This is a genomic window from Streptosporangium longisporum, from assembly GCF_039534895.1.
GTDB classification, from domain to species: domain Bacteria; phylum Actinomycetota; class Actinomycetes; order Streptosporangiales; family Streptosporangiaceae; genus Streptosporangium; species Streptosporangium longisporum.
This window is the reverse complement of sequence record NZ_BAAAWD010000019.1, coordinates 115343-229103: the sequence shown is the minus strand read 5'-3', so window position 1 is coordinate 229103 and position 113761 is coordinate 115343. Positions and strand designations below refer to the sequence as shown.

The window sequence follows — 113761 nt, the reverse complement described above, 5'->3', positions numbered from 1 at the left end:
GGCCGACAGCAGGATGTAGGCGGCCCAGCAGGCCGCCGCGACCAGGGCGAAGGCGATCCCGGACCAGCTGATCCTGGACGTCGCCGTCCCCCACGGGGCCAGCAGCACCACGCCCGATCCGGCGAGCGCCACCCAGAGCAGGTCGAGGCGGCGGCGCGAGGCCGCGACCGCGACGCCGAGCGGGCCGAGGAACTCGATGGCCACCGCGATCCCCATGGGAAGGCGGGCCAGCGCCTCGTAGAACGACAGGTTCATCACGCCCAGCGTCACGCCGAACGCCACGCCCGCCGCCGCGTCCCCCCGGGTCAGTCCCCTCAGCCGGGGCCTGGCGACCGCCCCCAGGATCAGCGCTCCGGTGGCGATCCGCAGGAACACCACCGCGCTCGGCGAGAGCTGGCCGAACAGGTCCTTGGCGAACCCCGCGCCGACCTGGACCGACAGGATGGCCAGCAGGACCAGCCCGGACGGCGGAACGGCGTCGGAGGCGGCCTTCAGCAGCGCGCCGGGTCTGACCGGGCCGGGCTTGTAGGGTTCTGCGGGCCCGTGCAGGGCTTCGGCGGTCACGGCACTCCTCAGGTGCGAAAAGGTCGGTCACACCTTACCGGGTGGGGTGTTCCCGCTCAGGGACTTCCGCCATGTGAGACGGAGTCCACCCTGGCCCGCCGCGCTCCCACAGGCCCGAAGCGATCCCATGGAGCCCCCTCCGGACCCGCTCCCGGACCCGCCGTGCCCCCGAAGCCCCCACGATCCCGCTCCGGGCCCGTGCGGGGTACGCGCTCAGCGGGTGTAGAGGGCCACCGTCATGCCCGGCACCCGGCCCGTCCGCCACGCCTTGGTACGGACGAACCCCTCCCCGGTCAGGACGGCGACCCGGTCGACGCGCGAGGCCGCCTCGGACCCGCCCCGCCAGACGACCCAGACCCGCTCGCGCCCGGCGACGGCGGCGGCCAGGTCGGAGCGCTCCGGGTAGCCGAACGAGGCCGGCAGCGGGTCGCGGCCCGTGAGCATCACGTCGTCGGGCAGGCCCGCGCCGCCGTAGTAGAGCAGGCCCTGGCGCAGCGAGGAGCGCCCGTAGACGAGGGCGTCGCCGGGCCGCGCCTCGCTCGCCAGGATGCGCGCGGCCCGGGGGAAGTTCTCGTGGTGCCCGTCCTCCCCGCGCACGTCCAGCTGGCCGGGGAACCCGGCCGCCAGCACGCCCGCCACCGCCAGGACGGCGGGCGGCCGGGGCAGCGCGGCGAGCGCGAGCCCGGCCAGCAGCGCGTACCCGGGCACCGTCGCGAACAGGTAGCGGTCCACGTACACCGGGGTGATCAGGTGGGAGACGGCGAACAGCGCCAGGGGCGGCAGGAGGGCCCAGCCGGCCAGCAGCGCCACCCAGAGCCGGTCGGCGCCGTGGCGCCGCAGGAAGGGGGCCGCCGCCGCCAGCAGGAACAGCGCGCCCCCGGCCAGGGCGGTGCCACCGATCATCTTGGGCAGCGTCAGGAACACGTCGGGTCCCGGCAGGGTGATCCAGCTGATCGCGTGCCGTTCGGCGAACCCGACCACCGCCCAGACGGCCCCCGGCACGAGACCGGCCGCCAGGCAGGCCACCACCCTGGGCAGCACCCCCCGCCCGTACAGCGCGATCGCCGCCAGGTGCGCCGCCGCGACGAGCAGGGCGAACACCTGGGTGCAGCCGAGCAGCGCCACGGCGGCCGCGTACCCCCACCAGCCGCGGCGCCGTCCCGGCTCCTCGATCGCCCGGTGCAGCGCCCAGGTGGCCAGGACCGCGGCGGCCGCGGCGAACGCGTACGAGCGGGCGTTCTGCCCGTGGTAGGAGACCGACGGCAGCGCGATGTAGACGACGGCCGCGGCCAGCCCGGCGGGCCACGAGCTCATCCGGCGCCCGAGGTCGGCGACCAGCGCGGTCGCCACGCCGGTGGCGAGCGCGGAGGGCAGGCGCATCCACCACTCGGCCTGCCCGAACTCCAGCCACAGGTGCATGAACGCGTAGTACGGCAGGAAGTGCCCGTCGATGTGCTGGGCCAGCTCCCACAGCCCCGCGGCGCTCCGGCGGGCCGCGCTGAGGGTGGCGAGCTCGTCCGAGGAGTGGGAGACCGTGGAGGCCCCCGCGACGCAGACGAGCGTGGCGACGATCCCCGCGGCCGGGCCCGCCCACGTCCGCCCCTGCCGTTCCCCCGCGGGCCGGGACGGGCGTCGCGCTCCGGTAATGATCACCCGGAGGATGTTAGGTGGAAACGATCACCCTTGATCGTCTTTCTCTGACAAAAGATCGTATTTCTACGGAAAAAAGCCCGATCATTCCCAGCGGAAGGTCCGCGCGGTCAGCAGGAGCGACCCCGCCGCCCACGCCGCGAGGACCACCACCGCGGCCACCGGCGGCCCCGCCCCGTCGGCGAGCACCGCGCGGAGCCCGCCGGTGAGCGCGGAGATCGGCAGCAGCTCCAGCACCGGCCGCACCGCCTCGGGGAACCGCTCCAGCGGGAAGGCGACCCCGCCGCAGGCCAGCAGGACCAGGTAGACCAGGTTCGCCGCGGCGAGCGTGGCCTCGGCGCGCAGCGTCCCGGCCATCAGCAGGCCCAGGCCGCTGAACGCGGCCGTGCCCAGCACGATCAGCAGCAGCGCCGCGAACGGCGAGCCCGCCGGGCGCCATCCCAGGGCGGCCGCCACCGCGCAGAGCACCGCGACCTGGACGACCTCCACGGCGATCACCGCGAGCGTCTTGGCCAGCATCAGCCCGGTCCGCGACAGCGGGGTCGCCCCCAGCCGCTTCAGCACCCCGTAGCGGCGCTCGAAGCCGGTCGCGATGGCCTGCCCGGTGAAGGCGGTGGACATCACGGCCAGCGCGAGCACCCCCGGGGTCATGAAGTCGATCCGGGAGCCGCCGCCCACGTCCAGGATGGGGGCGACCGAGAGGCCGACGAGCAGCAGCACCGGAATGATCATCGTCAGCAGCAGCTGCTCGCCGTTGCGGAGCATCGCCCGGATCTCCGCGCCGGTCTGGGCCGCCACCATCCGTCCCAGCGGCGCGGCCCCCGGGGCCGGGGTGAGGTCCAGGGTCGTCATGTGCGTCGTCTCCTTCGAGGCGGGGTCTCCTTCGGGGCGGGCCGCGTCAACGGAGCTCACGCCCGGTCAGTTCGAGGAAGACGTCCTCCAGGGTGCGCCGCTCGATGCTGAGGTCGTCCGCGGTCACGCCCTCGGCCGCGCACCAGGTCGTCACGGTCGCCAGCAGCTCCGGCACGACCTGTCCCTCGATGATGTAGTGCCCGGCCGGCGACTCCTTGGCCGCGCTGCCGACGGGCAGGGCGGCGAGCAGCTCGTCCAGGGAGAGTCCCGGCCGGGCGCGGAAGCGCAGCTGCCGCTCGGCGCCGGTGAGGGAGGAGGGCGTGCCCTCGGCGACCACCCGGCCGCGGTCGATGATCACGATCTGGTCCGACAGGCGCTCCGCCTCGTCCATGTGGTGGGTGGTGAGCACCACCGAGACCCCGCTCGCGCGCAGCTCGCGGACCAGCTCCCAGCAGGCGTGCCTGGCCTGCGGGTCCAGGCCCGCGGTCGGCTCGTCGAGGAAGACCAGCTCGGGACGGCCGACGACCGCCCCGGCCAGCGACAGTCGCTGCTGCTGGCCGCCGGAGAGCCTGCGGTACGGGGTGCGGGCGTGCTCGGTCAGCCCGAGCCGCTCCAGCAGTGCCCCGGGGTCGAGCGGACGGGCGTGGAAGCGGGCCATCAGCCGCAGCCACTGCCCGCAGCGGGCCGCGGGCGGGACGCCGCCGGCCTGGAGCATCACCCCGACCCTGGCCCGCAGCTCCCGCGCGGACGGGTCGAGCCCCAGCACCTTCACGCTGCCCGAGTCGGCCCTGCGGAACCCCTCGCAGATCTCCACGGTGGAGGTCTTGCCGGCCCCGTTGGGGCCCAGCACCGCGGTGACCGCGCCGCGGGCCGCGGTGAGGGTCAGGCCGTCGACCGCGGTCGTCCCGCCGTATCTCTTGACCAGGTCGACGATCGCGACGGCTGGGGAGTCCATGGCCACGAGTTTAGAGACCGCCTCCGGCGCTCCCGCTTCCGGACCACATGTCCGGCGCGCCCGCGGCTCGCGGGCGGCGCGTGAGGGGGTCCGGTCGCGTGGCGGACCCGCTGTTCCCTGTCCTTTTTCAGGAAATTTCCGAAACGAAGGAATTCGGATGGCCAATTGATGGTTGGGACGCTTCGGCTCACGCGGCCCCTCCGGGCTCGTGGGCCGTCTCATGCCGGTGACCGGAGAGGGAGTACGAGTATGACCGCGGCCGTCGTCGAGCCGGGGGTGACGCCGGGCACGCGGCGCAGGGGACTGCTGCTGATGATCCTGGGCGCGCTGTCGGCGATCGGCCCCCTGTCGATCGACATGTACCTGCCCGCCTTCCCCGCCATCGCCGAGGGGCTGGGCGCCGGGCAGGCGCAGGTGCAGCTGACCCTCACCGCCTGCCTCGTCGGGGTCTCCGCCGGGCAGGTCGTCGCCGGGCCGCTGAGCGACGTCCGCGGGCGCCGCGGCCCGCTGCTGATCGGCATCGCCGCCTACGCCGCGGCCTCCCTGCTGTGCGCCTTCTCGCCCTCGGTGTACGGGCTGATCGCCTTCCGCCTGCTCCAGGGCTTCGCGGGCGGCGCCGCGCTGGTGATCGTCCGCGCGATCGTCCGCGACCTGTACGAGGGAGCGGCCATCGCCCGCATCTTCGCCACCCTGATGCTGGTGACCGGCCTGGCCCCGATCCTGGCCCCGATCGCCGGTGCCCAGCTGCTCGCCCACACCTCCTGGAGAGGCGTCTTCGTCGCCCTCAGCGTCGCCGGGCTGCTGCTGCTGGTCTCGGCGCTGGCCGGGGTGCGCGAGACCCTCCCGGCCGACAGCCGCGAGGGCGGCGGGCTCCGGCACACCCTGGTGACCTTCTGGTACCTGCTGCGCGACCGGCCCTTCATGGCCGCCGCGCTGTCCGGCGGGATGGGGTTCGCCGCGATGTTCGCCTACATCTCCGGGTCGCCGTTCGTGCTCCAGGAGGTCTACGGCACCTCTCCGGAGGTGTTCTCCCTGGTGTTCGGGCTGAACGCGCTCGGCCTGACCATCACCGCGCAGATCGGCGGGCGCCTGGCCGGGCGCCGGGTGGACCCGGCCCGGCTGATCCTCCTCGGGCTGCTGCTGAGCGTGGCCGGGGCCGCGGCGATCCTGGCCACGGTCGTGTTCGGGCTGGGCCTGCCGGTACTGGTCGCCGGGCTGTTCGTGATGATGTGCGGCGGCGGTTTCGTGCTGCCGGGCAGCGGCGCGCTCGCCCTGGCCGGCCAGCCCCCGCAGATCGCCGGGAGCGCGGCCGCGCTGACCGGCGTGCTGCAGTTCGGGCTCGGCGCGCTCGCCGCGCCGCTGGTGGGCCTGGGCGGCGAGGGCAGCGCCCTGCCGATGGCCGTCGTGCTGACCGGCTTCACCGTGGCGGCGCTCGCGATCTTCGCCGGTCTGGGCCGGGGTCCGGGACGCGTTTCCGCTGGTTAGGTAAGCCTTTCCTACGTGATGCATCGCATTCCCGGCACGCCCGCACCGGTTTGTCAGCGGGGAAGTAATTACGGCACACTGATGTTGTGAAATACGTGACCGGGATGCGAGACACCGAGAAGGCCGCCGCCGCGCGGCTCTCCGGCGTGTCCGCCGAGCGCAGCACGCGAGCGCGTGTCGCCCGGCTCATCCTGGAGCACGGACCGATCACCGCCGCCGCTCTCGGCGAGCGGCTCGGCCTGACCCCGGCGGCCGTGCGCAGGCATCTGGACGCGCTGCTGGCCGAGGGGATGACCGAGGTCCGCACCGCCCGGCCGCGCGGCCAGCGCGGGCGCGGGCGGCCGGCCAAGCTGTTCGCGATGACCGACCAGGGCCGCAGCGCCTTCGAGCACGCCTACGACGACCTGGCGGGCAGCGCGCTGCGCTTCCTGGCCGAGCGCGTGGGCGAGGAGGCCGTGGCCGAGTTCGCCCGTTCGCAGGTGGCCGGCCTCGTCGACCGGCTGCGGCCGCAGATGCGCGAGGTGCCCGCCGACCAGCGGGTGCGCGTCCTGGCCGAGGCCCTCTCCGACGACGGCTACGCCGCCTCGGCGAGCAAGGCCGGTGTCGGCGGCGAGCAGCTCTGCCAGCACCACTGCCCGGTGGCGCACGTCGCCGCCGAGTTCCCGCAGCTGTGCGAGGCCGAGACCGAGGCGTTCGCGCGCATTCTCGGCACGCCCGTGCAGCGGCTCGCGACCATCGCCCACGGCGACGGTGTGTGCACCACCCACGTGAGCCCCCATCGGGCTCCGGGAGCGGGCGCGCGGGAGGGCGCGACGTTCTCCCCACCCTCCCCACGCCTTGAACCGGCACCACCGCCGGCCGTCCACGAAACGATCGACATATCGAGCAAGGAGACCGGAAGGTGACTGTCACCGACCGCCCGGAGCTGGAAGGCCTCGGGAATTACAAGTTCGGCTGGGCCGACTCGGACGCCGCGGGAGCGACGGCCAAGCGTGGCCTGTCCGAAGAGGTCGTCCGCAACATCTCCGCGCTGAAGAACGAGCCGGAGTGGATGCTGGACCTGCGCCTGAAGGGGCTCCGCCTCTTCGGCAAGAAGCCCATGCCGAACTGGGGCTCCGACCTCAGCGGGATCGACTTCGACAACATCAAGTACTTCGTGCGCTCCACCGAGAAGCAGGCCGCCTCCTGGGAGGACCTGCCCGACGACATCAAGAACACCTACGACAGGCTGGGCATCCCCGAGGCCGAGAAGCAGCGCCTCGTCGCCGGTGTCGCCGCCCAGTACGAGTCCGAGGTGGTCTACCACAAGATCCGTGAGGACCTTGAGGAGAAGGGTGTCATCTTCGTCGACACCGACACCGCCCTCAAAGAGCACGAGGAGATCTTCAGGGAGTACTTCGGGACCGTGATCCCGGTCGGCGACAACAAGTTCGCCGCGCTGAACACGGCCACCTGGAGCGGCGGCAGCTTCATCTACGTGCCGCCGAACGTCAACGTGGAGATCCCGCTCCAGGCCTACTTCCGGATCAACACCGAGAACATGGGCCAGTTCGAGCGGACCCTGATCGTCGTGGACGAGAACTCCTACGTGCACTACGTCGAGGGCTGCACCGCGCCGATCTACACCTCCGACTCGCTGCACAGCGCGGTCGTGGAGATCATCGTGAAGAAGGGCGCCCGCTGCCGGTACACGACCATCCAGAACTGGTCGAACAACGTCTACAACCTGGTCACCAAGCGCGCCGTGGCGTACGAAGGCGCGACCATGGAGTGGGTCGACGGCAACATCGGCTCCAAGGTCACCATGAAGTACCCGGCCGTCTACCTCATGGGCGAGCACGCCAAGGGCGAGACCCTCAGCGTCGCCTTCGCCGGTGAGGGCCAGCACCAGGACGCCGGGGCCAAGATGGTCCACCTCGCGCCCAACACCAGCTCCTCGGTGATCTCCAAGTCCGTCGCCCGCGGCGGCGGCCGGACCTCCTACCGCGGCCTGGTGCAGATCGCCGAGGGTGCGCACGGCAGCGCCAGTACGGTCAAGTGCGACGCGCTGCTGGTCGACCAGATCAGCCGCTCCGACACCTACCCGTACGTGGACGTGCGCGAGGACGATGTCTCCATGGGGCACGAGGCCACCGTCTCCAAGGTCTCCGACGACCAGCTCTTCTACCTGATGAGCCGTGGTCTGGGCGAGGACGAGGCGATGGCGATGATCGTCCGTGGCTTCGTCGAGCCGATCGCCCGCGAGCTCCCGATGGAGTACGCCCTGGAGCTGAACCGGCTGATCGAGCTGCAGATGGAAGGAGCCGTCGGCTGATGGGCCTCGACACCGCTGTGAAGCCCCTCTCGACGCTGCACGAGAGGGCCTCCTACGACGTGGCCGACTTCGCCGTCCCCACCGGCCGGGAGGAGGAGTGGCGCTTCACCCCGCTCTCCCGGCTGCGGGGCCTGCACGAGGGCGTCGCGGCCTCCGCGAACGTGACCGTGCACGTCGACGCCGCGCCCGAGGTGACGGTGGAGACCGTCGGGCGCGACGACGCCCGGCTCGGGCGGGCCTACGTGCCCGCCGACCGGGTCAGCGCCCAGGCGTACGCCTCCTTCGAGAAGGCCACCGTGATCACGGTGGCCCGCGAGGCCGTCACCTCCGCGCCGACCGTGGTCACCTTCACCGGGTCGGGCACCGGCACCGCCTACGGCCACACGGTCGTGCGCCTGGAGCCGATGGCCGAGGCCGTGGTCGTCCTCGACCACCGGGGCAGCGCTGTCTACGCCGACAACGTCGAGTTCGTCGTGGGCGAGGGCGCCACGCTCAAGGTCGTCAGCCTGCAGGACTGGGCCGACGACGCCGTGCACGTCTCCCACCACCACGCCCAGCTCGCCAAGGACGCGGTCTTCCGCGGCTTCGTGGTCACCCTCGGCGGCGACCTGGTCCGGCTCTCGCCGTCGGTCTCCTACACCGGTCCCGGCGGCGACGCCGAGCTGAACGGCCTGTACTTCGTCGATGCGGGCCAGCATCTGGAGCACCGCCTCCTGGTCGACCACTCCACGCCCGACTGCCGGAGCAACGTCGACTACCGCGGCGCGCTCCAGGGGGCCGACGCCCACGCGGTCTGGATCGGCGACGTCATCATCCGCGTCGAGGCCGAGGGCACCGACACCTACGAGCTGAACCGCAACCTGCTGCTCACCGACGGCGCTCGCGCCGACTCGGTGCCCAACCTGGAGATCCTCACCGGGGAGGTCGCCGGGGCCGGCCACGCCAGCACCTCCGGCCGTCTCGACGACGAGCACATCTTCTACCTCCGGTCCCGGGGCATCTCCTTCGAGGACGCCCGCCGCCTGGTCATCAGGGGCTTCTTCGCCCAGCTGCTGGAGAAGATCGAGATCCCCGAGCTCCGCGAGCGCGTCCTCGCCCGGGTCGAGGCGGAGCTCGAGAAGTGACGTTCGAGAAGGTCTGCAAGCTCGCCGACATCCCCGACGAGGGAGTGATCGGCCTTGAGGTGGGGGACGTCCCCGTCGCCCTGGTCCGCCGGGGCGAGGAGGTGCACGCGCTGCACGACGTGTGCTCCCACGCCGAGGTGAAACTCAGCGAGGGGGAGGTCTACGAAGGCACCCTCGAGTGCTGGCTGCACGGCTCGTGCTTCGACCTGCGCTCGGGCAAGCCCACCGGCCCGCCCGCCATCAAGCCCGTCCCCGTCTACCGAGTAAAGATCGACGGCGATGACGTCCTCGTCTCGCTCTCGAAGGAGTCATAACGTGTCTGACACCAGCCGAGTCACCTCGGGTTCCACCCTGGAGATCCGCGACCTGCACGTCACCGTCGCCGGCAAGGAGATCCTGCGCGGCGTCGACCTGACCGTGCGCGCCGGTGAGACCCACGCCATCATGGGCCCCAACGGCTCGGGCAAGTCCACCCTCGCCTACGCGATCGCGGGCCACCCCAAGTACGCCGTCACCGGCGGCCAGGTCCTGCTCGACGGCACCGACCTGCTCGACCTGTCGGTCGACGAGCGTGCCCGCGCCGGCCTGTTCCTCGCCATGCAGTACCCGGTCGAGGTCCCCGGCGTCAGCGTCGCCAACTTCCTGCGCACCGCGGTCACCTCGACCACCGGTGAGGCCCCCAAGCTCCGCCAGTTCGCCAAAGACCTCAAGTCCGGCATGGACGCCCTGTCCATCGACGCGGCCTTCGCCCAGCGCAACGTCAACGAGGGCTTCTCCGGCGGCGAGAAGAAGCGCCACGAGATCCTCCAGCTGGAGCTGCTCAAGCCGAAGATCGCCGTTCTCGACGAGACCGACTCCGGCCTCGACGTCGACGCGCTGCGCGTGGTCTCCGAGGGCATCAACCGCTTCCGCGCGAGCGGCGAGACCGGCGTGCTGCTCATCACCCACTACACCCGCATCCTGCGCTACGTGAAGCCGGACTTCGTCCACGTCTTCTCCGCCGGGCGGATCGTGGAGCAGGGCGGCCCCGAGCTCGCCGACAAGCTCGAGGAAGAGGGCTACGAGGCCTACACGAAGGCGTCGGCCTGATGAACAACGGCCTTGACGTGGAGAGGATCAGGAAGGACTTCCCGGTCCTGTCCCGCGAGCTTCCCGGCGGCAGGCCGCTGATCTACCTCGACTCCGGAAACTCCGCGCAGAAGCCCACCCAGGTGGTGGAGGTGATGCGCGAGCACATGGCGATGCACTACAGCAACGTCGGCCGCGCCATGCACGTGCTGGGCGCGGAGTCCACCGAGGCGTACGAGGACGCGCGCGACAAGATCGCCGCGTTCATCGGCGCGCCCGGTCGCGACGAGGTGGTCTTCACCAAGAACGCCTCCGAGGCGATCAACCTGGTCGCGTACGCCTTCGGCAACCGGACCTGTGAGGACCCGCGCTTCCGGCTCGGCCCCGGCGACGAGATCGTGATCTCGGAGATGGAGCACCACTCCAACATCGTGCCGTGGCAGATGCTGGCCCAGCGCACCGGCGCGACCCTGCGCTGGTTCTCCGTCACCGACGAAGGCCGCCTGGACCTGTCGAACCTCGCCGAGCTCGTCACCGAGCGCACGAAGATCGTCTCGATCGTGCACCAGTCGAACGTGCTCGGCACGGTCAACCCGGTCGCCCCGGTGCTGGCCAGGGCCCGCGAGGTCGGCGCGCTGATGATGCTGGACGCCTCCCAGTCGGTCCCCCACCAGGGGGTGGACGTGGCCGCCCTGGGCGTCGACTTCCTGGCCTTCACCGGCCACAAGGTCGTCGGCCCGTCCGGCATCGGCGTGCTGTGGGGTCGCGCCGAGCTGCTGGAGGCCATGCCCCCGTTCATGGGCGGCGGCGAGATGATCGAGGCGGTCTGGATGGACCACTCGACCTACGCTCCCGCGCCGCACAAGTTCGAGGCCGGCACCCCGCCGATCGTCGAGGCCATCGGCCTGGGCGCGGCGGTGGACTACCTCACCGAGATCGGCATGGACGCCGTCGCGAGCCACGAGCGCGAGCTCACCGCCCACGCGCTCGGCGCCCTGGGAGAGATCCCGGACCTGCGGGTGATCGGCCCGGCCGACCTGGCCGACCGCGGCGGCACCGTCTCGTTCACGCTGGAGGGGATTCACCCGCACGACGTCGGGCAGATCCTGGACGACAACTTCGGCGTGGCCGTGCGGGTGGGTCACCACTGCGCCCGCCCGCTCCACCTCAGGTTCGGGATCCCCGCCACCACGCGGGCGTCCTTCTACCTGTACAACACACCGGCCGAGATCGACGCGTTGGTCCGCGGCCTCCACCACGTGCGGAAGGTGTTCGCCTAGCCATGCCCGAGCAGTCGAGCCGGCGTACGGGCGGGCGGCGGGGGCCGGGTGCCCTCCGCACGGCGTCCGGCGACGCGCGAGCGCACGGCGCAGCGAACGAGAAGGTGAGCACGACCCTATGATCGCCGAGTCCATGTACCAGGAGCTGATCCTGGAGCACTACAAGCACCCGCAGGGGAGGGGTCTTCGCGACCCCTACGACGCCGAGGTCCACCACGTGAACCCGACCTGCGGCGACGAGATCACCATGCGGGTGAAGCTGGGCGACGGCGGCAAGGTCGAGGACGTCTCCTACGACGGCCAGGGCTGTTCCATCAGCCAGGCCGCCGCCTCGGTGCTGCACGAGCTGGCCACCGGCTCGACCGTCGAGGACACCCTCGGCGTGGTGGACGAGTTCACCCGGCTCATGCAGGGCAGGGGCAAGGTCGAGGCCGACGAGGACGTGCTGGGCGACGCGGTCGCCTTCGCGGGCGTGGCCAAGTTCCCCGCCCGTGTGAAGTGCGCGCTACTGGCCTGGATGGCCTACAAGGACGCGGTCGTGAGGAGCACGAAATGAGCAAGGCTGTTGAGACGCCGACCACGGCGCAGGACGACACCGCCACCCATGACGAGGTCATGGAGGCGCTCAAGGACGTGGTGGACCCCGAACTCGGCATCAACGTCGTGGACCTGGGCCTGATCTACGGGCTGCACCTCGACCCGGCAGGGGAGGGCGCCGAGGGCACGGACGGCGCTGCGGCACTGCCGGTCGCCACCATCGACATGACGCTGACCAGCGCGGCCTGCCCGCTGACCGACGTCATCGAGGACCAGGCGCACTCGGCCCTGGAGGGCATGGTCTCCGACGTGAAGATCAACTGGGTGTGGCTCCCGCCGTGGGGCCCGGACAAGATCACCGACGAGGGACGCGAGCAGCTCCGCATGCTCGGCTTCAACGTCTGACCGGGACGCCGTCCGGGACGTCCGGGGACGAGGGGCCCGCGCCCCGTGTCCCCGGGCGTCCTTCCGGCTCTCCGGGGGAACCGCGGGTGCTCGAAGGGCTCGCGGGACGCTCCGGACACCGGCGGCACGGACCTCTCGGGGGGCGTGCCGGCCCCCCGGAGCAACCCCACCGGGACGGGCCCCGTACGCTCCGGTGCAGGTGAGGGCGTGACGGACTCGTGTCCGGTGAGGGGCGCGACCCCCCGGATTCGAGCTGTGCCGAATTGTATGAGAGTATTTCCGAGGCCGGGAAGAAAAGCCCGGCCGGGAGTGTTGACTCCAATCGACGGACAAGCGGACGGCTGATGCCGGACGCCCCGAACGAACCTGGCACTGCGAACGCCGGGTATGCTTGATCGTGGTTTGACTGCGTGCGGGTAAGCTAGACCCGCCCCGTGCGGTGCGCCTCGACTTGCACCGCACCACCGCCCCGATGTGGGTGTTCATCCAGCGCGGCCTCATGCCGCGCGCTCCAGGCTCGTCCTTTCGCAGAAGTGACGTGCCCCGTTCTTCTATCGAAAGGCACGAGTCTTCGTGACCATGCTTGACGCTGTTCTGCCCGAGTTCACCGAGATCACCGAGATCTCCCAGGCCCCGTCCGGGCCGTCCGAGTTCACCCTTCTCGGCCTGCCGAAGCCCCTGGTGACCGGGCTGTCCCGCGCGGGCATCGACAGCCCCTTCCCCATCCAGCGGGCCACGATCCCCGACATCCTCGCCGGGCACGACGTCCTGGGCCGCGGCCAGACCGGCTCCGGCAAGACGCTCGCCTTCGGCCTGCCCATGATGACCCGCATCGCCGGCGCCAAGGCCCGTCCCGGCCGCCCGCTGGCCGTCGTCCTGGTGCCGACCCGCGAGCTCGCCATGCAGGTGACCGACGCGCTCGAGCCGCTCGGCCGTGGCCTGTCGCTGCGCATGAAGACCGTCGTCGGCGGCATGTCCATGGGACGCCAGATCGAGGCGCTGCGCCGCGGCGTCGAGGTCGTGGTGGCCACCCCGGGCCGCCTGACCGACCTCATGCAGCAGGGTGAGTGCATGCTGGACGAGGTCCAGGTGACGATCCTGGACGAGGCCGACCACATGTGCGACCTCGGCTTCTTCCCGGTGGTCAGCGCGATCCTGCAGCAGACCCCGGCCGACAGCCAGCGCCTGCTGTTCTCCGCCACCCTGGACGGCGACGTCGACAAGCTCGTCCGCCGCTTCCTCACCAACCCGGTGACCCACTCCATGGACCCGGCCACCTCCTCGGTCGACACCATGGAGCACCACGTCCTCGAGGTCCACCGCGACGACAAGTTCCCGGTGACCGCCGAGATCGCCAACCGCGAGGGCCGGACGATCATGTTCGTCCGCACCCAGCACGGCGTGGACCGGCTCTGCAAGCAGCTCGCCCAGGTCGGCATCCGCGCCGGCGGCCTGCACGGCGGCAAGCGCCAGAACCAGCGCACCCGGATCCTGTCCGAGTTCAAGGAAGGCGCGATCAACGTCCTGGTCTGCACGGACGTCGCGGCCCGCGGCATCCACGTCGACAACATCAGCCTCGTGCTGCACGTCGACCCGCCCCAGGACCACAAGAGCTACCTGCACCGCGGTGGCCGTACCGCCCGCGCCGGGGAGAAGGGCACCGTCATGACGCTGGTGCTCCCCAACGAGCGTCGCTCCACCGAGTCGATGACCCGTCGCGCCGGCATCAAGCCGTTCCGCATCAAGGCCACCCCGGGCCACCCCCGCCTGGGGGAGGTCGCCGGTGCGCGTACCCCCAGCGGCGAGGCGATCCCGGTCTGGGAGCCCTCGGCCCCGGCCGCCAAGCAGCGTCAGGGCCGTGGCGGTTACGGCAACGGCGGCGGTAACGGCGGGGCCCGTGGCCCGCGCCGCTTCCGCTCCGACCGTCCCGCCCACGGCGCCGAGGGCGGCCAGCCCCGCGAGCGTTCCTTCGGTGACGACCGTCCCGCCGGTGGCGGTGGCTACCGTTCCGAGCGTCCGGCCGGTGGTGGCGGTTACCGTTCCGAGCGTCCCGCCGGTGGCTACCGCGGTGGCGAGCGGCGCGAGCCGTTCCGCGCCGACCGTCCGGCCCCGGCCGCCGGTGGCGGTTACCGTTCCGAGCGTCCCTCGGGCGAGCGCGAGCCCTTCCGCGGCGAGCGTCAGGGTGGCGGCTTCCGCGGCGGCGAGTTCCGCGCCGACGGCCGCGGCTCGGCCCCGCGCAGCGGTGGCAGCCGCTACGGCCGCTGATCGCTGATCGCTGATCCATCGTCGGGACCTCTCAGGGGGTCCCGGTACGACCCTCCGAAGGGCCGGTACGGCATCCGCCGTGCCGGCCCTTCGGCGTTCCGCCTCCGGTGGGTGTGCCGGCCCTTCGCGTTCCCGGACCGGCAGGTGTGCCGGCCGTTCGCGGTCCCGGACCGGTGGGTGCGCGGGCTCAGTGGCCGGTCGGGGCCGGATCGTCGCGCAGCCTGCTGTAGAGGTGGCCGTCACGCCACCGGCCGGCGCGGAACTCCACGGCGCGCAGGACGCCCTCCAGGGTGAAGCCCGCCTTCTCCAGCGACCTCTGCTCCGCGATGTTCTCCGGGTGGGTGGCCGCCTCGACGCGCTGTGCCGGGGTGTGCGTGAACAGGTAGTCGCAGAGCATCGCCTGCGCGCGCCAGCCGATGCCGCGCCCGCGCCGGTCCGGAAGCAGGGCGATGCCGATCTCCCAGTACCGGGAGACCGCGGACCCGCGTGCCATCCAGCTCATGAAGCCGGCGGTCGTGCCGTCGGCCTCGACGACGAGCCTGCTGTCGTCCGCCCCGAGATAGCCGTCCAGGGCGAAGCGCCGGGCCGGGGCCTGCGCGTCGCGGAACCCGGTCCAGTCCAGGCCGATCAGGCCGGGTTCGGTGCTGAAGCGCCGGAACATACCGAGGTCGTCCTCGGTCACCGGCCGGAGCCGTACCTCAGGGCCGCTCACCGTGACGCCTCCTCGGGGACCGCCCGCGAGGGCGTGATCACGTCGATGACCCGGACCATACCTCCCGCCTCGGGGTGGCGCGGAGCGGGCCTCGGGGAAAGGCGGATCGGATCGTGCCGCCGGGGCCGGTCCGTGGAGACGGTGGCGTACGTCCTCAGGGGGAGGTGGCGACCTGTGGCCGGGCGCCCGGGCCGGGGAGCACGTCGACGTCGGTCGCGTGCATCGGCCGGTGGCAGACCGAGCAGTGCGGCTCGACGTGGCTGATCTCGCCGCAGGCGTGGTGCCGGTAGAGCGCCGGGGGGCCGGCCTCGCCCGCCGTCCAGCGGTCGCCCCAGCGCACCATCGTCATCAGCAGGTCGCACAGCTCCATGCCCTTGGTGGTGAGCGTGTACTCGTGACGCGGGGGCCTGCTGGAGTACTCGATGCGTTCCAGGACGCCTTTCTCGACCAGCCACCTGAGCCGTTCGGCGAGCACCTTTCGCGAGATGCCCAGGCTCTGCTGGAGGCGTTCGAAGCGGGTGATGCCGACGTAGACGTTCCGCAGGATCAGCGGTGACCACGGCTCGCCGATGACGTCCAGGGTGCGGGCGATCGAGCAGGCCATGTCACCGAACGGGGTTCGCTGCATGACGACAGTCTAAGGGAAGGGTTTCCTCAGGGAACCGTCTCCGGTGACGACTCCCGCGCGCTCCTGTCGGAGGCTCGATCGCGGACGGCGTGTGGATCACCTGTTGACGATCTAGATCCAGTCGTCATCATGGGCTTATATCCCCCTATGTCAGCCCGTGTCAGTGCCCCTGTCATCCCCGTCCTGCCCGCCCTTCCCGCTCGTCGCCGCCTCGGGGCCGGATCCCCTCCACCGGGCCGCCCGCACGGTCGGCCGACGTGCCGGAGACGGCCGGGACGTCCGAGATAAGAGGATCAATGCGCCGCTCGTGGTTCCGTCCCCGCACGTCCGCCCGCCCTCGTCCCGTCGTCCCGCAGGCCCTGGTCGCCCTCCTGGTCGCGGCGGCGACCGTGCCCGTGACGTCCTCGGCGTCGGCCGCGTCCGCGGTCTCGGCCACGTCCCCGGCATCCGCGGTGTCCGCGGTGCCCAAGACATCCGCGGCATCCGGGACGTCCCCCGCCGTCCGCTCCGTGGCCGGTACGGCCGCCGCGCAGAGCTACCGCGTCCTGCAGCTCAACCTCTGCCACAGCGGGGTCAACACCTCCTGCTTCAACGGTGAGAACACCGTCCAGGAGGCACTGGGCGTCATCGGCGCCAGGCAGCCGCAGGTGGTCACGCTGAACGAGATCTGCCGCGCGGACCTGGCCCGGCTGGCCTCCGCGATGGGCGACGGGCACCGGGTCTTCGCCCCCGCGCTGCGTCCCGACGGCACACCGGTCCGCTGCGTCGACGGCGACGAGTACGGCAACGGGATCGTCTTCCGCGCCACCGGGGCGACGAACTTCTCCGGCGTCCACGCCACCCAGGACGGCGGGAGCGAGAGGCGCGTCTACGTGTGCGCCGAGTTCGCCGACCTGACCGGCTGCACCACCCACCTGTCGACCACCGGCACCGTCGCGATGGCGCAGTGCAAGGCCACCGTCGCCCTGCTGCGCGACAGGGGCGCGGCCACGAGACCGACCTTCCTGGCGGGGGACATGAACATGAAGTACGCCCCGCTGTTCGGGCAGAACGTCCAGAACTGCAACTCCGCACCCTTCTTCCGCAAGGGGGACGGGGACGTCCAGCACGTCTTCGCGGCGAGCATGGGATTCGAGCGCACCGACGTCATCCCCATGCGGTACACCGACCACCCCGCGCTGCTCGTCACCCTGACCCGGCCCTGATGCGGCCCCGACGCGGCCCGCGGACGGGACGTCCCGGTGCCGCGCCCGAACCGTACTCACCCGTCCGCGGGGACGCGCTCCCGTACCCGCGGGGGAGCGGTGCTGCCGCGCGGGGTGAGGCGGGCGGCCTCCTCCTCGTGCGGACCGGGGTCCTCGCCGGAGACCAGCGAGAGCAGCCGGCGGGCGGCCTGCGCGCCGTAGGCGGCGATGTCGCGGCTCAGGGCGGTGAGCGGAGGGCGGACGACCTGGCAGAGCGGGGAGTCGTCCCAGGCGACGACGGACAGGTCGCCGGGGACGTCCAGGCGCAGCTCCTGGGCGGCGGACAGCCCGGCGACGGCCATGATGTCGTTGTCGTAGACGATGGCGGTGGGCCGGTCCGGGGAGCTGAGCAGTCGCCGGGTGGCGCGGGCCCCCTCCTCGCCGGTGTAGTCGGTGTGCACGGTCACGTACTCGGCGACGCCCTCGCACGCCTCGGTGAAGGCGCGGTCGCGCAGCACGGTGTGGACCAGGCGCGGCAGGCCGGCGACCCTGGCGATCCTGCGGTGGCCCAGGGCCAGCAGGTAGCGCACGGTCTCGCGCACCGGGCCGTCGTCGTCGGACCAGACCGGGAGCAGCGGCCCCGCCCCGGAGGGATGGCCGATCACCACGGCGGGCAGGCCCAGCGACGCGAACGCGGCCGGGCGGGGGTCGTCCACGTGCAGGTCGACCAGGATGGCGCCGTCGATGCGGCCCTCGCCCCACCAGCGGCGGTAGATCGCGATCTCCTGGTCGTGGTCGGCGGCCATCTGCAGCATGAGCGCGTACGAACGGTCCGAGAGCTCGCTCTCGATGCCGCTGATCAGCTCCATGAAGAACGGTTCCACGCCGAGCGTGCGGGCCGGGCGGCACACGGCCAGGCCGACGGCGCGGGCGTGCGCGCCGTTCAGGGCCCGGGCCGCGCTGCTGGGACGCCAGCCGATCTCCTCGGCGATCGCCAGGATCCGGGCCCGGGTGCTCGCGGACACCCCGGGCCGCCCGTTGAGCGCGTACGACACGGCCCCCTTGGACACCCCGGCCTGCCGGGCGACGTCCGCGATCGTCGGTCTTTTCATGATCCCCCCGTCGACGAGTGGAGCGATTGTAACTGAACCGGTCCAGTGTTCTATTGACAGGGCCGACACATGGACTTTACGGTCTCGATACTTATCCGGTTCAGCAAGCGCATGCGGTCGCGTCTGGTCGGTTGGGAGCGCTCCCATGCTGGAGAGGAGAACTGTCCAATGCGGATTCGACGAAGGTTCGCGGTCCTCGGGACGGCGGCCTGCCTGGCCGCCGCCGGATGCAGCGGAGGTTCCACCACACCGTCCGCCCCCTCCGGAGCGCCCCCGGCCTCAGGCGGTGCCGGGGCCCCGTCGGCCCCGGCGGGCCCGGGTGCGGCGGACGCCGCGTTCCCGCGCAACGAGACCCTGTACACCAGCGGCACCCAGTGGGGCCCCCCGGCCAACTGGAACCCGCTGCGCACCTGGGACTCGGCCACCGGCACCAAGGGACTCGTCTACGAGACCCTCTTCCTGTACGACCCCCAGAACGACACCTTCACCCCCTGGCTGGCCGAGAGCGGCGACTGGACCGGGGAGGACACCTACGAGCTCAAGCTCAGGCAGGGCGTGACCTGGGCCGACGGCAAGCCGTTCACCGCCGACGACGTGGTCTTCACCGTCGAGCTCGGCAAGATGAAGACCGTCCCCTACGCCAACCTGTGGGGCTGGCTGGAGAAGGCCGAGGCGGTCGACCCGGCCACGGTCAGGTTCACCTTCTCCAAGGCCAACCACCAGCAGTGGGCCAACTGGGTCTACAACAACGCGATCGTCCCCAAGCACATCTGGCAGGGCCGCTCCGAGGACGACGTGATGAACGGCGTCAACGACAAACCGGTCGGCACCGGGCCGTACACCTACCACAGCCACGACCAGGACCGGATGGCCTGGGTCAAGCGGGACGGCTGGTGGGCCACCAAGGCGCTGGGCAAGGACGTCAAGCCGAAGTACGTCGTCGACATCGTCAACTCCAGCAACGAGGTGGCGATGGGCCTGCTGCTGCAGAAGGGCCTCGACCTCAGCAACAACTTCCTGCCCGGCGTGGCCAACCTGGTCAAGGGCAACTTCGGCATCCAGACGTACTTCCCCGAGCCGCCCTACATGCTCTCGGCCAACACCGCCTTCCTCGTCCCCAACACGAAGAGGAAGCCGCTGGACGACCCGGCCTTCCGCAAGGCCGTCGCAGGCGCCATCGACACCAAGAAGATCGTCGAGGGCGTCTACGGCAACCTCGTCAAGGCCGCGAGCCCCACCGGCCTGCTGCCGCAGTGGGACAAGTACGTCGACCAGGCCGTGGTGAGCGAGAAGGGGTTCTCCTTCGACACCGCCAAGGCCAGGAAGCTGCTGGCCGACGCCGGGTACAAGGACCGCGACGGCGACGGGCTGGTGGAGAACAAGGACGGCTCCAAGGCGTCCCTGAAGCTCATCGTCCCGGCCGGGTGGACCGACTGGATGGAGGCGAGCCGGGTCATCGCCGAGGGCGCCAAGGCCGCCGGGATCGACATCACCCCCGACTTCCCCGACTTCAACGCGCTGGTCGACCAGCGCTCCTCCGGCAAGTTCGACCTGGTGCTCAACAACGAGCGGCAGCTGTCGAACACCCCCTGGATGTACTACGACTACATCTTCCAGCTCCCGGTGAACAAGCAGCAGAACACCGTCAACTTCGGCCGGTACGAGAACAAGAAGGCCTGGGACCTCGTCCAGGAGCTCGACGGCAAGAAGGTCGACGACGCCGAGGGCATGAAGAAGGTCACCTCCGAGATCCAGAAGATCCAGCTCGACGACCTGCCGGTGATCCCCCTCTGGTACAACGGCCTGTGGGCCCAGACCAGCACCGCGGTCTGGACGAACTGGCCCTCCTCGGCCCCCGGCACCCCCAAGAGCCCGCCGACCATGTGGCGCAACTGGCTGGAGCTGGGCGGCGTGCTGACGCTGACCGAGATCAAGCCGGTCGGGGGCTGACCCCGCGATCCTCGCCCCCTCCCGTGCCCGGCGCGCGGGAGGGGGCCCATCTCGCCGATTCTGGAGGATCGCGTGCGACGTTACTTCGGCCGGAAACTGCTGGTCTACGGGCTGACCTTCCTGGTGGCCGTCACCGTCAACTGGATGATCCCGCGCTTCATGCCGGGCGACCCGGTGCAGAGCATGCTGTCGCGGGCCAACGTGTCCCAGCCGGCCGCGGTGGAGGCGATGCGCGCCCACTACACCGCCCTGTTCGGCCTCGACCTGCCGTTGTGGCAGCAGTACGGCAACTTCTGGGCCGCGCTGTTCCGCGGTGACCTGGGGACCAGCATCTGGGTGTTCCCCACCCCGGTGACCGACCTCATCATGCGGGCGGTGCCGTACACGCTGGCGCTGCTCATCCCGTCGATCCTGCTGAGCTGGTGGGCGGGCAACAGGTTCGGCGCCTTCGCGGCCCGGCGCAAGTGGCTCGACAACACCGCGCTGCCCATCGGGTACGTGCTGACCGCCACCCCGTACATGTGGCTGGCCATCCTGCTGGCCTGGGGGCTGGGCGTGGTGGCCGGGATCTTCCCCGTCTCGGGCGGCTACAGCTTCTCGATGCGGCCCAACTGGTCGTGGGAGTTCGTCGGGGACCTGGCACTGCACTGGTTCCTGCCGTTCGCCTCGCTGTTCCTGGTCGCGTTCGGCGGCTGGGCCATCGGCATGCGCAACATGATCATCTACGAGCTGGAGGCGGACTACTCCACCTACCTCGCCTCGCTCGGCGCGCCGCGCAGGCTGATCCGCCGCTACGCGTTCAGGAACGCGGTGCTGCCGCAGATCACCGGCCTGGCCCTGCAGCTGGGCGTGCTGGTGGCCGGGGCACTGGTCACCGAGATCGTCTTCTCCTATCCGGGGCTGGGCCACCTGATCCTCAAGGCGATCCAGAACCAGGACTTCTTCCTGCTCCAGGGAGCCTTCCTGTTCATCGTGGTGGGCGTGCTGGTCGCCAACTTCGTCATCGACATCGTCTACGTCCTGGTCGACCCGCGTACCAGGATCGGCATGGGAGGGGAGGCGACGTGACGGCCGTTCCCGCGCGACGGCGCGAGGGCCTGTACTTCGCGGTCCGCAACGGCAAGCTGCTGGCCGGCCTGGCCGTGCTGGTCCCGCTGCTGCTCCTGGCCGCCGCGGCGCCGCTGCTCGGCGGCCAGGACCCCAACGCCTACGTCGCCGCCCCGGCCTCGCCGCCCTCGGCGCAGAACTGGTTCGGCACCACCATGTTCGGCCAGGACGTCTTCGCCCAGTTCGTCTACGGATTGCGTTCCACCTTCATCGTGGGGGCGCTCGGCGGCGGGCTGGCCGCGATCATCGGCATGACGATCGGCTTCACCGCCGGGTACCGGGGCGGGATCGTCGACGAGGTGCTGAACATGCTCACCAACATCGTCCTGGTGCTGCCGGCCCTGGCGGTGCTGCTGATCGTCAACGCCTACCTCGGCGTGCGCAGCGTGGGCGTGCAGGCGCTGTTCATCGGCCTGACCTCCTGGCCGTGGGCGGCCAGGGCCATCAGGGCCCAGACCTTCTCGCTGCGCTCGCGCGACTTCGTGGACCTGGCCAGGCTCAGCGGGGTGCGCACCTGGAAGATCATCGCTCGCGAGATCGCGCCCAACATGAACTCGTACCTCGTCATGACCTTCATCCTGCTGTTCGGCGGGTCGATCCTGATCGCGGCCTCGCTCGACTTCATCGGGCTCGGGCCCAGCCAGGGCATCTCGCTCGGCCTGATGCTCAACAACGCGGCCCGCTGGAGCGCCCTGCACCTGGGGATGTGGTGGTGGTTCATCCCGCCCGGCGCCGGGATCACCGCGATCGTCGGCGCCCTGTACGTGATGAACGTCGGCCTGGACGAGGTCTTCAACCCCCGGCTGCGGGAGCTGTAGTGGAGGAGAGCACATGACCCTGAGCGTGCGCGACCTGAGGGTCCACTACAGGACCCTGCGCGGCGAGGTGAAGGCCCTCGACGGTGTGAGCTTCGACGTCGCCGACGGCGAGATCCTCGGCCTGGCGGGCGAGTCCGGGTGCGGCAAGACCACCCTGGGCAAGAGCCTGATCAGGATGGACGGCCGGATGCGGCTGGCCGGGGGCACCGCCGAGCTGGACGGCCAGGAGCTGCCGATCGGCGACGACCGCCGGATGAACCGCTTCCGCTTCGCCAGGGTGTCGCTCATCCCGCAGTACTCGATGAGCGCGATGAACCCCACCCGGAAGATCGGGAAGATGGTCGGCGAGCTGCTCGCCTCCCGGGGCGAGAAGCTGGACCGCGCCGAGCTGGAACGCCGCCTGGACCTGGTGGAGCTCCCGCGCGACGTGCTCGGGCGCTACCCGATCGAGCTGTCCGGCGGGATGAAGCAGCGGATGGTGATGGTCATCTCCACCCTGCTCGACCCGTCCCTGCTGATCGCGGACGAGATCACCTCCGCGCTCGACGTGTCCACCCAGAAGGCCGTGGCCAGGACCCTGGTGGAGTTCCGCGACCGCGGCTTCGTCCGCAGCATGATCTTCATCACCCACGACATCTCGCTGACCTACCAGATCGCCGACACGATCATGATCATGTACGCCGGGAAGCTGGCCGAGAAGGCCCCCGCGGGCGTGATCGTCAGCGAGCCGCGCCACCCGTACACCCGGATGCTCATCTCCTCGCTGCCCGAGGTCGGCGTCCGGCACGCCGAGCGCAGGCTGTCGGGCATCCCCGGCAGGCCGCCCTCGCTGCTCGACCCGCCCACGGGCTGCCGGTTCCGGGACCGCTGCCCGCTGGCCTTCGAGCGGTGCGCCGAGGAACCCCCGCCGATCGAGGTCGCCCCCGGTCACCACGTCGCCTGCTGGAAGGCCTGACATGCCCGCGCCGGAGAGACCGGCCACGCCGAGCCCGTACGCGCCCGCAGGAGTGAGACGATGCTGAGCCTCGAAGGGGTCACCAAGACCTACCGGGTCGGTGCCTTCGGCACCTCCACCCTCACCGCCGTCGACGACGTGAGCCTCGACCTCGCGCCGGGGGAGGTGGTCTCCCTCATCGGCGAGAGCGGCAGCGGCAAGACGACCCTGGGCAAGACGGTCCTCGGGCTGCTCTCCCCGACGAAGGGGAGGATCACCCTCGACGGTGAGCGGGCCAGGCCGGGCAAGGCGTACTACCGGCACGTGCAGGGCGTCTTCCAGGACCCGTTCAGCTGCTACAACCCGGTCTTCAAGGCCGACCGGGTGCTCACGATGATCAGGAACGAGTACTTCCCCGGCGTCGCCGACTCCGAGTGGCAGGGCAGGATCGAGACCTCTCTCTCCGACGTCGGCCTCGACCCCGGCCAGATCCTGGGCCGCTACCCGCACCAGCTCAGCGGTGGCCAGCTGCAGCGCCTGCTGATCGCCAGGGCGTTGCTGCTGGACCTGCGGTACCTGGTCGCCGACGAGATCACCAGCATGCTGGACGCGTCCACCAGGATCGACGTGCTCAACCTGCTCGCCGACCTCAAGGCGCGCGGGCTGGGCGTGCTGTTCGTCACCCACGACCTGTCGCTGGGCAACTACATCAGCGAGCGGGCCGTGGTGCTGTACCGGGGGCGGGTCGTCGAGTCGGGTTCGACCGCGGCCGTCTTCGGCAACCCCCTGCACCCGTACACGATCAGGCTGCTGTCGTCGGTGCCGAGGCTGACCAGCCGGTGGGGCGGCGAGGAGGACACCGCGTCCGCCGAGGTGCCCGAGCCGGACGACCGGAAGGGGGCCTCCACGCTGGTGGAGGCCGAGCCCGGCCATCTCGTCCGGCGCACCGGCGGCGACACCGACGCCGGCACCGCATCGCTGAGGAGCGCGCGTTGAGCACCTACCGTCCGCTGCACGACGGGTGGACCCTGCGCCAGGTGGACGGGGACATCCGCGGTGTCCCGGCCGCGGTGCCGGGGTGCGTGCACACCGATCTGCTGGCCGCCGGGCTCATCGAGGACCCCTACCTGGACGACAACGAGAACCGGCTGACCTGGATCGGCCGCTGCGTCTGGGAGTACGAGACGGTCTTCGACTGGCGCGACGACGGGCACGAGCGCGCCGACCTGGTCTGCGAGGGCCTGGACACCGTCGCCACGGTCGAGCTCAACGGGGTGCGGGTCGCGTCCACGGCCAACCAGCACCGCTCCTACCGGCTGCCCGTGCGCGAGCTGCTGCGCGAGGGTCGGAACACGCTGCGGGTCCGCTTCGACTCCCCGGTGGCCTACGCCGAGGCGCGCCGGGCCGAGCTGGGGGAGCGGCCCGGTGCCTACGAGGCGCCGTACCAGTTCATCCGCAAGATGGCCTGCAACTTCGGCTGGGACTGGGGCCCGGCCGTGGTTACCTCCGGCATCTGGCGGCCGATCGGGCTGCATTCGTGGAGCGGGACCCGGCTGGCCGGGGTCCGGCCGCTGGTGCGCACCGACGGGCCGGACGGCCTGGTCGAGGTGCACGTCACCCTTGAGCACTCCGGCGGGCCCTTGTCGTCCGGCCGAACCCCGGTGGTCGTGACGGCCTCGGTCGCGGGCGTCCGGTGCGAGGCGCGGCCGGCCCCGGGCGAGCGCGAGACCGTCCTGACGCTGCGGGTGCCGGACGCGGAGCGCTGGTGGCCGCGCGGGTACGGCGCCCCGCACCGCCACGAGCTCACGGTGGACCTGCAGACCAAGACGCCCGGGACACTCGACGGGCCCGGAGCGCCCGGGGCGCAGCGGGAGGGCTGGACGGGTCTGATCGGTTTCCGCGACGTGCGGCTGGATCGCACCGACGACGCCTTCACCCTGGTCGTCAACGACGTGCCGGTGTTCGTGCGCGGCGTCAACTGGATCCCCGACGACTGCTTCCCCTCCCGCCTCACCCGTGCGCGGCTGGCGGAGCGTTTCGGTCAGGCCGTCGGCGCGAACGTCAACCTGCTGCGGGTCTGGGGCGGTGGCCTGTACGAGAGCGAGGACTTCTACGACCTGGCCGACGAGCTGGGCCTGCTGGTCTGGCAGGACTTCCCGTTCGCCTGCGCGGCCTATCCCGAGGAGGAGCCGTTCGCCTCGGAGGTGGAGGCCGAGGCGCGCGAGAACGTCGCCCGTCTGGCCTGGCGTCCCTCGCTGGCGCTGTGGTGCGGCAACAACGAGGTGCTGGAGGGACACGCCGACTGGGGCTGGCGCGAGAGCCTGGGCGAGCGTACCTGGGGGGCGGGCTTCTTCCACGACCTGCTTCCCGCGGTCGTGGCCGAGCTGGACCCCACCCGTCCCTACTGGCCGGGCAGCCCCTACTCCGGCGACCCCGGCCTGCCGCCCAACGACCCCTCGCGCGGGACCCTGCACATCTGGGACGTGTGGAACCGCGAGGACTACACCCGCTACGGCGACTACCGGCCCCGCTTCGCGGCCGAGTTCGGCTTCCAGGGCCCGCCGGTGCACGCCACGCTGCGCGCCGCCGTCGGCGGCGAGCTGGCCCCGGACGCGCCCCTGGTGCTGCACCACCAGAAGGCGCACGAGGGCAACGCCAAGCTGCTGCGCGGCCTGGGTGAGCACCTGCCCGCACCGGGTGCCTACGACGACTGGCACTACCTGACCCAGCTCAACCAGGCCAGGGCGGTCGTCCACGGCATCGAGCGGTTTCGCGCGCTGGCCCCGTACTGCTCGGGCACGATCCTGTGGCAGCTCAACGACTGCTGGCCGGTCACCTCCTGGTCGGCCGTCGACGGCGCCGGGCGGCGCAAGCCGCTGTGGTACGCGTTGCGCCGCGTCTACGACGATCGCCTGCTGACCGTCGTCGACGGCGCCGTGGTCGTGATCAACGACGGCCCGCGGCCGTGGGCGGGCGAGCTGGAGCTGTTGCGGCTGGGCCTGGACGGTGAGCCGCTGGCCAAGGAGACGTCCGTCGTCGAGGTGGCCCCCCGTTCGGTGACCACGGTTCCGCTGCCCGGCGCGGTCGCGGTCCCGGGCGATCCCGCGTCCGAGCTGCTGGTGGCCCGGCTCGGTGACCGGCGCGCGGTCTCGTTCTTCGCCGAGGACACCCGGGTCGCCTTCCCGGCCGCGGCCCACCGTACCGAGGTGACCCCGGTGCGGGGCGGTCTGGACGTCACCGTCACGGCCGTGACCCTCCTGCGCGAGCTGGCATTGTTCCCCGACCGTCTCGACCCGGCCGCCTCGGTTGACGACATGCTGGTGACGCTGCTGCCCGGGGAGAGCGTCACCTTCCACATCGCCACCGGACGCGACCTCGACCCGGCCGCGCTCGTCACCCGCCCGGTCCTGCGCTGCGTCAACGACTGAACGGCCCGCCCGGCCCGCCCGGGGCGCGGCCCCGTGTCCGGTCACCGGGCGGCCCCGGATCACCGGCGGGGCCGCCCGATCGGCGGACCCGCCGCGTCCCGGAGCGTGGACCCGCACACGCGGAGGCCGGGCGGCCCGTTAGGCTTGACGCGCACATCCGACGACTCCGAGAGAGATCATGAAGACCTTCGAAGAGCTGTACGCCGAGCTGTCCGACAAGGCGCGCACCCGGCCCGAGGGCTCGGGCACCGTGGCCGCGCTGGACGCCGGGGTCCATGCCATCGGCAAGAAGGTCGTGGAGGAGGCCGCCGAGAGCTGGATGGCGGCCGAGCACGAGTCGAACGAGCGGGCGGCCGAGGAGATCTCCCAGCTCCTCTACCACGTGCAGGTCCTCATGATCGCCAAGGGGATCGGGCTGGACGAGGTCTACAAGCATCTGTGAGCCGGTGCGCCCGGCTCCGGTCTCGCAGGCAGATCCCGTCCACACCTAAGGAAGCTCGTCATGCTCCGTCTCGCCGTACCCAACAAGGGCGCCCTCACCGAGGGTGCCCAGACGATCCTCAAGGAAGCCGGATACCGGGCCCGCAAGGACAGCAAGGAACTCGTGGTCGTCGACCCGGAGAACTCCTGCGAGCTGTTCTTCCTGCGTCCCAAGGACATCGCCGTCTACGTCGGCGAGGGCACCCTGGACGCCGGGATCACCGGCCGTGACATGCTGCACGACTCCGGCGCGCAGGTGGAGGAGCTCATCCCGCTCGGCTTCGGCCGCTCCACCTTCCGCTTCGCCGCCAACCCCGGTGACTTCGACTCCGTCGCCGACCTCAAGGGCAGGCGCATCGCCACCGCGTACGCGGGCCTGCTGGAGTCCTACCTCGCCGAGCGGGGCGTCGAGGCCCGGGTGATCAGGCTGGACGGCGCGGTCGAGACCGCCATCCGGCTCGGCGTGGCCGACGCGGTGGCCGACGTCGTGGAGACCGGCACCACGCTGCGCAACATCGGCCTGGAGGTCTTCGGCGAGCCGATCGCGCAGTCCGAGGGCGTGCTGATCAAGCAGGTCGGCGCGGCCGAGACGCCCGGCCTGCGCCAGCTCATCCGCCGCCTGCAGGGCGTGCTGATGGCGCGCGACTACGTGATGATGGACTACGACATCCGCGCCGAGCGGATCGAGGAGGCCATCACGCTCACCCCCGGCATGGAGGGCCCGACGGTCTCCCCGCTGCACCGGGAGGGCTGGGTCGCGGTCCGCGCCATGGTGCCGCGCAAGGGACACCAGCAGATCATGGACGAGCTCTCGGAGATCGGCGCCAAGGCCATCCTGGTGACCGCCATCTTCGCCTGCCGCGTCTGACCCTCCGCGTCCGACCTGTCGCGTCCGGCGCGCCGCGCCGGGCACGACCGGGCCGGGAACGACCGGGCCGGTGACGTCCGGCCCGGCGGCGACCGGGTCAGGAGGGCTCAAAAGGACTCGGGAGGACTCAGGAGGACAGGGCCGCGGCCTCCTCGGCCTCGATCTGCTCGTTCCACTCGCGCTTGGAGGAGCGCCAGGCCTCGTCGTCGCGGCCCAGCCGCCAGTAGCCCGAGATGGACAGCCGCGACAGCGGGACGCCGCGCTCGGTGCGCAGGTGGCGCCTGATGTCGCGGACGGCCCCGGCCTCGCCGTGCACGAAGGCGTGCACGACGCCGTCGGGGAAGTCGAGCTCGCGGACCGCGGTGACCAGCGCCTCGCCGTACGGGGCGTCCCCCCGGTGCAGCCAGACGATCTTCACGTCGCCGGGGGAGTCGAGCCGCTGCTCCTCCTCGGGGCCGGCGACCTCGACGAAGGCCCAGGCCGGGGCCCCGGCGGGCAGGTGCTCCAGGGCGACGGCGATGGCCGGCAGCGCGCTCTCGTCACCGGCGAGCAGGTGCCAGTCGGCCTCGGGGTCCGGGGTGTACGCGCCACCGGGGCCGAAGAAGTGCAGCTCGTCGCCGGGCCGGGCCCGGTCGGCCCACGGCCCGGCGAGGCCGCTGTCGCCGTGGTGGACGAAGTCGATCGTCAGCTCGCCCGCCTCGGCGTCCCAGCGGCGGACGGTGTAGGTGCGGGTGGTGGGCCACTGCTCGCGGGGCAGGTCGCGGCGGACGGCCTCCATGTCGAACGGCTGCGGGTAGCTCACCCCGGCCGGGGCGAACAGCAGCTTCACGTAGTGGTCGGTGTACTCGTCGGCGCGGAAACCGGCCAGGCCCTCGCCGCCGAGCACCACCCGGATCATGTGCGGGGTGAGCCGTTCGGTGCGCAGGACCCGGCCGGTCGTCACCTTCCGCGCGGGGCGTTCAGCCTTGTCGTCTGCCATGTGGTCACTCCCGGGGGTGCGAGTTAGGTAAGCCTAAGTCCCACCTTACGTCACCGGAGGGTGGAGACGGCCTTGACGGCCTGGTCGACCTGCTCGGGGGTGGTGACGATCCCGGGACCGAAGCGCAGGTAGACCTCCTGGTACGGGGTGACGCTGGTGACGATCCGGTGGTCCCTGCGCAGCCTGCCCGCGGCGGCCGGGGCGTCCACGCCGTCGATCTCGCAGCAGACCAGCCCGGCCGACAGCTCGGGGGAGCGGGGGGTGACCAGCCGTACGTTGGGCAGGGCGGCGAGCCCGGCCTTGAGCCGGGTGGCCTGCTCGGTGATCCTGGCGGCCACCCGTTCCCTGCCGATCTCCCGGTGGAAGGCGAACGCCTCGCCCAGTGCCCAGCGGTGCTCGAAGCTGTGGTAGCCGCCCGGGGTGGCGACCAGCCCGCCCGGCCCGTACGGCCGGTACGACCGCCCGGCCTCGTCGCCGGCCTGGAGGTCGAGCCTGCCGGAGAAGGTGGGGATCACCGGGAGCATCGCGTCCCAGGCCTGCCCCCGCCCCCACAGCACGCCGGTGCCCCGGGGGCCGAACAGCCACTTGTGGGTGCCCGCGACCAGGAAGTCGCAGCCCAGTTCCGCGACCTCGTCGGCCACGGCGCCCAGGCCGTGCACCCCGTCCACGCAGAGCAGCGCCCGGTCGGCGGCGTCCCTGTCCCGGTTGGCCTCGGCGATCATGTCGGCGATCGCCCTGACCGGCGTCCGCACCCCGGTGCCCGAGTGCACCCAGGTGATCGCCACGACCCGGGTCCTGGGGCCGATCCCGGCCCTGAGCCGGGAGACGATCTCGTCGGCCGAGGCCGTGGCCGGGTCGTCGTACAGGCGGACCCTGCGCACCGGGGCGCCGGTCCTGGCGGCGAGCAGCCGCAGGCTCTCGTGGGTGGCGTAGAAGTCGTGCTCGGTGGTGAGCACGTCCTGGCCCGGCAGCAGCCGCATGCCGCCGTAGAGCAGGCCCAGGCCCATCGTGGTGCTGTCGGTCAGCGCCACGTCGGGGGCGTCGGCGCCCAGGTAGTCCGCGGCGGCCTCGCGCACGGCGTTCTCCCGGTCCTCGCCGTGCAGGTAGGCGTCGGTGTCGGTGTCCAGGCCGCGCCGGTGCTCCTCGATGGCCCGCCGCACCGGTGCCGGGTGGGCGGCCAGCACGTAGGCGGCGAACTGGGCGTGGGAGGGGTCCAGCGGGAACTGGGCGCGTACCGACTCCCAGTCCTGGGGGTCGAAGGGCGGTGGCTGCTTCCCGGTCGCGGGGTCGCGGGCGGGGGAGGCGGCGTCGGAGGTGCAGCCGGTCAGCGCGGCCCCGGCCAGCGCTCCCGCGCCCAGCAGCCCGGTCCCGAGCAGCCTGCGCCGTCCGACGCGAGGTCCCTGATGGTCCATGCCGTGCCCCTGTCACCCCGCCCGCGGCCCCGATCGCCGTCCTGATCGTGACCCTCTGCCCTGTACGCCCCTTCCTATCGGGATCATGCGTGCCTGCCAAGGGGCGTCGTCGTGAATCTACAACGTAAAGGCGTCGGCGCGTTGAACCGGCCCGCACGGGGGTGGAGCGTTCCGGAGGGTCAGTGGCGCATGGCCGCGACCTGGCGGATCAGGTCGGCGACCCGGACGACGCCCATGCAGCGGCCGACCTCGTCGGTGACGACCAGGTCGTCGTAGACGCGCTCGGTGTCCCGGCCCGCGACCTGCATGGCCGCGATCACCGGGGTGGTCCTGGGGACCGTGCGGGCCGGGTCGGCCAGCCGTCCGGCGGGTTTCCTGCCGTGCAGGGCGTGGCCGAAGCGGCCGGCGATGGAGAGCAGGAAGCGGCTGCGGTCGAGGCTGCCCGTGGGGCGCTGGTACTCGTCGACGAGGATCACGCTGGTGATCGACGGCTCTCCGCCGAAGGCGTTGACCACGGCCTCGGCGCTCGCCTCCTGCGGGAGGGTGACCGCGGGCAGCAGGAACTCCTGGACGCGCGGGCCGAGCACGGCCCCCGGAGCCTTCGGCTCGACCACGGGCAGCGGCACGCGCACGCGGCCGGACGGGCCCGGGGTCAGCAGCGGCCCGTGCGCCAGCCGTACCCCCCAGCCGCGGACCGCGGCGAGCTGCGCCTCGTCGTGCACCCCGGGGGCCAGCACGTGCGCCCCCGTTCCGCGGGCGAGGGCGGCCAGGCCCTCGCCGATCGCGGCGCGGCGCGGGTCGCGGGCCGCCTGGGCGACCAGGTCGCGGGAGAGCACCGCCAGGTACGGCGCCGCGTCGGCGAGCAGGTCAAGGGGGATGTGGCCGCCGCCCAGGTCGCCCACGGCGATGAGGTAGCCGATGGCGCGCAGGCCGTCCAGCCCGGTGAGCAGGGAGCCGCGCTCGAACTGCGCGAAGTCGCCGCGCACGGTGAGGATCACCTCGCGGGGCCTCCGGCCGGACGCGCGCAGGGCCTCGTGCAGCGGCGCCAGCGCGGCCGAGCCGCCGATGACCGCGGACGTCGGCAGGGTCAGCAGCAGCGGGAGCGGGACGTCGCCCCCGGCCAGGGCGCGTACCGTCTCGACGGTGGAGGAGATGTTCCCTCGGTGCCCGCCGTCGGCCTGAAGTGCGATGACGCCCCCGGTGTCGAGGTCGACGACGGGGGTGACGCCCACCGGGGCCGTTCCCGGCATCCCCGCCGGGGCCCCCGGGACGGGTGCCGTCAGGGGCGGCGCGGGGGTGTGCGGGGCGGTGTGCGCTCTGGTCGTCACGTTCAGATCATGGGGCATCCCTTAACGTCACAAAAGTGACGCACAGTTATGTTCACCGATATTTCGCCATCCGTTGTGGTCGTCCGGTGAGATCGCGGGCTCACCGGGGCGCCCGGTAGTGTCTCGTTCCATGACGTCGCGACCGGCCAAGGGGGGAGGCCGCTGGGTCTCGGTGGCACCCGAGCGGCTCAACCGCTGGATCGACGGCTTCGTCGACCGGCACGGCCCGCCGGAGGTGACGGCCTCGCCCGGCGTGGTGCGGCTGGCGGGCACGGACGGCGCGGTGGCCGAGTGCCAGGTGCCCTTCCCGCCCCTGACCGGCTCCGGGGGCGGGCCGCTGGGCCGGCTGGTCACCCATGTGCGCACCGAGCGCAGGATCGGCGTGCTGCTGGTGCGGCTGGGCGGCCACGCGGCCGGGATCTTCCAGGGGGAGGAGCTGGTCTCCTCCAAGGTCGGCTCGCGGCAGGTGCACGGCCGCAGCGCCGCGGGCGGCTGGTCCCAGCGCCGCTTCGCCCGGCGCAGGGAGAAGCAGGTGGACCAGGCGCACGAGGCCGCGGCCGAGGTGGCGCTGCGGATCCTGGTCCCGTACGCGGACGGGCTGGAGGCGGTGGTGCTGGGCGGTGACCGGCGGGCGGTGGACGCGCTGCGGCCCGACCGCAGGCTGGCGCCGGTCTTCGCGCTGGAGGCCGAGCCCTTCCTGACCGTCCCGGACCCGCGGCTGGTGGTGCTCAAGGACACCCCGGCCCAGTTCCGCGCGGTCCGCATCCGGGTGACCGACCCCGCCTAGCCTGGTCCGCACCGAGGTGACGGGCCCCGCACGGCCCGGTCCGCATCCGGACGACCGGTGCCGTACGGCCGGGGCCGCGCGGGGACGGCCGGTTCCGCGTGATCGGGTGCGTGTCCGGCTGAGGGCCGTCGTCGACCGTCCGGGTGAGGGCCTCCGTTAATGGAGGAGAAGAGGGCCGGTGACGCGCCGTACACTGATCGGTATGCGCACTCCCGATTGACCGTCGTCCCGACGAAGGCGAGACGGCCGAGCCGAGAGCCGGGAGACACAGGGCGCGGCGGGTTCGGCCACAGTGAAGCGGACCTGTGTATTTCCTGCTGGGAGTGTTCTCCAACCATGATCGTAGCTTCTGACATCGAACTGAGGGCCGGCGCGCGGCTGCTCATCGAGGGTGCCTCGTTCCGGGTCAACCCGGGCGACAAGATCGGGCTCGTCGGCCGCAACGGGGCCGGTAAGACGACGCTGACCCGGGTGCTCGCGGGGGAGGGGTCTCCCGCGAGCGGCACGGTCTCCATCACCGGCCAGGTCGGCTACCTGCCCCAGGACCCGCGTACCGGTGACCTCCAGGTGCTGGCCCGGGACCGGATCCTGTCGGCCAGGGGGCTCGACCAGGTGCTGAACGAGCTGCGCGAGGCCGAGCTCGGCATGTCCTCGGCCGACGACCGCACCCGGGACCGCGCGGTGCGCGCCTACGGGCGCCTGGAGGACCGGCTCCACGTGCTGGGCGGGTACGCCGCCGAGTCCGAGGCCGCCTCCATCGCCTCCAGCCTGGGCCTGCCCGACCGGGTGCTCGGCCAGCCGCTGGAGACCCTGTCCGGAGGGCAGCGCAGGCGGGTGGAACTGGCCCGGATCCTGTTCAGCGGGGCGGAGACTCTCCTTCTTGACGAGCCGACAAACCACCTAGATGCAGACTCAATCGGGTGGCTTCGTGATTTTTTACGATCTCACCAGGGCGGCTTGATCATTATCAGCCACGACGTGTCACTTCTTGAAGCGACGGTAAACCGCGTTCTGCACCTGGACGCCAACCGCGCGGTGATCGACACCTACAACGTCGGCTGGAAGGCCTATCTGGCCCAGCGGGAGACCGACGAGAAGCGCAGGCGTCGTGAGCGGGCCAACGCCGAGAAGCAGGCCTCGGCCCTGATGTCGCAGGCCGACAAGATGCGTGCCAAGGCCACCAAGGCCAAGGCCGCGCAGGACATGCAGCGCCGCGCCGAGCGCCTGCTGTCGGGCCTGGAGGTGGAGCGGCGCAGCGACAAGGTCGCCAAGCTGCGCTTCCCCCAGCCCGCCCCGTGCGGGCGTACGCCGATCATGGCCGAGGGGCTGTCGAAGTCGTACGGCTCGCTGGAGGTCTTCACCGACGTCGACGCCGCGGTGGACCGGGGGAGCCGGGTCGTGATCCTGGGCCTGAACGGCGCGGGCAAGACCACCCTGCTGCGCATCCTGGGCGGGATCGAGCAGCCCGACACCGGCGCGGTCAAGCCCGGTCACGGTCTCAAGCTGGGCTACTACGCCCAGGAGCACGAGACCATCGACCCCGAGCGCACCGTGCTGGAGAACATGCGCTCGGCCGGGGGAGAGCTCCCCGACGTGGAGCTGCGCAAGGTCCTGGGCTCGTTCCTGTTCACCGGGGACGACGTGGACAAGCCCGCGGGGGTGCTGTCCGGCGGGGAGAAGACGCGGCTGGCGCTGGCCACGCTGGTGCTGTCCGCGGCCAATGTGCTGCTCCTGGACGAGCCCACCAACAACCTCGACCCGGCCAGCAGGGAGCAGGTGCTTTCGGCGCTAACGTCCTATTCTGGGGCGATTGTGCTCGTCACGCATGATGAGGGTGCTGTGGAGGCTCTACGGCCCGATAGGGTGATCTTGCTGCCTGACGGAATCGAAGACGCGTGGAGCGAGGAATTTTCCGATCTTGTGGCACTTGCCTGATCTTAATTTGAGCGGGTACGGATCTTTTCCCATGGAGTAGGTAGCCGATCTCGCTGAAATGACTGATCATGGCGTGTGTAACGCTGCGGAAGTCTGGCACTACAGGAGGTACTCGTGGCCGACACACTGAAGAAGGGCACCCGGGTCACCGGGGCCGATCGTGAAAAACTGGCCTCCGATCTCAAGAAGCGATACAGCGCAGGTGAGAGCATCCGCGCCCTGGCCGCTTCGACCGGCAGGTCATACGGGTTCATCCACCGCATCCTGAGCGAGTCCGGTGTGACTCTGCGCGGGCGCGGCGGAGCCACCCGAGGCAAGTCAAAGCGCTGACCCCGCCTCGGAACGCGCGACCGCAGCCGCTCGATCCCCCACACGCCGACGCCGTCCCCGCCCGGACCTGTAGAACCTCATTCTGGAGAGTCGATAGGCTCGGGCGAGGCGGAGACGGAAGGCGGGAGAAGAGGCGATGGTGGGAGTGTCGTTCGGGGGGAGTGCGGAGGAGATCTCTCTGAAGGAGGTCGGTCTGCGCTACGAGGTGGACGGCGAGATCGCGACGATCACGCTGGACCGGCCGGACAAGCGGAACGCTCAGACGTTCGCGACCTGGTCGGCCCTGGCGGACATCGGTGACGGCCTGCCGCAGCAGGTGAGGGTCGTCGTGATCAGAGGTGAGGGGCCGTCCTTCTCGGCAGGGATCGATCTGAGGATGTTCACCCCGGAGGGGGTGCCGGGGCAAGGGTCGTTCGCGTCCTCGGCGGCACTCGGGGAGGCGACGTTCGCCGACCGGGTGACGCAGGCCCAACGCGGTTTTCTCTGGCTGAGGCGTCCCGACATCGTCTCGGTGGCAGCGGTTCAGGGCCACGCGATCGGTGCGGGGTTTCAGCTGGCGCTCGCCTGCGACCTGCGGGTCCTGGCGGACGACGCCAAACTGTGCATGAAGGAGCCCGCCCTGGGCCTGGTCCCCGATCTGACCGGCACCAAGCCGCTGGTCGACCTGGTGGGACTGTCCAGGGCCATCGAGATCTGCCTGACCGCCCGTGTCGTGGGGGCACAGGAGGCGGCGCGGATCGGGCTGGCCGAGCTGGTCGTGGCACCGGAGGAGCTGGACGAGGCCGTACGGGACCTGAGCGCCGCGCTGCTGGCCACGAACCGTGACGCCGCGACGGCGACCAAGCGCCTGCTTCAGGGCGCCTCCGGCCGCACCCTGACCGAGCAGGCCGCGGCCGAGGGCCGCGAGCAGGCCGCACGGATCAAGGCGCTCTTCGGGGAGGGGGGCGGCAGGGCCCCCGCGTAGGCCCCGGACGGCCGGGAGGTCGCGTTCCCACCGGCTCCGGGTGTTCGCCCGGAGCTGATCGGGGAATGGGCGTGCCCCTCGCGGTGCTCGCATCGACGAAGGAGGCCGGATGACGATGATGGGCGGGGGCTTCGGGCCCCAGATGATGCGCTCGCTGCGGCGCGACAGCTCGGTGACCAAGGAGCGTCTGGCACCGGGCACGGTCCGGCGCATCGCCCGCTACGCCCGTCCCTTCTCCCGGCACATCGCGGCCTTCCTCGCGCTGGTCGTGGTCGGCTCGGTCATCGTGATCGCCAACCCGCTGCTGATGAAGGCGATCATCGACGACGGCATCGGCGCCAAGCGCACCGGGGTCGTGATCGCCCTGGCGCTGGTCATCGCGGGCCTGGCGGTCGCCGACGCGGCGCTCACCCTGGCCCAGCGCTGGTTCTCCTCGCGGATCGGCGAGGGCCTGATCTACAATCTGCGCACCGAGGTCTTCGACCACGTCCAGCGGATGCCCGTGGCCTTCTTCACCCGCACCCAGACCGGTGCCCTGGTCTCCCGGCTCAACACCGACGTCATCGGCGCCCAGCGGGCCCTGACCAGCACCCTGTCCTCGGTCGTGGCCAACGTGGTCATGCTGGTGCTGGTGCTCGGCGCCATGCTGGTGCTCTCCTGGCAGATCACCGTCGTCGCCCTGGTGCTGCTGCCGATCTTCATTCTGCCGGCCAAGTGGGTCGGCAGGAAGATGTCCGGCCTCACCCGCGAGCAGATGGAGCTCGACGCCGAGATGAGCTCCATGATGACCGAGCGGTTCAACGTCGCCGGGGCCATGGTCGCCAAGCTGTACGGCCGCCCGGCCGACGAGGCCGCGGCCTTCTCCGGCAAGGCCGGGCGGGTGCGCGACGTGGGCGTCACCGTCGGCATGTACGGCACGGTCTTCCGCGCCGCCCTCGGCCTGGTCGCCGCGCTGGCCACCGCCCTGGTGTACGGCGTGGGCGGTGTGCTGGCCGTCTCCGACGTCTTCGAGCTGGGCACCCTGGTGGCGCTCGCCGCCCTGCTGATGCGCCTGTACGGGCCGCTGACGAGCCTGTCGAACGTGCACGTGGACGTGATGACCGCGCTGGTCAGCTTCGACCGGGTCTTCGAGGTGCTCGACCTGCGGCCCATGGTCGCCGAGCGGCCCGGCGCCGAGCCGGTCCCGCCGGGCCCGGTCGCGGTCGAGTTCGACGACGTCCGCTTCACCTACCCCTCGGCCTCGGAGGTCTCGCTGGCCTCGCTGGAGGCGGTGGCCCGGCCCGACACCGGGCCGGGCCACGAGGTGCTGCGCGGGGTCACCTTCACCGCACGTCCCGGCGAGATGGTCGCCCTGGTCGGCCCCTCGGGTGCGGGCAAGACGACCATCACCGCCCTGGCCTCCCGGCTGTACGACGTCTCCTGTGGCGCGGTCCGCGTCAACGGCCTGGACGTGCGCGACGCCACCCTGGCCTCGCTGCGCGACACCGTCGGGGTCGTCATGCAGGACGCCCACCTGTTCCACGACACCATCGGGGCCAACCTCCGCTACGCGCGGCCGGAGGCGAGCGACGAGGAGATCTGGGACGCGCTGCGGGCCGCCCAGATCGCCGACCTCGTCCTGGACCTGCCCGACGGGCTGGAGACCGTGGTCGGCGACCGCGGCCACCGGCTGTCCGGTGGTGAGAAGCAGCGGCTGGCGCTGGCCAGGCTGCTGCTCAAGGCCCCCCGTGTGGTCGTGCTGGACGAGGCCACCGCCCACCTGGACTCCGAGTCCGAGGCGGCCGTCCAGCAGGCCCTGAAGGTGGCGCTGGCCGGGCGGACCTCGCTGGTCATCGCCCACCGGCTCTCCACGATCCGCGAGGCCGACCAGATCCTGGTGGTCCAGGACGGCCGGGTGGTCGAGCGGGGCCGCCACGAGGAGCTGCTGGCCATGGGCACGGTCTACGCCGAGCTCTACCGCACCCAGTTCAGCGAGGTCTCCTGACGGGACGCCGCCCACCGTCCGGGCCCGGCCGTCCGGGCCCGTCCCGGGTGGCGGGGAACGGCCCCGAGTGGATCTTCAAGCGCCGATGGTGTAGATCATGGGGTCGTGGAAGACCGCCTGAGACGCGATGACCTGACCGACGACGAGTGGGAGTCCCTGGCGCCGCTGCTGCCCGCTCACGCCCGGCAGGGAAACCGGTGGGCCGACCACCGCACGATCATCGACGGGGTGTTCTTCCGCGCCAGGACCGGCTGTTCCTGGCGGGGGCTGCCGGAGACGTACGGGAAGTGGAAGACCGTCTACAACCGGCACCGCCGCTGGACGCTGGACGGCACCTGGGAGACGATCCTGAAGGTCCTGCACCCCGGCGGGAGCGGCGGGAGTGCCGGGGGTGCGGGGGGCGTCCCCGCGGCCCGGGCGGTGCGCCGGTCCGCCCCGCCGGAGGACATCCGGCCCTGGGCGACGTTCGAGGTGCCGAACCGGTGACCGTCCCGGCGGGCGGATAGGCCCGGTCTCAGGAGGGCTGCACGTAGCCCAGGCGGGCGAGCTCCTCGCGGGCGACCTTGGAGACCAGCTCGGTGTCGGCCTCGCGCAGCCGGGTGCGCCAGACGCCGACCTTGGGCACGTCCCTGCCCAGCAGGGCGACCCTGGGGACCCTGGTCTCCAGGAAGCGGGAGAGGCCGTCCACCGTCTCGGCGGGGGAGGAGACCAGGTCCTCGTAGCGCAGGGTGAGCAGCTGGTCGCGGGGCAGCTCGTGGTGCAGGGTGGCCGAGAGCCGGACCGCGCTGCGCCAGCGCAGCGCGCACTTGCCCGCCGTGGGCATCGCCTTCCAGCGCTCGCTGTGCTCGCCGGAGTTGACGCCCAGGAACGGGTTGGGGAACTCCGTCTCCTCGCTCAGCATGGAGGGCTTGAACCAGGCCAGGGCGGCGGGGTCGGCCAGCATGTCGGCGGCCACGTCGCGGCCGTCCCTGATCAGCTGGACGAAGCGGGCGTCGGGGAAGGCCTGCAGCAGCACCGAGGCGCTGTAGAGCAGGTCGGGGCTGGCGTCGCCGAAGCGGGCCACGGCGTCCGAGGTCGTGCACGGGCCCGCCCCGGTCACCCCGCCGGCCTCCCGGCAGGGGGACGGGCACTCCTCGCAGGCGCCGGGCAGCAGCTGCCAGGACTCGGCCAGGGCGTCGCGGAGCACGCGGGTCGCCCCCATGCCCCGTCCGGCGATCGAGGGACGCCGCGCGAAGGCGTAGACGACGTGCGCCACCGCCGCCCGCCCCATGGTGACGTGGAAGCCTGGGGAGCGTTTCAGGGCGCGGGCCAGCAGGTCCGCGCCGGAGTGCGGGGCGGCGAGCACGAAAACCGGCCGGCGGACCTTGATGCCGTTGACCACCAGGATGTGGGGCGGAGGTCGCATATGAAAGCCCAGTGTGGCACCGTTTGCGGGGTGAACGAACCGGCCGCCGGGTCACCGCTCCCACCCCCGCCGCGCCCGGGGGACACGGTGGCCGTGGTGGCGCCGTGCGGCCCTCCCGACCCCGAGCGGCTGGCGCGCGGCGTCCGCGTCCTGGAGGACCTGGGCCTGAAGGTCCGCGTCGGCCCGCACGTGCTGGAGCGGGACCGCTACCTGGCGGGCCCGGACGCGGCCCGGGCGGCCGACCTGCGGGACGCCTGGTGCGACCCCGGGGTGACGGCGGTGTTCTGTGCCCGCGGCGGCTACGGCGCCACCCGGATCCTCGGCCTGCTGGACTGGGACGCCATGCGGGCCGCCGGGCCCAAGGCGTTCGTCGGCTCCAGCGACGTCACCGCGCTGCACGCCGCCCTCGCCGCGGAGCTGGGCATCGCCTCCTGGTTCGGCCCGATGCCGGCCTGCTCCACGATCAGCGACCCCGAGGGGCCCGAGCCGCGCACCTTCGAGAACTTCACCGCCGCCCTCGCCGGGACGCCGCCGCGGATCACCGGTGACCGGGTGATCACCGCCGGCACCGTCACCGCCCCGGTGACCGGCGGCAACCTCAGCCTGCTGGCCGCGCTCTGCGGCACCCCGTACGCGCTGTCGGCGCGGGGGAGGATCGTGCTGCTGGAGGACGTGGCCGAGGCGCCGTACCGGATCGACCGGATGATCACCCAGCTGTTCCAGGCGGGCGCGCTGGACGGGGCCGCGGGGTTCGTCCTGGGCTCCTGGGTGGGCTGCGCCGACCCCTATCCGGTGCTGGAGGAGCTCCTCGGGCCGCTCGGCGTGCCCGTCATCGCCGGTCTCCCGATAGGTCATGGAAAGCCACAATTTTCCGTATTACTAGGGACACTTGGTGTTATTGATGCAGAATCGTGCTCTCTGGCCTACTCAACCGGGGGCGCGGGCACGGCACTCTAGGTGCGAACCTAGGAGGAAACCGGCAGAGGGGGCGCACGCGTGAGATTGTTTCGGCGGCACCGCGACCGGAAGGCCGAGACGCCCAGGCGTCCGGTCGAAGACGTCGACCTCGACTCCCTGCTCGCCCTGGTCGCGGACAATCTCGGCTACGCCTGCGCCTTCGATCCGGACGGCGCCGCCCTGACGCTCACCGGCCCTCGCCGGCTCACGGTACGCCTGGCCGGGCTGCGCGCCGAGGCCCTGCGCCGCTCCCGCGAGGACTGGCCGGTCCTGGTCTCCGGTCACCTGACCCACGCGCTGGCCACCGCGGACGAGCCGTTCGACGCCTGCGACCTGAAGCAGGTCCGCCCGCTGCTGCGGACCCGCATCCAGCTCGACGACGACCTCGACCCGGTCCACGTGGTCGGCCGTCACCTCACCGCCGACCTGGTCGAGGTGCTCACCATCGGCCCCGGCTCCTCCGGCCCCACCGGTTCCTCCGGCTCGGCCGCCCGCCCGGTCCGCCCGGAGGAGGTCGGCTGCTGGCCGATCACTGCGGGGCAGGCGCTCGACCTGGCCCTGGAGAACGCCCGCAGGGACGAGCGGCTCTCGGTCACCGAGGGCGACCTCGGAGGCGTGGCGGTCCGCAGGCTGACCGGCCCCACCGAGGGCGCCGCGGCCCACCTGCGCAGGCTGGGCGACTACCTGCCCGTCCCCTCCGACGGGGTCCTCGTCGCCCTGCCCGACCCGGCCACGCTGATCGTCCACCCGGTCGAGGGCATCGGCGTGGTCCGCGCGATCGAGCGGCTGCGGCTGTTCGCCCAGCGGGAGTTCGAACGGCGGGCCGGGGCCCTCAGCCCGCAGGTCTACTGGTGGCACGCCGGCCGTCTCTCCCTGATCAGGGCCGACCTGATCGACCAGGACGGGCAGACCCGGCTGGTGGTCGCGCCCCCGCCGGACTTCGCCCGCGTCCTGGCCGCCCTGGCCGTACGGTCCGAGGGCGGCTCGGAGGGCTGACCCGCCGCGCGGCGGACACCGGTGGTCCCGGGCGGGTTCCGTGGTCGTCCCGGCTCCCGCCGTACCGGATCCCGGTCCGCGCCTGCCCGCACGGCCCCGGACGGGGGTGCCGGATACGGGATGATGGGGGCGGGATCAACGAGGGGTGGGACATGGCGCAGTGGTGCCTCGGTGTCGATCTGGGGACGAGCTTCTCCGCCGGGGTGATGGCGACCGAGGGGCGCTTCGACGTCCTGGAGGTCGAGGGGGAGCGGCGGATCCCCTCCGCCGTCATGCTGGACGAGCGGGGGACGCTCGTGGCGGGCCGGATCGCCCAGCGTGGCATCGCGATCAGCCCCGAGCGCGTCGAGCGCAACCCCAAACGCTATGTCGGCCGCGGCCGCATGCTGCTGGGCGGCGTCCCGGTGGACGTGGCCGACGCCCTGGCGGCCCTGCTGGAGCCGTTCGTCATCGAGGGCCGGCGCCGGTTCGACGGCGCCGATCCCGACTGCATCGCGCTGACCCACCCGGTGGCCTGGGGTGCCGACCGCAAGGCCGTCCTGCTGGCGGCGGCCAGAAAGGTCGTCAGCGGGGTGCGGATCGCGCTCGTCGACGAGCCCGTCGCCTCGGCCCGCTACTACGCCTCCTCCGGGTGGGCGGCCGGTGGGTCGCGGCTGGCCGTCTACGACCTGGGCGGAGGCACCTTCGACGCGGCGGTGCTCGCCGAGGACGGCGGTGACTTCGCGGTCGTCGGCGAGCCGGGCGGAAGCGACGAGATCGGCGGGGAGGGGTTCGACGAGCAGGTGTTCGCGTTCCTCGGGAGCCAGATCGAACGGTTCGACGCCGACTGGTGGCTGCAGGTGACCACCAACCCCGAGCGTCGTTACGTGAGCTACGCCGCCGATCTGCTCACCATGGCCAGGGAGGCCAAGGAGACGCTCTCGACGTTCGACACCTCCTCGCACTACGTGGTGGGGATCAACGAGGACGTGCACATCACCCGGGCCGACCTGGAGGACCTCATCGGGGAGGAGATCGCCAGAACGGTCGGCATCCTGGAGCGGACGATCCGCGGTGCCGGGGTGGAGCCGGACGAGCTGGCCGCGGTGTTCATGACCGGCGGTCCCAGCCGGATGCCGCTGGTGCAGAAGGCGGTGCGCGACCGTTTCGGCGACCGGGTCAGGACCTACGACGACCCGAAGGTCGTGGTCGCGTACGGTGCCGCGCAGCTGGCCTGGAAACTGAAGGTGGAGCGCCGTGAGCCGGGCGCGCCGGTGCCGGGCGTCCCGGCCGGTGGGCACCGGGCGTTCGTCGGGCCCGGCGGGGGCGCCACCGGGGGGCACGCGGTCACCGGTCCCGGGCCGGGCTCCGGCACCGGGGCCCGTCCCGTCCCCGGGCTCGTCCCCGTCCCCGGTCCCGTTCCCGTTTCTGGTCCCGGCCCTGGTCCCGGTCCAGGGATGGGTCCCGGGCTCGGCACCGGTGGTCACCGTGGCCCCGGTGGTGGAGGCGCCGCGGGGGCCAGGGGAGCGGCGGACGGGCCCGTCGTCCAGGGGATCGAGAAGGTCATGGACGGTGTGCTGGAGGCGCGCGTCGCGGCGGGCCGCGTCCTCGTCCACCAGGCCTTCGGCAACGGGCACGTCCTGCGCAGGCTCGACGGGATCGGCGGCCGTCACGACCGGGAGCTCGCCTTCGGCAGGCTCGTGGAGTGGGACGCCTCCCCGGAGGGCGTCGTGGCGGTGGAGCAGGTCGGGCCCGCCCAGGTGCTGGTCCGTACCCTCACCCTCGACCTGGCCGTCCGCGCCACCCACCCGATGCAGATGTGGGGCGACCCGACCGTGATCGCCCACGGCCGTACCGCCTGGGTCTTCTTCCACTCGCGGCCGGGGGTCCCGGTCGACGCCTCGGTGGGCCTGCCCTGGGGCGAGACCGGGCAGCTCGCCATGATCGAGCTCGACCTGGGCGAGGGGTTCGCCTTCCAGGCCCCCCGGCAGCACGAGCTGGGCCCGTACGCCCGGTGGTTCCTGAACGAGGACAACAGGCGGCGCCGGTTGCTCGACCAGGAGGCGCCCAGCGGTACCGAGCCGTCGTCCTCGGTGGGCGCGCCGGGCTGCACCGTGGTGCTCGGGCAGTTCAGCAGCAACAAGCCGGTGTTCCAGAACATGCATCACGGCTTCCGGCCGTGGCAGGTGCTCTGCCTGATCGACCCCGGCGGCGTGGTCCGCCCGACGGTGCGGGAGCCGGGACGCGCCTGGCTGCACCAGGTGGTCCTGCACCGGGGCAGGTGGTTCACCTCCGGCTCGGCGGGACTGGAGGCCGACACCGCGGACGGCAGGACCCGGCTGGTCATGCCGCGCCCGCGCGGCGGCGCGCTGCGCTGGTTCCCGGCGGGCAACGAGATCTACGCGGTCGGCGCCGACCAGGTGAGCCCCGCCAGGGGCTGGTCGGTCGGCGTCTTCGACCGGCACTCCCAGAAGCCGGAGTTCCTGATGGGCAAGCAGTCGGCGACCCTGGCGGGCCACCTCACCTCCCGGTACCGCTGGGAGCGTCCCCGGCTGGTCGCCGACGGCGACTCGATGTGGATGACCATGCTGGACGCGGGCCGCAGCAGGCTGCTGCACGTCACCCCCGCGGGAGCGCGCGAGGTGCACCGCACGCCCGGCACGTTCGAGCCGGTCGTCCGGGTGCCCACCGGCCTGCTCTGCCTGCACCGTCCCGCCGACCCGGCCGGTGCCACCCGCGACCACCCGGCGACCCTGGTGCACCTGCCGCTCTGACGGTCCGGTGCCCCGCCTCCGGTCCCCGGTCCCCGGTCCCGGCCTTCGGTCCCCGGTCCCGGCCTTCGGTCCCCGGTCTTCGGGAGGTTCGACCCCCGGGGCACACGCGAACGCGGGCCCCGGGGAGGAGGTCTCCCCGGGGCCCGCGGCCGACGACGCGCGTCCTGTGGCCGGTGCTCAGCCCTGGTCGGCGCGCAGCGAGGACACCGGGTGCGGGCCCTCCGTCTCCAGCCGGTACTCCCGGCCGGACTTGCTGCGGTTCTCGTCGATGACGATCTCGCTCGGCGGCTTCTCGCCACCGTGGATGGCCGCCTGCCAGCCCTCGAACCGCTCGTGCATGTCCCTGACGTAGCCGGTGCCGATCGTGGTGAAGTCGATCGTGTCGGTCAGCAGCTGGCGCAGGTACGCCTTGTTCGGCTCGAAGGTCACCGGCGCCGGCAGGACCGGTGCCAGGACCTGCTCGGGCTCGCGCCCGTCATGACGCTTGAACATCTCCGCCGCGAGGCGCAGGTGCTCCAGCTCCATGTTCAGGTGCAGCTCCCAGATGGCCTTGACCTTCGGGTCGGACTCGGTCTCCATGAACGAGTGGTAGAGGTAGCACTCGTTGTACTCGTGGGTGAGCAGCTGCTCCCACCAGGTCTCGCCCGGGTCGACCAGTGACTCGTAGTGGGTGACGTGCTCCTCCTCGATCAGCCCGATCTCCTGGTACAGCTGCCGGGCGATCGGCTCCATGTAGGTGGGGCCGACGTTCATGTAGAAGTTCATGGTCTGCTGCTCGGCCGCCATGATCGTCAGCGCGTGCAGCCGGGAGAGCGGGTCGACGACGTTCTTGTCGTACGGCTCGCGCACGTTGTCGACCGGGTGGCGGTGGTGCAGGTAGGTCGGCCGGCCGGGGGTGACCTCGGTCAGGTTGTCGACGATCTTCTCGGCCTTGCGGTGCTCGATCATCTCGTACAGGTTGGCGTACCGGTACAGGTGGTCGAAGTCCTCCAGGACGCCGAACTCGTAGGCGCGCTTGAGGTAGGGGTCGGGCTCCATCCGGGCGACCCAGGCGGTCAGGTCCACCGCGACCTGCTCGTAGGCGATCGTGGTCTCCAGCACCGACGCCAGGCCGGGCAGCAGCCAGTTGACCACCTTCTGCTGCTGGGCCTCGATGTAGCGGACCTCGGCCAGCTGCTGCTTGACGGCCGGGTCCGGGCAGTGCCGGGCGAACTGGTGGCTGAACATGATCGACTCGACTTCGATGCCGTTCAGCGCGATGATCCGGCACCGGGTGTAGGGGTCGCCGTGATCGGGATCTATGGGGGTGACGTTGAGTTCACGCCAGTTGCGCAGTTGCCTGTCCAGCGGGATGCCCCGCTCCTGCAGGGGGTTGAAGGTCATCTGGCTCTCGCTCCTTCTAAAACAGTGACGAGTGCGGAGAGCCTCCGGTACCCCTCTTCTCAAGGGCCAATCCGGTTTTCGCAAGGGACGATTCGACGTGGCCCTCACGCTGGGGGTCAGCGGCCGAAGTCAGGACACGCCGGTGACGGGGCCGCGGATCCGGGCCGTTCCGGAGGTGCTCCCGGCGGCCTTTTCGGCGGTCCCCCGACGGTCTCCCGTCGGTGCTCCCGGGCGGTGTTCCCGGTGTCGTGATCGTCCCCGGACAGGGGGCCGTGCCGCCGGGCGGCGGAGCGGGAGGACGCGGGGATCCCTCCACTCCTCCGGTGGTTTGGCAGGTCAGGGACGGGGGAGTCCGTCGCCATGACATACGACGTGGTGGTCGTCGGAGGCGGAGCCGCGGGGCTCAACGCGGCGTCGGTGCTCGCCCAGGCGAGGCGGCGCGTTCTCGTGATCGACGCCGGAACGCCTCGTAACGCCCCGGCCGCGCGGATGCGCGGCTACCTGTCCCGGGAGGGGGCCAACCCCGCCGAACTGCTGAGGACGGGCCGCGAGGAGGTGCGCTCCTACGGGGGCGAGGTCATGGAGGAGACCGTCACCGGGGTAGGGCGGGACGGGGAGGAGTTCCTGGTGGAGTTCGAGGGCCGGGCGGGGGTGCGGGCGCGGCGGCTGCTGGTGGCGACCGGCCTGCGTGACGAGCTCCCCCCGGTGCCGGGCCTCGCCGAGCGCTGGGGCAGGGACGTGCTGCACTGCCCCTACTGTCACGGTCACGAGGTGCGCGACGAGCCGATCGCGGTGCTCGGCACCGACGAGGAGGGGCCGGAGCACGCGCTGATGCTGCGGCAGTGGTCGGACGACGTGACGCTGCTGCAGCAGGTGCCGATCGGTGACGAGGACCGGCGCAGGCTCGACGCCCGCGACGTGTCCGTGGTGGAGGGGCCCGTCACGGAGCTGGTGGTCGAGAACGACCGGCTGACCGGTGTGCGCGTCACCGGCCGGGACGTCGTCCCGGTCGCCGCGATGTTCGTCACCCCCGGTTCCACGGCCAACGACGACCTGCTGATCGCGCTGGGATGCGAGATGGACGAGAACGGCTGGGTGCGGACCGACCCCGACGGCCTGACCAGCGTGCCCGGCGTGTGGGCGGCCGGGAACGTCGCCCATGACACCGCGCACGTCATCACCGCCGCGGGAAACGGCCTGGTCACCGCGATCGCCGTCAACGCCGACCTCGTCGAGGCGGACGTACGGGCCGCGCTCGCCGCCCGGGCCGCCGCTCCGGCGGAGCAGGGCGGAAGAAGGGCGTCCTGAACGCGGCACCGCTCCCGTGCCCGTCCTGAACGCGGCACCGCTCCCGCGACGACCGTCCTGACCGCCGCCCCGCTCCCGCGACGACCGTCCTGACCGCCGCCCCGCTCCCGCGACGACCGTCTTCGGTATATTCAGAAAATGGTGAAATTAGATCGGCGTCTCATGCTGACGACCGCGGACATCGCGTTCGCGGACCGGGGAGCCGGCGAACCCGTCGTGGTGCTCACCCACGGCGCGGGCGTCGACCATTCGATGTTCGACGCGCAGGCCGCCTCGCTCGGCCGGCGAGGTGCCCGCGTGATCCTCTGGGACATGCGCGGGCACGGGCGGTCGACGCTCGCGGACGGCTCACGGTTCACGGCCGTCGACGCACTCGGGGACCTCGGCGCGCTGCTGGCCGAGTGCGGCGTCGACGCGCCGGTACTGGTCGGGCATTCCCTCGGGGGCAACCTCGTGCAGGCCTTCGCCCGCAAGCACCCGGACCGGGTGGGCGGGGTGATCGTGCTCGACTCCGCGTGGAACGCCGGTCCGCTCTCGACGTCCGAGCGTCTCGCGCTCCGGCTCGCCGCGCCGGTGCTCTCCCTGATCCCGCGGAGCGTTCTTCCTCGTCTGATGGCACGAGCCTCGGCCGAGTCCCCCGAAGCGGTCGCGCGCGCCGAAGCGGTGTTCGCGCGTATGCCCAAGCCCGTGTTCCTCGACGTGTGGAAAGGTACGGCGTCGTTCGTCGCACCCGATCCCGGCCACCGTTCCCCCGTGCCGATCGCCCTCGTCCGCGGCGGCCGGGATCGTACGGGGAACATCGCCGGGGCGATGGCGCGGTGGGCCGCGGCCGAGGGCGTCACCGAGCACGTCATCCCGGATGCCGGCCACATGGTGACGTGGGACGCCCCCGACGCGGTGTCACGGGTCCTGGCCGAGATCCTCGAAGGGTGGGGGCTCCTGCCCGCGCGACCGGAGGGGCGATCGCTGTGACCCCGGAGCAGGAGCGGTTCGTGAACGCCATGGGCGACACCCTCGCCGGATGGCGGCTTCCGCGGGCCACCGGACGGATCTACGGGTACCTCCTGCTGCGCGACGGGCCTTCCAGCTCCGAGCGGCTGCGTGCCGACCTGTCGCTCAGCTCGGGGGCCGTGAGCACCGCGATCCGCGAGCTCGTGTCGTGGGGGCTGGCCCGTACGATCCCGCAGCCGGGCAGCCGTCGTCTGCTGGTGGAGGCGGCCGGTGGGTTCGAGCAGCTCCTCGCCGCCAGCCACGAGCGCGCCCGTACCCTCATCCGCACGTTGCGCGCAGCCGAGGAACTCACCGAGAACGCCCGGGCCGCGACGCGCCTTCGCGACGTCACGAGCCTGTTCACCTCCTACGTCGACGCCGGCGAGCACGTCCTGCGGGAACGCGGGCGACGGTGAGCCACGGCGACGCTCCGCCCGGCGCAGAAGGCCGCGACGCCTCGCCGGGCGATGCCGGACCGGGTATCGCGGGGACCGCCCCGACCCGGCGGGCGGACCGGCGCAGGCCCCTCTCCTCGCTCACGGCGGACGAGCACGGTCCCGTCATACGACGTGAGACCGGTCATTTCTTCATCCGCGTATCGCAGCCCCGGGAGCCGCGACGCCACGATCTCGATCTCCGATCCGGAACCGGCCGGATGACCGCCCGCGCGCCTCACCACGATCGCGTGCCGACTCGTTAAGGTGGTGCCGTCCATGTCGCGCGCCCAGCGGCGCCCGGCATGAGTGATCTTCCCCCGTGTGCCGATGTCGACGCCCGGGAGAGAAGTTCATGGTCCGCAGGCCCGTCCTTGCCGCCGGATGCGTTCCGGTGATCGTCGCGCTCGCCCTCGCGGCCGTTCCGGCCCGCGCCGACCGGCCCGGCGGAGTCGTCCCGGCCCCGGCGGCCGCTCCGGCCGCTCCGGCCGCTCCGGCCGCTGTGACCACTGTGACCGCTGCGGCCGTCAAACCGCCGCCGGGCATGCTGGAGGCCATCGAGCAGGACCTGAACATGAGCAGGGAGGAGGCCGAGACCCGTCTGATCAACGAGAACCGGTTGCTCGCGGTCGCGGCCCGGCTGAAGGAGAAACTCGGCGTCCGCTTCGGAGGCGCCTGGCTGCGCACCAAGACCGCGCACACCCTGGTGGTGGCCTCCACCAGCGCCGCCGACATCCCCCAGATCATCGTCGAGGGCGCCCAGGCCGAGGTCGTCCCGCGCTCACTGACACAGCTGATAGCGATCAGGAAGAAGCTGGACGCCACCCTGCCCCCGGATCCGCTGATCTCCGGCGTGCGCTACGTCGACGTCAAGCGCAACAAGGTGACCGTCCTGGCCACGGCCCCCCAGCGGGTCGGCGTCTTCGTGCAGAAGTCCGGCGTGGACCGAACGGCGGTGACCGTGCTGCCCTCCGTCGAGGTCCCCCTGCCCCTGAGCGCCCCCTCGTACGAGCTGGTGGGCGGCGCCGCCTACTACGTCGGCCCGGTCAACCGCTGCTCGGTCGGTTTCTCGGTGACCAAGGGCGCCCAGGCCGGTTTCGTCAGTTCCGGTCACTGCGGCAGGAAGGGGGACGTCACCACGGGCTTCAACCGTGTCGTCCAGGGCGTCTTCCAGGCCTCGGCGTTCCCCGGCAGCGACCACGCCTGGATCACCGTCAACGAATCCTGGAAGACCGTTCCCGCGGTGGAAAGCGGTGCGGGCTCCACCGTGGCCGTCTCCGGCGCCCGGCCGGCGGTCGAGGGCGCCTCGATCTGCCAGTCCGGTTCCACCACCGACTGGCAGTGCGGCCGCGTCCAGCAGCTCAACGCCAGCGTCACCTACCCCCAGGGCGTCGTCAGCGATCTGACCCGTACCAGCATCTGCGCCGAACCCGGTGACTCGGGCGGCCCGATCATCTCCATCGACCAGGCCCAGGGCGTCACCTCCGGAGGCTCGGGCGACTGCGCCTCGGGCGGGACCACCTACTTCCAGCCGATCACCGAGATCCTCACCACCTACGGCCTGACCCTGAAGACCACCGGGGACGACATGCCGTCCGGGGCCTCCCGGGCCTGCACGGGGTACCCGCGGCAGGTGACCGGCACCTTGATCAAGGGACAGGACGACTACCAGCCGGCCGAACCGTACCGCTCGGCCGTCGCCGGCCTGCACGTCGGCTGCGTGGACGGCCCGGAGGACGCCGACTTCGATCTCTACCTGGAGAAGTGGACGGGCCTGAAGTGGCTGGCCGTGGCCCCCGGTGACGGCGTGACCTCCGACGAGATGGTCAGCCACCAGGGCACGCCCGGCTCCTACCGCTACCGGATCACCGCCACGACCGGCTCGGGTCCCTACGTCCTGGGATTCACGACGCCCTGAGCCTCCGGTTCCGCGAGGACCGCCGGTGGCGCCGGTGGCGCCGGTCGCACGGGTGGCACGGTCTCGCGGTGCGCGGTGCGCGGTGCGTCCCGGTGCCGGGCGGGATTCCTCGGACCGTCACGGCCGACCTATACTCACCTCGACGACTCATGACGACATATGCCGACTCCTCACCGGACGCCTTCGCGAAGCTGCCCGACGTGTTCAGGGCACTCGCCAATCCCGTGCGGCTCCAGGTGCTCCAGTGGTTGCGCGACCCCGAGCGTCATTTCCCGGTCGAGGGCGCGGTCGCGGACGAGATCGGCGTGTGCGTGAGCCACATCCAGGCCAAGACCGGGCTCGCGCAGTCGACCGTCTCCGCCTACATGGCCGAGCTGCAGCGTGCCGGGCTGGTCCGCTCCACCCGCGTCGGGAAGTGGACGCACTACCGGCGCGACGAGGAGCGCATCGCCCTGCTCGTCGACGTGCTCGGACGCTCGCTCTAGCGGCGTGTGACACGCGGGGGAGACCCCGCGTCCCGGACATGCCGGATTTGCTTCATATCGACATTATGCGATACTTCGATGCACTTGGAGATCACGAGAGACGGTCCCGTACCGTCGTCCGGGAGGGGACATGGGCGCGATCGAGGGGATGGACCTGGGCCGTTTCGGGGTCTGGACGTTCGACTTCGAGGACCAGCCGGCGAGCATGATGCGGGACTCCGTCCAGGAGTTGGAGGAGCTCGGCTGGCGGGCGTTCTGGATCCCGGAGCGCGACGGGCGCGAGGCGATGACGCACGCCGGGTTCCTGCTGTCCTGCACCGAGCGCATGACCGTCGTCAACGGCATCGCGCAGATCTGGTCCCGGGGGGCGCGGTGGACCCGGGGCGCGGCGACGCTCCTGGCCGACGCCTACCCGGACCGCCACCTGCTCGGCCTCGGCTTCGGGGGCGAGCGCCCCGGGGTCACCAGCCCGCTGCAGGCGATGGGCGAGTACCTGGACGAGATGGACGCGGCGACGAGCGCCAACCCCGCGCCGCGGGCACCGGCGCGGCGGCTGCTGGCGGCGTACGGGCCGAAGATGCTCGAACTCGCCCGCGACCGGGCCGAGGGCGCCCACACCTACCACGTGACGGTCGGGCACACCGCGCAGGCGCGCCAGGCGCTGGGGGAGGGCCCGTTCCTCGGCGTCGAGCACGCGGTGCTCTTCGAGACCGACCCGGTCAGGGCGCGCGAGATCGCCCGCGAGCACCTGCACGTCTACTTCAGCACGACGTACAACATCGCCAAGTTCCTCCGCCTGGGCTACACCGAGGCGGACATCGACGGCGGCCGGGGCAGCGACCGGCTCGTCGACGACCTCGTGTTCTGGGGGGACCTCGACACGATCGTGCGCAGGCTGCACGGCCACCTCGACGCCGGGGCCGACCACGTCGGCGTCCAGGTCATCGGCGTCGAGCCCGGCCGGTCGGCCATGCCGCAGTGGCGGCTGCTCGCCGAGGCGCTGCGGCCCGGACCGGCCGCGGGATAGCGGGGACGGCCCGCCCGGCGTCCGGGCTCACCCGGCCCCGGACGTCCGGGCTCGCGGCCGGCCCCAGGCGGCCGGCCCCAGGCGTCCCGGTCCCAGGCGTCCCGGTCCCAGGTGTCCGGGCTCGCGGCCGGTCCCGGGTCCCGGCGGGTCGGCCGCGCGAGCCTGTGAGGTCACGGCCCGGGATGGAACAATCGCCGTATGCCACGCTTCACATGTCTCACCGTCGAGGAAGCACGGACCCTGAGCCGTAACCAGCTCCTTCCCCGCATCGAGGACGAGCAGAAGTACTGGTACGGGCGGATGAACCGCGGGGAGATGCGCGTCGGCGACGACGAGGCGTTCAAGACCTTCAACCGGATCCTGCACGTCGTCACCGGCCCCGGCCGTTCCGCCGCCGGCACCGGGTCACCGCCCGACGACGACCCCCGCGACCGGGACCCCCGCGACCGGGACCACTGGACGAAGCCGCTCGGCGAGCTCGGCGACCTGTAGACGGAACGGCCGGGTCCCTCAGGCCCCCTGGGGATGACGCCGGTGGAGCAGGCAGAACTCGTTGCCCTCGGGGTCGGCCAGGACGACGAAGCCCTCCTCGCCCGTCTGGCCGACGTCGACGCGGGTGGCGCCCAGCCCGACCAGCCGCTCGACCTCGGCCTGCACGTCGCCTCCGTCGGGGACGTGCAGGTCGGGGTGGTTGCGGTTCTTGTCGCGCTTGGGGGCGTCCGTCTGCTGGAGCCAGACGGTGAGCGAGCCGCGCGGCGCGTCCGCCGGAGGCCACAGGTGCGGGCTCTCACCGTCGTGCTCGATCTCGTACCCCAGCGCCGCCGACCAGAACGCCGCCATCCTCCGGCTGTCGTGCACGTCGAGTGTCCACTGCGCGAACCGGCTCGTCACGTGTCTCCTCCTCGTGGTCCCTCGTGGTCCCTTGTTCTTCCCTGCGGTTCCGGCCTACCCGGAGGCGCCGGGGATATCTGCGCGCCCGGCGCCCAGGGCGGCCACCGCGGTGGCCAGCTCGGCGCGGAGCTCCCGTCCCCTGTTGGTGAGGGTGCCGATCGCGGCGATGCGCTCCTGGCCGGACTGCCGGGCCTTGAGCCGGTCGGCGGCCGAGCGGGCCGAGGCGGACCTCAGCTCGGCGCGCCTGGTCTCCAGCTCCTTGCGCCGCCGGGCCAGGCTCTCGTCCGCGGTCTGCTCGACGCCCACCCGCCAGGTCGCCACCATCCGCTCCAGGTCGAGCGTCATCTCCCGGGCGACCACCGAGAACTGGTCGCGCAGCGCCCCCCTGATCGCGGCCTGGCTGCGCTGCACCTTCTCCATCGAGCGGCGTCCCATGAAGATGGCCGCCCCGATGGCCGGGGCGACCAGGATGAAGCCCACCGGGCCGAGCAGCGCCGTGGCGAAGCCGCCCAGCGAGAGCCCGATCGAGGCCGAGGGCAGCACGTCCCGGATCAGGTCCACGTCGCCCGCGTCGTCGGCCGCCAGGTCGCCCCTGACCTGGACCTGCGACAGGCCCGGCATCGCACGCCCCCCTCCGGCCAGATCGACCGGATCCATGCCGAGGTCGCGGGCGAAGGCGTCCAGGGTGGTCCTGGCCAGCCTCTCCACGTCGTGGACGATCTGCGACCAGGCGGCCTCCAGGGAACGCTGGACGCTCTCCGGCAGCTCCGCCATGTACCGGTCGATCTGGTCCTGCTTCTTCAGCGTGGCGATCGTGTTCTCGTACGGCTGGCGGATCTCGGCCACCCGCGCGGCCACGATGCCCGCGACCTCGCGTCCGAGGAAGGTGTTGGCCACCGCGCCCGCCCTGCGGCGACCGGCGAGCACGGTCAGCTCGGCCAGCCCGGCGTCCACCTCCGCCAGGCGCGCGGCCACGTCGCCCTCGTCGCCGGAGCCCGCGGCGACGTCGTCCCCGGCGCCGGTCGCCAGCGTGCCCAGCACCGACAGGGCGGCGGCGACCACCGTGGCGCCGCGCGCGGAGTCCCTGCCCTCGGCGAAGCCGCGCAGGTGGCGTTCGAGCGCGTCCATCCCGCTGCGCGCCCGCAGCGAGTCCGCCCGTTCGGCGCGTCCCTCGCGCCGCTTGGCCTCGGCGGCCTCGGCCAGCTTCGCGCTCACCGGGAACCAGGGCGCCTCCAGCAGCGGCTCCAGCGTCGCGGCCCTGCCGGGATCGGCCGCGATCGCCTCGGTGACGAACGTCCTCAGCCGCGTCCTGTTCTCCTCCATCAGGCTCCGCCAGTTGGCCGAGTCCTCCACCTTGGTCAGCACGAACGCGATCGCCTGCACCCGCTCGGCCGCCTCGGCGAGGAACTCCAGCTCGTGCCGGAGCACCGGCTGGTCCTGGGCGCTGAGCGTGAACAGCAGCGCGTCGGCCCGCTGCAGCATGGCCACGGTCACCTGCCGGTGCCCCACCGTCAGGCTGTCCACCCCCGGGGTGTCGAGCAGCCGCAGGCCGTCCAGGAGGGGGGAGTCCACGGTGATGTCGACGCTGACGACGTCGCGGCGCCTGCCCGCGTCGCCGCGCATCGAGGCGTGGTCGGGGACCGACTCGACGGTGATCGGCGTCCGGACCGGGCCCGCGCCGGTGCTGCGGTGCACGACCGCGGTCAGGCGGGGGCCGCGCCGCAGCGACAGGAAGCAGTTCGTGGCGACGTCGGCGTCGACGGGCAGCAGGTCGGGGTGGCCGACCAGGGTGTTGAGCAGGCGGCTCTTGCCGCGTTTCTGCGCACCGGCGACCACGATGTCGGTGCACTCGTCCTTCCAGCGGCCCGCGCAGGCGGCCAGCACCTCCGCAAGATCGGGCCTGCCGCACCGCCCGGCCAGCGCGTGGACCTCGTTGGCGTAGCGCAGCAGCCGGGCCACCGGGCCGTTCGGGTCGGGGCTCGTCATCGGACACCTCCAGCGTGAGGGGCGGGACCTCGGTCCCGGGGGGAAAGGGCGGCGGCGAGCCGCGGGGTGGGGTCGCGGGACCGGGGGTCCCGGCGGCCGGGCGGGCGCGTCGCGGGGACGGCGTCAGGAACCGGTCCCGTAGCGCGACCAGATGGTCTCGTACGCCTCGCAGAGGGTCTCCGCCGCGCGTCGTTGCCGCAGCGGGAGCGGCCGGTGGGTGAGAGTACGGAACCGGGCCCCCAGGGCCGCGGCGTGACCGGCGACCTCGGCGGGCGGTGCGCCGGGCGGTGCGCCGAGCTGGGTGGCCAGCTCGGTCCCGGTGACCAGGAGCTCCAGTGCCCGCCGGTCGTCGGCCGGGACCAGGGGGGAGGCGCGCAACGCCTCGATCGCGGCCGGGTCCACCCGGACCGCCGGGAGCGGCCCGCCGTTCCCGGAGCCGTTCCCGGGTCCGTTTCCGGAGAAGCCACCGGGGCCGCCACCGGGGAGGCCGCCGGCATTGTCGGCGCGCTCCCGCGCGTCCAGCGCCGCCGAGACCATGTCCTCCAGCACGGTCAGCACGTCCCGGGCCCGCTGCCCGCCGGTGCGGCCCTCGCTCATCATGGCGAGCGTGCGCCAGCGCACCGCCGCCGCCGTGGCCGCGGCGGCGATCTCGTCCGGGGACGCCTCCGCGGGCAGGCCGAGCCGACCGGCGGGCTCGTCGTGACGGGCCAGGCGGAGCAGCTCGCCGGTCATCTCCTCGTTCAGGACCAGCGTCCCCCGGCCGAGCGCCTCGGCGGCGGTGAAGATCCGCAGGCCGCCCAGGGCGGTCGCGATCGGGCGGTTCTCGTCGAGCTGGGCCGCCAGCGCGTCCAGGGTGACGCGGTCGGACCCCAGCGCGGGCGTCCGGGCGATCGCGCGCAGCCGGGTCAGCGCGTCGAGCGCCTTGAGCTGGTCGGCGCGGCGGGCGAAGTGGGCCAGGCCCGCGGCCACGGAACCGGTCGCGGCCCGTCCGGCCGAGGCGTACCCCGAGCGTTCCAGCAGCAGCGTGGTGAGCGCCCCGGGATCGGCGGTCCCGGCCTCGCGCACCGCCCGCACCGCGACGGTGAGACCGTAGCGGTGCAGCCGCTCGACCAGCCGGTGCCGCACCGTCGCCGGTACGGGCAGCTCGGGCGCCGTGCGGAAGTCCTCCAGGTCCAGCAGGTAGTCCTCCAGGTCGTCCTCGTCCATCGCGGCCAGCGCCTCCAGCGCGGCCGTCTCCTCGGCGTCCAGCGGCCGGGCCCGCGCGGTCTCGGCCAGCAGGCCGATCACCGGGACCACGTCGAAGACCGAGGTGCGCAGGTCCCGGTACCCCTGGGCGGCCAGCCTCCTGGCGGTCGGCCAGGGGTCGTCCTCGTCGCCGCGCCGGTCGACCTGGCCGAGCACGGCCAGGGTGTTGACGCAGCTCATGCCGGAGGCGTCGGTCAGCGCGCGGAACTCCGCCAGGGTGGCGTCGTCGAACCTCTGCACGTAGCGGAGCACGTAGATCATCGCCTGCGCGCGGTCGTCCTCGTCACCGGAGCCGAACAGCATGCTCCTGGCCGCCCGCTCGTTGGCCGCGGTCACCGTGTTCATGCCGGGGGTGTCGACGATGGTGACCGTGCGCAGCGAGGGCAGGTCCAGCGCGACCCGCAGCCGCCGGATCCGGGACACCTCGACGCCGAGGTCGGCGGGGAGGCGGTGGCCGGGCAGCAGCCGGGAGTGGGCCACGCCGCCGTCGGCGAGCTCGATCGTGATGCGGCCGTCGTCCTCGCCGTACTCGTACTGGGTGACCACGAACGTGCACTCGCCGGCGTCCACCGGCGCGACGGGCAGCCCGAGCAGCGCGTTCACCAGCGTGGACTTGCCGCTGCTGACCGCGCCCGCCACCGCGACCCGCAGCGGCGCGTCCAGGCCGGCGCGCACCTGCGCCACCCGCTCGCGCAGGTGCGCGCCGGCCAGCCGGGCCGCGGTGGTGTCGCACAGGCGGCGCAGCAGCTCCGCGGGCCCGGTCCTCATGGCGTCTCCATAATCGGCCTGAATCCGTGATTGTTACGGTCCAATATCATGACGCGGTACTTCGCGCCCTATGTCGTCGGACGTGGTGTCATTAGCTGATTTTTCGCCCGGTGAGAAGGGACGACCCGATGACGACCGTGGCGCCGGGCGCCACCGTGGCCGACGACCTCCCCGCCGGGACCTGGACCGGAGCGGAGACCGAGGCGGAGACCGGCGCGGTGGCCGGGGCCGAGGAGGTCCTGCTGCTCGTCCGCGCGAGGACGGGTGACGAGGGTGCCTTCCGCGCGCTCTGGGACACGGCCCAGCGCCAGGCGTTCGGCCTCTGCCACCAGCTGACCGGCAACCGGGCCGACGCGCTCGACGCGCTCCAGGAGACGCAGTTCGCGGCCTGGCGCGGCCTCGCGGCCTTCGAGGGCAGGTCGTCGTTCCGCTCCTGGGTGATGGTCATCGCCCGCAACGCCGCGTACACGGTGGTGCGGCGCCGCTGTCCCGCCGGGGTGGTCTTCGCCGAGGTGGACGAGACGTCGGCCGTCACCGAGCCCTTCGAGGACTCCGTGGCCCGGCTGGCGGACCTGCGCCGGGCGATGGCCGCGCTGCCGCCCTCCCAGCGCCAGGTGCTGCTGCTCTGGGCGGGCGGCCTCACCTACGAGCAGGTGGCGGTCTCGCTCGGCGTGCCGCTCAACACGGTACGGGTCTGGATCCACCGGGGCAGACGGCGGCTGCGGGCCGGGCTCTCCGAGAACTGACCGCCCTCCCGGCCCGCCCGGGACGGGACGGCTCACCGCTCCGCCCCGGTGCCCGGCGACCGGTAGACGACGACCCGCGGGACGCGGATCACGCGCTCGCCGTCGGCGTACCCGCACCTGACGGTCTCGGCGACGAGGTCGTGCAGGTCCGGCCGGGGAGCGGGTGCGGTGCCGGACGCCTCGTGCAGGCGCGGGTCGAACCGCAGCCCGTCGGCCACGACCTCCCGCACGCCGGCCCGGGCCAGTCCGTCCAGCAGCGTCCCGGCCAGCCGGGGATGCCGCTCGGCGAGCTGGTCGCGGTAGCCGACGCAGGCCGCGACCAGGGCCTCGCGGCCCGGGTCCCCCCCGGCCAGGAGCCTGTCCACCTGCTGAGCCAGCGCCGGGCTGATCCCGCTCCCGGCCACCTCGTGCAGCGCGTCCACCAGCGGGCCCGAGCCCGGTCCTGCGACCCCGCCGAGCCCACCGGCCCCACCGGCCCCACCGGCCCCGTCGGCCGCAGGTACCGGCGCTACCGGCGCCGTCCCGGGGAACGGCGCCGTGCCGGGTCCCCTCCCCGCCGGTACGTCCCCCGCACGCCGGCCGTCCGGCGCCGGGACGAAGGAGGGCGGGGACGCGGGGAGCGGGGCCGGGCGGCCCCGGTGCCATCGGTGCCACAGGTACAGGCCCGCGGCCACGGCGGCCAGCACGACCGCCGCCGCCACGAGCGTCAGCGGCAACGGCAGCGGGAGCGGCAGGGACCCGAAGGGCGTCTCCACCGTCCCCGGTCCCGTCCCGAGTTCCGTCCCGGGCCGGGTTCCGGGCCCGGCCGGTTCGGGGCGCAGGGGCAGGACGCCGCCCCGCGACGGCGCGGGTGAGGCGCCGCCCGCCCCCGCGCCGGATCCCGTCGCCGCGGCGCAGCCGGTCAGCACCGGCCAGGCCAGGAGCGGCAGGGCGAGGAGCGCGCCTCGGTCCCTCATCGGTCGCCTTCCTGATCGGCGGCCCGCGCGACCCCGGTCCGGGTTCCCCCCTCGGCACGGGTCGGGCGGGCTCACGCCGGTTCGCGTGATCGGACGGTCGGGTCAGACGGCCGGGAAGGGACCCGCGGTCTCGGTGTAGTCGGAGACGCCGTCGCCGTTCAGGTCGACCCGCGTCTCGTCGACGTAGCCGTCACCGTCGTTGTCGAGGTAGACGACGTCGGTGACGCCGTCACCGTCGGTGTCGTAGCGCTCCTCGTCGGCGAGACCGTCCCCGTTGACGTCGATCAGCTGGGCGTCGGTGCCCCCGTCGCCGTCATAGTCGATGAAGTCCGTGGTCACGTCGAAATCGCTCATTGGTCTGTCCCTTTCCGGTGGTGTTCCACCGGATGAGAGTCGCGACCGCCCCGGATTGTTGCGGCCGACCACCGACTTTTCCGGATCATTTTTCCGAGGGCCGGTCTCCCCCGGTCCTCCCGGCCGGGGGAGACCGGCCCTTTCGGCCGCATGAGCGCTCCCGGGTCGCCCCGGACGGCTCAGCTGAGCGCGCGGGCGGTGTGGATCAGGGGCACGTGGCTGAAGGCCTGCGGGAAGTTGCCCACCAGCCGCTTGTAGCGGGGGTCGTACTCCTCGGCCAGCAGGCCGACGTCGTTGCGCAGCGCGAGCAGGCGCTCGAACAGCTCGACGGCCTCGTCCTTGCGGCCGATCATCGCCAGCGCCTCGGCCAGCCAGAAGCTGCACGCCAGGAACGCGCCCTCACCGCCGGGCAGGCCGTCCACGTCGTTGTCGGGGGAGACCGGGTAGCGCAGCACGAAGCCGTCGACCATCAGCTCGCGCTGGATCGCCTCCACCGTCCCGACCACGCGCGGGTCCTCCGGGGGCAGGAAGCCGACGATGGGGATCAGCAGCAGCGCCGCGTCCAGCTCCTGCGAGCCGTACGACTGGGTGAAGGTGCCGCGTACCGGGTCGAAGCCCTTGTCGCAGATCTCGGCGTGGATCCGGTCGCGCAGCTCCTTCCAGTGCTTCAGCGGGCCGGGCTTGCCGAACGCCTCCACCTGCTTGACGGCCCGGTCCAGGGCGACCCAGCACATGACCTTGGAGTGCACGAAGTGCCGGCGCGGGCCGCGGACCTCCCACAGTCCCTCGTCCGGGTCCCCCCAGTGCTGCTCGACGTAGGAGATCAGCTCGAACTGCAGGGTCCAGGCCCGGTGGTCGGCCTCCAGCCCGGAGACGCGCGACAGGTGCAGGGAGTTCATCACCTCGCCGTAGACGTCCAGCTGGAGCTGCTCCACGGCGCCGTTGCCGATCCTGACCGGCCGGGAGTTCTCGTACCCGGGCAGCCAGTCGAGCTCCAGCTCCGTCAGCCGCCGCTCCCCGGCGACGCCGTACATGATCTGCAGGTCCTGGGCGCGGCCCGCGATGGCCCGCAGCAGCCACGCGCGCCAGGCGCGGGCCTCGTCGAGGTACCCGGCGCCGATGAGCGCGTCCAGGGTCATGGTGGCGTCGCGCAGCCAGCAGTAGCGGTAGTCCCAGTTGCGGACGCCGCCGATGTCCTCGGGCAGCGAGGTGGTGGGGGCCGCGACGATGCCGCCGGTGGGGGCGTAGGTGAGCGCCTTGAGCGTGATGAGCGAGCGGACCACGGCGTCCCGCCACGGCCCCCGGTAGGTGCACTTCTCCACCCACTCGGCCCACAGCGCCTCGGTCTCGGCGAGCTGGTGGTGCGGGTCGATCTCGTCGGGCCGGGGCTCGTGCGAGGGGTGCCACGTGAAGACGAAGGCCATGCTGTCCCCCTCCGACACCGTGAACGTTGCGTGGTGGGCGTAGTCGCCGCCCTCCAGCGGGACGGGGGAGTGCAGCCAGACCGAGTCGGGCCCGCCGACGGCCTGCAGGATGTCCTCGTCACGGCGCACCCAGGGCACGATCCGGCCGTAGTCGAAGCGGATGCGGATCTCGGTGGCCATCTCCACCGTCCCCGACACGCCCTCCACGATCCGTACCAGATCGGGGTTGGTGTGACGGGTGGGCATGAAGTCGGTCACCCGGACGGTGCCGGTCGGGGTGTCCCACTCGCTCTCCAGGACGAGGGTCTCCCCCCGGTAGCGCCGCCGGGTGGCGCGCGGGCGCTCGGCGTGCGCCGGCCCGATCCACCACTGCCCGTTCTTCTTGTCGCCCAGCAGCGCCCCGAAGCACGAGGGCGAGTCGAACCGCGGCAGGCAGAGCCAGTCGATGGAGCCGTTCCGGCCGACCAGGGCCGCCGACTGCATGTCGCCGATGAGCGCGTAGTCCTCGATCCACATGCCTCGACGCTAGTGCCTCACCCGAGGTGCGCGCTCCCCCCGCAGGGGCGTCAGGGGGACGTGACGGCCCGTTCCGCCGGATGCTCGCGCATCATCGCGTGCAGCCGGCCGGCGAACGCCAGCAGCACCAGCGACGCCACGATGGCGATGCCCGCCAGCGTGAGGAAGTACGCGGGCTCGGACATGTACCGTCTCAGCCGCCAGGTCTGCCCGCCCACCGCGTCGCCCACCGAGAACGAGATGAACCACAGTCCCAGCATCTGGCTCTTGAACGCCTCGGGGGCGAGCTTGGTGGTGACCGAGAGCCCGACCGGGCTCAGCGCCAGCTCCCCGAAGACCTGGACGAGGTAGACCAGCACCAGCCACCACACCGAGATCCTGCCGCCCAGGGCCAGCTGCGCGGCCAGGGCCATGAGCACGAAGCTCAGCCCGTTGACGAACAGGCCCGCGGCGAACTTCTGCGGGGCGGTCACCCGGTTGCCCAGCCTGACCCACAGGGCCGCGAAGACCGGCACGAAGATCATGATGAAGAACGGGTTGAACGCCTGCGTGGTGGCCGGGGTGATCCGCAGGCCGAACAGCGACAGGTCCGTCCTGTTCTGCGCGAAGAACAGCAGCACGGTCGGCGCCAGGTCGTAGATCATCCAGAAGATCGCGGCGGCGATGAAGAGCCAGATGTAGGCCTTCACCCGCGAGCGCTCGTCATCGGTCAGGTTGTGGCTGCCGAGCAGCACGTAGCCGAAGTACAGCACGGGCACGGCCACGATGAACAGCGTCATCACCAGCGCGAAGGCGTCCAGCGTGAACGTGCCGGACGCCACCCAGGCGGCCAGCCCGCTGGCGACCACCACGACGGCGACGGCGACCGCGATCAGGAAGTGCCCGCGCTCGGCCGGGGTCATCCGGTGCCCCGGCCGCTCGCCCACCCCCCGCAGGTGGCGCCCGCCCAGCACGTACTGCGTCAGGCCGAGCGCCATGCCGACCGCCGCCGCGCCGAAACCCAGGTGCCAGCGGTCCCCCGAGGCCAGCCAGCCGACGACCAGGGGGGCGACGAAGGCGCCGATGTTGATGCTGAGGTAGAAGATCGAGAAGCCCGCGTCCCTGCGCCCGTCCTCGTCCGGCCGGTAGAGCCTGCCGACCATCGTGGAGACGTTCGGCTTGAGCAGGCCGGTCCCGACGATGATCAGGAGCAGCCCGAGCACCACGAAGACGCCGCCCCGCACCGGGACGGCCATGCTGATGTGACCGCACATGATCACGAAGCCGCCCCAGAGCACCGCCCTGCGGGCCCCGAGCACCCGGTCGGCGATCCAGCCGCCGGGCAGCGCGACCAGGTAGATGAGGGCGCCGTAGATGCCGATGATCGCCTGCGCGGTCTGCTCGCTCAGGCCCAGGCCACCGGTCGCGGGGGAGGCGGCCATGAAGGTGGCGAGGATGGCCCGCAGCCCGTACCAGCTGAAGCGCTCCCACAGCTCGGTGCCGAACAAGGTGGCGAGGCCGCGCGGATGCCCGAAGAAGGTCCTCTCGCGAGCCGGTCCCTGCGATGACATGCGCCCCCCTTGCCGAGTGTGATCGAAGGGACACTCTACGTACGGGATCCGGCGACACGCGGGCGCGGCCGGGCACGGTGGCGTTTCTTCTCCCTTTCAGGGGCTTGTCCGGAGGGAACGGCGTGTGGTGCGATGCATGCCACTTGCGCAAGCGAACACTTTCTGGAGGAGCGCCATGGCCGGTGTCCTTGATGAGCGCGCGGAGATCGAGCGGGAGATCGCGGGCCGCACGATCTGCGATCAGCTGAAGGAGGCCGCCGACGGCAACCCCGACGCCCCCGCCTACTCCGACCCGGTCGAGGGGGGCTGGTCGACGCTGACCTACGCGCAGGCGCGGCAGCGGGTCCTGGAGATCGCCGCCGGATTCGCCGCCCTCGGGCTGGAGCCCGGCGAGGCCGTCGCGCTCATGATGGTCAACCGCAGCGAGCACGTGCTGGCGGACCTGGGCGCGGTGCACGCCGGCGCGGTGTCCTGCTCGGTCTACTCGACGTTCGCCCCCGAGCAGGTCGCCTTCGTCGCCTCCGACGTGCAGGCCAGGGTCGCGGTGCTCGGCGGCCCGGCCGAGCTGTCCAGGTGGGAGCCGGTCCTCGGCGACCTCCCCGAGCTGCGCACGATCATCATGCTGGACGGCGCCCCGGCCGGTGACCGCTTCCTGAGCTGGGACGACTTCCTGGCCCTGGGCCGCGAGCGGCTCGCCGCCGACCCCGGGGCCGTCGACGCCCGCTGGCGGGCGGTGAACGCCGACGACGTCCTCACCGTGCTGTACACCTCCGGCACCACCGGCAACCCCAAGGGCGTGCCGCTGACCCACGCCAACGTGTTCTTCGAGGTCGTGGCCACCAACCGGATGGCCGACCTGCCGGTCAGGGGCACCCAGATCTCCTACCTGACCTACGCGCACATCGCCGAGCGGGTGCTCAGTCTCTACCTGCCGCTGTTCAAGTTCTCGCACACCCACTTCTGCACCGACCTCGCCCAGCTCGGCGCCACCCTCGGGCAGGTCAAGCCGGTGCTGTTCTTCGGTGTCCCGCGGGTGTGGGAGAAGATGATGGCCCGCCTGCAGGCGCTGCTGGCCACCCAGTCCGAGGAGCAGCAGGAGAACGTGCGCGCGGCCATGGCCGCGGGACTGGCCTACGTCGAGGCCAACCAGTACGGGCGCACCCCCTCGCCCGAGGTGACGGCCGCCTACGAGCAGGCCGACGCCTCCCTGCTGGCGATCATCCGCTCGATGATCGGCTTCGAGAACGCCGGCTGGCTCGCCACCGCGGCCGCCCCCATGCCGCTGGAGGTGCAGCGCTTCTTCGCCGGTCTCGGCCTGCGGATCCTGGACGTGTACGGCATGACCGAGACGACCGGCGCGTTCACCGCCAACGCCCCCGAGCGCTTCAAGCTCGGCACTGTCGGCCAGGCGGGGCCGGGCGTCGAGGTCCGCATCGCCGAGGACGGCGAGATCCTCACCCGCAGCCCGGCCAACACCCGCGGCTACCTGCGGCGTCCCGAGGCCACCGCCGAGCTGATCGACGAGGACGGCTGGCTGCACACCGGTGACGTGGGCTCCGTCGACGAGGACGGCTTCGTCAGCATCGTCGACCGGAAGAAGGAGCTCATCATCACCGCCGGGGGCGAGAACATCTCCCCGGCCAACATCGAGAACTACCTCAAGGAGCACCCGCTCATCGGCCAGGCCCTCGCCTACGGCGACGGCAGGCCGTACCCGGTGGCGATCCTCACCCTCGACGGCGAGGTGGCCCCCGGCTGGGCCCAGGCGAACGGCATCACCTTCACCACCCTGGGGGACCTGGCCGAGCACCCCGACGTGCTCAAGGCCGTCGAGGGCGCGATCGCCGTCGCCAACGAGAAGCTGGCCCGCGTCCAGCAGGTCAAGCGCTGGCGGCTGCTGCCGGTGGAGTGGACGGCCGAGACCGCCGAGCTCACCCCGAGCCTGAAGCTCAAGCGCCGCATCATCCACGCCAAGTACGCCGAGATCATCGACGAGATGTACCGCGACTGACCGGGCGTCGCCGCCACCGGGGACGGGCCCGTCCCCGGTGGCGGCGGGGCGCCGTTTTGCCCAACGGGGCGTGTGTCGTCTACCCCCCTGTTACCGGCGTCCTCCTAGCGTCACGATCATGACGATCAGAGTTCTTCTCGCCTCGCTGGCGGCCGGGGCCGCGGCCCTGCCGGCCGGGGCCGTCCCCCCGGCACCCCCGGCTTCCCAGACTTCCCAGGTTCCCCCGGCGCCGGCCGGCGCCCCGGCCGCCGCCGTCGAGGACCTGACGGTCCGCTCGGTGACCCTGCGCCCCCCGGCCCCGGTGGTCGGTCCCGCCGACTCGGTGCGCATGGTGGTGGAGGTGGTGGCCCGGGGCGTCGGCGGCCCCGAGGGAGTGACGATCAAGGTCGAGCCGGGCCTGCCGCCCGGCTCGGTGGACACCTTCTTCCCCCTGACCGCTCCCCACCGGCAGGCCCGTCCCGGCAGGACCCCCGCGCCCCGCCCGGGAGGCGGCCCCGGCGGCGCACCCGGTCCCGCACCCCGGCCGGGCCACGACCACGGCCACGACCACGACCACGACCACGGTCACGGTCACGACCGGGGCCCGGCCCTCGCGCCCGGCCCGGCACCCGTCCGGCCCGCCCCCGCGCGCCTGGCCCCCGCCCGCCCCGGTACGGGGACCGGCGCGCCCGCACCCGGTGAGGGCTGGGAGACCTGGCGCTTCGTACCGGAGAAGAGCCTGAGCCGCTGGTACCCGGCCGGGCCCTGGACGGTCACGGTGAACGCCAAGGCCGCCGACGGCACCCGGCTCACCGGCTACCGGGGATTCCTGCTGAAGCGCCTGACCAGGTTCGGCGGGGTCCAGGTGGCCAGGCAGGGGCCGGCCGTGCGGGTGACGGGCGTGCTGAACCGGGTCGATCCCCAGGGGCACCTCGACTACGCGCCCTTCCCCGATCAGCCCGTCGAGATCCTGCACCGGCCGGGACGGGAGCACGGCTGGACGACGGTGGCCGAGGTGGTGACCGACGCCCACGGGCGCCTCGCCCGGACCGTGCAGGGCCGCACCGGCGGCGAGTGGCGCCTCCGGTTCGAGGGGACGAGCCGCTACGCCCCCCGGGTGGGCGTCGTCCACCGGGTCGCCGCGGGGTAGGGGTCAGGCCGGCACGTGGACCACCGCGCGCCTTCCCGTCAGGCCGGGGCGTGGACTGCGGCGCCGGACGGCGCGGTCAGGCCAGCGCGTGGACCGCGGCGCCGAACAGCGCGGGCATCCGCCGGGCGGCCGGGACGATCAGCCGTCCCGCCGTCCGGTAACGGCGGGTGCCCACCAGCGCCCCGGTGAGCATCCGGTGCCGCCGGGACAGGCGCCGCCAGGCCGGCTCGTACGCCTCCGGGGTGCCCGCCCGCAGGCAGTCCACCAGCAGCCGCGCGGACGTCAGCGCGAGCGACACCCCCTCGCCGGTGAGCGCGTCGACGTATCCCGCCGCGTCGCCGACCAGCAGCACCCGCCCGGCGACCCGGGAACGCACCCGCTGGCGCAGCGGTCCCGCACCGCGCACCGGGGTCGCCGCCGGGCCGTCCAGCCGTTCCAGCAGCGCGGGGAAGTCCGCCAGATGCTCGGGGTAGCCGCGCCGCCGCGAGCTCAGCACCGCGACGCCCACCAGGTTCTCGCCCACCGGCGTCACGTACGCCTCACCGTCGGCCGCCCAGTGCACCTCGACGAAGTCCGTCCACGGGGCGATCGGGTAGTGCCTGCGCAACCCGTACCTGCGCGGCCCGTGAAAGGGCAGCTCCAAGCCCAGCCGGGCGCGCAGCGGGGAGTGCAGGCCGTCGGCGGCCACCAGCCAGCGGGCCCGCAGCCCCGCGGCCTCGACCCGGTCGCCGTCCTGCCGTACGTCCTCCACCTTGCCGGGCACGACCCGCACGCCCAGCTCCCGCGCCCGCAGGGCCAGCCCGGCGTGCAGCGTGGTCCGCCGCACGCCCAGGCCGAACCCGTCGCGGAACTCCGCCTCGACCGCGTGGCGCCGGTCGAGGTAGCGGATGCCGCGCAGCGGCCTGCCCTCGGCCCGCACGCCCAGCTCCCGCAGGGCCGCGGCGCCGCTGGGCATCAGTCCCTCGCCGCACGCCTTGTCCACCGGTACGGGCCTGGGCTCGACGACCACCGCCTCCATCCCGGCCATGGTCGCGTGGATGGCGGTGGCCAGCCCGGCCGGTCCGCCGCCCGCGATCAGGACGTCGATCACCCCGTTCCCCGCCCGCCGGCCGGTGCCGACGTGCCGGGTGACGCGCCGGCCGGCGGGCCCGCCGACGCGGCCAGGGCCTCCTCCTCGCAGCGGATCCGCACCACCATCAGCGCGGCGTTGAGCACGGTGAAGGCCAGCGCGGTGACCCACGCGCCGTGCACCAGGGGCAGCGCGGCGCCCTCCACGGCGACCGCGACGTAGTTGGGGTGGCGCAGCCAGCGCAGCCGGTAGGGGCCGCGCTCCACCAGCGGCATCCCGGGGACCACGACCACCTGGGTGTTCCACTGCGGCCCCAGCGCGGTGATGCACCACCAGCGCAGTCCCTGCGCGGCCACCACCAGGGCGAACATCGGCCAGCCGAGCGCCGGGACGAAGGGCCGGTCGGCCAGTCCCGCCTCCAGCAGGCACCCGGCCAGCAGGCCGGTGTGCAGGGCGACCATCCACGGATAGTGGCCCCGCCCGTAGGTCACCCCGCCGCGCTCCGCGCTCCAGCGCGAGTTGCGCCGGGCCACGAACAGCTCGGCGACGCGCTCCAGCCCGACGAGCAGCAGGAGCAGCAGGTACCAGGACGACAGATGCCAGGACATCGGGCTCCTACCAGCGCAGCAGTACGAGTTCGGAACAGAAGCCCGGCCCCATCGCCAGCAGGAGCCCCGGGGTGCCGGGCGGCGGCGGCCGCAGGGCCAGGGTATCCCGCAGGACGTGCAGGACCGAGGACGAGGACAGGTTCCCGATCGTGGCGAGCGAGCGCCAGGTGAGGTCCAGCGCCCCCTCCGGGAGCTCCAGCGTCTCCTGCACCGCCTCCAGCACCTTGGGGCCGCCGGGGTGGCAGACCCACGCGGTCACGTCCGCGCCGGTCAGCCCGTGGTCGGCCAGGAAGTCGCGCACGTCGTCGGCCAGGTAGGTGCGCACCACCTCCGGGACGCTGGCGTCCAGCACCACGCGGAAACCGCTGTCGCCGACGTCCCAGCCCATCACGTGCTCGGACCCGGGGTACAGGTGGCTGCGCGAGGCGACCACCCGGGGGCCGGGCGCCGGGGACGCGGCCGAGGCCGCGGAGAGACGGGACGTCCCGGACGCGGGGGAGGTCCCGGCGGGACCGGAGGGGCCGGGGGTCCCGGGGGTCCCGGGTGCCCCGCTCGCCGGGGAGGACCCGGCAGGACCGCAGGGCCGGGTCGTGGCCGCGGTCACCGCGCCGGTCACCGCGCCGGTGCCCGCGGCACCGGACGGCTCGTCCTGGCCGGGGGTGCCCGCGGCGTCCGTCCCGTTCCCCGGGGACGACACCGGCGCCGGGTCACACGACGTCCCGGCGGTGCGGGGGAGAGCCGAGGTCCCGGCGCGGCGCGGACGCCACTCGTCGCCGCAGGCCACCACGGCCGTCGCGCCGTCACCGAACAGGGCACTGGCCACCATGTTGGCGATGGAGGCGTCACCGCGCTGCAGGGTCAGCGAGCACAGCTCGACCGAGAGCAGCACGGCGAGCTGGTCCGGCCAGCCGCGCAGGTAGTCGTGCAGGCGGCCGATCCCGGCCGCGCCCGCGACGCAGCCGAGCCCGAAGATCGGGGTCCGCTTGACGTCCGGGCGCAGCCCGAGCCGGCCGGCGATGCGCGCGTCCACCGACGGTGCCGCCAGGCCGGTCACCGAGGTGAAGATGATCATGTCCACGTCCTCGGGCGCGGCCCCGGCGTCCTGGAGCGCGCCGCTCACCGCCTCGACGCCCAGTTCCATCGCCGTCTCGACGAAGGCGGCGTTGGCCGCACCGAAACCGTCCAGCTTGGCGTACCGTTCCAACGGCAGCGCCAGGTGGCGGGACTCCACCCGCGCGGAGGCGTGCAGCCGGTCGAGCAGCAGGCGGCTGGATCCCTCGGGCAGGCACGCCCGCGCGAACGCGTCGGTGATGTCCGCCTGGGAGTGTCGGTTCGGTGGAAGCGCGCCGCGGACAGCGACGATTCGCGTCATCTGAACAACCACCCCCGGCTTACGAAACGTAGACACCTCCCTTTTGCCCAGCCGCGTCCGTCGCATGCGTGGCAACGACCGCGATGCCCGCTTTCCGGGACGGCCCGGCTTACCATCGGTCCGTGACGACGAGCCGGTCCTCGAATCCGCGCCCGGGGCCGGTGCCCCGGGCCGCGCCGGCGTTGCTGCTGGCCTGCCACCCGCTGCCGACCGCGGCGGTGACCGTCCTGGTGACCGCGCTGGCCGTGGCGAGCGGTCGCGACGCGGCCGGGTGCGTCCTGGTGGCCGCGGCCGTGCTGACCGGGCAGCTCTCGGTCGGCTGGTGCAACGACGCGGTGGACGCTGCGCGCGACGCCGCCGCGGGCCGTACCGACAAACCCGTCGCCGGTGGCGCGGTGAGCGGGCGCGCGGTGTGGGCCGCCGCGTTCACCGCGCTGGCGCTCTGCGTGCCGCTCTCGCTGGCCTCGGGCCCGGTGGCCGGCGCCGTCCATCTCACCGGTGTCGCCGCGGCCTGGGCCTACGACCTCGGGCTCAAGGCGACGGTGCTCTCCTGGCTGCCGTACGCGGTGGGGTTCGGCTCGCTGCCGGCGTTCGTGACGCTGGGCCTGCCGGGACACCCCTGGCCCGCCTGGTGGGTGGTCCCGGCCGCCGCGCTGCTGGGCTGCGGGGCGCACCTGGCCAACGTGCTCCCCGACATCCCGGCGGACCTCGCGGGCGGGATCCGGGGCTGGCCGCAGCGGCTGGGCGCCGCCCGCGTCCGCACCCTGATCCCGGTGCCGCTGCTGGCGGCGACGGTCCTGCTCGTCCTGGGGCCCGGGGAGCCGCCGGGGCCGGGAGGCTGGGCGGCCCTGGCCGTGGCCGGGGCCCTCACCGCGGGCGGGCTGGCACTGGGCCGCGGCTCGCCGCGCGTGCCGTTCGTCGCGGCGATCGCGGTCGCCGCGGTCGACGTCGCGCTGCTCCTCGCCGACGGCACCGCCCTCACCGCCGCCTGACCCGCGCCCCGAACCTCCCGCTCCCGCTCCCCGGCCTGATCCGCGCCCCGGCTCCCCGGGCTCCCCGCTCCCTGGACTCCCGTCCCGCCTCCCGCCTCTCGTCCCCGCTCCCCGGGTTTCCCGGCCCGTTCCCCGGGCTCCCCGGGCTCCCCGGGCTCCGCGGTTTCCGTCTCCCGTTCCCGGCCGGGGGAGTGCTCAGCGCGCCGTCGTGGAGACCGGGGTGTCCCAGGAGACGCGGTAGTCGTACATCCAGGCCATCGCGTTCCCCTTCGCCACCTGTCGCATGATCACCGGCAGCACCAGGTCGCGGACGAAGGCGCCGGCGACCCCCGGGGCCTTGCCGCTCCCGTTCCGCCTGCCCTGCGCCACGACCTTCTCCACCCGGTCGCGGCGCAGCCGCTCGAAGGCGGCGAACGCGTCCCGGGTCCCGGGCACGTCGCGCAGGCACGTGGCCAGCACGACCGCGTCCTCGATCGCCATGGAGGCCCCCTGGCCCGCCGAGGGCGAGGTGGCGTGCGCGGCGTCGCCCACGATCACCATGCGGTCGTTGAACCAGCGCGGCACCGAGGGGAAGTCGTAGGTGTTCCAGGCGGGCGGGATGTCACCGGCCGCGCGGACGATGTCGAGCATCGGCCCGGTGTCGTCCCGGAAGAGCTCCTCCAGCCGGGCGCGCCACTGGTCCGCGGTGATCGCCGCGAGCTCCTCGCGGGTCGGCTCCCGGGGGCTCGGCGGGTTGGCGAACCACCACACCTGGCCGTCGGGGTGGACCAGGTAGCCGAAGAAGCACTTCCTGCCGAAGATGAAGTGGCTCGTCCCCGGCTCGCCCGGCACGGTGACGCCCGTCGCGAAGCCGCCGGTGTTCAGCAGCCCGACGTGCCGGGCGCGGGGAGCGTCGGGGTCGATGAGCGTACGGGTGCGCGAGCGCAGCCCGTCGGCGCCGACCAGCAGGTCGCCCTCGGCCGTGCTGCCGTCGGCGAAGACCGCCCGTACCCCGTCGCCGGTGATCGAGGCGTCGACCAGGCGCCTGCCGTAGGTGATGCGCACGCCGCGTCGTACGGCCTCGTCGCGCAGCGCCTGGTAGAGGTCGGCGCGCTTCACCGTCCGGCCGGGCTGCGGCAGGGAGGCGAGCCGCTTGCCGCGGCTGTTGAAGATCAGCATCCCGGGCGAGTTCATGCCCAGGGAGGTGACCTGCTCGTGCAGGTCGAGGACGCGCAGCGCCTCGAGCCCGTTGACCGCGATGGTGAGGAAGGCCCCCACGTTGTCGGAGCCGTGGTCGTAGGCCTCGAAGACCTCCACGTCGAGGCCGGCCCGCTGCAGGGCCATGGCCGTCACCGGACCGGCGATGCCGCCGCCGATGATCAAAGCTTTCTTAGTCATGAGATGACTATACATAGAATGACTATGGTTCGTCGCCCCGTGCGGGTCGCCCCCTACGATGGGTCCCATGTCCACGAGGCGCTCACCCCTGGCCATGGCCCTGCTCTCCCTGGTCTCCGAGGCGCCGATGCACGCCTACCGGATGCAGCAGCTGATCAAGGAGCGGCGCAAGGACGACGTGGTCAACGTCGCGCAGCGCAACAGCGTCTACCAGACCATCGACCGGCTGCTGCGCGACGGCCTCATCACGGTGCGCGAGACCCTGCGCGAGGAGAACCGTCCCGAGCGGACCGTCTACGAGCCCACCGAGGCGGGGCTGGAGACGCTGCGGGCGTGGATGCGCACGATGCTCTCCACTCCGGCCCGGGAGTTCCCGGAGTTCCCCGCCGCGCTCGCCTTCCTGCCCGTGCTGCCGCCCGACGAGGTCCGGGCCGCGCTCGACGAGCGCCTGGAGTCGCTCGCGGCGCAGCTGGCGAGGCTGGAGAACGACCTGGCGGAGGGGGCGGCCTTCCTGTCCCGGGTGTTCCTGGTGGAGTCGGAGTACCAGCGTGCCGTGCTGCGGGCCGAGCTCGACTACGTCCGCGAGCTCGCCGACGACCTGCGCGCCGGACGGATCACCTGGCACCGTCCCCAATAGGAAAGGGCGTTTTCGGATAGCCGCCGAGTCGTCATCCGGCTGGAAGAAAAGCGGATCGGCGGGGTCGTCGACGTCCGGAAAGCTTTTTCTCAAACCGTATTAAGGGAATGACCGAAACGCCGGGTCAAGGGCGGGAAGCGCCTGTTTCTCTCGCCGGGAATGCCTTTTCTCGCCATTCTCCTATTTCGTTAGTGGTTTTGTAGGTTTTCCTGGCGGACCCGGTGTCCAGGCGTTGACCAGCGGTCGGACGGCCGCGTGTCCGGGCCGCTCCGGGGCGTGACCGCCCTGCGCGCGGGGGACGAGGCGCAGATGGCCGCGGGTGTTCCGGAAGGCCGTTCGTCCGCCCCGGACCAATGATATTTTCCCCCATTGACACCTTCTGGACATTTAGGGAATATGCAGAAGGTTTTCATTCGGCCCCCACATGATCGAAAAACCCGCCGGGCCTTCCGGACGGGTTTCTGAAGCGATTCAGCCCTCTTCTCCGACCGATGCGGACCTTTTCCGGTCCGCCGACCTCCCGTGCCCGCGACGGGCGCCCTCCACGTTCACCGCCGCCACCTTCGACGCCACCGGCACCGCGTGACCACGACCGCGCCGGCGGTGTGATCACCCCTGCCCCGACGCCCCCGACGCCCCCGACGAGAAGACCAGCCAGCCCAGCACCGAGGAGCCCGACGGTGAACACAGACAAGGAGGGGGCGGCGCCCACCCTGCCGTCATCGCAGACCCCGCAGACCGGGAAGGCCCGCCTGGCCCTGCACGGCGGTGACCCCGTCCGGCGCACCCCCTGGCCGACCTACGACAAGGGAGCCGTCTTCGTCCACCCCGAGGACGAGGAGGCGGCGCTGCGCGCCATCCGCAGCCACCTGTACTTCCGCTACGACTACCGGGCCCAGCACGACACCGAGTGCGGCAGGTTCGAGGAGGACCTGTGCCGCTACCTCGGCAGCAGGCACGCGCTGGCCGTGTCCAGCGGCACCACCGCGATCGCGCTCGCGATCATGGCGGCCGGCATCCCGCCCGGCTCCCTGATCGCCTGCCCCGGCTTCACCTTCGTCGCCACCCCCAGCGCCATCGTGCTCGCCGGATGCACCCCGCTGCTGGTGGAGGTGGACGAGAACCTGCAGATGGACCTCGACGACCTGCGCCGCCGCTGGACGCCCGGGATCAAGGGCATCCTGGTCGTCCACATGCGGGGTTTCGCCGCCGACGTGGAGGCGCTGACGCGCTTCGCCGCCGAGATGGGCGTACCGCTGTTCGAGGACGCCGTCCCGGCCTTCGGTGCCGAACTGAGGGGCCGCAAGCTCGGCACCTTCGGCCTCGCGGGCGCCTTCAGCACCCAGTCCGACAAGTCGCTCAACTGCGGCGAGGGCGGGTTCCTGGCCACCGACGACAGCGTGCTCTTCGCCCGCGCCGTGGTGCTCTCCGGAGCGTACGAGGGGCGCTTCCGCAGGCACTTCCCGGACGGTGACCCGCCGATCGCCACCGACCTGGACCTGCCGCTGCTCAGCTTCCGGATGGACGAGATCCGCGCGGCCCTGCTGCGCGCGGAGATGAAACGGCTGCCGCTCCGGCTGGAACGCTTCCGGACCAACTACGCCTACGTGGCTCAGGCGCTCGCCGACCTCCCGCAGATCGCCATCCGCCGTCCCGTGGCGCCCGGGGCCTACCTGGGCGAGGCGTTCATCTTCCGGGTCCCCGGCGCGGACGCCGGGTGGTTCGCCCGCGCGCTGTGCTGCGAGGGCGTCGACGCGCGCAATCTCGGCTCCGACAGGGACACCAACGTGCGGGTCTTCTGGAACTGGCGGTTCCTGTTCGGCGACCAGGACGTCGAGGAGATCAAGGCGCTGCTGCCCGCGACCACCCGGCACCTGCGGGAGGCGGTCGACGTCCCGCTCTCCTCCAGCCTCTCGACCGAGGACTGCGACCACCTGATCAGGGCGGTCCGCAAGGTCGCGGGCGCGCTCGGCACCGATTACCACGCGCCCGATCCGCTACGGCCCGGGACGGTACGTGCCGATCCGGTGCGGCCCGATCCGGTACGGTCCGGGCCCGTCGGCACCGCTCCCGCCGGGCAGTAGCGGTGGACGCCTCCGCCGAGGGGAGCCGGATCCCGCGCCTGGCCCTCTTCGGGGTCTTCGGCGGCCTGTTCTGCGGCTACCTGGGGCTCACCGCGGCGATCCCGGTGCTGCCGGGTTTCGTCCGGGAGCGCTTCGGCGCCGGGGACCTCGCGGTCGGGCTGGTGGTCACGGCGACGGCGCTGACCGCGCTGCTGGTGCGTCCCGTCTCCGGCCACCTGGCCGACAGGTACGGTCACCGGCGCGTCATGAGCACGGGCGCGCTGCTCGTCGCCGCCGGAGGCCTGCTCTACTTCCTGCCGCTCGGCCTGGGCGGTCTCGTCGCCGTCCGCCTGCTGGTCGGCGTGGGCGAGGCGTCGCTCTTCACCGCGGGCGCTGTCTGGGTCGTGTCGCTCGCGCCGCACGAGCGCCGCGGGCAGCTGATCGGCCTCTACGGCGTCAGCATGTGGGGCGGGATCTCGGCGGGGACCTTCCTCGGCGCGACACTGCTGAACCTCGGCTACGGCGCGGTCTGGGGTTTCACCACCGCCGCCGCCCTCCTCGGCCTGCTGCTGATCCTCTCCGTCCCGGCGGCCCCCCGCACCGGCCGGCCCACCGCGCAGACCCCGGCCGCGCAGACCCCGGGCGACGGTGGAGAACGTCCGGGCCGATGGCAGACCCTGCTGCCGCGCCCGGCCCTGCTGCCCGGCCTGGCGCTCGCGCTCGCCTCCGCCGGATACGCCGGTGTCGCCGCCTTCGTCGTCCTGCACCTGCAGGCCAGGGGCACGGGCTCGGGCGTCGTGGCGCTCAGCGTCTTCAGCGCCGTCTACGCCGGTACGCGGCTGGTCATCGGCCACCTGCCGGACCGGCTCGGGGCGCGCCGGGTCGCGACCTGGTCCGGCGTCGGCGAGGCCGCCGGGCTCGCGATCATCGCCCTGGCGCCGAACCTGCCCGTCGCCGTGATCGGAAGCGTGGTGATGGGGGTCGGGTTCTCGCTGCTGCACCCCTCGCTGGCCCTGATGGTGATGGACCGCGCCGACCCCTCCGCGCAGGGGGCCGCGCTCGGCGCCTACACCTCCTTCTGGGACCTGGGCCTGAGCGTCTGGGGACCGCTGATCGGGGTGGTCGCGGCCGTCTTCGGGTACCCCGCCGTCTTCGTCGCCGGCGCCTGCTGCGCGCTGGGGGCCGTGGCGGTGGCGCTGAGCGTACGCCCGCCGGACACGGAGCCGGCGGCGGTGAGTCGAGTCAGGAGCACATCTTGAACACATCGGACCGGTCACCGCTCACGATCCTGTGCATCACCGGCTGGTGCCGCAACGGCAGCACCATCATCGGCAACATCCTCAACGAGGTCCCGGGGGTCTTCCACGTCGGGGAGCTGCACTTCCTGTGGAGGAACTCCGTGGGCAGGGGCGCGAACGGCTCCTGCGGCTGCGGCAGGCCGCTGACCGAGTGCGCGCTCTGGTCGGAGGTCCTGCGGACCGTCCGGCCCGACGGGCTCTCGGCGAAGGCCCACGCCGACGCCGTCATCCGCCGCCAGCGCTCCTGCGTGCGGACCCGCCACACCTGGCGCGTCCTGCGCCGCGGCCTGTACCGCGACGACGTCCGCGAGCACGCCGCCCTGATGACGCGGACCTACCGCACCATCGCCGGGCTGACGGACGCGCGCGTGATCGTCGACACCACCAAGATCCCCGGCGAGGCGGCCCTGCTGCCGTACCTGGACGGGGTGCGGCCCTACTACGTCCACCTGGTACGCGACCCGCGCGCGGTCGCCCAGTCCTGGAGCAGGGAGAAGGACTACTGCTACGTCATGTCGTCCCCGAAGAGCACGGCCTACTGGCACGGCTTCAACGTGGCCTCGCAGGCCATCCTCCGGCACCACCGGGAGCGGTCGGTGTTCCTGCGCTACGAGGACTTCATCGCCGACCCCGAGACGACGATCGGCAGGCTGCTCCGGTTCTGCGGCGCCGACCCGGCGGACAACCCGGTGCGCGGCCGGACGGTCGAGCTGCACACCAACCACACGGTCACCGGCAACCCGGACCGCTTCAACACCGGCACCACCCTCATCAGGGACCGGGACGACTCCTGGACGACCCGGCTGCCCCGGCGGGCCCGGCTGGCCGCGACGACCCTGTCGTGGCCGCTGTTCGGCAGCTACGGCTACACCCGCGGCGGCCCGCTCCACGCGGTCCCGCGCACCGGGACCGCCGGGACCGCCGGGACCGCCGGGACACGGATGAACGAGGAACGCCAGAAGGAGGACGGTTGGACCTGGGACTGAACGGCAGGGTGGCGCTCGTCGCCGGTGGATCGAGCGGGCTCGGTCTCGCCGCGGCCATGGAGCTGGCCCGGGAGGGTGCGCACGTCGCGATCGGCGCGCGCGATCCCGGCCGGCTCGCCGAGGCCGGGCGGAGACTGAAGGAGGTGGCGCGCGGACACGTCCACACCACCGTCGTCGACATCACCGACGAGGCGGCGGCCCGCCGCTGGGTCGGCGACGTCGCCGCGGACCTCGGCGCGCTCCACGTCGTCCTGGTCAACGGCGGCGGCCCGCCGATCGGCACGGCCTCCCGGTTCGAGCCGTCCGAGTACCGGCAGGCCGTCGACAGGGTGCTGCTCCCGGCGGTGACCCTCGCCCTGGCGGCGCTGCCGCACCTGCGGGCCGCGCGCTGGGGACGGCTGCTGTTCGTGACCTCGGAGACGGCGAGCGTCCCCGTCGCCCAGCTCGCGCTGTCGGGGGTGACCCGCGCCGCCGTCGTGCGCTTCGCCCAGTCCCTCGCCACCGAGGTCGGCCGCGACGGGATCACCGTCAACGTGCTCGCACCGGCAGCCACCCGTACCCCGATGGTGGAGCGGGCCGCGGCCAAGCTGGCCGGGGACGGCGGCGACCCCGAGGCGGAACTGCGCGCCATGGGCCGGCACAACGCGCTGGGCCGCATCGCGACCCCGGAGGAGTTCGCCGCCGTCGCCGCCTTCCTCGCGGGGGAGCGGGCCTCGTTCGTCACCGGCGTGATCCACCTGATCGACGGCGGCGCCAGCGTGACGGGGGCCGAACCGGACCACCTCACCTCCGCGACCAAGGACACCTACACCTGACGCCCCGGCACGCCCGGCGGGACCCCGCGAGGGCCCGCCGGGCGCCGGACCGCGCTGCACCGAGAACGAGAAAGGAACCCGTGATGTCAGCCACCGGCCACGTGTACACCGAGAGGGACGTCGAGGACTTCTTCGACGAGACCCTGCACACCTACCTGAGCTTCTGGGACGGCGACGGAGTCCTGCACACCGGGTACTTCGCCGGCGACACCGACGACGACTACCGCGCCGCCGCCGAGCGGACGTCGGAGATCCTGGCCGCGGACGCCGGGATCGACGGCTCGTCCCACGTCCTGGACGTCGGCTGCGGCTGCGGCAACTTCCTGTTCCACCTGGCCGGGCGGTTCGGCTGCCGCGGCGAGGGACTCGACCTCAGCGCCGAGCGCGTCGCGTTCGCGCGGCAGGCGCTCGACGCGCGCGACGGCCTCGACCTCGCGTTCCGCCAGGGATCGGTGACGCGGATGCCCTACGAGGCCGGCACCTTCAGCCACGTCGTCAGCCAGGACGCGCTCTGCCTGGTACCGGACAAGCCGGCCAGCCACACCGAGATCCACCGCGTCCTGCGACCCGGGGGGATCTTCGCCTTCTCCGACTTCCTCCAGCCCAGGGAGGAGATCGGCGAGCGCGCCCGCAGGCACGTCTACGACCGGGTGAGGTGGAACGGGGGCTACTCGTTCGTCGGGTACCAGGCGGCCCTGGAGCGCGCCGGTTTCGAGATCCTCCTGGCCCGCAACCTGGAGAGCCACATCCGCCAGACCTACCGCGTGCTGGGAAGGACGGCCGCCGAACGCGCCGAGGCGACCACGGACACCGCGGCCCGCGACTGGATGCTGGCCTTCTCCGAGTCCTGCGCGGAGATCCAGGTCGCCATCGACGACGGCGAGTTCGGCTGGGGCATGTTCGTCGCCCGCAAGCCGCACACCGCCACGCCCTAGTGCCCGAGACGGCGCCGACAACAGCGCCCGAGACGGTGCCGGAGACGGTGCCGGAGACGGTGCCGGAGACGGTGCCGGAAAAGCGCCCGTCAGTACCTGTCAGTACCCGTCAGTCCCCTCAGTGCCGTACCGGTGCCGGCAGGTGCCGAACCACCAGTGAGCGAGGAAGCCATGCAGCGCGCCGAAGGCGTGAAACGGACGATGGCCGAGGTCGTCGCCCAGCGGAAGAACGAGATGTCACCGGGCCGGATGTTCGTGGAGGCCTGCGCCGCCAAGGGACTCGAGGCCTCCGTCGAGTACGACGTGACGATCACCGACTCACTGACCAGCTCGCGCAGGAAGCCCCGCTACCCGGCGCGCAACATGCTCAAGGTCGTCGACCTGTCCAGGGACCCCCGGCGCTTCTACTGGCACGAGAGCCCGCCCCGGCCGGGCGACCCCGAGGTCGACGACGCCGACCTGAGGCGGGAGGCGGCCAACCGCTTCCACCGGTCGCCGATCCCGGAGCTGTGCACCACCACCGCGTGGGTGCAGGTCCCGCCCGACCTGTGGGAGGACCCAGAGACCTTCGAGTCCTTCATCAACTACCGGCTGATCGTCCGGCTCGGCACGGCCGAGAACCACACCATCATCCGCGGTGAGGGCGGGCTGCTGAACATCCCGGGGATCCCGCGCATGACGTCGAGGGGACCGTTCGGCTCGACGATCCTCGCGGCCTGCAACGAGGCGGAACAGATGGGCGGCACGGCCGACGGGCTCATCATCAACCCCGTCGACTACTACCGGTTCATGGGACAGGGCGGCCTGATGGACGACCTGGAACGCAACGGCGTCTTCATCGTCCGGACCCGCCTGGTCGACCCGGGGACCGCCATCGTCGGCGACTTCGGGCACGGCGCCCAGCTCTTCGACGCCGGCCGCTCGGTGATCCGCTTCGACGAGCCGCCGCCGGGCACGTTCGCCGAGCCCGGCATCGCGCTCAAGGCCGAGATCTACGAGCGGGTCGTGGTCAACCTGCTGACCAACTTCTTCATCGTGACCCTGTAGAGGACACCACCATGCCGGCGATGCCCGCCCCGAACGTCCCCGCCCCCTTCCGACACGACCCGGACGTCCTCGTCATCGGTGGCGGCATCGTCGGCCTGTTCTGCGCCTACCACCTGCGCCTCGCGGGCCTGAGCGTGACCGTCGTGGAACGCGGGCCGGTCGGCGGCCCGCAGTCCTGCTCGTACGGCAACACCGGTTTCGTCGGCACCCAGGGCGCGCTCCCGCTGGCCGAACCCGGCGTGATGGCCCAGGGACTGCGCTGGCTGCTCGACCCGGAGAGCCCTTTCCACATCAGACCCCGCCCGGACCCCGCCCTGCTGTGGTGGCTGTGGCACTTCCGCCGCGCCTGCAACGAGCGGGACGCCCGGGCGGGGTTCCGCGTGCTCGTCGACATGAAGAAGCGGAGCCTGGACATCCTCCGCGAGCTCTGCTCCTCCGGTGACCTCGCCCCGGCCTTCACCGCCCAGGGCATGCTGCTCACGTACCGGACCCGGCAGGGGTTCGAGAAGGCGTGCCGGTCGGTGCCCGCGACGGTGGCCGGTGGCGTGCCGCTGCGCGTGCTGGAACCGGGGGAGCTGCGCGAGCTCGAACCGGACGCCGAGTTCGACGTGCACGGCGCCCTGTACAACGAGGAGGGCGCCTACCTGCGCGTCCCCGAGTTCCTCACCGGCCTGGCCCGCACGCTGCGCGGGATGGGCGTCGAGATCCACGAGCGGACGGAGGTCGTCGGCTTCGGGACCGGGGGAGGCGAGGTCAGGCGGGTCAGGACCACGCGCGGCGACCTCACCCCCGCCGAGACGGTCGTCGCCGCGGGAACGTGGTCGGCGGAGTGCGCCCGCGGGCTCGGCGTCGGCCTGAACCTCCAGCCCGCCAAGGGCTACTCGATCACGGTCAAGGCGCCGGCCGGCGGCCCCCGGCTGCCGGTGCTGCTCGGCGAGGGAAAGGTGGCGCTCGTACCGCTCGGCGACCGCCTGCGCTTCGGCGGCACCCTGGAGCTGTCCGGCATGGACGCCACCGTCTCCCGCCGGAGGGTGGACGGCATCCTGCGCACCGTCCGCACCTACCTTCCGGGGATGGAACGGACCGAGATCCTGGAGACCTGGAGCGGGTTCCGCCCGTGCAGCCCGGACGGTCTCCCCTTCCTGGGACGGGCGGGCTCCTACCGCAACCTCTCCGTCGCGTGCGGCCACGGCCACATCGGCATGGGTCTCGCGCCGGTCAGCGGCAGGCTGATCGCCCAGATCGTCACCGGGGAGCCACCCGAGATCGACCTCGCGCCGCTGCGCCCCGGACGCTACGGCGGCCTTGCGCGCCGTCTCCGGCTCCGGCGCTGACCGCGGGCCGTCCAAGCCCACCCGGCGGGCCGTCCAAGCCGACCCGGCCCGGGGAGGGAACCCGCACGCCCCCGACACGACACGGAACCGCACGGGAGAGGACCGCCGTGAAAGCCGAGACCGAGACCGGAGCCGCGAGCAGGACCGGAGCCGAGACCGAGACGGGACGCGAGGTCGCCGTCGGTGTCATCTGCATGGACACCTCGTTCACCAAGATCCCCGGGCACATCCGCAACCGGGCCACCTTCGACTTCCCCGTCCTGTACCGGGTCGTGGAGGGCGCGACGGCCGAACGCGTGGTGACCCAGGCCGACCCCCGGCTGCTCGGCCCGTTCATCGACGCGGCCCGGGACCTCCAGGCGCGGGGAGCGGCGGCCATCACCAGCGGCTGCGGCTTCCTCGCCATCTTCCAGCGGGAACTGGCCGACGCGGTCACGGTGCCGCTCTACTCCTCCAGCCTGATCCAGGTGCCCATGGTCGCCCGCATGATCCGGTCGGACCGGAAGGTCGGCCTGCTGGTCGCCAAGGAACGCTCCCTCACCCGGCGCCACCTGGAGGGGGTGGGAGCCGAGAACGTCCCGGTCTGCGTGGCGGGCATGGAGGAACAGCCGGAGTTCCGCGAGGTCATGCTGGAGGCCCGGCGCCCGGATCTCGACGCCGCCCGCCTGGGCCGCGAGGTGCTCGGCCAGGCCGAACGGCTGGCCCGGGACAACCCCGACATGGGGGCGCTCGTCATCGAGTGCACCGACCTGGTGCCCTACGCGCACGCCGTCCAGGAACGGATCGGCCTGCCGGTCTTCGACATCGTGACGCTCACCGAGATGGTCCACAGCGGCCTCACCCGCCGCCCCTTCGGCACCCCCTGAGCACCCACCGAGCACCGGCCGGACACTCACCGAGCGCCGGCCGGGCAGGTGCCGCCCGGCGACCCTGCGGCGGGCCGGGAAGCACCCCGGTCGTCCCCGGCTCCTCCTCGTGGCCGGAACGACGTCCCGGCCACGAGGAGGGCGGGCTCACCCCTTGTAGTTGAACACCTGGCGCAGGGTGTGCTGGACCGCGACCAGGTCCTTCTGGTCGTTCATCACCTGGTCGATCGGCTTGTACGCCTCCGGGTGCTCGTCCACCAGGGAGGCGGCCCGGTCCGCGTTCCAGGTGCGGCCGCGCATCGCCTCGGTCAGCGACGCCGCCGACAGCTCCTTCTTGGCCCTGGTACGCGACATCCTGCGGCCCGCCCCGTGGGAGCAGGAGTTGTACGACATCGGGTTGCCCAGACCGCGCACGATGTACGAGCGCGTCCCCATCGAGCCCGGGATCACGCCCTCGTCGCCGGTGTCGGCCTTGATGGCCCCCTTGCGGGTGATCCACAGGTCCTTGCCGTCGTGGCTCTCCCGCTGGGTGAAGTTGTGGTGGCAGTTGATGGTCCTGACCCGCTGCCCCTTGCCGACGACGCGGAACAGCGCGTTGCTCAGCACCTTGTCCATCCGGGCACGCGAGGCCATGGCGTACGCCTGCGACCAGAGCATGTCCTCGATGTAGGCGGTGAACTCCGGGCTGCCCTGCACCAGGTAGGCCAGGTCCGGGTCCTCCAGGCCGATCGCCTGCCTCTTCATCAGCTTCTTGGCGTCGACGATGTGCTTGGTGGCGAGCAGGTTGCCGATGCCGCGCGACCCCGAGTGCAGCACCGTCCAGACCCGGTCGCGCTCGTCCAGGCAGACCTCGACGAAGTGGTTGCCGGATCCGAGGGTGCCGAACTGCAGCGAGACCTTCTTCTCCTGCTGGGGGGTCAGGCCGGTGTGCGGGCGGCCGAGGTCGCTCAGCGCGCGGTCGAGCGACGGGTCGGCGTGACCCTTGCCGACACCGGCCGGGATGCGCCTCTCCACCAGCGGCATCAGCGCGGCGAGGGTGTCGGGCAGGTCGGAGGCGGTGAGCGTGGTCTCGGTCGCGACCATGCCGCAGCCGATGTCGACGCCCACGGCGGCCGGGATGATCGCCCCTTCGGTGGGGATCACCGATCCGACCGTCGCGCCGATACCGATGTGCGCGTCGGGCATGAGGGCGACGTGGCCGGAGACGAACGGCAGGCGGGCGGCACGCGCGGCCTGCATGATCGTACCCTCGTCGATCTCGCTGGCCCACGACACCAGGTTCGGTGCGGGATGGTTCGGCATGATGATCTCCTTCGTTGCGAGATCCAGTCTGCCCATCGATGAGCTGATATCCCACCCATTTTACGAGGCCTGCCCGGATGCGACGCGTCGCCGTACGCGAACGCCCGCGCGAGGAATCAACCGTCCCGCGGTGATGTTGGACCGGTGGAGGCCCGTCCGGGGCCGGGCGGGTGACAGGCCGTAGGCTGGTCCCTGTTCGCACACACAGGCGACCGACCGGAAGGTGGCACTCCGTGTTGCAGGACTCGTTCGGGCGTGTGGCGACCGATCTGCGGGTGTCCCTCACGGACCGCTGCAACCTGCGCTGCTCGTACTGCATGCCTCCAGAGGGGCTCGAATGGCTGCCCAAGCCCGAGCTGCTGACCGCCGACGAGATCGTCCGCCTGGTCACCATCGGGGTGGAGCGGCTGGGCGTCACCGAGGTCCGCTACACCGGCGGTGAGCCCCTGCTCCGCAGGGAACTGGCCGACATCGTCTCCCGTACGACCGTGCTGACCCCCGCCCCGCAGGTCTCGCTGACGACCAACGGGATCGGCCTGAGCCGGATGGCCGCCTCCCTGGCCGACGCCGGCCTGAGCCGGGTCAACGTCTCCCTCGACACCCTCGACCGCGAGACCTTCAAACGGCTCGCCCACCGCGACCGGCTGGACGACGTCCTGCGCGGCCTGGAGGCCGCCGACGCCGCCGGGCTCCGGCCGGTGAAGATCAACACCGTGCTGATGCGCGGGATCAACGACCACGAGGCCGTGCCGCTGCTGCGCTACTGCCTGGAGCGGGGCTACGAGCTCCGGTTCATCGAGCAGATGCCCCTGGACGCCCAGCACGGCTGGACCCGGGAGAACATGATCACGGCCGACGAGATCCTCGCCCGGCTGGGGGACGCCTTCCGGCTGACCGACGACGACCCGGTGGAGCGGGGCAGCGCCCCGGCCGAGAGTTTCCTCGTCGACGGCGGACCGGCCCGGGTCGGTGTCATCGGCTCGGTCACCCGCCCGTTCTGCGGCGCGTGCGACCGGGTACGGCTCACCGCCGACGGGCAGATCCGCAACTGCCTGTTCGCCACCGACGAGTCGGACCTGAGGGCCGCGATGCGCTCCGGCGCCGGCGACGACGAGATCGCCGAGCGCTGGCGCTCCGCGGTCCGGATCAAGAAGGCCGGTCACGGCATCGACGACCCGTCCTTCCTGCAGCCGTCCCGCCCGATGTCCGCCATCGGCGGATGACGATCCGGTACGACGCCTGCGTCCTGGCGGGCGGGCTCGCGCGACGGCTCGACGGCCGCGACAAGCCCGGCCTGCGCGTCTCGGGCCGCCCGCTGGTCGAGTCGGTGGCCGCCGCCGTGTCCTCGGCGGAGCGACTGGTGATCGTCGGGCCCTCCCGTCCCGGGCTGCCGCGCGCGGTGTTCCGCCGGGAGGATCCGCCGGGCGGCGGCCCGGTCCCGGCGCTCCGGGCGGGGCTGGCCGAGATGACCGCCCCGTGGACGGCGCTGCTCGCCGCCGACCTGCCGTTCCTGACGGCCGGGCACGTCACGGCGCTGCTGGAGGCGGCCGCGGGACGGCCGGGCACGGAGGAACCGGAGGGGCGAGGCGCGCGGGAACGGAGCGCGGGGGAGCCGGGTGCGGGGGAGGCCGTACGGGAACCGGCTCCGGGAAGATCGTCCGCGGCCGGGGCGGTGCTCCTCGACGACGAGGGCCGCGAGCAGTGGCTCGCCGGGGTGTGGCGGACGGAGAGCCTGGCACGGGCGCTCGCCCGCTACGAGGGCCGGTCGCTGCGCGGCCTGCTGGCCCCGCTCTCCCCGATCACCCTTCATCTCCCCGGCAGGCCGTGGTTCGATTGCGACACCATGGACGATCTACAACGGGCCCGCGCGACGGAGCCGGGCTCCGACGGCGAAGACGCGAATCCGTCCCGGGCACCGCGCGAGCGGCACCCGCACGGGACGGCCACACCCGCGGACGAGGAGTGACAGATGAACGTGCTGGCGGAGTGGACCGCGCTGGTCTGCCGGGAGCTGGGCATCGACCCCGCGACGATCGACCGTGACGAGCTGCTGGACCTGACCAAGGAGGTCGCGCACGGCGTGACCCGGCCGGCCGCGCCGCTGACGGCGTACCTGCTCGGCCTGGCTCAGGGGGCGGGAACGGCACCGCCGGAGGTGGTGGAGAGGCTGACCACGCTGGCGCGCAACTGGGAGCAGGCGACGACCGAGACGCTGGGCGATAAATAGCCAAGAAAGAGGATAAAAACAAAGGTTCGATAAAAGGGCAACGCCGGGTGGTTACGGGGGCAAACCACCCGGCGTTGCTTCATCGGCGTTCCGACGGGGGCCCGGAACGCCGGCAACAGTGCCCCGACGGGGGACCAGGGCACTTGGTTAAAGCGTACACCTACTACCCTTGGGATGCGTCAAGACTTAGTCACGACCCGATCTCGCGTCGATGGAGCGGGATCTCGCTCTGTGTGGAATCTCCCACGTCAGGGGCAACGGACGGTCCTCGCGGCGGCGCGTTGGCCCCGATGACGGCAATGTATGGTAAAAAGATCGCTCCGGCGAAGAGCAACAGCCTGACGGGCATCGGGGCGGGCACGGTGAAGGCGAGGATCAGGCACAACAGCCGGATCCCCATCTTGATGAAGTAGCTCTTCTCGCGCTTGCCGATGTCATCACTCAGCGAGGGCTGGGCGTCGGTCACCTGATGGACCACCGGACGTCTGCGCCATCCGTTCACGATTCCCAATCTAGGCCTCATATCAGCCTGCTGCGAACGGTCATGCGGTCACCGCTTTCTGGGAACAAGCATGAGATGACAGATCGAACGTACCGGGTGACCGAAGTGGTCGGAACGTCGGGGGACAGCGTCGAGGCGGCCGTGCGCAACGGCGTCCGCCGCGCCGCCCAGACCCTGCGCCACCTCGACTGGTTCGAGGTGACCGAGATCAGGGGGCACATCGAGGGCGGGGAGGTCGGCCACTTCCAGGTCTCGATGAAGGTCGGGTTCCGCCTGGAGGACGACGAGGACGGCTGAGCCTGTACGCCGGGCCCTCCGGTGGCGCAGACTGCCGGGGTGGAAGAGAGACGAACCGCGCGGACCGGACGTGGCACGGGACCACCCGGGACGCCCGCGACGCCCGGGAACCATGGAACGCGCGGGTCGCACGGAACGCACGGGCCGCACCGGACACCGGGAACGCCGGCGGCGCCGGTTGCGCCGGTGGCGTCGGTGGCACGGCTCGCGCTGGCCGCGGCGCTGATGCTGGCGACCGGCTGCGCGGCCCCGGCGGGCGGAGTGCCCGCCGCCGCCACGCCCGCCACCGCGCCTGCCACCGTGCCCGCCGACGTGCCCATCGCGTCGCGACCACCGGCGACCGGGCTCACCACCACACCGGACGCCGGGCCGGACGCGAGCCGTCCCGGCACGAGCCGTCCGGGTACGACGCCGCGGCCCGGGACGGCCTCGCGGTCCGGGACAGGAGGGGAAGCACTGCTGCGCCAGAGCACCACCGAGGTCGAGCGGACGATCCGCAGCATCCGGAAGATCGACGACCTCCCGCTGTACGAGATGACCTTCCACGGCTCCTACGACCGTCAGGCGCCCCTGGGCGAGGAGGAACTGGCCGCCCCCGCCGACGGCTGGGCCTGCTCGCTGTTCGCCCTCGCCGGTGACCGGCCGCTGTTCGGCCGCAACTTCGATTGGGACCCCAACCCGGCGCTGATCGTGCACGCCGACCCGCCCGACGGCTACGCCTCGGTCTCCGTCGTGGACCTGTTCCACCTGATCGGCGGTTCCGACCCGCCCGACCTGACCGCCGCCCCCGACCGGCGCAGGATGGCCCACGCGGTGCTCGCCCCGTTCGACGGCGTCAACGAGAAGGGCCTGGCGATCGGGATGGCCACGGCGCCCGAGGGCGGGCTGCCCGAGCCTTCACCCGACCGTCCCGACATCGGCAGCGTGCGCGTCATCCGGATGATGCTCGACGAGGCGGCCACCGTGGACGAGGCGGTGGCGATCATGCGCCGCCACGACGTGGACTTCACCATCGGGCCGCAGGTCCACTACCTGATCGCCGACGCGACGGGCAGGTCGGTCGTGGTGGAGTACGCCCGGGGCAGGCTCAACGTCATCGACGACCGGATGCTCACCAACTTCACCATGACCGGCACCTCCGCCGCCCAGCGCCGGGCCGACGGCCGCTACGGCACGCTCGCCCGCGGACTGCCCGCCGCCAGGGACTGGCGCGACGCCATGGGCCTGCTGCGCCAGGTGGCCCAGACCCACACCCGCTGGTCGGTCGTGTACGACCTCACCGACGCCACCGCCCGGGTGGTGACGGGCCAGCGCTGGCAACGCGTGCACACCGTCCCTCTGGTCCAGCGCTGAGCGGTGCCCGGTGCGGCGGGGCCCGGTGCGGTGGGGTCCGGGACCGGGCGAGACCGCCCGGTTCCGCGGGATCACCCGGTGAGGATGCCGCGTCCGAGGTTGTCGACGAGAGCGTCCGCGAACGCCGGGGTGAGCGGTTCGTCGGGCAGGAGGAGACGGTGGTAGCAGGCGCCCCAGAGCTGGTCGACCACGACCTGCGGATCGACGTCCTGACGGATCTGCCCGGCGTTCTGCGCGTCGGCGAGGCGATCGACGGCGAGCTGCCTGCGGTCCCGTGAGTAGTTCTCCGACCACGCCCTGGCGAGCTCGGGGTCGTCCTGGGCCGCGCCGATGAGGTGCGCGATCGCCTTCCCCACATCGGGCTGCATGAGCAGCGTCACGAAGGCGCGCAGCTGGGCACGGAGGTCGTGCTCGACGTCGCCGGTGGAGTCGAAGTGGAGTCGTTCCTCGACGTGGGCGAAGTACGCCTCGGCCGCCAGCGCTCCCGGTGAGCGCCACCACTTGTAGATCGTGGCCTTGCTGGCGGGAGCCGCCTGCGCGACCTTGTCGAACGTGACGGCCGACATCCCCCCCTCGAGAAGGAGCCGGGCCGTGGTCTGCAGGACGGTCGCGCGCACCTCGTCCGCCGACCGTCTTCTGCGGCCCTCGGAAGGCCGCGCCGGAGCCTGTGCAGTCATGGGGTTCTTCTCGCTCGATGGTCCGCCGATGGGGCTCACCCGCATGGGGTCCCATGATAGGCACCCCCGCGCGGTGCTCCCACGGGTACGTCAGCCGCTGATCGGCCCGGGGCGTTCCGTGTCGTGGTCTCGCGCATGCCGGCGTAGACGGTGTTGCCGTCGTCGGCGAGGCGGCGGGCCGCTCCCGCGCCGAAGCCGCTGCCGGCTCCGCTGATGATGATGACCTTCCCTGCCATGTCCGATCCTCTCGTGTGCGAGCGCGTGGTCAGGCGATGCCGCCGTTGACGTACACGACCTGGCCGTTGATCCAGCGGGCGTCGACGAGGCCGAGCACCGAGCGTGCGATGTCGTCCGGGGTGCCCAGTCGCTCCAGGGGGGCCAGGGAGGACAGGTGGTCGATGACCTCCTGCGGCTTCCCGTCGAGGAACAGCGGCGTCGCGGTCGGGCCGGGTGCGACCGCGTTCACGGTGACGTCGCGCCCGCGCAGCTCCCGCGCCAGGATCAGGGTGAGTGCCTCGACGGCGCCCTTCGACGCGGCGTAGGCGCCGTAGGTGGGCTGCTGCAGGCGGGTCACGGACGTCGAGAAGTTGACGATGCTCCCACCGGCGCGGACCACCCGGGCCGCGGCCTGGTTCACGACGAACGTCCCGCGGACGTTGGTCCGCTGCACCCGGTCGAAGTCGTCGAGCCTCATGTCCGCGATCGGCGCCAGGGGCATGACGCCCGCGGTGTGGACGACGACGTCGACGCCGCCGAAGGCGGTGCGCGCCCGCTCGAACAGGGCGGCGACCTCGGTCTCGTCCGCCACGTCGGCCCTGGCGGTGACCGCCCGGCCGCCGGCCTCGCCGATGGCGGTGGCCGTCTCCTCGGCCCGGTCCCGGTTGCCGCTGTAGTGGACGACGACGTCGAAGCGACGGCCGCCGAGGTGCTCGGCCACGGCCCGGCCGATTCCGCCGGATCCGCCCGTGACGATGGCGACGCGTGAGGTGTCCGAGCCGGTCATGAGGCCCCCCTCCATTAGTGAACAATCTGTACACAGTGGAGCGTACGTCACTATGAACAATTTGTACAGAAGGGGTGGACGCCGGTGACCTCCCCGGTCACGGCACCGGGGCCGGTACGGAGGTGGGATCAGGGGGATTCGCCTGCGCGGTGGCGTGCCGTCCTGGCCCGCCTCACGACCCACCGGCCTGATCGGCCGGCCGCCCGGTGCCGATGCCCGTCCCTGTTTCCGGCCCGGGGTCCGCCCCCGGTTCCGGCCTGGGTCCGTCCGGTACGACGACGAGGCTGACGATGCGACGGGTGCGGCCGTCGCCCTCGGCGTGGCCGGCCCGTGCGAGGACCGCGCGCTCGATCTCCTCGACCATCACGGCGAACTCGTCCTCGGTCAGGCATACCGCCGCCTGCCGGTAGACCACGCCGTCCGAGACGGGATCGGCGTCCTCGTGGGCGAGGTAGCGGCCGAAGTCCGCCATCAACGACGCCGCGAAGGTGGTGAACGCCCGCTGGTGGTCCTCCCTCGTCATCGCCGCCCGCGCCGCGGGGTCGACCGCCCCCTGTTCGGGGCGTACGCGGTAGCTGCGCTCCACCGTGCCGCGCACCCGTCTCTCGTCCGCCACCTCCAGCACGCCCGCGTCGGTCAGCACGGCGATGTGCCGGTACATCGTCGCCGGCGCGATGTCGGGGAGGCGGTCACGCAGCTGCGCGGTGGTCATCGGGTCGGTGTCGAACAGCGTTTGCAGGATGCGCATCCGGACGGGGTGCAGGAGAAGGTCCGTGGTTGACATGGACCTATGTTCTCATATGAGATAATGTTCTCAAACTTGATAACAGTGAGAGGCGGGACATGCGCGACGTCGACATGACGGTTACCGCGGACGACGGACTGTCCCTGGCCGGCACGCTGACCCTGCCCGCGGGCCCCGGCCCGCACCCGGCCGTCCTGCTGCTGCACGGATCCGGGCGGCTGGACCGCGACGCCAACACCGGCCGGCTCCGCATGGAGCTCGGACCGCCGCTGGCAGCCGCGCTCGCCAAGGACGGGATCGCCACACTGCGCTACGACCGGCGCGGCGTCGGAGCCGGCTCCGGCGACTGGCGCGCGACCGGATTCACCGACAACCGGCGCGACGCCGCCGCCGCACTACGGGCCCTGGCCGGGCGGCCCGGCATCCGGCCGGACGCCATCGGCCTGCGGAACCTGGTCGCGACCATCGGCGGACCCGTGCCGTTCCTCATCGGCATGCTGATCGCCGGCCCGTTGTCCGAGGAGCCCGGCTGGCGTGGCACGGCGTACCCGCGTCTGCGCGCGTCGTTGAGCCGCCTTCGGGCCGGCCTGCTGCTGGGTGTCGTCTGGGCGGTGTGGCATCTGCCGCTGTTCTTCGTCCCCGGGACCGTCCAGGCCGGATTCGGGCTGTTCAGCTGGAGCGGGCTGCTGTTCACGATCAGCGTCGTCCCGATGGCGCTGCTGACCGGCTACGCCTACGAGCGTGCCGGGGTCGCGGCGTCGATCGCGGTCCACTTCGGCGTCAACGCGACGATGGCGCTGCTGAGCGTCACCTCGCCCCTGACGATGGCGTCCGTCGTGGCGGTGCAGATCGTCGTCGCGATCGCGCTGCTCGCCTCACGGCGTGGCCGCGACGACGACCCGCCGGTCGACGCGGACCCTCGGCCGCACCGGGCCGGCCGGCGGGCAGGCGGATCCCTCTGATCTCGACTCCGTACAGGCCCTAGCTGGCCTGGCTGACCGTCGACATGTTGAAGTCGGGCACCCGGATCGCGGGCATGATCGCGCGGTTGAAGTAGTCGCCCCACTCGCGCGGCAGGGTCTGCTCCGAGGCGCCGACCTCGGTCAGGCGGCGCAGCAGGTCCACCGGGCTCTCGTTGAAGCGGAAGTTGTTCACCTCGCCCACCACCTCGCCCTTCTCCACCAGGTAGACGCCGTCCCGGGTCAGCCCGGTCAGCAGCAGCGACTGCGGGTCGACCTCGCGGATGTACCACAGGCAGGTCAGCAGCAGGCCGCGCTCGGTGGAGGCGATCATGTCCTCCAGCGACCGGCCCCCCTCGGGCCCCCGCATGATCAGGTTGTCGACCGCCGGGGTCGTCGGAAGGCCGGTCAGCTCGGCCGTGTGCCGGGTCTGCAGCAGGCCGGCCAGCCTGCCGTCGGAGATCCAGTCGGTGGGCGCCAGCGGCATCCCGTTGTCGAACACCGAGGTCTGCCGGCCGGAGGCGTGCGCCACCACGAACGGCGGGCACTCCACCCCGGCCGCCCCCGGGTCGGAGTACAGCCGGAGCGGCAGCGAGGAGAGCGTGTCGCCGACGCGGGTGCCGCCGCCCGGCCGGGAGAAGACCGTGCGTCCCTCCAGGGCGTCGCGGGCCCCGGCCGTCCAGTACAGGTAGATCATCAGGTCCGCCACGGCCGACGGCGGCAGCAGCGTCTCGTACCGGCCCGCGGGCAGGTCCACCCGGTTCTCCGCCCACGCCAGGCGCCGGGCCAGCTCGGCGTCCAGGGCCATGACGTCGACGTCGGCGAAGTCGCGGGTGGACACCCCGGTCCAGGCCGAACGCCGCATGTCGGGGGACTTGGCGTTGAGCTCCAGGCGGCCGGTGGGCTGGGCGTGCCGGAGCCGGGCGCCGGCCGAGGTGCCCACGAAGGTCGTGGTGACCTCGTGCTCGGCGAACCCGTACAGCCTGCGCCCGCCCGCCTCGGCCGCGGCGAAGGCCTCTCCCAGGGCCGGGGCGAAGGCGCCGAAGACCCCGATCGAGGTCGGCTCGGCCGGATCGTCCCAGCCGTCGGAGCGGGTGCCCTCCAGCAGCGGCCGGGCGTCCTCGGACGGCCGCGCGTCCTCGGCGGCGTGGTCGGCGGCGGCCACCACGTCGTCGAGCCCGTCCGCCCGCACCGCCGACCGCGACACCACGCCCACGCCCCGGCCCACGATGGAGATCACGGTCAGCTGGGACGAGCGCGACACGCCGTTGGTGGTGAGGGTGTTGCCCGCGAAGCGCAGGTTGGCGCTCGCCCCCTCCTCCACGATCACGACGGTGTCGTCGGCCGTGGAGAGCTCCAGTGCCTTCTCGATCATCTCCTGGGGGCTCATCCCGATCCTCTCCCGCCGCTCACTCTCTCCGGTCCGCCCCTCATGGGTGTTCAACTGCCACTCTCCTGGACGGTGTTGAGGACGCGCACGCCGCGGAAGAGCGCCGACGGGCAGCCGTGGCTGACCGGTGCGACCTGCCCCGGCTGGCCCTTGCCGCAGTTGAACGCCCCGCCCAGCACGTACGTCTGCGGCCCGCCGAGCGCCGCCAGCGACCTCCAGAAGTCGGTCGTGGTGGCCTGGTAGGCGACGTCGCGCAGCTGGCCCGCGAGACGGCCGTTCTCGATCAGGTAGAACCGCTCCCCGGTGAACTGGAAGTTGTACCGCTGCATGTCGATGGACCAGCTGCGGTCGCCCACCACGTAGATGCCCCGGTCGACGCCGGAGATCAGCTCCTCGGTGGAGGGGCCGTCCGGCGCCGGGCGGAGCGAGACGTTGGCCATCCGCTGGATCGGGGTGTGGCCCGGGGAGTCGGCGAAGGCGCAGCCGTTGGAGGCGCCCAGGCCCTTCAGCAGCGCCATCCGCCGGTCGAGCTGGTAGCCGACCAGGACGCCGTCGGAGACGATGTCGAACTCCCGGGTGGCGACGCCCTCGTCGTCGTAGCCGATGGTGGACAGGCCGTGCTCGACGGTGCGGTCACCGGTCACGTTCATCGCCTCGGAGCCGTACACCAGCTCGCCGAGCCGGTCGAAGGTGGCGAAGCTCGTCCCGGCGTACGCCGCCTCGTACCCCAGGGCGCGGTCCAGCTCGGTGGCGTGCCCCACCGACTCGTGGATGGTCAGCCACAGGTTCGACGGGTCGATCACCAGGTCGTACGGGCCCGCCTCGACCGAGGGGGCGAGCAGCTTCTCGGCGAGCAGCTCCGGGATGCGGGCCAGCTCGGCGGGGAAGTCCCAGCCGGTGCCGGTGAGGTACTCGTACCCCCGGCCGACCGGAGGGGCGAGCGTCCGCGCCGAGTCGAAGCGGCCGTCCAGCACCCGCATCGCCTGGACGCGGGGATGGACGCGCACCCGCTGCTGGGTGGTGACCGTCCCGGCCGTGTCGGCGTAGAACTTCTGCTCCTTGACCTGCATCAGCGACGCCTGCGTGTGGTCCACGCCCGGGTCGCGCAGCAGGTCGCCCGACCAGTCGGCCAGCAGCGCCGCCTTGTCGCGCAGCGGCACCTCGAACGGGTCGAGCTCGTAGGAGGAGACCCAGGTGACGTCGGCGTGCACCGGCTCGGGGGCCAGCTCGACCGGCTCGCGGTTGATCGCCGCGCTGACGACCGCCACCTCCACCGCCTGCCCGGCGACCGCGGCGGCGGCCTCGGCGGTGAGCTCGATGCCCGCGGCGAAACCCCACGTGCCGTCCTTGACGACCCGCACGGCGTACCCGAGGGTGTCGGCGTCGATGGCCCCCTCCAGCGAGGTGTCGGACAGGCGCACCGTCTGGCCGCGGATCCGCTCCAGCCGGAAGTCGGCGTGCTCGGCGCCCAGGTCACGGGCGCGCTGCAGGGCCGCGTCCGCCAGCCGCCGCAGCGGGAGGGCGAGGAAGTCGGCATCGATCTGGCGCATGCCGACGATCCTAGCGCCGTGATCTTGTCCCTCTCGGACAACAGAGTTACCGCTCGGTAGCCGATACCTTCGGACCATGGCTCGCTCTGTTCTCGTAACCGGCGGCAATCGCGGCATCGGCCTCGCGATCGCCCGCGAACTCGCCCAGGCAGGCGACGACGTCGCCGTGACCTACCGATCCGGACAGCCCCCCGAGGGACTGTTCGGCGTGCGCTGCGACGTGACCAGCACGGCGGACGTGGACGCCGCGTTCGCGAAGGTCGAGGCCGAGTACGGCCCGGTCGAGGTGCTCGTGGCCAACGCGGGCATCACCCGGGACACGCTGCTGCCGATGATGAAGGAGGAGGCCTTCACCGACGTCATCGACGCCAACCTCACCGGCGCCTACCGGGTCGCCAAGCGCGCCACCCGGGGCATGCTCCGGCTCAAGCGGGGACGCATCGTGCTGATCTCCTCGGTGGTGGCGATGCTCGGCTCGGCCGGGCAGAGCAACTACGCCGCCTCCAAGGCGGGCATGATCGGTTTTGCCCGGTCGGCGGCCAGGGAGCTCGGCTCGCGCAACATCACCGTCAACGTGGTCGCCCCCGGTTTCGTGGAGACCGACATGACGGCCGAGCTGGACGAGGTGTACCAGGAGCAGATCAGGAAGAACATCCCGCTGGGCCGTTACGCCAGCGCGGAGGAGATCGCACGCGTGGTCAGGTTCCTGGCCGGCGAGGACGCCGCCTACATCACGGGGGCCGTCATCCCCGTCGACGGCGGCCTGGGAATGGGACACTGACATGGGAATCCTCGACGGCAAGCGACTCCTGATCACCGGCGTGCTCACCGACGCCTCCATCGCCTTCACGGTGGCCAAGCTGGCCCAGGAGGAGGGCGCGCAGATCGTGCTCACCGGCTTCGGCCGGCTCAGCCTGGTCGAGCGCATCGCCAAGCGGCTGCCCGAGCCGCCCCCGGTGCTGGAGCTCGACGTCACCAGCGAGGAGCACCTCGGCTCGCTGGCCGACCGGGTCGGCGAGCACCTGGGCGGGCTGGACGGGGTGGTGCACGCCATCGGCTTCGCCCCGCAGAGCGCCCTGGGCGGCAACTTCCTGAACACCTCGTGGGAGGACGTGGCGACCGCCCTCCAGGTCTCCACGTACTCGTTCAAGTCGCTCGCGACGGCCGCGCTCCCGCTCATGAAGGAGGGCGGCGCGATCGTCGGCCTGGACTTCGACGCGACCAAGGCGTGGCCGGTCTACGACTGGATGGGCGTGGCCAAGGCCGGGCTGGAGTCCTGCTCGCGCTACCTGGCCCGCGACCTCGGCAAGCACGGCATCAGGGTCAACCTGGTGGCGGCCGGGCCGATCCGGACGATGGCGGCCAAGAGCATCCCCGGCTTCGTCGAGTTCGAGGACAGCTGGCCCGCCAAGGCCCCGCTCGGCTGGGACGTCAACGACCCCGGCCCGGCGGCCAAGGCGTGCGTCGCCCTGCTGTCCGACTGGTTCCCCGCGACGACCGGTGAGATCGTCCACGTCGACGGCGGGGTGCACGCCATCGGGGCGTGACGTCCCCGGTCCCCGGGATCTCCTCGGCGCCTTCAGCGCCTTTCGGTGCCTTTCGGTGCCCCTTGCGTGCCGTTCTCGCGTCCCGGCCGTGCCTCGCCGCCCGGCCGGGACGACCGCGTCCCCGAGCTCAGGCCACCCGGTGGTGGTGTCCCGGCGGGACCGGCTCGAACGGTATCGACTCCTTGATCTTCCGCCTGCTGTACAGCAGGCGGACCGCGAGGATGGCCCCGGCGAGCACCACCGTGGTGAGCACGGTGCCCGCGGTGTCGGACGACCTGGTCGGCGTCACCGGCCGCTCGTTCTTCATCTGCCGCTGCAGCTCCTGCATCAGCGGGGCCGGCCAGAGCAGTTCCACCCGGGGGGCCTCGGCGTCGATCACGGGCGACGGGCGGGGAGACGGTCTGCGGTCCTCGCCGACGGTGAGCGGGTGCGGGTCCGGCGGCCGTGACGGCGTGTGCCAGGTCACCGCGGGCAGCGGGGTCCTGCGGGTGGGCGCGGGGCTCGGGCTCCGGGAGGGCTTCGGGGTCCGCGACGGGCTCGGGGACGCCTTCGGCGAGGCCGTCTCCTCCGGGAGGGCGTCGGCCGACGCGGCGCATCCGGGGGAGGCCGACGCGGGCCGGCAGGGGGCGTCCAGGGTCTTGGACGCGTCCTGTGACGTCCTGGCGGTCTGGTCCTGGCCGGAAGGGTCCTGCGGCCTCTCGGGGGCGGGGGCCTTCGTGGGCGTGACGTCGGGTTCGCGCGTCGGCTGCTCGGCCGGTGGCTCCTCCTCGGCGGGTGGCTCCTCCTCCACCGGGGGGACCTCCTCGCCGCCGTTGCGCTTCTCCTTGTGCTCCTTCTCCTTCTCACGACCCCGGGCGCGGTCGTCGTCGGAGGGCGACGAGGGCGGCGGCGTGGCGAACGAGAACGGGGAGGACAGCAGCGGGGCCGGTGGTACGCCCCCGACGCTGCCGACGCTGCCGCCGATTATGTCCGTGACCCCGTTCACCGCCCGGCAGAGACCGCCGGTCACGGCGCCCAGCAGCCCTTCGTGGTCACAGCCGTCCGCCCGCGTGTCCGTGCCGCCCTGCGGGTCCGTGTCGTCCCGCGGACCCGCGCCGTCGTGCGCGCCCGTGTCGTCCCGTGCGGTCACGTCGTCGTACACGCCCGCGTGCTCCTGAACGGTCGTGTCGTCGCGTGCGCCCGCGTGGTCGGCGGCCGCGTCGTGCGCGCTCGCGCCGTCCCGTGCGGTGTGCGCGGGGGTGAGGGACACGGGCGTGACGTTCGAGGGCATGACGGCGGTCCGCGCGGCGCTCACGGGCGCGATGGCGGCCGCCGGGATCCCGCTCCCCAGCGCCAGCGCCAAGATGCCCGCGGACATCGCAGCTCGCACTCGTCTCCTTCCCCCGGCCCCGGCGACGGCCGTGGCACCTCGCCGCTGTCCGGACCCCCTGCCCGTCTGTCAGACAGTTTTGTAGGGGGGCTCGCTTTTTCCACGGAAAGTCGTCCTTCGGTATCGACTAGTGATACGTGAGACGAATTCTCGTTCGGTCTTTTCCGTTCGCTTCTCCAGGAGCGGCCCTCCCGTCGGGGCCGCCCGTTCCGCCCCGGCGCCGTGGCCGCCCGCCCGGCCCGTGTCACGGCCCGCCCGGCCCGCTGTCACGGATCGTCACGGCCCGTTGCGTGCCCGTGCGGCCCGCGGACGGTCCCTCCACGTTCCCTGCGCGGCGCGTGGCGCGCCTCAGTCGGCCGAGACGTCGTCGAGCGCCTCCCTTATCTCCACCGGCAGCGTCAGCTCCTCGGCCTGAAGCACCCCGGACAGCTGGGCGTGGGTACGTGCCCCGACGATGGCGGAGGTCACCCCCGGCTGGTCGCGTACCCACGACAGGGCCACCGACAGCGGGGAGACGCCCAGCCCTTCGGCCGCGGTCGTCACCGATTCGACCACCCGGCGGCACCGCTCGTCCAGATAGGGCGTGACGAAGTCGGCGAAGTGCGGGGTCGCGGCCCGCGAGTCCGCGGGGATCCCGGTGCGGTACTTGCCGGTGAGCACCCCTCGCCCGAGCGGGGACCAGGCCAGCACGCCCGCGCCCACGTGCTCGGCCGCGGCGATCAGCTCGCGCTCGGCCTCGCGGGCCAGCAGCGAGTACTCCACCTGGGCCGCGACGATCGGCACCCGGCCGGGGACCGCCCGCTGTCCCACCGCGGCTGCGGCGAGCTGCCAGCCCGCGTAGTCGCAGACCCCGGCGTACGCGGCGCGTCCCGAGGACACGATGGCGTCCACGGCGGCCAGGGTCTCCTCCAGCGGGACGTCGGGGTCGAAGGCGTGCAGCTGCCACAGGTCGACCTCGTTGACGCCCAGGCGGGTCAGGGAGGCGTCGATCGCGGCGATCAGGTGCTTCCTGGAGGCGTCGCGGGGACGGCGGCCGGTCGGGGTGAGCACGGCCTTGGTGGACAGCACCAGCTCCGAGCGCGGCACCGAGTCGCGCAGCAGCCGCCCGAGCAGCCGTTCGGCGTCACCGCCCGTGTAGACGTCCGCGGTGTCGATGAGCGTGCCGCCGGCCTCGGCGAACGTGCGGAGCTGCGCCGCGGCCTCCTCGGCTCCGGTGTCACGCCCCCACGTCATCGTCCCGAGACCCAGGCGGGACACCGACAGGCCGCTCCGGCCCACATAGCGCTGCTCCATGATCCGGCCAGATTACCGCCCGGCCACTTAAAAGTAGTGGAGCGAGGGCTGCAAGACTTGGCCCCGTGACGACCTTGTTGCTGGCCAGACACGGCCTTACCCATCTCACCGGTCCGGTCCTCGCGGGCTGGACCCCCGAGGTCCACCTCAGCGACGCGGGACGGGCCCAGGCGGAGGCGCTCGCCGCGCGACTGGCCGGCCTGGAGCTCGACGCGATCGTCTCCAGCCCGCTGGAACGCTGTCAGGAGACCGCGCAGGCGGTCGCCGGGGGGCGCGAGGTGCTGACCGACGAGCGCTTCGGCGAGTGCCGCTACGGCGACTGGACGGGCCGCCCGATCGCCGAGCTCGTCAAGGACCCGCTGTGGCCGGTCGTCCAGGCCCACCCGAGCGCGGTCACCTTCCCCGGGGGCGAGTCCCTGGCGGCCGTGCAGCACCGCGCCGTGACCGCCGTCAGGGAGTGGAACGAGCGGCTGGGCCCGAAGGCGACCTACCTCGTCTGCAGCCACGGAGACGTGATCAAGGCCATCGTGGCCGACGCCATGGGGCTCCACCTGGACCAGTTCCAGCGGATCACGGCCGATCCGGCCTCGCTCACCGCCATCCGCTACACCCCCCTGCGTCCCTTCGTGCTCAGGCTCAACGACATCGGGGGAGATGTGAGCGGATTGCGGCAAAAGGAGGGTTCGGAGGGCGAGGAGGGGGGAGAAAATTCCACCGGGAGCGATGCCGCAGTCGGCGGCGGATCCGGGACCACGTAAGGTCGGGCTATGCCGGTCTTCGACTACGATCCACCCGAGAGATTCGTGGCCGGTGCCGTGGGGCAACCGGGATCACGAGCCTTCTTCCTGCAGGCTCGGGGCCAGGGCAGGCTGACCACCGTGGCGCTGGAGAAGTTCCAGGTCGCGGCGTTGGCCGACCGTCTCGACGAGCTGCTCGACGAGGTGCTGCGGCGTGGCGAGGGCGACGTCCCGATGCCCGCCGTCCAGGCCGCGCCGGCGGACAACGCCCCCCTGGACGTGCCGATCAGCGAGGACTTCCGCGTGGGCGCCATGGCGCTCGCGTGGGACTCCGAGGCGGCCCAGGTGGTCATCGAGGCCCAGGAGGCGGTCGCCGAGGAGGAGGAGTTCGACCCCTCGGAGACGGACGAGCCCACGGTACTGCGCGTTCACATCAGCCCCGTCGCCGCACGGGCCTTCACCAGGCGGGCCCTGGCGCTCGTCGCCGCCGGGCGCCCCCCCTGCCCGCTCTGTGCCCAGCCTCTCGATCCCGAGGGGCACATCTGCGTGCGGCTCAACGGTTACCGGGGTAATAGCGCTTCATCTGCTGGAGGAGGCGAATGAGTGCTGAGAGCGAGCCGACGCTGAGTGCGGCGCCGGCCACGGGGCTCGACGAGGAGACCGCGACGCGTCTGCTCCGGAACGGAAGGCTGGAGGTGGCGGGCCGCCTGGTCGAGGCGACCAACATGACGCTCTACTGCTCGATACGGCACGCCGGGCTCTCGGCGGCCTGCGTGTACAAACCCGTGCGGGGCGAGCGCCCCCTGTGGGACTTCCCCGACGGCACCCTGGCCGCTCGCGAGGTCGCCGCCTACGAGGTGTCCGCGGCCATCGGCTGGCGGATCGTGCCGCCCACCGTCTACCGCGACGGTCCCTTCGGTCCCGGCATGTGCCAGCTGTGGGTCGACACCGACCCCGAGATCGACCTGATGGTGCTGATCCGCAGCCGCCATCCCTCGCTGCGGCGGATGGCGGTCTTCGACGCGGTCGTCAACAACGCCGACCGCAAGGGCGGCCACCTGCTGCCGCTCGCCGACGGCCACATCTACGGGGTCGACCACGGGGTCTCCTTCTCCGCCGAGGACAAGCTGCGCACCGTGCTGTGGCAGTGGCGCGGCAAGCCGCTGTCGCGTGAGGCCATGAACGTCCTGACCCGCCTCGAACGCGACCTGGAGGAGGGCCGCCTGGGGAACCGCCTGCGCGAGCTCCTCACCTCCCACGAGGTCGAGGCCACCTGGGCCCGGGTCCGCAGGCTCCTCGACACCGGCCTGCACCCGATGCCCTCCAAGGACTGGCCCGCCATCCCGTGGCCGCCGATCTGAGCCCCGCATCCCCCGCACCACCGCGCGACCCTCACCACCCCGCGGCACCCACCGTCCCCGCGACCGGCCCGCCGGGACGACCCCACCGGGAGAGCCGTGCCCGGACGACCGCGTCCGGACGACCGCGCCTGGACGACCATGCCTGGACGACCGCGTCCGGACGACCGTGCCGTGACGGCGGGACGGCCCCGCCGTACGGACCCCCGCTGTCCGCACCCCCGCCCCGAAGGCGTGCCCGCCGAAGGCGTGCCCGCCGAGGGCGTAACCTCCCGGCATGTGCACGGTTGTCGTCAGCATCGATCCGAGCGCCGAGATCCCCCTGATCGTGGTCGGGGTGCGCGATGAGTTCACCGACCGTCCATGGGTCCCCCCGGGCGAGCACTGGCCGCGCGAACGTCCCGGCCTGATCGGCGGGCGTGACCTGCGGGGCGGCGGTACCTGGCTGGCGGTCGATCCCGGGAGCAGGAGGGCCGGGGCCGTCCTCAACGGGCGCGGCGTGCCCGCCCCGGACGCGACCCGCCGATCGCGGGGCGACCTGCCACTGCTCGCGGCGGCCGGGGAGGACCTGCCCGAGAGCGGCCTGGACGGCTACGACCCCTTCCACCTGCTCCGGGCCGACCTCGACGGGGCCCGGCTGTGGCACTGGGACGGGGTCGCGCTGGGGCGGGAGGACCTCCCCCCGGGAACCCACATGATCGTCAACAGCGGCTGGGAACGGGGCGAGGAGGACGAGCGCGTCGCCTTCTTCCGGCCGTTGTTCGCCGCCGCGGAGCGCCCGTCCGGGCTGGACGGCCCCTGGGAGAGGTGGCGGGAGCTCGCCACCGGCGCGGGAGTGCCCTCCGGCGACCCCCGCACCATGATCGTCAATCGTGATCTGCCCGAGGGCCGGGTCTTCGGGTCGGTGTCGGTCACCCTGCTGGGACTGGCGCCCGGGGGTGTCCGCTACGAGTTCACCGCCGACCCCCGGGACCCGGCCGCCTTCGGCGCGATCCTGCCGGAATGATCCGGTGAGTCCCCGGGGTTGAGGTGAATGTCCTTGTTCACCACCCCGGGGTGACCGGGATGGTCGGTTCGCTGGATAGGCTCCCTTTTTGACGTCCTCCCATGGCCGGCGCCGGGACCACCGGCCTCCCGCGGGCCGGATCCCCGCCGGCACCGGGCGGTCCGCTCCGCTTCCCCTCCCGGGGTTAGAATCCGGGGTCCCCACGCTGGAGGTATGTGATGAGATCGTGGTCGGCGCCGACGGTTCCCGGGCTTCCCGGTGCCGGTGTCCCGCTGCGGCTGTTCGACACGGCCGCGCGCGAGGTCGTCACCACGCGGCCGGGTGCCACGGCACGGATGTACGTCTGCGGCATCACGCCCTACGACGCCACCCACATAGGGCACGCGAACACCTATCTCGCCTTCGACCTGGTCAACCGGGCCTGGCTGGACGCCGGGCACCAGGTGCACTTCACCCAGAACGCCACCGACGTCGACGACCCCCTGCTGGAGCGCGCGGAGCGGACCGGCGTGGACTGGCGTGAGCTGGCCGAACGTGAGATCGAGCTGTTCCGGACCGACATGGAGGCGCTGCGCGTCCTCCCGCCGCGCGACTACGTGGCCGTGACCGAGGTGATCGGCCAGGTGGCGGACCTGGTCGAGGTGCTGCGCGACAAGGGCGCCACCTACGAGCTCGACGGGGACGTCTACTTCGACGTGTCCGCGGCCCCCAAGTTCGGCGCCGTCTCGGGCTACTCCGAGGAGCGGATGCTGGCCCTGTTCGGCGAGCGCGGGGGAGACCCCGGCAGGCAGGGCAAGAAGCACCCCCTGGACTGGCTGCTCTGGCGCGCGGAGCGCCCGGGGGAGCCGTCCTGGCCCTCGGTGTTCGGGCCGGGCAGGCCGGGCTGGCACATCGAGTGCACCGCGATCGCCCTGGCGAACCTCTCCGGCGGCTTCGACGTCGCCGGAGGCGGCTCCGACCTGATCTTCCCGCACCACGAGTGCGGGGCCCACGAGGGCCATGTGGCGTCCGGCGAGTGGCCCTTCGCCAAGGCGTACGTGCACGCGGGCATGGTCGCCCTGGATGGCGAGAAGATGTCCAAGTCCAAGGGCAACCTGGTCTTCGTCTCCCGCCTGCGCCGGGAGAGCGACCCGATGGCCATCCGGCTGGCGCTGCTGGCCCACCACTACCGCTCGGACTGGGAGTGGACGGCCGGCCTGCTGACCTCGGCCGAGGCGCGGCTGGAGCGCTGGCGCTCGGCCGCGGCGCTGGCGGCCGGCCCGGACGCCGGTGCCGTGCTGGAGCGGGTACGCGACCGGATGGCCGACGACCTGGACGCCCCCGGCGCGCTGGCGGCCGTCGACGACTGGGCAGAGCGAGCACTGTCCGAGGGCGGGACCGACCCGGGCGCCCCGGCCCTGGTCGCGCGGATCGTGGACACGCTGCTCGGCGTCGCCCTGTGACCCCCGGGGTGTGAGCCCCAGGACCCCGCTCCGCGCTCCGGGGTGTTCTCCGGCGCCCACGTGGACGCCGGAGAGCCCCGATCTCCCCTGAGCACGGGAGATCCGAAGGCCCGGTGGAGAGTCCCGCTTCCCCCTGAGCATCGGAGGATCCGAACGCCCGGTGGAGAGTCCCGCTTTCCCTGGGAACCGGAGGATCCGAACGCCCGGCGGGAGGGGTGCGGCCAAGGGAAAGATGCGGGAAAAGCGATCGAGCCCGCCCCGCTCGCGCGGGACGGGCTCGATCTGAAGCCTTAGGTCAGGCCCCTTAGGTCAGACCGGGTCAGATGACCTGAACCTGGTCGGCCTGCGGGCCCTTCTGGCCCTGCGTGGTGACGAAGCTGACACGCTGGTTCTCCTCCAGGCTGCGGTAGCCGCCGGAGTTGATGGCCGAGTAGTGCACGAAGACATCGGCGGTGCCGTCATCCGGTGCGATGAATCCGAAGCCCTTTTCGGCGTTGAACCACTTAACGGTGCCCTCAGACAAAACTACTTCTCCTCATTGGGAGCCTCACCGAGCCGCCAGGTCGGCGGCGCGGGGCTGCGTTGCGGACCCTACCATGCACCCGCGGAGACCATCCGGAGAAACCTGTAACGTCCGCTGCCGGCGGACTCTCATAAGCACTTGAGATGATAAGGCTAAGCGAGAATTACGACTGCAACCACTCAACTCTATCGCCCCGCATCGGGACGCACAACTCACGGAATCGAGGACAGGAACCGCTCCCGCTCCTCGGCGGGGAGGCGGTCGACGAACAGGGTGCCGTCGAGGTGGTCGGCCTCGTGCTGCAGCACCCGGGCGAGCATGCCCAGCGCCCGGACCGTGACCGGTTTGCCGAACATGTCGCGGCCACGCGCGGTGACCATGTAGGAGCGTTCCAGTGGCCACCAGCGGCCGGGCGCCGACAGGCACGCCTCGTCGGCCACGATCCTGCGCTCGGACAGCTCCAGGCGGGGGTTGACCAGGTGGCCGGCCTTGCCGTCCAGGTCGTAGACGACCACCCGCAGCGGGACGCCGATCTGCGGCGCGGCCAGACCGGCGCGGCCGGCCCCCGCCCGCATCGTCGCCTGGAGCGACTTGACCAGGACGCGCAGCTCCCGGTCGAAGTCGGTCACCGCCTCGGCGACCGTTCGCAGCACAGGATCGGTGAAGGGTCGGATCGGCTGGACGGCCACGCACACTCCCCGCAGAGGTCGAATCGGCATCGAGGACGGTTCCCGTTGCCGCCGTGGCTCAACCGTCACCCTCCGGGACCCTGTGTTTCGGTCATGTTGCCGGAGTGCGGCGTGTGCATTGCATATTTCCGCGGTTAGTCACATGTAACCGGCGCACCATCACACATAGTGAATGTGCGTAACCGCCTCCTCGTAGTTTTTCGGACCGAAGCCCCGAAAACCCGCAGGAGGAATGATGGCGAAGCCCTGGATCAGTGACTGGCGGCCCGACGACCCGGACTTCTGGCAAGGTCAGGGCAAGAGGGTGGCCCGGCGGAACCTGATCTTCTCCATCTTCGCCGAGCACCTGGGGTTCACGCTGTGGACCGTGTGGAGCATCGTGACCGTGAAGATGAGCTCCTACGACTTCTCCACCGACCAGCTCTTCTGGATCGTCTCGCTGCCCAACCTGGTCGGCTCGGCCCTGCGCATCCCCTACACCTTCGCCCCCGCCAAATTCGGCGGCCGGAACTTCACCGTGGTCAGCGCTCTGCTGCTGCTGATACCCGCGGTGCTGCTGGCGTTCGCGGTCGGTGACCCGAACACCCCGTACTGGGTGTTCCTGGTGATCGCGGCCACCGCGGGCCTGGGCGGCGGCAACTTCGCCTCCAGCATGGCCAACATCACCCACTTCTACCCCCAGGGCAGGCAGGGGACGGCGCTCGGCCTCAACGCGGCGGGCGGCAACATCGGGGTCAGCTCCGTGCAGCTCGTCATGCCCCTGGTGATCGGCGCGTTCGGGCTGGCCGCGGCCGGATTGTTCTGGATCCCGTTCATCCTGGCCGCCGCGCTCGGCGCCTACTTCTTCATGGACAACCTGACCTCCGCCAAGGCCAGCCCCGCCGACCAGCTCAAGGTCGCCGGACGGGCCCAGACCTGGATCATGTCGCTGCTGTACATCGGCACGTTCGGCTCGTTCATCGGCTACGCCACGGCGTTCCCGCTGCTCATCAAGACCCAGTTCCCCGAGCAGGCCTCCCTGGTCGCCCTGGCCTTCCTCGGCCCGCTGGTCGGCTCCCTGATCCGCCCGGCCGGAGGCTGGCTGTCGGACCGGCTCGGCGGAGCCCGGGTGACGCTGGTCAACTTCGGCGCCATGGCCGGCGCGGCGGCGCTGGTCTGGCAGGGCCTGGCCCAGCACGCCTTCCCGCTCTTCTTCGGCGCCTACATGCTCCTGGTCGCCACCACCGGCATCGGCAACGGCTCCACCTACCGGATGATCCCGGCGATCTTCCGGGCCAAGGCCGTGGCGGGCCTCGCCCCGGGCACGGCGGCCTACGAGGCCGCGCTCGCGGTCGGCAGGCGGGACTCCTCCGCCGCGGTCGGGATCATCTCCGCGATCGGCGCGTTCGGCGGGTTCTTCATCAACCGCGGGTTCGGCAGCTCCATCGCCGCGACCGGGGGAGCGGGTGCCGCGCTGGGCTCGTTCGCCGCCTTCTACGTGCTGTGCGCGATCCTCACCTGGGCCTGCTACCTGCGTACCGCGGGTTCCGTGCCCAGCCTGGCGGCGGCCCGCGTGTGACCGGCGGCGCGCCGGGCCTCCCGGGCCTCGCGGGCACCCCGGGCCTCCCGGGCCTCGCGGGCACCCCGGGCGAGCCGGGCATCCCCGGCGCGTCCGGGAGGCCCGGCGCGCGGCGCGTCCTCACATCCGGCGCGGGCCCGGCCGACGGACCACTCACACCCGCCTCATCGCGCATGTGAACGCGGTTAGCGGCTTGTAGCACATCGGTAACAGGGGGGACCTCGCGGTGAAACCGCCTGAAAGCACCATCGGATCCATGCCGGTCTCACTTCCCGCCCCGCCGCCTGTGAAGGCCGGGACGGCGACCCACTGCCCGTACTGCGCTCTGCAGTGCGGCATGAACGTCGCGACGGGTGAGACGATCACCATCACCCCGCGCCAGGACATTCCCGCCAACGCGGGAGGACTGTGTCAGAAGGGCTGGACCGCCGGTGAGCTCCTCACCGGTGACCGGCTCACCACCCCCCTGCTGCACGGTGAGGAGGTCGGCTGGGACGAGGCGCTGGACTTCGTCGCCGACCGGATCCGCGCCGTCCAGGCCGCCTGCGGCCCCGACGGGGTGGCCGTGTTCGGCGGCGGCGGGCTGACCAACGAGAAGGCCTACCAGCTCGGCAAGTTCGCCCGGGTGGTGCTGCGGACCAGCCAGATCGACTACAACGGCCGGTTCTGCATGTCCTCGGCCGCCGCGGCCACCGGCCGCGCCTTCGGCATGGACCGCGGCCTGCCGTTCCCGATCACCGACCTGGCCCGCGCCGACGCGGTGCTGCTGGCGGGCGGGAACGTGGCCGAGACCATGCCGCCCTTCGTCCGGCACCTGGCCGCGATGCGCGAGGCGGGCGGGCGGCTGATCGTCATCGACCCGCGGGTCACCGCGACCGCCCGCCAGGCCGACCTGCACCTGCAGCCCACCCCCGGCACCGACCTGGCGCTGGCGCTGGGCCTGCTGCACATCGTCATCGCCCAGGGCGACGTCGACGAGGCGTACGTGGCAGCCCGTACCGGCGGCTTCGAGGCGGTCCGCACCTCGGTCGCGGCCTGGTGGCCCGAGCGGGTGGAGCGGATCACCGGCGTGCCGGTCGCCCGGATGCGCGCCGCGGTGGCGATCCTGGCCGCCGCGGACCGGGCCGCGATCCTCACCGGCCGCGGAGCCGAGCAGCACGCCAAGGGCACCGACACGGTCAGCGCGTTCGTCAACCTCGCCCTGGCCCTCGGCCTGCCCGGCCGCCAGGGATCGGGGTACGGCTGCATCACCGGCCAGGGCAACGGCCAGGGAGGCCGCGAGCACGGCCAGAAGGCCGACCAGCTCCCCGGCTACCGGAAGATCGACGACCCGGCCGCCCGCGCGCACGTCGCCGCGGTCTGGGGCGTCGACCCCGGCGACCTGCCCGGCCCGGGCCGTTCGGCCTACGAGCTGCTGGACGCGCTCGGCACCCCCACCGGCCCCCGGGCGCTGCTGCTGTTCGGCTCCAACCCGCTGGTCTCGGCGCCGCACGCCGGGCGGGTGGCCGAGCGTCTCGGCGCGCTGGACCTGCTGGTGGTCTCGGACATGGTCCTGTCGGAGACGGCCGCCACGGCCGACGTGGTCCTGCCCACCACCCAGTGGGCCGAGGAGAGCGGCACCATGACCAACCTGGAGGGACGGGTGCTGCTGCGCCGCCGGGCGATCGACCCGCCGGCGGGGGGTGCGCAGCGACCTGGAGATCCTGCGCGGCCTGGCCGCGCGGCTGCGCGGCACGGACGGCTTCTCCGCCGACCCCCGCGAGGTCTTCGACGAGCTGCGCCGCGCCTCGGCCGGCGGGATCGCCGACTACGCGGGCATCACCTACGAGCGGATCGCGGCCGAGACCGGCGTGTTCTGGCCGTGCCCGGCCGAGGACCACCCCGGCACCCCGCGGCCGTTCCTGGACCGCTTCCCCACCCCCGACGGGCGCGCCCGCTTCCTGCCGGTCGAGCACCGCCCGCCCGACGAGGACGTCGACGCCGAGTACCCGCTCTACCTCACGACCGGGCGGGTGCTGGCCCACTACCAGAGCGGCGCGCAGACCCGGCGGATCGCCTCTCTCAACGCGGCTGCACCGGAGGGTTTCGTGGAACTGCACCCCGACCTGGCCGAACGGCTGGACGTGACGCACGGCGAGAGGCTGCGGGTGATCGGACGGCGCGGCGAGACCGAGGCCCCGGCCAGGGTCAGCGCGGCCATCCGGCCCGACACCGTGTTCATGCCCTTCCACTGGCCCGGCGTCAACCTGCTCACCAACCCGGCCCTGGACCCGGTGTCGCGGATGCCGGAGTTCAAGGTGTGCGCGGTCAGAGTGGAGCGTGCCCGATGACCCGGATCGTGGTGGTGGGCAACGGCATGGCCGGTGCCCGCCTGGTGAGCGAGATCCGCGCCCGTGACCGGCACGTGGGACTGACCGTGTTCGGCGCCGAGCACGGCCAGCCCTACAACCGGGTGCTGCTGTCGAACGTGGTGGCCGGGACGATGCCCCCCGACCAGGTACGGCTGCTGGACCCGGCCTGGTACGCCGACCACTCGGTGACGGCCGTACCCGGCGTCGAGGTGGTCGCGGTGGACCGGGAGAGCCAGTTCGTGATCACCGCGACCGGCAGGCGCGAACCGTACGACGTGCTGGTCCTGGCGACCGGCAGCGAGGCCGTGGTGCCGCCGATCCCGGGAGCGGAGCGGGCCGTGACGTTCCGGACGATGGACGACTGCCACGCGATCCTGCGGGCGGCCGGATCGGCGCGGCGCGCCGTGGTGGTCGGCGGCGGGCTGCTCGGCATCGAGGCGGCCCGGGGCCTGGCCGGGCGCGGGCTGCCGGTGACGCTGCTGCACCTGGCCGGGCACCTGATGGACCGCCAGCTCGACGCCGAGGCCGGGCTCGTGCTGGGCCAGACCCTGGGCGGGCTGGGCGTGGACATCAGGACCGGCGTCGTCATCGAGGAGATCACCGACGGCGGCGTACGGCTCACCGGGGACGAGACCGTCGAGGCCGACCTGGTGGTGCTGGCCTGCGGCATCCGCCCGGTGACCGCTCTGGCCAGGGACGCGGGCCTGGAGGTGGCGCGCGGGATCGTCGTCGACGACGAGATGCGCACCGACGACCCCTCGATCTTCGCGATCGGCGAGTGCGCCGAGCACCGGGGCAGGGTCTACGGGCTGGTCGCCCCGGCCTGGGAGCAGGCCGCGGTGGTCGCCGACCTCGTCACCGGCACCGACAAGACCGCCCGCTACCGGGGGTCGCGGCTGGTGACCCGGCTCAAGGCCAAGAGCGTGGAGCTGGCCGCGATGGGCGAGACCCACCTGACCGAGGACGACGCCGAGGTGGTGCGGTTCAGCCACCGGGCCACCGGCACCTACCGCAAGCTGGTCATCCGGGACGGCCGCCTGGTCGGCGTGATCCTGCTGGGCGAGACCTCCACCGTGGGCAACCTCACCCAGCTCTTCGACCGGGGAGGTCCGCTGCCCGGCGACCGGGCGGGACTGCTGTTCCCCGGCCTGTCGGGCGGCACGGTCGCCGAGAGCCCGGTCAGGATGCCCGACGCGGCCAGGGTCTGCCAGTGCAACAACGTGACCAAGGGCCAGATCAGGGCCTGCTGGGAGTCCGGAGCCCGGGACGTCGCGGCCGTGGCCGCCGCCACCCGGGCCACCACCGGCTGTGGCGGCTGCCACGACGCGGTGGAGGGCATCGTCGACTGGCTCTGCGAGCAGGAAGGGGTCTCGGCATGACCGGCGGGACGGGCGCGGGGCGGACGGACGAGATCGACGAGAAGGGAAGGACGACCATGTCACGGCTTGTCGTCGTAGGACACGGACCGACATCGCACCGCCTGGTCGAGGCCCTGATCGCCAAGGGTTTCGCGGGCCGCATCACCGTGCTGGGGGAGGAGCCCCGATCGGCGTACGACCGGGTGGCGCTGACCTCGTACCTGACCGGGAAGAGCGTGGAGGACCTCAGCTACCCGGTGCCCGACGGCGTCGTGCTGCGCCTGTCGTCCCGGGTCGTCGAGATCGACCGCCTGGCGCGGGAGGTCGTCACCGCCGACGGCCACCGGGAGCCCTACGACACGCTGGTGCTGGCCACCGGGTCCAGCCCGTTCGTGCCGCCGGTGCCCGGCAGGGAGCTGGAGGGCTGCTTCGTCTACCGCACGATCGACGACCTCGACGCGATCAGGCGGGCCGCCGCGGACGCCACCGGCGGCGTGGTGATCGGCGGCGGGCTGCTCGGCCTGGAGGCCGCCGACGCGCTGCGCGGCCTGGGCATGGACACGCACGTGGTCGAGATGGGCGGCTGGCTCATGCCCCGCCAGGTCGACGAGGGCGGCGGCTCCGTGCTCCGGGGCCACGTGGAGGCCCTCGGCCTGACCGTGCACACCGACGCCGGCGCGAAGGAGATCGTCGCCGGCCCGGACGGGCGGGTCGCCGGGCTCCTCAAGCCCGACGGGGAGACCATCGACGCCCAGATCGTGATCTTCTCGGCGGGGGTCAGGCCCCGCGACGAGCTGGCCAGGCAGTCCGGGCTGGAGGTCGGCGCGCGCGGCGGGATCGCGGTGGACGACGGCATGCGCACCGGCGACCCGGCGATCTACGCGATCGGCGAGTGCGCTCTGCACGACGGCATGGTCTACGGGCTGGTCGGCCCGTGCTTCACGATGGCCGAGGTCGCCGCCGACCGTATCTGCGGCGGCGAGGCGGTCTTCACCCGCGCCGACCTGTCCACCAAGCTCAAGCTGCTCGGCGTGGAGGTCGCCCAGTTCGGCGCCATGGAGGGCGCCCTGGACGTGACGTTCATGGACCCGGTGGGCGGCGTCTACCAGCGGCTCTTCGTCAGCGACGACGCCCGCACGCTGCTCGGCGGGATCTGCGTCGGCGACGCCACCCCGTACAACACCCTCAAGCCGTTCGTCGGCCGCGAGCTGCCGGGATCGCCGAGCGAGCTGCTGTTCACCGGCGGCCCGTCGAACATGGAACTGCCCGACGACGCCCAGGTCTGCTCCTGCAACAACGTCACCAAGGGGCAGGTGTGCTCGGCCATCGCCGACCACGGCCTCACCGACGTGCCCGGCATCAAGGCGTGCACCCGCGCGGGCACCACCTGCGGCAGCTGCGTCCCGATGCTCAAGCAGCTCCTCGTCTCCTCGGGCGTGGAGGTCTCCAAGGCCCTGTGCGAGCACTTCGCGCAGAGCAGGGCCGAGTTGTTCGACATCGTGCGGGTCCGCGGGCTCACCACGTTCTCGCAGATCATCGCCGAGCACGGCACCGGGCGCGGCTGCGACGTGTGCAAGCCCGTCGTCGCCTCGATCCTGGCCTCGCTCGGCAACGGCCACATCCTCGACGGCGAGCAGGCCGCGCTGCAGGACACCAACGACCACTTCCTGGCCAACATCCAGCGCAACGGGACCTACTCGGTGGTGCCGCGCATCCCCGGCGGGGAGATCACCCCCGAGAAGCTGATCGTGATCGGCGAGGTGGCCCGCGACTTCGACCTCTACACCAAGATCACCGGAGGGCAGCGGATCGACCTGTTCGGGGCCCGGGTGGAGCAGCTGCCGCTGATCTGGAAGCGCCTGGTGGACGCGGGTTTCGAGTCCGGCCACGCCTACGGCAAGGCGCTGCGCACGGTCAAGTCGTGCGTGGGCTCCACCTGGTGCCGCTACGGCGTGCAGGACGCGGTCGGCCTGGCGGTGGCGCTGGAGCTGCGCTACCGGGGGCTGCGCTCGCCGCACAAGCTCAAGTCGGCCGTGTCCGGCTGCGCCCGCGAGTGCGCCGAGGCCAGGGGCAAGGACTTCGGCATCATCGCCACCGAGCAGGGCTGGAACCTCTACGTGGGCGGCAACGGCGGCTTCACCCCGCGCCACGCCGACCTGTTCGCCTCCGACCTGGACACCGAGGAGCTGATCCGCGTCATCGACCGGTTCCTGATGTTCTACATCCGCACCGCCGACCGCCTGCAGCGCACCTCGGTGTGGCTGGAGAACCAGGGGCTGGCCTACGTCCAGGAGGTGGTCCTGGAGGACTCCCTGGGGATCTGCGCCGACCTGGACGCCCAGATGGCGCGGCACGTGGCCGGTTACGCCGACGAGTGGCGCGTCACGATCGAGGACCCGGACAAGTTGCGGCGGTTCGTCTCGTTCGTCAACGCCCCCGGGACCCCGGACCCCTCGATCGCCTTCGAGACCGAGCGCGACCAGGTCAAGCCGGTCCTGATCCCGCTGGAGGCGGTCCGCTCCTGAGCCGGGCGCCCGGCCGGCACGACCCCCGGCCCCCGAGACCACCGCGCCGGGCAACCCCCGGGAAACCCGAGAAACCAGAGCACCCCGAGCAGACCGAGCAGAAAGGCCCGCACCGATGACCGCCGTACGCGAAGACCTGGAGACGCTGGAGACGACCGTCTGGACGCCGGTCTGCTCCTACACCGACCTGCTGCCCGAGCGCGGAGCCTGCGCGCTCGTCGGCGGCCACCAGATCGCGGTGTTCCGCACCTTCGACGGAGCCCTGTTCGCGGTCGGCAACCGCGACCCGTTCAGCGGGGCCCACGTGCTGTCCCGCGGCATCGTGGGCACCCGCGCGGGCGAGCCCATCGTCGTCTCACCCATGCACAAGCAGGCGTTCTCCCTGGTGACGGGGGGTTGCCTGGACGAGGCGTCGGTGGCCGTGCCGATCTACCCGATCCGGCTGACCGGCGGGACGGTCGAGGTGAGCGCCGGATGAGCGCGAGAGGGGCTCGCGGCCGTCCGGACATCCACGAAGGAGTGGTGAACGACAGATGAGCATCACCGCCGCCGACGACCAGGCCGGCTCCCCGGAGACCGCGCCCGACGCGCTGGCCGGGTTCACGATCGGGGTCACCGCCACCCGGCGGCGCGAGGAGTTCTGCGCGCTGCTGGAGCGCAGGGGGGCCAGGGTGGTGAGCGCGCCGGCGATCCGGCTGGTGCCCGTGGCCGAGGACGCGGAGCTGCTGGCCGCCACCCGGGCCGGCCTGACCGCACCCATCGACGACGTGGTGATCACGACCGGGGTCGGTTTCCGGGGCTGGATGGCCGCAGCCGAGGGCTGGGGGCTGTCGGGGGAGCTCGCCGAGCACCTGGCCTCCGCCCGGCTGCTGACCCGCGGCCCCAAGGCGCGCGGCGCGGTCCGGGCCGCGGGCCTGACCGACCACTGGACCCCGCCCACCGAGTCGTGCGAGGAGGTCAAGCAGTACCTGCTCGCCCAGGACCTGCGCGGCCGCCGCATCGCCGTGCAGCTGCACGGGGAGCCGCTGACCGGCTTCGTGGCCGCGCTGCGCGAGGCCGGGGCCGAGGTCATCGAGGTGCCGGTCTACCGGTGGCTGCCCTACCGCGACGTGTCGCCGCTGCGCCGCCTGATCAGCCAGGCGATCTCCGGCGGGGTGGACGCGGTGGCCTTCACCAGCGCGCCGGCCGTGCTGGCCATGCTCAACTCCGCCCGCGCGGAGGGGCTGGAGGACGCGCTCATCGCGGCGTTCGCCGGTCCGGTGGTGGCCGCCTGCGTGGGCCCGGTCACCGCGGCGCCCCTGGAGGCGCGCGGGGTGCCCACCGTGCAGCCCGAGCGCTCCCGGCTGGGCACGCTGGCCCGTACGCTCGCCAGGCACCTGCCCCGGCACAGCGTCACCCGGCTGACCGCCGGCGGCCACCGGCTGGAGATCCGCGGCCACGCCGTCGCGGTGGACGGCGAGCTCAAGCCGCTGCCCCCGGCGCCGATGGCGGTCCTCAAGCGCCTGGCCGACAAGCCGGGCCACGTGGTGGCCCGCTCGGACCTGCGGACGGTGCTCCCGGGCGGACCCTCGCGCGACTCGGCCGAGCACGCGGTCGAGATGGCCATCACCCGCCTGCGCCGCGCCCTCGGCCCCTCGGGGATCGTCGAGACGGTCGTCAAGCGCGGCTACCGCCTGGCCTGCGACCGGAACGAGGGCCTGTGACGACGCTGGTCCTGGCCGGGCACGGCACGCGCAGCGCCCGGGGGGAGGAGACCCTGGCCGGACTGTGCGACCTGGTACGCGCCGGGCGTCCCGGGACCCGCGTCGAACAGGCGTTCCTGGAGATCAGCTCGCCCCCGCTGGCCGGTGTGCTCGCGGGCCTGACCGGTCCCGTCGTGGTGGTCCCGCTGCTGCTGGCGGGCGGCTACCACGTGCACATCGATCTTCCCTCGGTGGTGGCCGCGGCCGGTTCGGACGCCGTGGTGGCGCCCCCGCTGGGACCCCACCCGCTGCTGGCCGCCGTCCTGGCCCGCCGGCTGGCCGCCGCCGGCCTGCGGGCGGCGGACTCGGTGATCCTGGGCGCCGCGGGCTCCTCCGACCCCGCGGCCCTGGCCGACGTACGGGCGGCCGCCCGGCTGCTGGCGGCCCGGCTCTCCCGCCCGGTCGTCGCGGCCTTCGCCGCCGCGGGCACCCCCACGGTCGCCGAGGCCCTGGAGCGGCTGCGCTCGGGACCGGCGCCACGGGTCGCGCTGGCCTCCTACCTGCTGGCGCCCGGGTTCTTCCAGGGCCGCCTGGAGGCCGCGGGAGCCGACCTGGTCGCCGCGCCCCTGGGGGTGGACGCCGACCTGGCCACGCTGATCTGGACCCGTTTCGACCAGGCCCGCCGGACGGCGACGGCCACCGGCACCGGCCGGGTGCGGCGCGGCCCGCGGGAGATGTCGGGCCGGGCCTGACCGCCGGAGACGTCACGGCGAGCGTCCCGGGGCACCCTGAGGCATGCCAAGGTGCTGTGAGGCGCCGAGGGACCGATCCCGACCCTGACCCCCGGCCGGCCGGGGGCAGGCCCCGGAGGTCTCAGCCGTCGGAGTCGCGGTCGCGGCGGCGCAGGTAGCGCTCGAACTCGGCCGCGATGGCGTCGCCGCTCGCCTCGGGCAGCTCGGCGGCGTCCTTGCGCTCCTCGAGCTCCTTGACGTACTCGGCGACCTCGCTGTCCTGCGAGGCCAGCTCGTCCACGCCGTGCTCCCAGGCCCGTGACTCCTCGGCCAGCTCGCCCAGCGGCATCGGGATGTCGAGCAGGTCCTCCATCCGGCTGAGCAGCGCCATGGTGGCCTTCGGGTTGGGCGGCTGGGCCACGTAGTGCGGCACCGAGGCCCACAGCGAGACGGCGTGCATCCCGGCGGCGCCCAGGGAGTGCTGGAGCACGCCGACGATGCCGGTCGGGCCCTCGTAGCGGCTCAGCTCCAGGTTGATCGCCCTGGCCAGGCCCTCGTCGGTCGCCGACCCCACGATCGGCACCGGGCGGGTGTGCGGCGAGTCGTTGAGCAGGGCGCCCAGCAGGACGGCCAGTTCGACCCCCAGCTCGCGGCAGACGAACACGATCTCCTCGCAGAACGCCCGCCAGCGCATGTTGGGCTCGATGCCGCGCAGCAGCACCACGTCGCGGTCGACGCCCGGGGGCCTGGCCACCGAGAGCTTGGTGGTGGGCCAGGTGATGGACCGGGTCAGCCCCTCACCCATCTCGACGATCGGGCGGGTCACCTGGAAGTCGTAGTAGTCCTCCGGGTCCAGGGCGACCAGCGGGGTGGCCTTCCACTCGTCCTCCAGGTGCGCGATCACTCCGCTCGAGGCCTCGCCCGCGTCGTTCCACCCCTCGAACGCGGCGATCATCACCGGGTCGACGAGCTCGGGCAGACCTTCGATTTCGATCACGCGCCCCTCCTTTTCGCCTTACCGTCCTATCCGGCTAAGCCTATGCGGTGAGGGGGGCTTCACGTCACCTTCCCGACGTGGTGCGGACGATCAGGACGTGACCGCCGGGAACGGTGTGGCGCGCCGCGCGGTCGTCCCCCGCGAACGGCGGGGCCGCCGGGGGCCGCGTACGGCCGAGGGCGACGATCATGGCGCTCGATGGCGCCGGGTGGGCCCCGGTATTCTTGCCCCCATGACGAGCACCCCGTCCACCCCGTCTACCCCGGCCCCCACCCCCTCCTTCCGTGACGTCATGGCCGAGCGCGTGATGGTCGCCGACGGGGCGATGGGGACGATGCTGCAGGCCCATGACGTGACCATGGACGACTTCCAGGGGCACGAGGGCTGCAACGAGGTGCTCAACGTCACCCGTCCCGACATCGTCCGCGCCGTGCACGAGGCCTACTTCGAGGTGGGCGTCGACTGCGTGGAGACCAACACCTTCGGCGCGAACCTGTCGGCCCTCGGCGAGTACGACATC

The 113761-nt window shown here is 72.5% G+C and carries 104 protein-coding genes and 1 pseudogene (2 of these 105 cut by a window edge); 69 read left to right on the top strand and 36 right to left on the bottom strand.

Annotation, left to right across the window (positions count from 1 at the left end; genetic code table 11):
• The 4 genes from ABD832_RS32985 to ABD832_RS32970 form a co-directional block, all read right to left on the bottom strand.
• On the bottom strand, positions 1 to 564 hold the 5' portion of the coding sequence (locus ABD832_RS32985; RefSeq protein ID WP_344903383.1) for an EamA family transporter. It extends 354 nt beyond the left edge of the window; the window shows 564 of its 918 coding nt (coding positions 1–564); the start codon lies at positions 562 to 564; its stop codon lies beyond the left edge, outside the window.
• 213 nt (positions 565 to 777) lie between these two features.
• Positions 778 to 2217: a glycosyltransferase family 39 protein gene (locus ABD832_RS32980; RefSeq protein WP_344903381.1), complete on the bottom strand. Its 1440-nt coding sequence runs from the start codon at positions 2215 to 2217 to the stop codon at positions 778 to 780.
• A gap of 81 nt (positions 2218 to 2298) precedes the next feature.
• Positions 2299 to 3066, bottom strand: coding sequence for an ABC transporter permease (locus ABD832_RS32975; RefSeq protein ID WP_344903378.1), 768 nt, complete (start codon positions 3064 to 3066; stop codon positions 2299 to 2301).
• 46 nt (positions 3067 to 3112) lie between these two features.
• Positions 3113 to 4021 (bottom strand): ABC transporter ATP-binding protein, encoded by a 909-nt coding sequence (locus ABD832_RS32970; protein ID WP_344903375.1) that lies wholly within the window; start codon positions 4019 to 4021, stop codon positions 3113 to 3115.
• 249 nt (positions 4022 to 4270) lie between these two features.
• Between ABD832_RS32970 and ABD832_RS32965 the strand changes: the two genes are divergently transcribed.
• The 10 genes from ABD832_RS32965 (at position 4271) to ABD832_RS32920 (ending at position 14499) form a co-directional block, all read left to right on the top strand.
• The gene (locus tag ABD832_RS32965; protein WP_344903372.1) at positions 4271 to 5506 is read left to right on the top strand and encodes a multidrug effflux MFS transporter; all 1236 of its coding nucleotides are present in this window, start codon (positions 4271 to 4273) and stop codon (positions 5504 to 5506) included.
• A 104-nt stretch (positions 5507 to 5610) separates the two neighbouring features.
• On the top strand, positions 5611 to 6411 hold the full coding sequence (locus ABD832_RS32960; protein ID WP_344903369.1) for a helix-turn-helix transcriptional regulator: 801 nt from the start codon (positions 5611 to 5613) through the stop codon (positions 6409 to 6411).
• Positions 6408 to 7820, top strand: a complete 1413-nt coding sequence (gene sufB / locus ABD832_RS32955; RefSeq protein ID WP_344903366.1) for a Fe-S cluster assembly protein SufB — start codon at positions 6408 to 6410, stop codon at positions 7818 to 7820. The genes ABD832_RS32960 and sufB overlap by 4 nt, the downstream gene beginning before the upstream one ends.
• Positions 7820 to 8944 (top strand): Fe-S cluster assembly protein SufD, encoded by a 1125-nt coding sequence (sufD, locus tag ABD832_RS32950; RefSeq protein WP_344903363.1) that lies wholly within the window; start codon positions 7820 to 7822, stop codon positions 8942 to 8944. Before sufB ends, sufD begins: the two co-directional genes overlap by 1 nt.
• Positions 8941 to 9258: a Rieske (2Fe-2S) protein gene (locus ABD832_RS32945; RefSeq protein WP_344903360.1), complete on the top strand. Its 318-nt coding sequence runs from the start codon at positions 8941 to 8943 to the stop codon at positions 9256 to 9258. Before sufD ends, ABD832_RS32945 begins: the two co-directional genes overlap by 4 nt.
• Before the next feature lie 37 nt (positions 9259 to 9295).
• Positions 9296 to 10033 carry a Fe-S cluster assembly ATPase SufC gene (sufC, locus tag ABD832_RS32940; RefSeq protein ID WP_344904436.1) on the top strand — a complete coding sequence of 246 codons (738 nt, stop codon included), beginning with the start codon at positions 9296 to 9298 and terminating at the stop codon, positions 10031 to 10033.
• Entirely contained in the window at positions 10033 to 11292 is a 1260-nt protein-coding gene (locus ABD832_RS32935; RefSeq protein WP_344903357.1) for a cysteine desulfurase, read from the top strand. Before sufC ends, ABD832_RS32935 begins: the two co-directional genes overlap by 1 nt.
• Before the next feature lie 118 nt (positions 11293 to 11410).
• The gene (gene sufU, locus ABD832_RS32930) at positions 11411 to 11848 is read left to right on the top strand and encodes a Fe-S cluster assembly sulfur transfer protein SufU (RefSeq protein WP_344903354.1); all 438 of its coding nucleotides are present in this window, start codon (positions 11411 to 11413) and stop codon (positions 11846 to 11848) included.
• Positions 11845 to 12234 carry a metal-sulfur cluster assembly factor gene (locus ABD832_RS32925; protein ID WP_344903351.1) on the top strand — a complete coding sequence of 130 codons (390 nt, stop codon included), beginning with the start codon at positions 11845 to 11847 and terminating at the stop codon, positions 12232 to 12234. The genes sufU and ABD832_RS32925 overlap by 4 nt, the downstream gene beginning before the upstream one ends.
• Positions 12235 to 12813: 579 nt before the next feature.
• The gene (locus ABD832_RS32920) at positions 12814 to 14499 is read left to right on the top strand and encodes a DEAD/DEAH box helicase (RefSeq protein WP_344903348.1); all 1686 of its coding nucleotides are present in this window, start codon (positions 12814 to 12816) and stop codon (positions 14497 to 14499) included.
• A 187-nt stretch (positions 14500 to 14686) separates the two neighbouring features.
• Here ABD832_RS32920 and ABD832_RS32915 read toward each other — a convergent pair whose 3' ends face one another.
• The gene (locus tag ABD832_RS32915; protein WP_344903345.1) at positions 14687 to 15211 is read right to left on the bottom strand and encodes a GNAT family N-acetyltransferase; all 525 of its coding nucleotides are present in this window, start codon (positions 15209 to 15211) and stop codon (positions 14687 to 14689) included.
• Positions 15212 to 15365: 154 nt separating this feature from the next.
• The gene (locus tag ABD832_RS32910; RefSeq protein WP_344903342.1) at positions 15366 to 15839 is read right to left on the bottom strand and encodes a winged helix-turn-helix transcriptional regulator; all 474 of its coding nucleotides are present in this window, start codon (positions 15837 to 15839) and stop codon (positions 15366 to 15368) included.
• 296 nt (positions 15840 to 16135) lie between these two features.
• Between ABD832_RS32910 and ABD832_RS32905 the strand changes: the two genes are divergently transcribed.
• Positions 16136 to 17044 carry an endonuclease/exonuclease/phosphatase family protein gene (locus ABD832_RS32905; protein WP_344903339.1) on the top strand — a complete coding sequence of 303 codons (909 nt, stop codon included), beginning with the start codon at positions 16136 to 16138 and terminating at the stop codon, positions 17042 to 17044.
• 56 nt (positions 17045 to 17100) lie between these two features.
• Here the strand turns inward: ABD832_RS32905 and ABD832_RS32900 are convergent, their stop codons facing one another.
• Positions 17101 to 18135: a LacI family DNA-binding transcriptional regulator gene (locus ABD832_RS32900; RefSeq protein ID WP_344903336.1), complete on the bottom strand. Its 1035-nt coding sequence runs from the start codon at positions 18133 to 18135 to the stop codon at positions 17101 to 17103.
• 168 nt (positions 18136 to 18303) lie between these two features.
• On the opposite strand from ABD832_RS32900, the gene ABD832_RS32895 reads away from it, so the two are divergent.
• From ABD832_RS32895 to hisG, 8 genes are all read left to right on the top strand, one after another.
• Positions 18304 to 20085 carry an ABC transporter substrate-binding protein gene (locus ABD832_RS32895; protein WP_344903332.1) on the top strand — a complete coding sequence of 594 codons (1782 nt, stop codon included), beginning with the start codon at positions 18304 to 18306 and terminating at the stop codon, positions 20083 to 20085.
• Between the two features lie 72 nt (positions 20086 to 20157).
• A complete protein-coding gene (locus tag ABD832_RS32890; protein ID WP_344903329.1) occupies positions 20158 to 21153 on the top strand; it encodes an ABC transporter permease in 996 nt (331 codons plus the stop codon).
• On the top strand, positions 21150 to 22010 hold the full coding sequence (locus ABD832_RS32885) for an ABC transporter permease (protein WP_344903326.1): 861 nt from the start codon (positions 21150 to 21152) through the stop codon (positions 22008 to 22010). Before ABD832_RS32890 ends, ABD832_RS32885 begins: the two co-directional genes overlap by 4 nt.
• Before the next feature lie 13 nt (positions 22011 to 22023).
• Positions 22024 to 22965, top strand: a complete 942-nt coding sequence (locus ABD832_RS32880; protein WP_344903323.1) for an ABC transporter ATP-binding protein — start codon at positions 22024 to 22026, stop codon at positions 22963 to 22965.
• 60 nt (positions 22966 to 23025) lie between these two features.
• Entirely contained in the window at positions 23026 to 23940 is a 915-nt protein-coding gene (locus ABD832_RS32875; RefSeq protein WP_344903320.1) for an ATP-binding cassette domain-containing protein, read from the top strand.
• Positions 23937 to 26372: a glycoside hydrolase family 2 protein gene (locus ABD832_RS32870; RefSeq protein WP_344903317.1), complete on the top strand. Its 2436-nt coding sequence runs from the start codon at positions 23937 to 23939 to the stop codon at positions 26370 to 26372. Before ABD832_RS32875 ends, ABD832_RS32870 begins: the two co-directional genes overlap by 4 nt.
• 178 nt (positions 26373 to 26550) lie before the next feature.
• A complete protein-coding gene (locus ABD832_RS32865; RefSeq protein WP_012892448.1) occupies positions 26551 to 26814 on the top strand; it encodes a phosphoribosyl-ATP diphosphatase in 264 nt (87 codons plus the stop codon).
• 60 nt (positions 26815 to 26874) lie between these two features.
• Positions 26875 to 27720 (top strand): ATP phosphoribosyltransferase, encoded by an 846-nt coding sequence (gene hisG / locus ABD832_RS32860; protein WP_344903314.1) that lies wholly within the window; start codon positions 26875 to 26877, stop codon positions 27718 to 27720.
• A gap of 127 nt (positions 27721 to 27847) precedes the next feature.
• Here the strand turns inward: hisG and ABD832_RS32855 are convergent, their stop codons facing one another.
• The 3 genes from ABD832_RS32855 to ABD832_RS32845 all read right to left on the bottom strand — a co-directional run bounded on the left by ABD832_RS32855 (position 27848) and on the right by ABD832_RS32845 (position 31439).
• The gene (locus ABD832_RS32855; protein WP_344903311.1) at positions 27848 to 28699 is read right to left on the bottom strand and encodes a siderophore-interacting protein; all 852 of its coding nucleotides are present in this window, start codon (positions 28697 to 28699) and stop codon (positions 27848 to 27850) included.
• Positions 28700 to 28749: 50 nt separating this feature from the next.
• Positions 28750 to 30111 (bottom strand): aminotransferase class V-fold PLP-dependent enzyme, encoded by a 1362-nt coding sequence (locus ABD832_RS32850; RefSeq protein WP_344903308.1) that lies wholly within the window; start codon positions 30109 to 30111, stop codon positions 28750 to 28752.
• Between the two features lie 179 nt (positions 30112 to 30290).
• Positions 30291 to 31439: an EAL domain-containing protein gene (locus ABD832_RS32845; protein ID WP_344903305.1), complete on the bottom strand. Its 1149-nt coding sequence runs from the start codon at positions 31437 to 31439 to the stop codon at positions 30291 to 30293.
• A gap of 130 nt (positions 31440 to 31569) precedes the next feature.
• On the opposite strand from ABD832_RS32845, the gene ABD832_RS32840 reads away from it, so the two are divergent.
• The 6 genes from ABD832_RS32840 to ABD832_RS32815 all read left to right on the top strand — a co-directional run bounded on the left by ABD832_RS32840 (position 31570) and on the right by ABD832_RS32815 (position 37925).
• The gene (locus tag ABD832_RS32840; protein WP_344903302.1) at positions 31570 to 32226 is read left to right on the top strand and encodes an acVLRF1 family peptidyl-tRNA hydrolase; all 657 of its coding nucleotides are present in this window, start codon (positions 31570 to 31572) and stop codon (positions 32224 to 32226) included.
• Positions 32227 to 32562: 336 nt separating this feature from the next.
• Positions 32563 to 34161 (top strand): ABC-F family ATP-binding cassette domain-containing protein, encoded by a 1599-nt coding sequence (locus tag ABD832_RS32835; protein ID WP_344903299.1) that lies wholly within the window; start codon positions 32563 to 32565, stop codon positions 34159 to 34161.
• A 114-nt stretch (positions 34162 to 34275) separates the two neighbouring features.
• Positions 34276 to 34491 (top strand): helix-turn-helix domain-containing protein, encoded by a 216-nt coding sequence (locus ABD832_RS32830; RefSeq protein WP_344903296.1) that lies wholly within the window; start codon positions 34276 to 34278, stop codon positions 34489 to 34491.
• Between the two features lie 136 nt (positions 34492 to 34627).
• Complete coding sequence (locus ABD832_RS32825; RefSeq protein WP_344903293.1) at positions 34628 to 35455, top strand: enoyl-CoA hydratase/isomerase family protein; 828 nt, start codon at positions 34628 to 34630, stop codon at positions 35453 to 35455.
• 109 nt (positions 35456 to 35564) lie between these two features.
• On the top strand, positions 35565 to 37439 hold the full coding sequence (locus ABD832_RS32820) for an ABC transporter ATP-binding protein (RefSeq protein ID WP_344903290.1): 1875 nt from the start codon (positions 35565 to 35567) through the stop codon (positions 37437 to 37439).
• A gap of 105 nt (positions 37440 to 37544) precedes the next feature.
• Positions 37545 to 37925, top strand: coding sequence for a transposase (locus ABD832_RS32815; protein WP_413224770.1), 381 nt, complete (start codon positions 37545 to 37547; stop codon positions 37923 to 37925).
• Between the two features lie 28 nt (positions 37926 to 37953).
• On the opposite strand, the gene ABD832_RS32810 is transcribed toward ABD832_RS32815, so the two are convergent.
• Positions 37954 to 38844 carry a sulfotransferase family protein gene (locus ABD832_RS32810; RefSeq protein ID WP_344903287.1) on the bottom strand — a complete coding sequence of 297 codons (891 nt, stop codon included), beginning with the start codon at positions 38842 to 38844 and terminating at the stop codon, positions 37954 to 37956.
• 30 nt (positions 38845 to 38874) lie between these two features.
• Between ABD832_RS32810 and ABD832_RS32805 the strand changes: the two genes are divergently transcribed.
• From ABD832_RS32805 to ABD832_RS32795, 3 genes are all read left to right on the top strand, one after another.
• Positions 38875 to 39801 (top strand): S66 peptidase family protein, encoded by a 927-nt coding sequence (locus tag ABD832_RS32805; RefSeq protein WP_344903284.1) that lies wholly within the window; start codon positions 38875 to 38877, stop codon positions 39799 to 39801.
• A 39-nt stretch (positions 39802 to 39840) separates the two neighbouring features.
• Positions 39841 to 40797, top strand: a complete 957-nt coding sequence (locus tag ABD832_RS32800; RefSeq protein WP_344903281.1) for a hypothetical protein — start codon at positions 39841 to 39843, stop codon at positions 40795 to 40797.
• A 152-nt stretch (positions 40798 to 40949) separates the two neighbouring features.
• Positions 40950 to 43550: an Hsp70 family protein gene (locus ABD832_RS32795; protein WP_344903278.1), complete on the top strand. Its 2601-nt coding sequence runs from the start codon at positions 40950 to 40952 to the stop codon at positions 43548 to 43550.
• 177 nt (positions 43551 to 43727) lie between these two features.
• On the opposite strand, the gene ABD832_RS32790 is transcribed toward ABD832_RS32795, so the two are convergent.
• Positions 43728 to 44933 (bottom strand): hypothetical protein, encoded by a 1206-nt coding sequence (locus ABD832_RS32790; RefSeq protein WP_344903275.1) that lies wholly within the window; start codon positions 44931 to 44933, stop codon positions 43728 to 43730.
• Between the two features lie 360 nt (positions 44934 to 45293).
• Between ABD832_RS32790 and ABD832_RS32785 the strand changes: the two genes are divergently transcribed.
• The 7 genes from ABD832_RS32785 (at position 45294) to ABD832_RS32755 (ending at position 51587) form a co-directional block, all read left to right on the top strand.
• On the top strand, positions 45294 to 46241 hold the full coding sequence (locus ABD832_RS32785; protein ID WP_344903272.1) for an NAD(P)/FAD-dependent oxidoreductase: 948 nt from the start codon (positions 45294 to 45296) through the stop codon (positions 46239 to 46241).
• A gap of 138 nt (positions 46242 to 46379) precedes the next feature.
• Entirely contained in the window at positions 46380 to 47213 is an 834-nt protein-coding gene (locus ABD832_RS32780) for an alpha/beta fold hydrolase (protein ID WP_344903269.1), read from the top strand.
• Positions 47210 to 47647 carry a GbsR/MarR family transcriptional regulator gene (locus ABD832_RS32775; RefSeq protein ID WP_344903266.1) on the top strand — a complete coding sequence of 146 codons (438 nt, stop codon included), beginning with the start codon at positions 47210 to 47212 and terminating at the stop codon, positions 47645 to 47647. The genes ABD832_RS32780 and ABD832_RS32775 overlap by 4 nt, the downstream gene beginning before the upstream one ends.
• A 373-nt stretch (positions 47648 to 48020) precedes the next feature.
• Complete coding sequence (locus ABD832_RS32770; protein WP_344903263.1) at positions 48021 to 49583, top strand: S1 family peptidase; 1563 nt, start codon at positions 48021 to 48023, stop codon at positions 49581 to 49583.
• Positions 49584 to 49732: 149 nt separating this feature from the next.
• Complete coding sequence (locus ABD832_RS32765) at positions 49733 to 50068, top strand: ArsR/SmtB family transcription factor (protein WP_344903260.1); 336 nt, start codon at positions 49733 to 49735, stop codon at positions 50066 to 50068.
• Positions 50069 to 50198: 130 nt separating this feature from the next.
• Positions 50199 to 51095 carry a TIGR03620 family F420-dependent LLM class oxidoreductase gene (locus tag ABD832_RS32760; protein ID WP_344903257.1) on the top strand — a complete coding sequence of 299 codons (897 nt, stop codon included), beginning with the start codon at positions 50199 to 50201 and terminating at the stop codon, positions 51093 to 51095.
• Positions 51096 to 51293: 198 nt separating this feature from the next.
• On the top strand, positions 51294 to 51587 hold the full coding sequence (locus tag ABD832_RS32755; RefSeq protein WP_344903254.1) for a hypothetical protein: 294 nt from the start codon (positions 51294 to 51296) through the stop codon (positions 51585 to 51587).
• Positions 51588 to 51605: 18 nt separating this feature from the next.
• On the opposite strand, the gene ABD832_RS32750 is transcribed toward ABD832_RS32755, so the two are convergent.
• From ABD832_RS32750 to ABD832_RS32740, 3 genes are all read right to left on the bottom strand, one after another.
• A complete protein-coding gene (locus tag ABD832_RS32750) occupies positions 51606 to 51986 on the bottom strand; it encodes a VOC family protein (protein WP_344903251.1) in 381 nt (126 codons plus the stop codon).
• 54 nt (positions 51987 to 52040) lie between these two features.
• Entirely contained in the window at positions 52041 to 53972 is a 1932-nt protein-coding gene (locus ABD832_RS32745) for a dynamin family protein (RefSeq protein ID WP_344903249.1), read from the bottom strand.
• 123 nt (positions 53973 to 54095) lie between these two features.
• Positions 54096 to 55985, bottom strand: coding sequence for a dynamin family protein (locus ABD832_RS32740; RefSeq protein WP_344903246.1), 1890 nt, complete (start codon positions 55983 to 55985; stop codon positions 54096 to 54098).
• A gap of 128 nt (positions 55986 to 56113) precedes the next feature.
• Between ABD832_RS32740 and ABD832_RS32735 the strand changes: the two genes are divergently transcribed.
• On the top strand, positions 56114 to 56731 hold the full coding sequence (locus tag ABD832_RS32735) for an RNA polymerase sigma factor (RefSeq protein ID WP_344903244.1): 618 nt from the start codon (positions 56114 to 56116) through the stop codon (positions 56729 to 56731).
• 32 nt (positions 56732 to 56763) lie between these two features.
• On the opposite strand, the gene grpE is transcribed toward ABD832_RS32735, so the two are convergent.
• The 4 genes from grpE to ABD832_RS32715 all read right to left on the bottom strand — a co-directional run bounded on the left by grpE (position 56764) and on the right by ABD832_RS32715 (position 61531).
• Positions 56764 to 57687: a nucleotide exchange factor GrpE gene (gene grpE / locus ABD832_RS32730; protein ID WP_344903241.1), complete on the bottom strand. Its 924-nt coding sequence runs from the start codon at positions 57685 to 57687 to the stop codon at positions 56764 to 56766.
• Between the two features lie 102 nt (positions 57688 to 57789).
• The gene (locus ABD832_RS32725) at positions 57790 to 58041 is read right to left on the bottom strand and encodes a hypothetical protein (protein ID WP_344903238.1); all 252 of its coding nucleotides are present in this window, start codon (positions 58039 to 58041) and stop codon (positions 57790 to 57792) included.
• A 179-nt stretch (positions 58042 to 58220) separates the two neighbouring features.
• Positions 58221 to 59981, bottom strand: a complete 1761-nt coding sequence (locus ABD832_RS32720; RefSeq protein ID WP_344903235.1) for a glycoside hydrolase family 15 protein — start codon at positions 59979 to 59981, stop codon at positions 58221 to 58223.
• 50 nt (positions 59982 to 60031) lie between these two features.
• Entirely contained in the window at positions 60032 to 61531 is a 1500-nt protein-coding gene (locus ABD832_RS32715; protein ID WP_344903232.1) for a peptide MFS transporter, read from the bottom strand.
• A 175-nt stretch (positions 61532 to 61706) separates the two neighbouring features.
• On the opposite strand from ABD832_RS32715, the gene ABD832_RS32710 reads away from it, so the two are divergent.
• Positions 61707 to 63542: an AMP-dependent synthetase/ligase gene (locus ABD832_RS32710; RefSeq protein ID WP_344903229.1), complete on the top strand. Its 1836-nt coding sequence runs from the start codon at positions 61707 to 61709 to the stop codon at positions 63540 to 63542.
• 118 nt (positions 63543 to 63660) lie between these two features.
• Positions 63661 to 64671 carry a hypothetical protein gene (locus tag ABD832_RS32705; RefSeq protein ID WP_344903226.1) on the top strand — a complete coding sequence of 337 codons (1011 nt, stop codon included), beginning with the start codon at positions 63661 to 63663 and terminating at the stop codon, positions 64669 to 64671.
• A gap of 76 nt (positions 64672 to 64747) precedes the next feature.
• Here ABD832_RS32705 and ABD832_RS32700 read toward each other — a convergent pair whose 3' ends face one another.
• The 3 genes from ABD832_RS32700 to ABD832_RS32690 are packed head-to-tail and all read right to left on the bottom strand — an operon-like array spanning position 64748 to position 67720.
• Positions 64748 to 65761, bottom strand: coding sequence for an NAD(P)/FAD-dependent oxidoreductase (locus tag ABD832_RS32700; protein ID WP_344903224.1), 1014 nt, complete (start codon positions 65759 to 65761; stop codon positions 64748 to 64750).
• On the bottom strand, positions 65758 to 66348 hold the full coding sequence (locus ABD832_RS32695; protein ID WP_344903222.1) for an isoprenylcysteine carboxyl methyltransferase family protein: 591 nt from the start codon (positions 66346 to 66348) through the stop codon (positions 65758 to 65760). The genes ABD832_RS32700 and ABD832_RS32695 overlap by 4 nt, the downstream gene beginning before the upstream one ends.
• Positions 66349 to 66355: 7 nt before the next feature.
• Complete coding sequence (locus tag ABD832_RS32690) at positions 66356 to 67720, bottom strand: type III polyketide synthase (protein WP_344903219.1); 1365 nt, start codon at positions 67718 to 67720, stop codon at positions 66356 to 66358.
• 122 nt (positions 67721 to 67842) lie between these two features.
• Here ABD832_RS32690 and ABD832_RS32685 point away from each other — a divergent pair, with 122 nt between their 5' ends.
• Positions 67843 to 68712: a UbiA family prenyltransferase gene (locus ABD832_RS32685; RefSeq protein WP_344903215.1), complete on the top strand. Its 870-nt coding sequence runs from the start codon at positions 67843 to 67845 to the stop codon at positions 68710 to 68712.
• A gap of 195 nt (positions 68713 to 68907) precedes the next feature.
• Here the strand turns inward: ABD832_RS32685 and ABD832_RS32680 are convergent, their stop codons facing one another.
• Positions 68908 to 70089 (bottom strand): FAD-dependent oxidoreductase, encoded by a 1182-nt coding sequence (locus ABD832_RS32680; protein ID WP_344903212.1) that lies wholly within the window; start codon positions 70087 to 70089, stop codon positions 68908 to 68910.
• A 67-nt stretch (positions 70090 to 70156) separates the two neighbouring features.
• Here ABD832_RS32680 and ABD832_RS32675 point away from each other — a divergent pair, with 67 nt between their 5' ends.
• From ABD832_RS32675 to ABD832_RS32635, 9 genes are all read left to right on the top strand, one after another.
• Complete coding sequence (locus tag ABD832_RS32675; protein ID WP_344903209.1) at positions 70157 to 70726, top strand: PadR family transcriptional regulator; 570 nt, start codon at positions 70157 to 70159, stop codon at positions 70724 to 70726.
• 680 nt (positions 70727 to 71406) lie between these two features.
• The gene (locus ABD832_RS32670; protein ID WP_344903206.1) at positions 71407 to 72810 is read left to right on the top strand and encodes a DegT/DnrJ/EryC1/StrS family aminotransferase; all 1404 of its coding nucleotides are present in this window, start codon (positions 71407 to 71409) and stop codon (positions 72808 to 72810) included.
• A gap of 2 nt (positions 72811 to 72812) precedes the next feature.
• Positions 72813 to 74048 (top strand): MFS transporter, encoded by a 1236-nt coding sequence (locus ABD832_RS32665; protein ID WP_344903203.1) that lies wholly within the window; start codon positions 72813 to 72815, stop codon positions 74046 to 74048.
• Complete coding sequence (locus tag ABD832_RS32660; protein ID WP_344903201.1) at positions 74045 to 75073, top strand: sulfotransferase; 1029 nt, start codon at positions 74045 to 74047, stop codon at positions 75071 to 75073. The genes ABD832_RS32665 and ABD832_RS32660 overlap by 4 nt, the downstream gene beginning before the upstream one ends.
• Positions 75058 to 75888, top strand: coding sequence for an SDR family NAD(P)-dependent oxidoreductase (locus tag ABD832_RS32655; protein ID WP_344903199.1), 831 nt, complete (start codon positions 75058 to 75060; stop codon positions 75886 to 75888). The genes ABD832_RS32660 and ABD832_RS32655 overlap by 16 nt, the downstream gene beginning before the upstream one ends.
• A gap of 83 nt (positions 75889 to 75971) precedes the next feature.
• Positions 75972 to 76823 carry a class I SAM-dependent methyltransferase gene (locus tag ABD832_RS32650; protein ID WP_344903196.1) on the top strand — a complete coding sequence of 284 codons (852 nt, stop codon included), beginning with the start codon at positions 75972 to 75974 and terminating at the stop codon, positions 76821 to 76823.
• A gap of 156 nt (positions 76824 to 76979) precedes the next feature.
• On the top strand, positions 76980 to 77870 hold the full coding sequence (locus tag ABD832_RS32645; protein WP_344903193.1) for a family 3 encapsulin nanocompartment shell protein: 891 nt from the start codon (positions 76980 to 76982) through the stop codon (positions 77868 to 77870).
• 20 nt (positions 77871 to 77890) lie between these two features.
• Positions 77891 to 79204 carry an NAD(P)/FAD-dependent oxidoreductase gene (locus ABD832_RS32640; protein ID WP_344903190.1) on the top strand — a complete coding sequence of 438 codons (1314 nt, stop codon included), beginning with the start codon at positions 77891 to 77893 and terminating at the stop codon, positions 79202 to 79204.
• A gap of 107 nt (positions 79205 to 79311) precedes the next feature.
• Positions 79312 to 80070, top strand: coding sequence for an aspartate/glutamate racemase family protein (locus ABD832_RS32635; RefSeq protein ID WP_344903187.1), 759 nt, complete (start codon positions 79312 to 79314; stop codon positions 80068 to 80070).
• Positions 80071 to 80217: 147 nt separating this feature from the next.
• Here the strand turns inward: ABD832_RS32635 and ABD832_RS32630 are convergent, their stop codons facing one another.
• Positions 80218 to 81372 (bottom strand): RtcB family protein, encoded by a 1155-nt coding sequence (locus ABD832_RS32630; protein ID WP_344903184.1) that lies wholly within the window; start codon positions 81370 to 81372, stop codon positions 80218 to 80220.
• Positions 81373 to 81605: 233 nt separating this feature from the next.
• On the opposite strand from ABD832_RS32630, the gene moaA reads away from it, so the two are divergent.
• Genes moaA through ABD832_RS32615 form a run of 3 tightly spaced genes read left to right on the top strand, consistent with a single transcriptional unit; the run spans position 81606 to position 83599 of the window.
• Positions 81606 to 82595 carry a GTP 3',8-cyclase MoaA gene (moaA, locus tag ABD832_RS32625; RefSeq protein WP_344903181.1) on the top strand — a complete coding sequence of 330 codons (990 nt, stop codon included), beginning with the start codon at positions 81606 to 81608 and terminating at the stop codon, positions 82593 to 82595.
• Entirely contained in the window at positions 82592 to 83338 is a 747-nt protein-coding gene (gene mobA, locus ABD832_RS32620; protein WP_344903178.1) for a molybdenum cofactor guanylyltransferase, read from the top strand. Before moaA ends, mobA begins: the two co-directional genes overlap by 4 nt.
• Positions 83339 to 83341: 3 nt before the next feature.
• Entirely contained in the window at positions 83342 to 83599 is a 258-nt protein-coding gene (locus tag ABD832_RS32615) for a DUF6457 domain-containing protein (RefSeq protein WP_344903175.1), read from the top strand.
• Between the two features lie 190 nt (positions 83600 to 83789).
• On the opposite strand, the gene ABD832_RS32610 is transcribed toward ABD832_RS32615, so the two are convergent.
• Positions 83790 to 84101 (bottom strand): DUF3099 domain-containing protein, encoded by a 312-nt coding sequence (locus tag ABD832_RS32610; RefSeq protein WP_344903173.1) that lies wholly within the window; start codon positions 84099 to 84101, stop codon positions 83790 to 83792.
• A gap of 75 nt (positions 84102 to 84176) precedes the next feature.
• Here ABD832_RS32610 and ABD832_RS32605 point away from each other — a divergent pair, with 75 nt between their 5' ends.
• Positions 84177 to 84398 carry a dodecin gene (locus ABD832_RS32605; RefSeq protein WP_344903170.1) on the top strand — a complete coding sequence of 74 codons (222 nt, stop codon included), beginning with the start codon at positions 84177 to 84179 and terminating at the stop codon, positions 84396 to 84398.
• A gap of 195 nt (positions 84399 to 84593) precedes the next feature.
• Complete coding sequence (locus tag ABD832_RS32600) at positions 84594 to 85751, top strand: linear amide C-N hydrolase (RefSeq protein WP_344903167.1); 1158 nt, start codon at positions 84594 to 84596, stop codon at positions 85749 to 85751.
• Between the two features lie 71 nt (positions 85752 to 85822).
• On the opposite strand, the gene ABD832_RS32595 is transcribed toward ABD832_RS32600, so the two are convergent.
• The 3 genes from ABD832_RS32595 to ABD832_RS32585 all read right to left on the bottom strand — a co-directional run bounded on the left by ABD832_RS32595 (position 85823) and on the right by ABD832_RS32585 (position 88215).
• Complete coding sequence (locus tag ABD832_RS32595; RefSeq protein WP_344903164.1) at positions 85823 to 86428, bottom strand: TetR/AcrR family transcriptional regulator; 606 nt, start codon at positions 86426 to 86428, stop codon at positions 85823 to 85825.
• 265 nt (positions 86429 to 86693) lie between these two features.
• Positions 86694 to 87431 carry an SDR family oxidoreductase gene (locus tag ABD832_RS32590; protein WP_344903161.1) on the bottom strand — a complete coding sequence of 246 codons (738 nt, stop codon included), beginning with the start codon at positions 87429 to 87431 and terminating at the stop codon, positions 86694 to 86696.
• A gap of 172 nt (positions 87432 to 87603) precedes the next feature.
• A complete protein-coding gene (locus ABD832_RS32585) occupies positions 87604 to 88215 on the bottom strand; it encodes a helix-turn-helix domain-containing protein (protein WP_344903158.1) in 612 nt (203 codons plus the stop codon).
• A 59-nt stretch (positions 88216 to 88274) separates the two neighbouring features.
• On the opposite strand from ABD832_RS32585, the gene ABD832_RS32580 reads away from it, so the two are divergent.
• Positions 88275 to 89138, top strand: coding sequence for a CPBP family glutamic-type intramembrane protease (locus ABD832_RS32580; protein ID WP_344903155.1), 864 nt, complete (start codon positions 88275 to 88277; stop codon positions 89136 to 89138).
• A 19-nt stretch (positions 89139 to 89157) separates the two neighbouring features.
• Here the strand turns inward: ABD832_RS32580 and ABD832_RS32575 are convergent, their stop codons facing one another.
• Positions 89158 to 90525: a metallopeptidase TldD-related protein gene (locus tag ABD832_RS32575; RefSeq protein ID WP_344903152.1), complete on the bottom strand. Its 1368-nt coding sequence runs from the start codon at positions 90523 to 90525 to the stop codon at positions 89158 to 89160.
• Between the two features lie 50 nt (positions 90526 to 90575).
• Entirely contained in the window at positions 90576 to 92075 is a 1500-nt protein-coding gene (locus tag ABD832_RS32570) for a TldD/PmbA family protein (RefSeq protein WP_344903149.1), read from the bottom strand.
• A 76-nt stretch (positions 92076 to 92151) separates the two neighbouring features.
• Here ABD832_RS32570 and ABD832_RS32565 point away from each other — a divergent pair, with 76 nt between their 5' ends.
• Entirely contained in the window at positions 92152 to 92856 is a 705-nt protein-coding gene (locus ABD832_RS32565) for a beta-ketoacyl-ACP reductase (RefSeq protein ID WP_344903146.1), read from the top strand.
• A 1-nt stretch (position 92857) separates the two neighbouring features.
• A complete protein-coding gene (gene fabI, locus ABD832_RS32560; RefSeq protein WP_344903142.1) occupies positions 92858 to 93622 on the top strand; it encodes an enoyl-ACP reductase FabI in 765 nt (254 codons plus the stop codon).
• A gap of 127 nt (positions 93623 to 93749) precedes the next feature.
• Here fabI and ABD832_RS32555 read toward each other — a convergent pair whose 3' ends face one another.
• Complete coding sequence (locus tag ABD832_RS32555; protein WP_344903139.1) at positions 93750 to 94991, bottom strand: hypothetical protein; 1242 nt, start codon at positions 94989 to 94991, stop codon at positions 93750 to 93752.
• A gap of 348 nt (positions 94992 to 95339) precedes the next feature.
• On the bottom strand, positions 95340 to 96284 hold the full coding sequence (locus ABD832_RS32550; RefSeq protein ID WP_344903136.1) for an aldo/keto reductase: 945 nt from the start codon (positions 96282 to 96284) through the stop codon (positions 95340 to 95342).
• A gap of 65 nt (positions 96285 to 96349) precedes the next feature.
• On the opposite strand from ABD832_RS32550, the gene ABD832_RS32545 reads away from it, so the two are divergent.
• The 5 genes from ABD832_RS32545 to mshC all read left to right on the top strand — a co-directional run bounded on the left by ABD832_RS32545 (position 96350) and on the right by mshC (position 100827).
• Positions 96350 to 97042, top strand: a complete 693-nt coding sequence (locus ABD832_RS32545) for a histidine phosphatase family protein (RefSeq protein WP_344903132.1) — start codon at positions 96350 to 96352, stop codon at positions 97040 to 97042.
• A 9-nt stretch (positions 97043 to 97051) separates the two neighbouring features.
• Positions 97052 to 97624, top strand: coding sequence for a DUF3090 domain-containing protein (locus ABD832_RS32540; RefSeq protein WP_344903129.1), 573 nt, complete (start codon positions 97052 to 97054; stop codon positions 97622 to 97624).
• Complete coding sequence (locus ABD832_RS32535) at positions 97621 to 98382, top strand: SCO1664 family protein (protein WP_344903126.1); 762 nt, start codon at positions 97621 to 97623, stop codon at positions 98380 to 98382. Before ABD832_RS32540 ends, ABD832_RS32535 begins: the two co-directional genes overlap by 4 nt.
• Before the next feature lie 274 nt (positions 98383 to 98656).
• Positions 98657 to 99385 carry an NRDE family protein gene (locus tag ABD832_RS32530; protein ID WP_344903122.1) on the top strand — a complete coding sequence of 243 codons (729 nt, stop codon included), beginning with the start codon at positions 98657 to 98659 and terminating at the stop codon, positions 99383 to 99385.
• A 218-nt stretch (positions 99386 to 99603) separates the two neighbouring features.
• Positions 99604 to 100827, top strand: a complete 1224-nt coding sequence (gene mshC / locus ABD832_RS32525; RefSeq protein ID WP_344903120.1) for a cysteine--1-D-myo-inosityl 2-amino-2-deoxy-alpha-D-glucopyranoside ligase — start codon at positions 99604 to 99606, stop codon at positions 100825 to 100827.
• 319 nt (positions 100828 to 101146) lie between these two features.
• Here mshC and ABD832_RS32520 read toward each other — a convergent pair whose 3' ends face one another.
• On the bottom strand, positions 101147 to 101350 hold the full coding sequence (locus tag ABD832_RS32520; RefSeq protein ID WP_344903117.1) for a cold-shock protein: 204 nt from the start codon (positions 101348 to 101350) through the stop codon (positions 101147 to 101149).
• A 212-nt stretch (positions 101351 to 101562) separates the two neighbouring features.
• The gene (def, locus tag ABD832_RS32515; protein WP_344903114.1) at positions 101563 to 102069 is read right to left on the bottom strand and encodes a peptide deformylase; all 507 of its coding nucleotides are present in this window, start codon (positions 102067 to 102069) and stop codon (positions 101563 to 101565) included.
• Positions 102070 to 102274: 205 nt separating this feature from the next.
• Here def and ABD832_RS32510 point away from each other — a divergent pair, with 205 nt between their 5' ends.
• The 7 genes and pseudogenes from ABD832_RS32510 (at position 102275) to ABD832_RS32480 (ending at position 112265) form a co-directional block, all read left to right on the top strand.
• A complete protein-coding gene (locus tag ABD832_RS32510) occupies positions 102275 to 103597 on the top strand; it encodes an MFS transporter (protein ID WP_344903111.1) in 1323 nt (440 codons plus the stop codon).
• Between the two features lie 256 nt (positions 103598 to 103853).
• Positions 103854 to 105927: pseudogene (locus ABD832_RS32505) on the top strand (molybdopterin oxidoreductase family protein).
• Entirely contained in the window at positions 105924 to 107327 is a 1404-nt protein-coding gene (locus ABD832_RS32500) for an FAD-dependent oxidoreductase (protein ID WP_413224730.1), read from the top strand. Before ABD832_RS32505 ends, ABD832_RS32500 begins: the two are co-directional and overlap by 4 nt.
• A 56-nt stretch (positions 107328 to 107383) precedes the next feature.
• The gene (gene nirB / locus ABD832_RS32495) at positions 107384 to 109831 is read left to right on the top strand and encodes a nitrite reductase large subunit NirB (protein WP_344903108.1); all 2448 of its coding nucleotides are present in this window, start codon (positions 107384 to 107386) and stop codon (positions 109829 to 109831) included.
• A 115-nt stretch (positions 109832 to 109946) separates the two neighbouring features.
• Positions 109947 to 110309, top strand: a complete 363-nt coding sequence (gene nirD / locus ABD832_RS32490) for a nitrite reductase small subunit NirD (protein WP_344903105.1) — start codon at positions 109947 to 109949, stop codon at positions 110307 to 110309.
• A 55-nt stretch (positions 110310 to 110364) separates the two neighbouring features.
• Complete coding sequence (locus tag ABD832_RS32485) at positions 110365 to 111534, top strand: uroporphyrinogen-III synthase (protein ID WP_344903102.1); 1170 nt, start codon at positions 110365 to 110367, stop codon at positions 111532 to 111534.
• Positions 111531 to 112265, top strand: a complete 735-nt coding sequence (locus tag ABD832_RS32480; protein ID WP_344903099.1) for a sirohydrochlorin chelatase — start codon at positions 111531 to 111533, stop codon at positions 112263 to 112265. The genes ABD832_RS32485 and ABD832_RS32480 overlap by 4 nt, the downstream gene beginning before the upstream one ends.
• Positions 112266 to 112386: 121 nt before the next feature.
• Here ABD832_RS32480 and ABD832_RS32475 read toward each other — a convergent pair whose 3' ends face one another.
• Positions 112387 to 113241 (bottom strand): PAC2 family protein, encoded by an 855-nt coding sequence (locus ABD832_RS32475; RefSeq protein WP_344903097.1) that lies wholly within the window; start codon positions 113239 to 113241, stop codon positions 112387 to 112389.
• Between the two features lie 64 nt (positions 113242 to 113305).
• Positions 113306 to 113431 (bottom strand): hypothetical protein, encoded by a 126-nt coding sequence (locus tag ABD832_RS32470; RefSeq protein WP_344903094.1) that lies wholly within the window; start codon positions 113429 to 113431, stop codon positions 113306 to 113308.
• 102 nt (positions 113432 to 113533) lie between these two features.
• On the opposite strand from ABD832_RS32470, the gene metH reads away from it, so the two are divergent.
• Positions 113534 to 113761: the start of a methionine synthase gene (gene metH, locus ABD832_RS32465; RefSeq protein WP_413224736.1), read on the top strand. The gene runs 3207 nt beyond the window's last position; only the first 228 of its 3435 coding nucleotides appear in the window; the start codon lies at positions 113534 to 113536; its stop codon lies beyond the right edge, outside the window.

Excerpts from the sequence above, each read along its gene's own strand:
- ABD832_RS32975 (WP_344903378.1), bottom strand. The coding sequence starts at position 3,066 with ATGACGACCCTGGACCTCACCCCGGCCCCGGGGGCCGCGCCGCTGGGA.
- ABD832_RS32970 (WP_344903375.1), bottom strand. The coding sequence starts at position 4,021 with ATGGACTCCCCAGCCGTCGCGATCGTCGACCTGGTCAAGAGATACGGC.
- ABD832_RS32965 (WP_344903372.1), top strand. The coding sequence starts at position 4,271 with ATGACCGCGGCCGTCGTCGAGCCGGGGGTGACGCCGGGCACGCGGCGC.
- ABD832_RS32960 (WP_344903369.1), top strand. The coding sequence starts at position 5,611 with ATGCGAGACACCGAGAAGGCCGCCGCCGCGCGGCTCTCCGGCGTGTCC.
- sufD (WP_344903363.1), top strand. The coding sequence starts at position 7,820 with ATGGGCCTCGACACCGCTGTGAAGCCCCTCTCGACGCTGCACGAGAGG.
- ABD832_RS32935 (WP_344903357.1), top strand. The coding sequence starts at position 10,033 with ATGAACAACGGCCTTGACGTGGAGAGGATCAGGAAGGACTTCCCGGTC.
- sufU (WP_344903354.1), top strand. The coding sequence starts at position 11,411 with ATGATCGCCGAGTCCATGTACCAGGAGCTGATCCTGGAGCACTACAAG.
- ABD832_RS32925 (WP_344903351.1), top strand. The coding sequence starts at position 11,845 with ATGAGCAAGGCTGTTGAGACGCCGACCACGGCGCAGGACGACACCGCC.
- ABD832_RS32920 (WP_344903348.1), top strand. The coding sequence starts at position 12,814 with ATGCTTGACGCTGTTCTGCCCGAGTTCACCGAGATCACCGAGATCTCC.
- ABD832_RS32910 (WP_344903342.1), bottom strand. The coding sequence starts at position 15,839 with ATGCAGCGAACCCCGTTCGGTGACATGGCCTGCTCGATCGCCCGCACC.
- ABD832_RS32905 (WP_344903339.1), top strand. The coding sequence starts at position 16,136 with ATGCGCCGCTCGTGGTTCCGTCCCCGCACGTCCGCCCGCCCTCGTCCC.
- ABD832_RS32900 (WP_344903336.1), bottom strand. The coding sequence starts at position 18,135 with ATGAAAAGACCGACGATCGCGGACGTCGCCCGGCAGGCCGGGGTGTCC.
- ABD832_RS32895 (WP_344903332.1), top strand. The coding sequence starts at position 18,304 with ATGCGGATTCGACGAAGGTTCGCGGTCCTCGGGACGGCGGCCTGCCTG.
- ABD832_RS32880 (WP_344903323.1), top strand. The coding sequence starts at position 22,024 with ATGACCCTGAGCGTGCGCGACCTGAGGGTCCACTACAGGACCCTGCGC.
- ABD832_RS32875 (WP_344903320.1), top strand. The coding sequence starts at position 23,026 with ATGCTGAGCCTCGAAGGGGTCACCAAGACCTACCGGGTCGGTGCCTTC.
- ABD832_RS32865 (WP_012892448.1), top strand. The coding sequence starts at position 26,551 with ATGAAGACCTTCGAAGAGCTGTACGCCGAGCTGTCCGACAAGGCGCGC.
- hisG (WP_344903314.1), top strand. The coding sequence starts at position 26,875 with ATGCTCCGTCTCGCCGTACCCAACAAGGGCGCCCTCACCGAGGGTGCC.
- ABD832_RS32855 (WP_344903311.1), bottom strand. The coding sequence starts at position 28,699 with ATGGCAGACGACAAGGCTGAACGCCCCGCGCGGAAGGTGACGACCGGC.
- ABD832_RS32850 (WP_344903308.1), bottom strand. The coding sequence starts at position 30,111 with ATGGACCATCAGGGACCTCGCGTCGGACGGCGCAGGCTGCTCGGGACC.
- ABD832_RS32840 (WP_344903302.1), top strand. The coding sequence starts at position 31,570 with ATGACGTCGCGACCGGCCAAGGGGGGAGGCCGCTGGGTCTCGGTGGCA.
- ABD832_RS32835 (WP_344903299.1), top strand. The coding sequence starts at position 32,563 with ATGATCGTAGCTTCTGACATCGAACTGAGGGCCGGCGCGCGGCTGCTC.
- ABD832_RS32825 (WP_344903293.1), top strand. The coding sequence starts at position 34,628 with ATGGTGGGAGTGTCGTTCGGGGGGAGTGCGGAGGAGATCTCTCTGAAG.
- ABD832_RS32820 (WP_344903290.1), top strand. The coding sequence starts at position 35,565 with ATGACGATGATGGGCGGGGGCTTCGGGCCCCAGATGATGCGCTCGCTG.
- ABD832_RS32810 (WP_344903287.1), bottom strand. The coding sequence starts at position 38,844 with ATGCGACCTCCGCCCCACATCCTGGTGGTCAACGGCATCAAGGTCCGC.
- ABD832_RS32795 (WP_344903278.1), top strand. The coding sequence starts at position 40,950 with ATGGCGCAGTGGTGCCTCGGTGTCGATCTGGGGACGAGCTTCTCCGCC.
- ABD832_RS32790 (WP_344903275.1), bottom strand. The coding sequence starts at position 44,933 with ATGACCTTCAACCCCCTGCAGGAGCGGGGCATCCCGCTGGACAGGCAA.
- ABD832_RS32785 (WP_344903272.1), top strand. The coding sequence starts at position 45,294 with ATGACATACGACGTGGTGGTCGTCGGAGGCGGAGCCGCGGGGCTCAAC.
- ABD832_RS32780 (WP_344903269.1), top strand. The coding sequence starts at position 46,380 with ATGGTGAAATTAGATCGGCGTCTCATGCTGACGACCGCGGACATCGCG.
- ABD832_RS32770 (WP_344903263.1), top strand. The coding sequence starts at position 48,021 with ATGGTCCGCAGGCCCGTCCTTGCCGCCGGATGCGTTCCGGTGATCGTC.
- ABD832_RS32765 (WP_344903260.1), top strand. The coding sequence starts at position 49,733 with ATGACGACATATGCCGACTCCTCACCGGACGCCTTCGCGAAGCTGCCC.
- ABD832_RS32760 (WP_344903257.1), top strand. The coding sequence starts at position 50,199 with ATGGGCGCGATCGAGGGGATGGACCTGGGCCGTTTCGGGGTCTGGACG.
- ABD832_RS32755 (WP_344903254.1), top strand. The coding sequence starts at position 51,294 with ATGCCACGCTTCACATGTCTCACCGTCGAGGAAGCACGGACCCTGAGC.
- ABD832_RS32745 (WP_344903249.1), bottom strand. The coding sequence starts at position 53,972 with ATGACGAGCCCCGACCCGAACGGCCCGGTGGCCCGGCTGCTGCGCTAC.
- ABD832_RS32740 (WP_344903246.1), bottom strand. The coding sequence starts at position 55,985 with ATGAGGACCGGGCCCGCGGAGCTGCTGCGCCGCCTGTGCGACACCACC.
- ABD832_RS32735 (WP_344903244.1), top strand. The coding sequence starts at position 56,114 with ATGACGACCGTGGCGCCGGGCGCCACCGTGGCCGACGACCTCCCCGCC.
- grpE (WP_344903241.1), bottom strand. The coding sequence starts at position 57,687 with ATGAGGGACCGAGGCGCGCTCCTCGCCCTGCCGCTCCTGGCCTGGCCG.
- ABD832_RS32725 (WP_344903238.1), bottom strand. The coding sequence starts at position 58,041 with ATGAGCGATTTCGACGTGACCACGGACTTCATCGACTATGACGGCGAC.
- ABD832_RS32720 (WP_344903235.1), bottom strand. The coding sequence starts at position 59,981 with ATGTGGATCGAGGACTACGCGCTCATCGGCGACATGCAGTCGGCGGCC.
- ABD832_RS32715 (WP_344903232.1), bottom strand. The coding sequence starts at position 61,531 with ATGTCATCGCAGGGACCGGCTCGCGAGAGGACCTTCTTCGGGCATCCG.
- ABD832_RS32710 (WP_344903229.1), top strand. The coding sequence starts at position 61,707 with ATGGCCGGTGTCCTTGATGAGCGCGCGGAGATCGAGCGGGAGATCGCG.
- ABD832_RS32705 (WP_344903226.1), top strand. The coding sequence starts at position 63,661 with ATGACGATCAGAGTTCTTCTCGCCTCGCTGGCGGCCGGGGCCGCGGCC.
- ABD832_RS32695 (WP_344903222.1), bottom strand. The coding sequence starts at position 66,348 with ATGTCCTGGCATCTGTCGTCCTGGTACCTGCTGCTCCTGCTGCTCGTC.
- ABD832_RS32690 (WP_344903219.1), bottom strand. The coding sequence starts at position 67,720 with ATGACGCGAATCGTCGCTGTCCGCGGCGCGCTTCCACCGAACCGACAC.
- ABD832_RS32680 (WP_344903212.1), bottom strand. The coding sequence starts at position 70,089 with ATGACTAAGAAAGCTTTGATCATCGGCGGCGGCATCGCCGGTCCGGTG.
- ABD832_RS32675 (WP_344903209.1), top strand. The coding sequence starts at position 70,157 with ATGTCCACGAGGCGCTCACCCCTGGCCATGGCCCTGCTCTCCCTGGTC.
- ABD832_RS32650 (WP_344903196.1), top strand. The coding sequence starts at position 75,972 with ATGTCAGCCACCGGCCACGTGTACACCGAGAGGGACGTCGAGGACTTC.
- ABD832_RS32640 (WP_344903190.1), top strand. The coding sequence starts at position 77,891 with ATGCCCGCCCCGAACGTCCCCGCCCCCTTCCGACACGACCCGGACGTC.
- ABD832_RS32630 (WP_344903184.1), bottom strand. The coding sequence starts at position 81,372 with ATGCCGAACCATCCCGCACCGAACCTGGTGTCGTGGGCCAGCGAGATC.
- mobA (WP_344903178.1), top strand. The coding sequence starts at position 82,592 with ATGACGATCCGGTACGACGCCTGCGTCCTGGCGGGCGGGCTCGCGCGA.
- ABD832_RS32615 (WP_344903175.1), top strand. The coding sequence starts at position 83,342 with ATGAACGTGCTGGCGGAGTGGACCGCGCTGGTCTGCCGGGAGCTGGGC.
- ABD832_RS32605 (WP_344903170.1), top strand. The coding sequence starts at position 84,177 with ATGACAGATCGAACGTACCGGGTGACCGAAGTGGTCGGAACGTCGGGG.
- ABD832_RS32595 (WP_344903164.1), bottom strand. The coding sequence starts at position 86,428 with ATGACTGCACAGGCTCCGGCGCGGCCTTCCGAGGGCCGCAGAAGACGG.
- ABD832_RS32590 (WP_344903161.1), bottom strand. The coding sequence starts at position 87,431 with ATGACCGGCTCGGACACCTCACGCGTCGCCATCGTCACGGGCGGATCC.
- ABD832_RS32585 (WP_344903158.1), bottom strand. The coding sequence starts at position 88,215 with ATGTCAACCACGGACCTTCTCCTGCACCCCGTCCGGATGCGCATCCTG.
- ABD832_RS32580 (WP_344903155.1), top strand. The coding sequence starts at position 88,275 with ATGCGCGACGTCGACATGACGGTTACCGCGGACGACGGACTGTCCCTG.
- ABD832_RS32575 (WP_344903152.1), bottom strand. The coding sequence starts at position 90,525 with ATGAGCCCCCAGGAGATGATCGAGAAGGCACTGGAGCTCTCCACGGCC.
- ABD832_RS32570 (WP_344903149.1), bottom strand. The coding sequence starts at position 92,075 with ATGCGCCAGATCGATGCCGACTTCCTCGCCCTCCCGCTGCGGCGGCTG.
- ABD832_RS32565 (WP_344903146.1), top strand. The coding sequence starts at position 92,152 with ATGGCTCGCTCTGTTCTCGTAACCGGCGGCAATCGCGGCATCGGCCTC.
- fabI (WP_344903142.1), top strand. The coding sequence starts at position 92,858 with ATGGGAATCCTCGACGGCAAGCGACTCCTGATCACCGGCGTGCTCACC.
- ABD832_RS32550 (WP_344903136.1), bottom strand. The coding sequence starts at position 96,284 with ATGGAGCAGCGCTATGTGGGCCGGAGCGGCCTGTCGGTGTCCCGCCTG.
- ABD832_RS32540 (WP_344903129.1), top strand. The coding sequence starts at position 97,052 with ATGCCGGTCTTCGACTACGATCCACCCGAGAGATTCGTGGCCGGTGCC.
- ABD832_RS32535 (WP_344903126.1), top strand. The coding sequence starts at position 97,621 with ATGAGTGCTGAGAGCGAGCCGACGCTGAGTGCGGCGCCGGCCACGGGG.
- ABD832_RS32530 (WP_344903122.1), top strand. The coding sequence starts at position 98,657 with ATGTGCACGGTTGTCGTCAGCATCGATCCGAGCGCCGAGATCCCCCTG.
- mshC (WP_344903120.1), top strand. The coding sequence starts at position 99,604 with ATGAGATCGTGGTCGGCGCCGACGGTTCCCGGGCTTCCCGGTGCCGGT.
- def (WP_344903114.1), bottom strand. The coding sequence starts at position 102,069 with ATGCCGATTCGACCTCTGCGGGGAGTGTGCGTGGCCGTCCAGCCGATC.
- ABD832_RS32510 (WP_344903111.1), top strand. The coding sequence starts at position 102,275 with ATGGCGAAGCCCTGGATCAGTGACTGGCGGCCCGACGACCCGGACTTC.
- ABD832_RS32500 (WP_413224730.1), top strand. The coding sequence starts at position 105,924 with ATGACCCGGATCGTGGTGGTGGGCAACGGCATGGCCGGTGCCCGCCTG.
- nirB (WP_344903108.1), top strand. The coding sequence starts at position 107,384 with ATGTCACGGCTTGTCGTCGTAGGACACGGACCGACATCGCACCGCCTG.
- nirD (WP_344903105.1), top strand. The coding sequence starts at position 109,947 with ATGACCGCCGTACGCGAAGACCTGGAGACGCTGGAGACGACCGTCTGG.
- ABD832_RS32485 (WP_344903102.1), top strand. The coding sequence starts at position 110,365 with ATGAGCATCACCGCCGCCGACGACCAGGCCGGCTCCCCGGAGACCGCG.
- ABD832_RS32470 (WP_344903094.1), bottom strand. The coding sequence starts at position 113,431 with ATGATCGTCGCCCTCGGCCGTACGCGGCCCCCGGCGGCCCCGCCGTTC.